This window comes from Microbacterium sp. NPDC087592 (assembly GCF_044743585.1).
Taxonomy (GTDB): Bacteria; Actinomycetota; Actinomycetes; order Actinomycetales; family Microbacteriaceae; genus Microbacterium.
The window spans coordinates 1-114,723 of record NZ_JBIUWT010000003.1 but is presented as its reverse complement, the minus strand read 5'-3'; the positions used below and the strand labels follow the sequence as shown (position 1 = coordinate 114,723).

Annotated in this window: 103 protein-coding genes; 48 read left to right on the top strand and 55 right to left on the bottom strand. The window is 69.0% G+C overall.

Annotated features, from left to right (window positions below; genetic code table 11):
• The first annotated feature begins 16 nt into the window (after positions 1-16).
• From ACIOTO_RS16870 to ACIOTO_RS16845, 6 genes are all read left to right on the top strand, one after another.
• Positions 17-940, top strand: coding sequence for a mechanosensitive ion channel family protein (locus ACIOTO_RS16870; protein WP_400858675.1), 924 nt, complete (start codon positions 17-19; stop codon positions 938-940).
• Positions 941-1,011: 71 nt separating this feature from the next.
• A complete protein-coding gene (locus tag ACIOTO_RS16865) occupies positions 1,012-2,157 on the top strand; it encodes an AI-2E family transporter (protein WP_372467096.1) in 1,146 nt (381 codons plus the stop codon).
• A gap of 126 nt (positions 2,158-2,283) precedes the next feature.
• On the top strand, positions 2,284-3,963 hold the full coding sequence (locus tag ACIOTO_RS16860) for a SulP family inorganic anion transporter (protein WP_400858674.1): 1,680 nt from the start codon (positions 2,284-2,286) through the stop codon (positions 3,961-3,963).
• Complete coding sequence (locus ACIOTO_RS16855; RefSeq protein WP_400858673.1) at positions 3,963-4,634, top strand: GAP family protein; 672 nt, start codon at positions 3,963-3,965, stop codon at positions 4,632-4,634. Before ACIOTO_RS16860 ends, ACIOTO_RS16855 begins: the two co-directional genes overlap by 1 nt.
• A 48-nt stretch (positions 4,635-4,682) precedes the next feature.
• The gene (locus tag ACIOTO_RS16850) at positions 4,683-5,399 is read left to right on the top strand and encodes a GAP family protein (protein ID WP_400858672.1); all 717 of its coding nucleotides are present in this window, start codon (positions 4,683-4,685) and stop codon (positions 5,397-5,399) included.
• Between the two features lie 148 nt (positions 5,400-5,547).
• A complete protein-coding gene (locus ACIOTO_RS16845) occupies positions 5,548-7,890 on the top strand; it encodes an arylsulfatase (protein ID WP_400858671.1) in 2,343 nt (780 codons plus the stop codon).
• Positions 7,891-7,922: 32 nt separating this feature from the next.
• Here ACIOTO_RS16845 and ACIOTO_RS16840 read toward each other — a convergent pair whose 3' ends face one another.
• The 3 genes from ACIOTO_RS16840 to ACIOTO_RS16830 form a co-directional block, all read right to left on the bottom strand.
• Positions 7,923-10,514 carry a LuxR C-terminal-related transcriptional regulator gene (locus ACIOTO_RS16840; protein ID WP_400858670.1) on the bottom strand — a complete coding sequence of 864 codons (2,592 nt, stop codon included), beginning with the start codon at positions 10,512-10,514 and terminating at the stop codon, positions 7,923-7,925.
• Positions 10,515-10,612: 98 nt separating this feature from the next.
• Positions 10,613-11,593 carry an FUSC family protein gene (locus ACIOTO_RS16835; protein ID WP_400858669.1) on the bottom strand — a complete coding sequence of 327 codons (981 nt, stop codon included), beginning with the start codon at positions 11,591-11,593 and terminating at the stop codon, positions 10,613-10,615.
• A 119-nt stretch (positions 11,594-11,712) separates the two neighbouring features.
• Entirely contained in the window at positions 11,713-13,386 is a 1,674-nt protein-coding gene (locus ACIOTO_RS16830; protein WP_400858668.1) for a SulP family inorganic anion transporter, read from the bottom strand.
• Between the two features lie 153 nt (positions 13,387-13,539).
• On the opposite strand from ACIOTO_RS16830, the gene ACIOTO_RS16825 reads away from it, so the two are divergent.
• The 3 genes from ACIOTO_RS16825 to ACIOTO_RS16815 are packed head-to-tail and all read left to right on the top strand — an operon-like array spanning position 13,540 to position 15,467.
• Positions 13,540-14,007: a MarR family winged helix-turn-helix transcriptional regulator gene (locus ACIOTO_RS16825; protein WP_400858667.1), complete on the top strand. Its 468-nt coding sequence runs from the start codon at positions 13,540-13,542 to the stop codon at positions 14,005-14,007.
• A gap of 25 nt (positions 14,008-14,032) precedes the next feature.
• Positions 14,033-15,010: a zinc-binding dehydrogenase gene (locus ACIOTO_RS16820; protein ID WP_400858666.1), complete on the top strand. Its 978-nt coding sequence runs from the start codon at positions 14,033-14,035 to the stop codon at positions 15,008-15,010.
• A 55-nt stretch (positions 15,011-15,065) separates the two neighbouring features.
• Positions 15,066-15,467, top strand: coding sequence for a RidA family protein (locus ACIOTO_RS16815; RefSeq protein ID WP_105709707.1), 402 nt, complete (start codon positions 15,066-15,068; stop codon positions 15,465-15,467).
• Between the two features lie 39 nt (positions 15,468-15,506).
• On the opposite strand, the gene ACIOTO_RS16810 is transcribed toward ACIOTO_RS16815, so the two are convergent.
• The 5 genes from ACIOTO_RS16810 to ACIOTO_RS16790 all read right to left on the bottom strand — a co-directional run bounded on the left by ACIOTO_RS16810 (position 15,507) and on the right by ACIOTO_RS16790 (position 19,559).
• The gene (locus tag ACIOTO_RS16810) at positions 15,507-16,583 is read right to left on the bottom strand and encodes a DNA polymerase IV (protein ID WP_400858665.1); all 1,077 of its coding nucleotides are present in this window, start codon (positions 16,581-16,583) and stop codon (positions 15,507-15,509) included.
• 64 nt (positions 16,584-16,647) lie between these two features.
• Positions 16,648-17,040 (bottom strand): DUF1304 domain-containing protein, encoded by a 393-nt coding sequence (locus ACIOTO_RS16805; protein ID WP_105709705.1) that lies wholly within the window; start codon positions 17,038-17,040, stop codon positions 16,648-16,650.
• Between the two features lie 12 nt (positions 17,041-17,052).
• On the bottom strand, positions 17,053-17,943 hold the full coding sequence (locus tag ACIOTO_RS16800; RefSeq protein WP_029261907.1) for a CPBP family intramembrane glutamic endopeptidase: 891 nt from the start codon (positions 17,941-17,943) through the stop codon (positions 17,053-17,055).
• On the bottom strand, positions 17,940-18,665 hold the full coding sequence (gene trmB, locus ACIOTO_RS16795) for a tRNA (guanosine(46)-N7)-methyltransferase TrmB (RefSeq protein WP_105709704.1): 726 nt from the start codon (positions 18,663-18,665) through the stop codon (positions 17,940-17,942). The genes ACIOTO_RS16800 and trmB overlap by 4 nt, the downstream gene beginning before the upstream one ends.
• A 54-nt stretch (positions 18,666-18,719) precedes the next feature.
• On the bottom strand, positions 18,720-19,559 hold the full coding sequence (locus ACIOTO_RS16790; protein WP_400858664.1) for a DUF3097 domain-containing protein: 840 nt from the start codon (positions 19,557-19,559) through the stop codon (positions 18,720-18,722).
• Between the two features lie 122 nt (positions 19,560-19,681).
• Between ACIOTO_RS16790 and ACIOTO_RS16785 the strand changes: the two genes are divergently transcribed.
• From ACIOTO_RS16785 to ACIOTO_RS16770, 4 genes are all read left to right on the top strand, one after another.
• Positions 19,682-21,724 carry a TPM domain-containing protein gene (locus ACIOTO_RS16785; RefSeq protein ID WP_400858663.1) on the top strand — a complete coding sequence of 681 codons (2,043 nt, stop codon included), beginning with the start codon at positions 19,682-19,684 and terminating at the stop codon, positions 21,722-21,724.
• 58 nt (positions 21,725-21,782) lie between these two features.
• On the top strand, positions 21,783-22,526 hold the full coding sequence (locus tag ACIOTO_RS16780; RefSeq protein ID WP_029261911.1) for a PspA/IM30 family protein: 744 nt from the start codon (positions 21,783-21,785) through the stop codon (positions 22,524-22,526).
• A 65-nt stretch (positions 22,527-22,591) separates the two neighbouring features.
• Positions 22,592-23,395, top strand: coding sequence for an arginase family protein (locus tag ACIOTO_RS16775; RefSeq protein ID WP_400858662.1), 804 nt, complete (start codon positions 22,592-22,594; stop codon positions 23,393-23,395).
• Complete coding sequence (locus ACIOTO_RS16770; RefSeq protein WP_400858661.1) at positions 23,392-23,835, top strand: Fe-S oxidoreductase; 444 nt, start codon at positions 23,392-23,394, stop codon at positions 23,833-23,835. Before ACIOTO_RS16775 ends, ACIOTO_RS16770 begins: the two co-directional genes overlap by 4 nt.
• Before the next feature lie 16 nt (positions 23,836-23,851).
• Here the strand turns inward: ACIOTO_RS16770 and ACIOTO_RS16765 are convergent, their stop codons facing one another.
• From ACIOTO_RS16765 to ACIOTO_RS16755, 3 genes are all read right to left on the bottom strand, one after another.
• Positions 23,852-24,322, bottom strand: a complete 471-nt coding sequence (locus tag ACIOTO_RS16765; protein WP_400858660.1) for an SIP domain-containing protein — start codon at positions 24,320-24,322, stop codon at positions 23,852-23,854.
• Between the two features lie 74 nt (positions 24,323-24,396).
• Complete coding sequence (locus tag ACIOTO_RS16760; RefSeq protein ID WP_400858853.1) at positions 24,397-25,107, bottom strand: tyrosine-protein phosphatase; 711 nt, start codon at positions 25,105-25,107, stop codon at positions 24,397-24,399.
• The gene (locus ACIOTO_RS16755) at positions 25,107-25,583 is read right to left on the bottom strand and encodes a carboxymuconolactone decarboxylase family protein (protein WP_029261916.1); all 477 of its coding nucleotides are present in this window, start codon (positions 25,581-25,583) and stop codon (positions 25,107-25,109) included. Before ACIOTO_RS16755 ends, ACIOTO_RS16760 begins: the two co-directional genes overlap by 1 nt.
• A gap of 171 nt (positions 25,584-25,754) precedes the next feature.
• On the opposite strand from ACIOTO_RS16755, the gene ACIOTO_RS16750 reads away from it, so the two are divergent.
• From ACIOTO_RS16750 to ACIOTO_RS16725, 6 genes are all read left to right on the top strand, one after another.
• Positions 25,755-26,681 carry an alpha/beta fold hydrolase gene (locus ACIOTO_RS16750; protein WP_400858851.1) on the top strand — a complete coding sequence of 309 codons (927 nt, stop codon included), beginning with the start codon at positions 25,755-25,757 and terminating at the stop codon, positions 26,679-26,681.
• 92 nt (positions 26,682-26,773) lie between these two features.
• Entirely contained in the window at positions 26,774-28,294 is a 1,521-nt protein-coding gene (locus ACIOTO_RS16745; protein ID WP_400858658.1) for an ABC transporter substrate-binding protein, read from the top strand.
• A gap of 17 nt (positions 28,295-28,311) precedes the next feature.
• Positions 28,312-29,262 (top strand): ABC transporter permease, encoded by a 951-nt coding sequence (locus ACIOTO_RS16740; RefSeq protein WP_029261919.1) that lies wholly within the window; start codon positions 28,312-28,314, stop codon positions 29,260-29,262.
• Positions 29,259-30,128, top strand: a complete 870-nt coding sequence (locus ACIOTO_RS16735) for an ABC transporter permease (protein ID WP_400858657.1) — start codon at positions 29,259-29,261, stop codon at positions 30,126-30,128. The genes ACIOTO_RS16740 and ACIOTO_RS16735 overlap by 4 nt, the downstream gene beginning before the upstream one ends.
• Positions 30,125-30,916 (top strand): ABC transporter ATP-binding protein, encoded by a 792-nt coding sequence (locus ACIOTO_RS16730; protein WP_400858656.1) that lies wholly within the window; start codon positions 30,125-30,127, stop codon positions 30,914-30,916. Before ACIOTO_RS16735 ends, ACIOTO_RS16730 begins: the two co-directional genes overlap by 4 nt.
• Positions 30,913-31,722, top strand: a complete 810-nt coding sequence (locus ACIOTO_RS16725) for an ABC transporter ATP-binding protein (protein WP_400858655.1) — start codon at positions 30,913-30,915, stop codon at positions 31,720-31,722. Before ACIOTO_RS16730 ends, ACIOTO_RS16725 begins: the two co-directional genes overlap by 4 nt.
• 25 nt (positions 31,723-31,747) lie before the next feature.
• Here the strand turns inward: ACIOTO_RS16725 and ACIOTO_RS16720 are convergent, their stop codons facing one another.
• Genes ACIOTO_RS16720 through ACIOTO_RS16710 form a run of 3 tightly spaced genes read right to left on the bottom strand, consistent with a single transcriptional unit; the run spans position 31,748 to position 33,921 of the window.
• Positions 31,748-32,359 (bottom strand): GNAT family N-acetyltransferase, encoded by a 612-nt coding sequence (locus ACIOTO_RS16720; protein ID WP_400858654.1) that lies wholly within the window; start codon positions 32,357-32,359, stop codon positions 31,748-31,750.
• 57 nt (positions 32,360-32,416) lie between these two features.
• On the bottom strand, positions 32,417-33,136 hold the full coding sequence (locus tag ACIOTO_RS16715; protein WP_400858653.1) for a uracil-DNA glycosylase: 720 nt from the start codon (positions 33,134-33,136) through the stop codon (positions 32,417-32,419).
• Positions 33,137-33,138: 2 nt separating this feature from the next.
• On the bottom strand, positions 33,139-33,921 hold the full coding sequence (locus ACIOTO_RS16710; protein WP_400858652.1) for an SDR family oxidoreductase: 783 nt from the start codon (positions 33,919-33,921) through the stop codon (positions 33,139-33,141).
• Between the two features lie 196 nt (positions 33,922-34,117).
• Here ACIOTO_RS16710 and ACIOTO_RS16705 point away from each other — a divergent pair, with 196 nt between their 5' ends.
• The 3 genes from ACIOTO_RS16705 (at position 34,118) to ACIOTO_RS16695 (ending at position 37,811) form a co-directional block, all read left to right on the top strand.
• Positions 34,118-35,440 (top strand): bifunctional o-acetylhomoserine/o-acetylserine sulfhydrylase, encoded by a 1,323-nt coding sequence (locus ACIOTO_RS16705; RefSeq protein WP_400858651.1) that lies wholly within the window; start codon positions 34,118-34,120, stop codon positions 35,438-35,440.
• 134 nt (positions 35,441-35,574) lie between these two features.
• Positions 35,575-36,507 carry an endonuclease/exonuclease/phosphatase family protein gene (locus ACIOTO_RS16700; protein WP_400858650.1) on the top strand — a complete coding sequence of 311 codons (933 nt, stop codon included), beginning with the start codon at positions 35,575-35,577 and terminating at the stop codon, positions 36,505-36,507.
• Between the two features lie 98 nt (positions 36,508-36,605).
• Positions 36,606-37,811 (top strand): homoserine O-acetyltransferase, encoded by a 1,206-nt coding sequence (locus ACIOTO_RS16695; RefSeq protein WP_400858649.1) that lies wholly within the window; start codon positions 36,606-36,608, stop codon positions 37,809-37,811.
• 10 nt (positions 37,812-37,821) lie between these two features.
• Here ACIOTO_RS16695 and ACIOTO_RS16690 read toward each other — a convergent pair whose 3' ends face one another.
• The 6 genes from ACIOTO_RS16690 to ACIOTO_RS16665 are packed head-to-tail and all read right to left on the bottom strand — an operon-like array spanning position 37,822 to position 42,559.
• Positions 37,822-38,433, bottom strand: coding sequence for an NUDIX domain-containing protein (locus ACIOTO_RS16690; protein ID WP_400858648.1), 612 nt, complete (start codon positions 38,431-38,433; stop codon positions 37,822-37,824).
• Between the two features lie 9 nt (positions 38,434-38,442).
• Positions 38,443-39,672: an MFS transporter gene (locus ACIOTO_RS16685; RefSeq protein ID WP_400858647.1), complete on the bottom strand. Its 1,230-nt coding sequence runs from the start codon at positions 39,670-39,672 to the stop codon at positions 38,443-38,445.
• 9 nt (positions 39,673-39,681) lie between these two features.
• Positions 39,682-40,158 carry a GNAT family N-acetyltransferase gene (locus ACIOTO_RS16680; protein WP_400858646.1) on the bottom strand — a complete coding sequence of 159 codons (477 nt, stop codon included), beginning with the start codon at positions 40,156-40,158 and terminating at the stop codon, positions 39,682-39,684.
• A complete protein-coding gene (locus tag ACIOTO_RS16675; RefSeq protein ID WP_091033868.1) occupies positions 40,151-40,480 on the bottom strand; it encodes a thiamine-binding protein in 330 nt (109 codons plus the stop codon). The genes ACIOTO_RS16680 and ACIOTO_RS16675 overlap by 8 nt, the downstream gene beginning before the upstream one ends.
• A 4-nt stretch (positions 40,481-40,484) precedes the next feature.
• Positions 40,485-41,720 carry a hypothetical protein gene (locus ACIOTO_RS16670; RefSeq protein ID WP_400858645.1) on the bottom strand — a complete coding sequence of 412 codons (1,236 nt, stop codon included), beginning with the start codon at positions 41,718-41,720 and terminating at the stop codon, positions 40,485-40,487.
• The gene (locus ACIOTO_RS16665; protein WP_400858644.1) at positions 41,717-42,559 is read right to left on the bottom strand and encodes an NAD(P)H-hydrate dehydratase; all 843 of its coding nucleotides are present in this window, start codon (positions 42,557-42,559) and stop codon (positions 41,717-41,719) included. Before ACIOTO_RS16665 ends, ACIOTO_RS16670 begins: the two co-directional genes overlap by 4 nt.
• 56 nt (positions 42,560-42,615) lie before the next feature.
• Between ACIOTO_RS16665 and ACIOTO_RS16660 the strand changes: the two genes are divergently transcribed.
• Positions 42,616-43,683: an NADH:flavin oxidoreductase/NADH oxidase gene (locus ACIOTO_RS16660; protein ID WP_400858643.1), complete on the top strand. Its 1,068-nt coding sequence runs from the start codon at positions 42,616-42,618 to the stop codon at positions 43,681-43,683.
• A 66-nt stretch (positions 43,684-43,749) separates the two neighbouring features.
• On the opposite strand, the gene ACIOTO_RS16655 is transcribed toward ACIOTO_RS16660, so the two are convergent.
• The 3 genes from ACIOTO_RS16655 to ACIOTO_RS16645 all read right to left on the bottom strand — a co-directional run bounded on the left by ACIOTO_RS16655 (position 43,750) and on the right by ACIOTO_RS16645 (position 47,691).
• Positions 43,750-44,811 (bottom strand): hemolysin family protein, encoded by a 1,062-nt coding sequence (locus tag ACIOTO_RS16655; RefSeq protein WP_400858642.1) that lies wholly within the window; start codon positions 44,809-44,811, stop codon positions 43,750-43,752.
• A complete protein-coding gene (locus tag ACIOTO_RS16650; protein ID WP_029261940.1) occupies positions 44,808-46,124 on the bottom strand; it encodes a hemolysin family protein in 1,317 nt (438 codons plus the stop codon). The genes ACIOTO_RS16655 and ACIOTO_RS16650 overlap by 4 nt, the downstream gene beginning before the upstream one ends.
• Positions 46,125-46,236: 112 nt before the next feature.
• The gene (locus ACIOTO_RS16645; protein WP_400858641.1) at positions 46,237-47,691 is read right to left on the bottom strand and encodes a GuaB1 family IMP dehydrogenase-related protein; all 1,455 of its coding nucleotides are present in this window, start codon (positions 47,689-47,691) and stop codon (positions 46,237-46,239) included.
• Between the two features lie 161 nt (positions 47,692-47,852).
• Between ACIOTO_RS16645 and ACIOTO_RS16640 the strand changes: the two genes are divergently transcribed.
• Positions 47,853-51,527, top strand: a complete 3,675-nt coding sequence (locus tag ACIOTO_RS16640; RefSeq protein ID WP_400858640.1) for a multifunctional oxoglutarate decarboxylase/oxoglutarate dehydrogenase thiamine pyrophosphate-binding subunit/dihydrolipoyllysine-residue succinyltransferase subunit — start codon at positions 47,853-47,855, stop codon at positions 51,525-51,527.
• Positions 51,528-51,585: 58 nt separating this feature from the next.
• Here ACIOTO_RS16640 and ACIOTO_RS16635 read toward each other — a convergent pair whose 3' ends face one another.
• The 3 genes from ACIOTO_RS16635 to ACIOTO_RS16625 are packed head-to-tail and all read right to left on the bottom strand — an operon-like array spanning position 51,586 to position 53,828.
• A complete protein-coding gene (locus tag ACIOTO_RS16635; protein ID WP_400858639.1) occupies positions 51,586-52,890 on the bottom strand; it encodes a GNAT family N-acetyltransferase in 1,305 nt (434 codons plus the stop codon).
• Positions 52,891-52,923: 33 nt separating this feature from the next.
• Complete coding sequence (locus ACIOTO_RS16630) at positions 52,924-53,169, bottom strand: zf-HC2 domain-containing protein (RefSeq protein WP_029261944.1); 246 nt, start codon at positions 53,167-53,169, stop codon at positions 52,924-52,926.
• Positions 53,166-53,828: a sigma-70 family RNA polymerase sigma factor gene (locus ACIOTO_RS16625; RefSeq protein WP_029261945.1), complete on the bottom strand. Its 663-nt coding sequence runs from the start codon at positions 53,826-53,828 to the stop codon at positions 53,166-53,168. Before ACIOTO_RS16625 ends, ACIOTO_RS16630 begins: the two co-directional genes overlap by 4 nt.
• A gap of 70 nt (positions 53,829-53,898) precedes the next feature.
• On the opposite strand from ACIOTO_RS16625, the gene aroA reads away from it, so the two are divergent.
• From aroA to bcp, 3 genes are read left to right on the top strand one after another with little or no spacing between them, the layout of a single operon-like run.
• Positions 53,899-55,215 carry a 3-phosphoshikimate 1-carboxyvinyltransferase gene (gene aroA, locus ACIOTO_RS16620; protein ID WP_400858638.1) on the top strand — a complete coding sequence of 439 codons (1,317 nt, stop codon included), beginning with the start codon at positions 53,899-53,901 and terminating at the stop codon, positions 55,213-55,215.
• A gap of 2 nt (positions 55,216-55,217) precedes the next feature.
• Positions 55,218-56,288, top strand: a complete 1,071-nt coding sequence (gene rsgA, locus ACIOTO_RS16615) for a ribosome small subunit-dependent GTPase A (RefSeq protein ID WP_400858637.1) — start codon at positions 55,218-55,220, stop codon at positions 56,286-56,288.
• A 9-nt stretch (positions 56,289-56,297) separates the two neighbouring features.
• The gene (gene bcp / locus ACIOTO_RS16610; protein ID WP_105709680.1) at positions 56,298-56,771 is read left to right on the top strand and encodes a thioredoxin-dependent thiol peroxidase; all 474 of its coding nucleotides are present in this window, start codon (positions 56,298-56,300) and stop codon (positions 56,769-56,771) included.
• A 38-nt stretch (positions 56,772-56,809) separates the two neighbouring features.
• Here bcp and ACIOTO_RS16605 read toward each other — a convergent pair whose 3' ends face one another.
• Positions 56,810-57,196, bottom strand: a complete 387-nt coding sequence (locus ACIOTO_RS16605) for a hypothetical protein (protein WP_036303399.1) — start codon at positions 57,194-57,196, stop codon at positions 56,810-56,812.
• 230 nt (positions 57,197-57,426) lie between these two features.
• On the opposite strand from ACIOTO_RS16605, the gene ACIOTO_RS16600 reads away from it, so the two are divergent.
• Positions 57,427-57,675, top strand: a complete 249-nt coding sequence (locus ACIOTO_RS16600; RefSeq protein WP_017203224.1) for a WhiB family transcriptional regulator — start codon at positions 57,427-57,429, stop codon at positions 57,673-57,675.
• Positions 57,676-57,739: 64 nt separating this feature from the next.
• Here ACIOTO_RS16600 and ACIOTO_RS16595 read toward each other — a convergent pair whose 3' ends face one another.
• Both ACIOTO_RS16595 and ACIOTO_RS16590 read right to left on the bottom strand, forming a co-directional pair.
• Positions 57,740-59,224, bottom strand: a complete 1,485-nt coding sequence (locus tag ACIOTO_RS16595) for a sensor histidine kinase (protein ID WP_029261950.1) — start codon at positions 59,222-59,224, stop codon at positions 57,740-57,742.
• 24 nt (positions 59,225-59,248) lie between these two features.
• Positions 59,249-59,635 (bottom strand): Rv3235 family protein, encoded by a 387-nt coding sequence (locus ACIOTO_RS16590; RefSeq protein WP_029261951.1) that lies wholly within the window; start codon positions 59,633-59,635, stop codon positions 59,249-59,251.
• Between the two features lie 130 nt (positions 59,636-59,765).
• On the opposite strand from ACIOTO_RS16590, the gene ACIOTO_RS16585 reads away from it, so the two are divergent.
• Entirely contained in the window at positions 59,766-60,389 is a 624-nt protein-coding gene (locus ACIOTO_RS16585; RefSeq protein ID WP_400858636.1) for a hypothetical protein, read from the top strand.
• Here the strand turns inward: ACIOTO_RS16585 and ACIOTO_RS16580 are convergent.
• Positions 60,377-60,655 carry a helix-turn-helix domain-containing protein gene (locus tag ACIOTO_RS16580; RefSeq protein ID WP_029261953.1) on the bottom strand — a complete coding sequence of 93 codons (279 nt, stop codon included), beginning with the start codon at positions 60,653-60,655 and terminating at the stop codon, positions 60,377-60,379. The two genes, ACIOTO_RS16585 and ACIOTO_RS16580, sit on opposite strands and share 13 nt — an antisense overlap.
• A 97-nt stretch (positions 60,656-60,752) precedes the next feature.
• Between ACIOTO_RS16580 and ACIOTO_RS16575 the strand changes: the two genes are divergently transcribed.
• Both ACIOTO_RS16575 and ACIOTO_RS16570 read left to right on the top strand, forming a co-directional pair.
• Positions 60,753-61,373 carry an SAF domain-containing protein gene (locus tag ACIOTO_RS16575; protein ID WP_400858635.1) on the top strand — a complete coding sequence of 207 codons (621 nt, stop codon included), beginning with the start codon at positions 60,753-60,755 and terminating at the stop codon, positions 61,371-61,373.
• Positions 61,370-62,617, top strand: coding sequence for a CpaE family protein (locus tag ACIOTO_RS16570; RefSeq protein WP_400858634.1), 1,248 nt, complete (start codon positions 61,370-61,372; stop codon positions 62,615-62,617). Before ACIOTO_RS16575 ends, ACIOTO_RS16570 begins: the two co-directional genes overlap by 4 nt.
• Here ACIOTO_RS16570 and ACIOTO_RS16565 read toward each other — a convergent pair.
• Together ACIOTO_RS16565 and secA are read right to left on the bottom strand one after the other, a co-directional pair.
• A complete protein-coding gene (locus ACIOTO_RS16565) occupies positions 62,541-63,767 on the bottom strand; it encodes a pyridoxal phosphate-dependent aminotransferase (protein WP_105709675.1) in 1,227 nt (408 codons plus the stop codon). The genes ACIOTO_RS16570 and ACIOTO_RS16565 overlap by 77 nt on opposite strands.
• 70 nt (positions 63,768-63,837) lie before the next feature.
• Positions 63,838-66,639: a preprotein translocase subunit SecA gene (secA, locus tag ACIOTO_RS16560; protein WP_105710317.1), complete on the bottom strand. Its 2,802-nt coding sequence runs from the start codon at positions 66,637-66,639 to the stop codon at positions 63,838-63,840.
• Between the two features lie 188 nt (positions 66,640-66,827).
• Here secA and ACIOTO_RS16555 point away from each other — a divergent pair, with 188 nt between their 5' ends.
• From ACIOTO_RS16555 to ACIOTO_RS16540, 4 genes are all read left to right on the top strand, one after another.
• Positions 66,828-67,448, top strand: coding sequence for a PadR family transcriptional regulator (locus tag ACIOTO_RS16555; RefSeq protein WP_029261958.1), 621 nt, complete (start codon positions 66,828-66,830; stop codon positions 67,446-67,448).
• Entirely contained in the window at positions 67,445-68,170 is a 726-nt protein-coding gene (locus ACIOTO_RS16550; protein WP_029261959.1) for an ABC transporter ATP-binding protein, read from the top strand. Before ACIOTO_RS16555 ends, ACIOTO_RS16550 begins: the two co-directional genes overlap by 4 nt.
• Positions 68,167-71,007 carry an FtsX-like permease family protein gene (locus tag ACIOTO_RS16545; RefSeq protein ID WP_400858633.1) on the top strand — a complete coding sequence of 947 codons (2,841 nt, stop codon included), beginning with the start codon at positions 68,167-68,169 and terminating at the stop codon, positions 71,005-71,007. Before ACIOTO_RS16550 ends, ACIOTO_RS16545 begins: the two co-directional genes overlap by 4 nt.
• Before the next feature lie 76 nt (positions 71,008-71,083).
• Positions 71,084-72,409 carry a hypothetical protein gene (locus ACIOTO_RS16540; protein WP_400858632.1) on the top strand — a complete coding sequence of 442 codons (1,326 nt, stop codon included), beginning with the start codon at positions 71,084-71,086 and terminating at the stop codon, positions 72,407-72,409.
• Positions 72,410-72,480: 71 nt separating this feature from the next.
• Here the strand turns inward: ACIOTO_RS16540 and hpf are convergent, their stop codons facing one another.
• From hpf to mtrA, 5 genes are all read right to left on the bottom strand, one after another.
• Complete coding sequence (gene hpf / locus ACIOTO_RS16535; RefSeq protein ID WP_029261962.1) at positions 72,481-73,137, bottom strand: ribosome hibernation-promoting factor, HPF/YfiA family; 657 nt, start codon at positions 73,135-73,137, stop codon at positions 72,481-72,483.
• A 135-nt stretch (positions 73,138-73,272) separates the two neighbouring features.
• A complete protein-coding gene (locus tag ACIOTO_RS16530) occupies positions 73,273-73,917 on the bottom strand; it encodes a ComF family protein (RefSeq protein WP_400858631.1) in 645 nt (214 codons plus the stop codon).
• A gap of 91 nt (positions 73,918-74,008) precedes the next feature.
• Positions 74,009-75,727 (bottom strand): GerMN domain-containing protein, encoded by a 1,719-nt coding sequence (locus tag ACIOTO_RS16525; RefSeq protein ID WP_400858630.1) that lies wholly within the window; start codon positions 75,725-75,727, stop codon positions 74,009-74,011.
• The gene (gene mtrB / locus ACIOTO_RS16520; RefSeq protein ID WP_400858629.1) at positions 75,724-77,406 is read right to left on the bottom strand and encodes an MtrAB system histidine kinase MtrB; all 1,683 of its coding nucleotides are present in this window, start codon (positions 77,404-77,406) and stop codon (positions 75,724-75,726) included. Before mtrB ends, ACIOTO_RS16525 begins: the two co-directional genes overlap by 4 nt.
• A gap of 7 nt (positions 77,407-77,413) precedes the next feature.
• The gene (gene mtrA / locus ACIOTO_RS16515) at positions 77,414-78,094 is read right to left on the bottom strand and encodes an MtrAB system response regulator MtrA (protein WP_029261966.1); all 681 of its coding nucleotides are present in this window, start codon (positions 78,092-78,094) and stop codon (positions 77,414-77,416) included.
• A gap of 94 nt (positions 78,095-78,188) precedes the next feature.
• Between mtrA and ACIOTO_RS16510 the strand changes: the two genes are divergently transcribed.
• From ACIOTO_RS16510 to ACIOTO_RS16490, 5 genes are read left to right on the top strand one after another with little or no spacing between them, the layout of a single operon-like run.
• A complete protein-coding gene (locus tag ACIOTO_RS16510) occupies positions 78,189-79,577 on the top strand; it encodes a hypothetical protein (RefSeq protein ID WP_400858628.1) in 1,389 nt (462 codons plus the stop codon).
• On the top strand, positions 79,574-80,215 hold the full coding sequence (locus tag ACIOTO_RS16505; protein WP_400858627.1) for a DUF4129 domain-containing protein: 642 nt from the start codon (positions 79,574-79,576) through the stop codon (positions 80,213-80,215). Before ACIOTO_RS16510 ends, ACIOTO_RS16505 begins: the two co-directional genes overlap by 4 nt.
• A complete protein-coding gene (locus tag ACIOTO_RS16500; RefSeq protein WP_400858626.1) occupies positions 80,212-81,417 on the top strand; it encodes a DUF4350 domain-containing protein in 1,206 nt (401 codons plus the stop codon). The genes ACIOTO_RS16505 and ACIOTO_RS16500 overlap by 4 nt, the downstream gene beginning before the upstream one ends.
• Positions 81,418-81,461: 44 nt before the next feature.
• Entirely contained in the window at positions 81,462-82,385 is a 924-nt protein-coding gene (locus tag ACIOTO_RS16495) for a MoxR family ATPase (RefSeq protein ID WP_231481667.1), read from the top strand.
• Positions 82,386-83,693 carry a DUF58 domain-containing protein gene (locus tag ACIOTO_RS16490; RefSeq protein ID WP_400858625.1) on the top strand — a complete coding sequence of 436 codons (1,308 nt, stop codon included), beginning with the start codon at positions 82,386-82,388 and terminating at the stop codon, positions 83,691-83,693.
• 27 nt (positions 83,694-83,720) lie between these two features.
• Here ACIOTO_RS16490 and ACIOTO_RS16485 read toward each other — a convergent pair whose 3' ends face one another.
• Positions 83,721-84,713 (bottom strand): stage II sporulation protein M, encoded by a 993-nt coding sequence (locus ACIOTO_RS16485; protein ID WP_167635328.1) that lies wholly within the window; start codon positions 84,711-84,713, stop codon positions 83,721-83,723.
• A gap of 16 nt (positions 84,714-84,729) precedes the next feature.
• Here ACIOTO_RS16485 and ACIOTO_RS16480 point away from each other — a divergent pair, with 16 nt between their 5' ends.
• The gene (locus ACIOTO_RS16480; protein ID WP_400858624.1) at positions 84,730-85,539 is read left to right on the top strand and encodes an RDD family protein; all 810 of its coding nucleotides are present in this window, start codon (positions 84,730-84,732) and stop codon (positions 85,537-85,539) included.
• A 33-nt stretch (positions 85,540-85,572) separates the two neighbouring features.
• Here the strand turns inward: ACIOTO_RS16480 and ahcY are convergent, their stop codons facing one another.
• The 5 genes from ahcY to ACIOTO_RS16455 all read right to left on the bottom strand — a co-directional run bounded on the left by ahcY (position 85,573) and on the right by ACIOTO_RS16455 (position 90,306).
• A complete protein-coding gene (ahcY, locus tag ACIOTO_RS16475; RefSeq protein ID WP_400858623.1) occupies positions 85,573-87,018 on the bottom strand; it encodes an adenosylhomocysteinase in 1,446 nt (481 codons plus the stop codon).
• Positions 87,019-87,060: 42 nt separating this feature from the next.
• Positions 87,061-88,275 carry an ABC transporter permease gene (locus tag ACIOTO_RS16470; protein ID WP_400858622.1) on the bottom strand — a complete coding sequence of 405 codons (1,215 nt, stop codon included), beginning with the start codon at positions 88,273-88,275 and terminating at the stop codon, positions 87,061-87,063.
• Entirely contained in the window at positions 88,272-89,075 is an 804-nt protein-coding gene (locus ACIOTO_RS16465) for an ABC transporter ATP-binding protein (RefSeq protein ID WP_105710315.1), read from the bottom strand. Before ACIOTO_RS16465 ends, ACIOTO_RS16470 begins: the two co-directional genes overlap by 4 nt.
• Positions 89,072-89,998, bottom strand: a complete 927-nt coding sequence (locus ACIOTO_RS16460; RefSeq protein ID WP_029261977.1) for an efflux RND transporter periplasmic adaptor subunit — start codon at positions 89,996-89,998, stop codon at positions 89,072-89,074. Before ACIOTO_RS16460 ends, ACIOTO_RS16465 begins: the two co-directional genes overlap by 4 nt.
• A 101-nt stretch (positions 89,999-90,099) precedes the next feature.
• Positions 90,100-90,306: a DUF3499 family protein gene (locus ACIOTO_RS16455; RefSeq protein WP_400858621.1), complete on the bottom strand. Its 207-nt coding sequence runs from the start codon at positions 90,304-90,306 to the stop codon at positions 90,100-90,102.
• A gap of 77 nt (positions 90,307-90,383) precedes the next feature.
• On the opposite strand from ACIOTO_RS16455, the gene ACIOTO_RS16450 reads away from it, so the two are divergent.
• On the top strand, positions 90,384-90,812 hold the full coding sequence (locus tag ACIOTO_RS16450) for a hypothetical protein (protein ID WP_231481666.1): 429 nt from the start codon (positions 90,384-90,386) through the stop codon (positions 90,810-90,812).
• Positions 90,813-90,842: 30 nt separating this feature from the next.
• Here ACIOTO_RS16450 and ACIOTO_RS16445 read toward each other — a convergent pair whose 3' ends face one another.
• The 4 genes from ACIOTO_RS16445 to manA form a co-directional block, all read right to left on the bottom strand.
• Positions 90,843-92,225, bottom strand: a complete 1,383-nt coding sequence (locus ACIOTO_RS16445) for a DUF5719 family protein (protein WP_400858620.1) — start codon at positions 92,223-92,225, stop codon at positions 90,843-90,845.
• Positions 92,222-95,251: a glycosyltransferase gene (locus tag ACIOTO_RS16440; protein WP_400858619.1), complete on the bottom strand. Its 3,030-nt coding sequence runs from the start codon at positions 95,249-95,251 to the stop codon at positions 92,222-92,224. The genes ACIOTO_RS16445 and ACIOTO_RS16440 overlap by 4 nt, the downstream gene beginning before the upstream one ends.
• 101 nt (positions 95,252-95,352) lie before the next feature.
• Positions 95,353-95,673, bottom strand: a complete 321-nt coding sequence (locus tag ACIOTO_RS16435) for a WhiB family transcriptional regulator (RefSeq protein ID WP_400858618.1) — start codon at positions 95,671-95,673, stop codon at positions 95,353-95,355.
• A gap of 162 nt (positions 95,674-95,835) precedes the next feature.
• Positions 95,836-96,966, bottom strand: a complete 1,131-nt coding sequence (manA, locus tag ACIOTO_RS16430) for a mannose-6-phosphate isomerase, class I (protein ID WP_400858617.1) — start codon at positions 96,964-96,966, stop codon at positions 95,836-95,838.
• Positions 96,967-97,034: 68 nt separating this feature from the next.
• Between manA and ACIOTO_RS16425 the strand changes: the two genes are divergently transcribed.
• Together ACIOTO_RS16425 and ACIOTO_RS16420 are read left to right on the top strand one after the other, a co-directional pair.
• Complete coding sequence (locus ACIOTO_RS16425; RefSeq protein WP_400858616.1) at positions 97,035-98,450, top strand: O-antigen ligase family protein; 1,416 nt, start codon at positions 97,035-97,037, stop codon at positions 98,448-98,450.
• Positions 98,447-99,745 carry an O-antigen ligase gene (locus tag ACIOTO_RS16420; protein ID WP_029261985.1) on the top strand — a complete coding sequence of 433 codons (1,299 nt, stop codon included), beginning with the start codon at positions 98,447-98,449 and terminating at the stop codon, positions 99,743-99,745. Before ACIOTO_RS16425 ends, ACIOTO_RS16420 begins: the two co-directional genes overlap by 4 nt.
• Positions 99,746-99,784: 39 nt before the next feature.
• Here the strand turns inward: ACIOTO_RS16420 and galE are convergent, their stop codons facing one another.
• Entirely contained in the window at positions 99,785-100,774 is a 990-nt protein-coding gene (gene galE / locus ACIOTO_RS16415; protein ID WP_400858615.1) for a UDP-glucose 4-epimerase GalE, read from the bottom strand.
• 148 nt (positions 100,775-100,922) lie between these two features.
• Between galE and ACIOTO_RS16410 the strand changes: the two genes are divergently transcribed.
• The 3 genes from ACIOTO_RS16410 to ACIOTO_RS16400 are packed head-to-tail and all read left to right on the top strand — an operon-like array spanning position 100,923 to position 104,400.
• Positions 100,923-102,833: a glycosyltransferase gene (locus ACIOTO_RS16410; RefSeq protein ID WP_400858614.1), complete on the top strand. Its 1,911-nt coding sequence runs from the start codon at positions 100,923-100,925 to the stop codon at positions 102,831-102,833.
• Positions 102,830-103,792: a glycosyltransferase gene (locus tag ACIOTO_RS16405; protein ID WP_400858613.1), complete on the top strand. Its 963-nt coding sequence runs from the start codon at positions 102,830-102,832 to the stop codon at positions 103,790-103,792. The genes ACIOTO_RS16410 and ACIOTO_RS16405 overlap by 4 nt, the downstream gene beginning before the upstream one ends.
• 2 nt (positions 103,793-103,794) lie before the next feature.
• Positions 103,795-104,400, top strand: coding sequence for a hypothetical protein (locus ACIOTO_RS16400; RefSeq protein WP_400858612.1), 606 nt, complete (start codon positions 103,795-103,797; stop codon positions 104,398-104,400).
• Positions 104,401-104,431: 31 nt separating this feature from the next.
• Here ACIOTO_RS16400 and ACIOTO_RS16395 read toward each other — a convergent pair whose 3' ends face one another.
• From ACIOTO_RS16395 to ACIOTO_RS16365, 7 genes are all read right to left on the bottom strand, one after another.
• Positions 104,432-105,166, bottom strand: a complete 735-nt coding sequence (locus ACIOTO_RS16395) for an ABC transporter ATP-binding protein (RefSeq protein ID WP_376104702.1) — start codon at positions 105,164-105,166, stop codon at positions 104,432-104,434.
• Positions 105,166-105,984, bottom strand: a complete 819-nt coding sequence (locus ACIOTO_RS16390; protein ID WP_400858611.1) for an ABC transporter permease — start codon at positions 105,982-105,984, stop codon at positions 105,166-105,168. The genes ACIOTO_RS16395 and ACIOTO_RS16390 overlap by 1 nt, the downstream gene beginning before the upstream one ends.
• A 10-nt stretch (positions 105,985-105,994) precedes the next feature.
• Positions 105,995-107,131 (bottom strand): UDP-galactopyranose mutase, encoded by a 1,137-nt coding sequence (gene glf, locus ACIOTO_RS16385; RefSeq protein ID WP_400858610.1) that lies wholly within the window; start codon positions 107,129-107,131, stop codon positions 105,995-105,997.
• 33 nt (positions 107,132-107,164) lie between these two features.
• Positions 107,165-109,192, bottom strand: coding sequence for an acyltransferase family protein (locus ACIOTO_RS16380; protein ID WP_400858609.1), 2,028 nt, complete (start codon positions 109,190-109,192; stop codon positions 107,165-107,167).
• A gap of 64 nt (positions 109,193-109,256) precedes the next feature.
• Complete coding sequence (locus ACIOTO_RS16375; protein ID WP_400858608.1) at positions 109,257-110,561, bottom strand: nucleotide sugar dehydrogenase; 1,305 nt, start codon at positions 110,559-110,561, stop codon at positions 109,257-109,259.
• Between the two features lie 37 nt (positions 110,562-110,598).
• Positions 110,599-111,684 carry an acyltransferase gene (locus tag ACIOTO_RS16370; RefSeq protein ID WP_400858607.1) on the bottom strand — a complete coding sequence of 362 codons (1,086 nt, stop codon included), beginning with the start codon at positions 111,682-111,684 and terminating at the stop codon, positions 110,599-110,601.
• Positions 111,681-112,907 (bottom strand): glycosyltransferase, encoded by a 1,227-nt coding sequence (locus ACIOTO_RS16365; RefSeq protein ID WP_400858606.1) that lies wholly within the window; start codon positions 112,905-112,907, stop codon positions 111,681-111,683. Before ACIOTO_RS16365 ends, ACIOTO_RS16370 begins: the two co-directional genes overlap by 4 nt.
• Positions 112,908-113,035: 128 nt before the next feature.
• On the opposite strand from ACIOTO_RS16365, the gene ACIOTO_RS16360 reads away from it, so the two are divergent.
• Positions 113,036-114,544 (top strand): cell wall-binding repeat-containing protein, encoded by a 1,509-nt coding sequence (locus tag ACIOTO_RS16360; protein WP_400858605.1) that lies wholly within the window; start codon positions 113,036-113,038, stop codon positions 114,542-114,544.
• Positions 114,545-114,723: the final 179 nt, after the last annotated feature.

Here is a 114,723-nt window from a genome sequence, read left to right as displayed (position 1 = left end):
TGCTCACCCGTTGAGGATGAGTGTCGTGGTCTCCGGGGAGACGCGTCGCGCATGCTTGTCGGATGAGGTCGAGGAGCGTGGGGCAGACGTCGAGCGGACGGCGATCGTGACGCTGGGCGACCTGTTCCCGGAGGGCCTGTCGGGGTGGCAGATCGTGCTCGCGCTGCTGTCGGTGCTGATCGGCTGGCTGCTCTCGCGGCTCGCTCGCAAGGGCGTGCTGAAGTTGGCGGCGCGGACCCCGGGAATCTCCGACTCCGTCTCGCAGCTGGCTGCGCGCTTCACGCAGTACGCGCTGCTCCTGGTCGGGATCGGGGTCGGGCTGGCGTTCCTCGGCGCGAACGTGCAGCCTCTGCTCGCGATGACGGTCATCGCCGCGATCGTCCTGGTCCTGGTGCTGCGCGGTGTCGCGGACAACTTCGCTGCCGGGGTCCTGATCCAGTCCCGTCAGTCGGTGAAGATCGGCGAGGAGATCGGCATCGACGGCCCCGACGGGGTGATCCGGGGCACCGTGCAGGAGCTCAACGGTCGCTCGGTCATCCTCACGACGGTCGACGGCCGCACGGTGCACGTGCCGAACGCCGCGCTGCTCACCGGGGTCCTGGTGAACGACTCGCGTCACGGCGCGCGCCGAAGCGACGTCGACATCCGCATCGCGCGGTCAACGGGGCTCGACCTGGACGACGCGGTCACGACCATCACGGATGCGGCGAGCGGTGTCGACGGCGTGCACACCCGCGAACACCCGACCGTGCGCGTCGCCGCGATCTCGCCCACTCGCTGGACGCTCACCCTCCAGATCTGGCACCACCCACTGCACGGCAGTGCCGTGATCTCCGACACCGTGCGCGGCGTCGCGGAGGCTCTCGAGGCGTCGGGGCTGCAAGCCGTGGTCACGCCGCAGCAGGGGCCCCCGCCCCTCGTGCCCCCGGAGCCGTTCTGATCTCCCGGGCCGCCGGTCCGCCGTCCGCGAGGCGACCGGGCTCCCGTCAGACCGCGGGCTACGCTGGCCGCGTGAACCCCTCGCCTGCGCCCGAGCGCGCCACCGATCGCATGCTCTCCCCCAGTCTGCGCGTGCTTCTTCTGCTCGCGGCGAGCGCGGTGACGCTGGCCGGCGTGTACTTCGCGCGTGATCTGTTCGGGCCGATCGCACTCGCCATCGTGATCGTCGTCATCTGCGAGCCGCTTCGCCGCCCGCTCGATCGGCGCGGTTGGCCGCAGTGGGCGAGCACGACCGCGGTCATCGTCGTCGCCTATCTGATACTGCTGTCGATGGGCGCTCTGCTCTGGCTCGCCGGCACCCAGTTCGCCCGACTCATCGGCGACCTGGTGTCGCAGGGCGGTCTCGAGAACACCGCCGCAGAGGTGGTGGGGTGGTTGCAGTCACTCGGCCTCGACGAGGAGGCCTCGGACGCGGCAGCCTCGGTCCTCGATCCCGAGACGCTGCTCGGCGTCGCACGAAGCATCGGCGGCACCGTCCTCAGCGTCGCGACGGCGCTGTTCTTCGTCTGCGCCTACATCATCTTCATGGCGATCGATGCGGCCCGTTACGGTCGAGCGCCCGCCCTGTTCGGCGCGACGAAGGGTGCCGCCCTCGCCCGGATCTCCCGCCTGAACTCCGGCGTCCGGCGCTATTACATCGTCAATGCCACCTTCGGCGCGATCGTGGCTGTCATCGACGGGCTGGCCCTGTGGTGGATGGGCATCCCGGCGCCAGTGGTGTGGGCGATCCTCGCGTTCGTCACGAACTTCATCCCCAACGTCGGCTTCGTGGTCGGGCTCATCCCCCCGGCGATCCTCGCCTTCGTGGTCGGGGGCTGGCCGCTGCTCCTCGGCGTCGTCGCGGTCTACAGCATCGTCAACGTGGTCCTCCAAGTGCTCGTGCAGCCGAAGTTCGTCAGCGACGCGGTCGACCTCAGCCTCACGCTGAGCTTCTTCTCCGTGATCTTCTGGACCTTCATCATCGGACCGCTCGGCGCGATCCTCTCCATCCCCCTCACCCTGCTCGTGCGCACGCTGGTCCTCGAGGGCGATCCTGAGTCGACGTGGGTGCGCTGGCTCTCCGGCGACCACACGGCCCTGCCGCCGGAGCCCGAACCGGAACAGCGTCCCGTCGCGCGCGGTCGGAATCGGCGTCGCCGGGCGCGTGGCAACGGATGAAAGGGCACCCATGGTCTCGGTAAATCACCCGGAGGAGGTTGCGACCCCGGCATGGTCGCCGCGACCCCCACGATGGGATCGTGAACGCGAACGCGCTCGTCCGGAGCGCTCCCGAAGGGAGTCGACGTGCAACGTCCACTCGCGGGGCTGACGAGGCGCAACTTCCTCACGGAGCTGACCGCCGGCGTCACGCTGCTCGCCATCGCCATCCCCTTGAACATCGGATATGCGCAGATCGCCGGGCTTCCCCCGACCGCGGGACTGTACGCGTTGATCGTGCCGACGATCGTGTACGCCCTCGTCGTCTCCTCCCGTCAGCTGGTCGCCTCCCCTGATGCGGCGGCTGCCGCACTCGTCGCCTCGTCGATCGGTGGCCTCGCCGCGGCGGGCAGCGCCGATTACGCGACCCTCGCCCTCGCGCAGGCGATCATCTGCGGCGGCATGTTCGTACTCCTCGCCGTGTTCAAGCTCGGATTCCTGGCGAACTTCCTCTCGAAGCCGATCCTGGTCGGATTCGTCGGCGGCCTTGCACTGGACATCATGGTCAGTCAGGTCGCGAAGATGCTCGGCGTCAAGATCGACTCCGGCAAGGAGTTCACGGGTAAGGTCGCCGACCTCATCGGAGGTCTCGCCACCATCAATCTCTGGGCCGTCCTGATCTCGGTCTGCTCGGTGGCGGTCCTGCTGCTGGGACGCCGGTACCTGCGCGCCATCCCCTGGGCGCTGATCGTCCTCGTGGCGACGACGCTCGTGGTCGTCCTCACGGGTCTCGATCAACGCGGTGTCGCCGTTCTGGGTGAAGTCCCCGCGGGTCCGCCCGAGCTGACCTGGCCGATGATCGACTGGTCGCTCTGGCTCGCGCTGATTCCGTCCGCGATCGCGCTGACACTGGTCACCACCGCTGAGGGGCTCCTCGTCTCGCGCTCCTACTCCGAGAAGCACGGCTACCCGTTCCATGCGAACCGGGACCTGTTCGCGTTCGGCATCGCCAACGTCGCTGCGGGAGCTCAGGGCAGCTTCGCCGTCGGATCGTCGACTTCGCGCACGGCCGCCATGGACCAGGCGGGATCGCGCACACAGTTCCCCGCACTGATCCTCGCCGTCGGAACGCTCCTGCTCCTCCTCTTCGGCACCGCACTGTTGGCGGACATCCCCTCACCCGCCATCGGTGCCATCGTCGGGGTCGCGATCATCCCGCTCCTCGGGATCCGCGACTTCATCGATCTGTGGCGCAAGGACCGGTTCGAGTTCCTGATCGGCGCGACCTGCTTCCTCGTCACCCTGTTCATCGGCTCGATCCCGGGCATCCTCGTCGCGTTCGTGCTCGCGCTCATCAACATCGCGCGACGCGCTTCGAATCCCGCGATCGACGTCCTGGAATCCAGCGGCGATCCGGGCGAGTCTCTGCTCGAGGACGCCCCCGCCGGAACCGTGACCGCTCCGGGGGTGATCGTCATCCGCCTGGCCGCCCCGCTCTTCTTCGCGAACGGAGCAGTCTTCTCCACCGCGGTGAAGGACGCCATCCGTTCGGCGGGCGAAGGGGCCGTCCAGCACCTCGTCGTCGACATGGAGGCCGTGACCGACGTCGACGTCACGGGCGCCGAATCGTTCGCATCGCTCAAGGAGTGGCTCGCGGCTCGGTCGGTGTCGCTCTCGTTCAGCAGGGTCCGCCCGAACACGCTGCACCGACTGACCAGCCTCGGGTTGCTCACGTCGGAGGACGTCTATTCGACCAACCGCTCAGCCATCACGCGTCTGGTGCCGCCATCGGCCGAACGCGAATCCCTACCGAAAGAAGGCCAGTGATGGGTACCGTCATCGGAGACATGCTTCCGCTCGCACTCGGCGTCGCGATCAGTCCCATACCGATCATCGCCGCGATCCTGATGCTGCTCTCTCCGAAGGCGCGAGTGACCAGCGTCGGGTTCCTGCTCGGCTGGCTCGTCGGCATCGTGGCCGCGGTCACGGTGTTCACCCTGCTGTCCTCGATACTCCCCGCGGACGACCCCGACGTCTCCCATCCGATCCGCGGTGTGGTGCAGCTCGTGCTCGGTCTGCTCCTGTTCGTCCTGGCCTTCGGGCAGTGGCGCAAGCGGCCGAAGGCCGGTGAAGAGGCCGCCCTCCCGAAGTGGATGAAGGCCATCGACACGATCACCTTCCCGGTCGCGCTGGGGCTCGGCTTCCTGCTGTCGGCGGTGAACCCGAAGAACCTGATCATGGCGGCGGGCGCCGGCACCGACATCGGCGCGGCGGCGCTTCCGGGCGGATCCATCGTGCTGGTGGTCGTCATCTACACCCTCATCGCCGCATCGACCGTCCTGGTCCCGGTGGTCGGCTATCTCATCGCCGCCGATCGCCTCCGCGGCCCGCTCGACGCCCTGCGCGGCTGGCTCGCCACCGAGAACGCCGTCATCATGGCCGTCCTGCTGCTCGTGATCGGGGTGTCCATGATCGGCAAGGGCATCGGAAGCTTCTAGACCCGTCACCGACCGGCGAGGGCGAACTCGGAGAAGAGGAGCACGGAGATGGGCGAGCTGATCCTGGATCTCATCCCGGTCGCTCTGGGCGTGGTGTTGAGCCCGCTCGCGATCATGGCTCTCGTCGCGGTGCTGCTGTCGCGGAACGCAAGGGCCAATGGGATCGCCTATCTTCTCGGATGGTTCCTCGGCCTCGCCGGACTCATGGCACTCTTCCTGTGGCTGTTCCCGGTGCTGCAGGTGCATCAACGCGGCGAACCGCCCCTCTGGGTGCCGCTCGTGCGTCTGCTCGTCGGTCTCTTCCTCGTCGTCTCCGCCGTCTGGGTGTATCGGAAGGGCCGGGTGCACATCCAGCGGATGGCGGCGGCTTCGACGCCACACGATGTCGTGGCCGCCTCGCCCCAACTCCCCGGCTGGCTGCACTCGGTGGAGTCCTTCCGCCCCGGGCGCACGCTCCTCCTCGGCATCGGGCTCTTCGTCCTGAACCCGGTCGACGCGTCCTGCGCCATCATCGCCGCGCTCGACATCACCCTGTCCGACGTGGATCCGGCCGCGGGAGTCTGGGTCGCAGCCGCCTTCGTCGTGGTGGGCACCCTCCCGATCGCTCTCCCCGTCGTGTACGTCGTCGTGCGGGGACGGGACGCGCAGCCACTGCTCGACCGCGTCCGCACGTGGATCGCCGGCAACACACACGTGCTCAACGCGGCTCTGCTCCTCGTGATCGGCGCCCTCCAGCTGCAGAAGGCGCTCGCGGCGTTGCTCTGAGTGACCGGGAGCGTCTCCCGACGGGTCCCTCGCTCCGAGGTGACGGGGATCACCCGGATGAGCGTCGCGTTCCACCGGTGACAACAACCATCACGCCGCAGTACTGTGCGGATACGGCATCGTTCCGACAGGCGAAGGGAACCAGCAGATGGCTCGCGACTTCCAGGGCAAGATCGAACTCGACGTGCGCGACTCGGTCGCGGATTGGGATGCCTATCGGGCTTCGACACCACCGCAAGGTGCACCGAACGTCCTGGTCGTGCTCTACGACGACACCGGCATGGCAGCGTGGTCGCCGTACGGTGGGCGGATCAACATGCCCACGATGGATCGACTCGCGCAGAACGGTCTCACCTACTCGCAGTGGCACACGACCGCGCTCTGTTCACCGACGCGATCGACGTTCCTGACCGGACGCAACCACCACCTCAACGGCTTCGCCACGATCTCCGAGTCGTCGACGGGTTTCCCGGGCTACAACTCCCACATCCCGGAGTCGAACGTCACCATGGCTCACGTGCTCCGCGATGCCGGATGGTCGACGTTCTGGGTCGGCAAGAACCACAACGTGCCGATCGACGAGTGGACCGCCGGCGCCTCGAAGAAGCACTGGCCGCTGGCACAGGGCTACGACCGGTTCTACGGCTTCATCGGCGGCGAGACCAACAACTGGTATCCGTCACTGGCCGAGGACAACCACTACATCGATCAGCCGTACCTCCCCGAGCAGGGTTACCACCTGTCGAAGGACCTCGCCGATCAGGCGCTCACGATGATCCGCGACGTCAAGCAGACGGAGCCGGACAAGCCTTGGTACCTCTGGTTCTGCCCCGGGGCCAACCACGCTCCCCATCACGCGCCGCAGGAGTACATCGACAAGTACAAGGGTCAGTTCGACGACGGCTACGAGGCCTACCGCGACTGGGTTCTCGCCAGGATGGTCGAGAAGGACATCGTTCCGGCCGACACCGACCTGACCGCACTGAACCCGATGGTCGACGGCACTTTCAACCCGACCGATGAGGTGCGCCCCTGGGACTCGCTGAATGCCGAGGAGAAGGCGATGTTCTCTCGGATGGCGGAGGTCTACGCGGGCTTCAGCGAGTACACGGATTCGCAGGTCGGCCGCATCGTCGACTACCTCGAAGAATCGGGTCAGCTCGACAACACGCTCATCCTGTACTGCGCCGACAACGGCGCGTCCGGCGAGGGAAGCCCGAACGGCTCGGTCAACGAGGGCAAGATCTTCGGTGGCTACCCCGACGACGAGGCGGAGAACCTCCGCCTCGTCGACAAGCTGGGCTCGCCGGACACCTACAACCACTATCCGACCGGGTGGGCAGCCGCGTTCTCCACGCCCTACAAGATGTTCAAGCGCTACACGTATCAGGGCGGGGTCTGCGATCCGCTCGTCATCCATTGGCCAGCGGGTATCAAGGCACGCGGCGAGGTGCGTCACCAGTACCACCACTCGACCGACATCGTCCCGACGATCCTCGAGGCTTGTGGGGTGGAGTTCCCCGACGTCTACAACGGTGTCGAGCAGACACCCCTGTCCGGCGTGTCGATGGCGTACTCGTTCGACGCAGAGCCGGAGGGTCCGACGCAGAAGAAGACGCAGTACTACGAGATGCTCGGCCAGCGCGGCATCTGGCACGAGGGCTGGAAGGCCGTCGCGGTCCACGGTCCGATGAGCGGCATCAGCAACTTCGACAAGGACGAGTGGGAGCTCTATCACACGGACGTCGATCGGGCCGAAGCGAAGAACCTCGCCGAGGAACATCCCGACAAGCTCGAAGAGCTCAAGGCGCTCTGGATGGACGAGGCGAAGACCAACAACGTTCTGCCTCTGAACGACCTGCAGATCATCGGCAATCCGAAGGACTTCGAGACGTTCATCGGCATGGAGTTCCACCAGCCGGCTCCCCCCTCGGGTCGATTCGTCTACTACCCGAACACGAGCGAGGTGCCGGAGCGCTCCGCGGCGAACACGCACGGCGTCTCGTACAAGATCGCCGCCGAGGTCGAGCTCACGCCCGACTCGGAGGGCGTCATCTTCGCTCATGGCTCGCGGTTCGGCGGGCACGCGCTCGTCGTGAAGGACGGCCAGGTGCATTACGTGTACAACTTCCTCGGCATTCCTCCGGAGGACCGGGTCTCCGCGCCCGTGCCGACGTCGGGGAAGCACATCATCGGCGTCGAGTTCACGAAGGAAGGCATGGGCGAGCATCGAGAAGGTGTGGGCCCGGTGAAGCTGTACATCGACGATCAGGTCGTCGGCGAGAAGCAGATCCGCACGGTCCTCGGACACTTCTCCCTGTGCGGCGAAGGGCTCACCATCGGCCGCGACAGCGCGGACCCGGTGTCGTCGCTCTACGGCTACGGGTTCGACTTCACGGGCGGTGAGATCACGAAGGTCGTGTTCGACATCGCCGACGACGCCTACCTCGACCTCGAGGCGCACCTGGCTGCGGCCATGGCACGCGACTGACGCGGTCCTCGCCCTGACGGCGGCCGTGTGCGCTACTCGATCCCGAGGGCGTGCGCGGCCGCCGTCACACTGTCCCGGTCCGAGACGCCGAGCTTGCGGTAGATGTTGCGCACGTGCGTCTTGACGGTGTTCGGGGAGATGAACTCCTCCTGCGCGATCTGACGCAGCGTCGCGTTGCGGCTCAACGCCAGCAGCACGATGCGTTCGCGATGCGTGAGTTCCGTGTCCACGAGCAACCCCGCGGCGATGAGACGCTCACGGACGGTGTCGGCGAAGCGGGTCCGGGTTCCGGCGGTCGCCCGCGCGCCCAGCAGACGGATCACGGCAGGATCGGCCGCGGCGATACGGCGGACGTGCTCCTCCGACTCCGCCAGCGAGAGCGCCAGGGAGAGCGAGGCCTGTGCCCGCTCGGAGTCACCGGCATGCACATCGAGCGCGGCGGCGACCAGCCAGGCGTCCACCATCGAGGCCGGCAGCGCACACGTCATCGAGCCGTCGAGAACGGGGGCGAGCGTCTCGCGCGCCACCGCGTGCCGATGATCGTTCAGGGCCGCGATCGCGCGGAGGACCGCGACCTCACCACTCGTGCCGAGTGCGCGCTCGGTATCAGCGATGAACTGGTCCCGCAGATTCGGCTCGCCCAGGCGGTCGAAGGCGTGCACGGCGAAGGTGCCCAGCATCGCGTACCAGTGCGGAGGAAGCGGCATGTCGTCGCGAGGGACCAGCGTCTCGAGCAGCGTGGTCGCCGCCGCACGCGGGTCGGGAGCGCCTTCGGCGTTCAGCAGCGCCATCAGCCCCTGCAGACCCCTCGATATCGCCGGCTCCGAACCCGAGTCGATGATCGCGGCCGCTTCACGGAAGGTCTGTTCCGCGTCGACCGCCTGCAGGCGCTCGTACGGAACCCAGTACCGCCACACTCGGGTCACCTCGTAGAAGGGATCGTCCGGCATTCCGAGTTCGCGCCATCGGGCGTCGAGTCGCGCCCCCGAGGCGAGGACGTCGCGCATCCTGCCCCGGAAGAGGGCGCTGGTGTTCAGGACTGCGGATGCCTGGAGCTCCGCCGTGATCGCGCCGGCCGCTCGCGCCTGATCGGCAGCGGAGCGCGCATAGTGCTCGGCGCGGTCCAGGTGACCGACATACAACTCGCCCATCGCCGCCTGCAGGAATGCGTAGGTGTCGAGCTGGGTCTCTCCCGTGACGGTGTCGAACGCACGACCGAGCCGCGCGAGGGCTTCCGTGATCCCTCCGCGGCGCACGGCCGTGTGCAGATCGAGTCCCGTCAGCCACTGACGGGTCGCCAGCGACGCGTCCTGATCGCCGACCGTCGCGAGGACGGCGGCCGCTGCAGAGGCATCGCCGCGGGCGAGTTCCGCGGCGGCGACCAGCATCTGCACCGCGGCGTCCGACCGCAACGGAGCGGGCATCGTCCCGATCGCCTCGATCACGGCGCAGGCGTGCCCCGTCAGGATCAGTTGCATCCCGCACCGACGCAGAACCACGGAGATGCACGCCGGATCCGAGCTCTGCGTGGCATGTCGCAGCGCAGGAAGATGCTCCAGCTGCTCGGCGAACCACTCGGCCGTGTCCTTCTCGAGGCGCTCGACGACCGCCCGCCCCCGGTCCCGCAGGCGGGCAGCGAGGAACTCCCGCAGCAGCGGGTGATAGTGGTACCAGACGGGATCGGTGCCGTGCCTGCCCATCAGCACGCTGAGCTGGATGAGCCTGTCCACCAGGGCGGCAGCGGGTGCGCCGGGCGAGAGCCGGTACGCGAGATCGAGCGAGAACGCCTCCGGGACGGACGTGACGAGGAGGAACTCGCGAAGCTCCTCATCCAGGTCGGCGAAGACCTCCTCGAGGAAGTAGTCGACCAGCGCCGGCGCATCCCCGCGGAGCGCGTTGTCGGCGATGTCGGCGTGCGCCGCTCCAGCGAGCGCCATGAGGCGGAGTCCCGCGGCCCAGCCCTCGGTCCGCTGGAGAATCGTCGTGATCTCCCCCTGCGAGACCGTGATCCCGTTGGCCCGGAAGAAGGACCGCACCTCGGCGGGGGTGAACGCCAGATCGGCGTTGTCGAGCTCGAGCGCGATTCCGGCGATGCGACGCCGCGCCACGCGGATCAGCCGCGTGCCGCGCCCGGAGAGGACGACGTGCGCGTTGCCGGGGACAGCCTGGACGAACGCCGACAGCATGTCGGCCAGTTCCGGTGTCCCGATCAGGTGGACGTCGTCGAAGACGACCACGATGCGGCGGGGGGTCGCCCGCAGCACGCGCGCGAGCGAGCGCGCCGAGGTGTCCGACGCCACTCGCGGAACCGTGGCCAGGCTCTCGCGAAGCCTCCCATCCGCGATCCGTTCGAGCGCCGCGCGAAGGAGAGAGAGATCACGGTCGCCGCGCTGGAAGGAGACCCACACCACCGCGGTGTCCGGTTCCGCGTCGATCATCCGGGCCCAGCGGGCGAGGAGCCTGGTCTTGCCGGCTCCGGCCGGGGCGGTGACGAGCGTCAAGGTCCAGGGCTCGTCCATCGCGCCCGTGAGCCGGTCGAGCAGTCGTGGACGCGCGACGTCATCCTCGCCCGCCTCGGGGACGAACGTCCTCGGTGCATCGTCGTCGCCGATGCTCTCCGTCATGGGAACCCCCCGGTCCATCGTTCGACGCCAGGCCAGTAGATATCCGCAGTATGACACCGCGCAGATAAGGGCTCAAGCGCTTCCGAGAGGACGAAGGTCTAGACCGAGGGCGACCTCCGTCGAAGAGCGAGCACCGAGAGGAGAGACGGCACGGCTGCCCCGAAGAAGAGCGCCAGCCCGACGCCGAGAAGTGTCTCCAGTGCCCGCTCGAGGAAGCGTGCTCCGGGCTGCTCCGTGGAGTTCACCAGGATGAAGGTCAGGGCGATGAACGTCGTGAAGCCCGGGGCCACATACCAGCGGCTCCCCTGGGTCGCACACAGGGCACCGACGACGACGCCGGCGACGAGGCCGATGACGAGATCTCCCGGCGCGAGGACTGCGAAAGCGGCGGCGGCGAAGGCACCGACGAGCACCGAGATCGCCCGGCCGATGCTGCGCGAGATGAGCTGCCCGCGCACGGGACGCATCACCAGCAGCACCGCCGCCGTCGCCCAGCCGACGTGCTGCAGATCGAGGAGGAAGCCCACAGCGGCGGCGATCGCAGCCGCGGCACCGAGCAGGAGACCGTAGACCAGCATCGCCCGACCTCGCGGCACAGGGGCTGCGGGCGGCGGCGGGCCATCTCGCTCCGGCCAGAGCAGGGAGACGAGCCACGCGTACAGCGATCCCGCCAGCATGCTGCCCGCGAGCCCGACGGCTGCCGATGACCAGGGGAAGCTCAGACCGATGCCGATCATCGGCAGGACGAGGATCAGCACGAGCTGCGCCAGGCGCCCATGCACCGCATTGATGCACGCGAGCACGGCCGCGCCGAAAACCGCGACGACGGCGACGGCGGGCACGGTGGCGAGCAGCGAACCCACGAGCAGCCCGACCGCACTGAGACCGCCGACGAGGAGGATGACCGCGCGACCGCGTCGCCGAGGCGGAAGCCGGAACGCCGCCGCGGGAAGAACGCCGACGGCGAGGGCGAGACCGAGCGTCGGACTGAATGGAGCGGCGACCATCGCGGGCAGGGCGAAAGCGATACCGAGACCGAACCCCGCCCACTGCCAGGTCAGGCCGGCCTGGTCATCCACCCCGACCGCCTCGCCGACGCGATCCGAATGCCTCTTCGCATGCCCGTCCCCCTTTTTCGCCGACGGCGGTCTCCGCCATTCGCCCTCACGGCTCAGCGTAGGCACCGGTCGATCAGCCGTCAGCGTGCATCATCGACTTCACCAGGGTGAACGCCGCCTCCCGCCGCCTCTGGGCGATGGGCGGTGGCGGCCGCCTCCATCCCCTCCCGCACGGTGTCGTGCACGCGACCGGCCGCGCGCAGCGCCGTGAACCACGGCGTGCGTCCGGCGACAGCGGCGGCCTGTTCAGGGAGCGCGGCCAGGTGAAGCTCCGTATCGCGCTGCGCGAGCTCCCGGTCGAGGTTCTCGAGCGCCTCGAGCACGGTGATGGTCATGACCTCCTGCTGCCTCATCCCGAGCACGAGAGCCGCGACGTCCTCTTCCTCGCCGTCGACGATCTCGAGAAGCCTGCGCTCGTTGACCAGCGCATTCGCGGTGTACAGCCCGCGCTCCAGGTGGATGCCGAGCACGCCGGCGACCCTTCCCACCACGCGGATCTTCGGGACGTTCACTTCGCGCAGCACGAGGATCAGCGTCACCACGACGCCGACGGCGACGGCCGACAACAATCCCGCGGTGAGCCCGATGATCGCGACCGACAGCGCGATCCAGAAGTCGACGCGGCTGATCCGAGCCCACCGCACAAGCTCCGGGACGTTGATGAGCCCCGCGACCGCGACGAAGACCATGGCGGCCAGGGTGGCCTCGGGCATGAGGCTGAGGACAGGGCCGAGGAACAGGGCGACCAGGACGGCGAGCACGACCGTGACGACCGTCGCCAGCTGGGATCGCGCCCCGGCACTCTGGTTCACCGCGCTCTGCGAGAAACCACCCGCCGCGGGCATGGTGCCGAAGAACGAGCCGACGGTGTTCGCCGCACCGGTGGCGAAGAGTTCCTGGTTGCTGTCGATCTGTGGTTCGTCCGCGGTGCGCAGGCTTCGGGCGACGGCTGCGGACTCGAGAAAAGCCATGACGGCGATCGCGAGGGCACCGGGAACGAGCGCGGTGACCTGCGCCAGGTCGGGCAATCCGGGAACGGGCAGTCCGCTCGGCACGGCGGCGATGAGACTCACTCCGAGTCGGTCGATCCCGCCGAGCCAGACCAGGAGGATCCCGCCGACCACGACGACGAGTGTCCCCGGGACCTTCGGCACCCAGCGCTTCAGCACCACCAGCAGCACCACGGAGCCTGCCGACAGCGCGACCGTCGGCCAGTTGACGCTGCCGAACGCCTCTCCGACGGCGGCCAACGATCGGAAGAACCCGTGCCCCGAGAAGTTGTAGGTCTCCCCCAGCAGCTTCGGCAGCTGACCGACGGCCACCGTGGCGCCGACGCCGATCTTGAGTCCGAGCACCGTGGCCCCGCTGATGTTCTCGACGAGGGAGCCGAGTCGGCCGACCCGGGCGAGAAGCAGGATGATTCCGACCAGCAGCGTGAGCATCATCAGGGAGCCGATCGCGTCCTCCGCGCCGGCTGCGACCCCGGCGGAGACGAGGGTCGTCGCCGTGAGCGTCGCGATCGTCGAGGTCGTCGAGACGCTCATCGCCCGGCTGCCTCCGAGGGCGGCGTAGACCACCATCGGCACGATGCACGTGTACAGCCCCACCTGGACGGGAAGGTTCGCGATCGTCGCGTACGCCATCGCCTGCGGGATCACCACGGCACCGGCCGAGAGTCCGGCGACCACGTCTCGGACGACCCATCTGGTCTGGTAACCCGCCAGCGTGCTGAACAGCCAGGACGGTCTGGTCACTGCATCCTCCTGCCTCCGTGTGGTCGTCCGGCCGAGCGTACTGCGGTCGGGACTCACCATGAACCGCATCTCACCCTGCAGGGGTGGCCCTTCGCCAAGGCGGGCCACCCGCTTTAAGTTGTGCACAACTTACTTGCGTGCAATACTCATCGCATGGCCATGACCGACGAGATGGTGTGCTTCTCGCTGTACTCCGCATCACGCGCGACCACGCAGGCGTACCGCACACTCCTCGCCCCCTGGGGGCTGACCTATCCGCAGTATCTCGTGCTGGCCGCACTGTGGCTCGAAGGAGAGCAGACCATCAGCTCGCTCGGGGCGGTGATGCGACTCGACTCCGGCACGCTCTCGCCCCTCGTGCGTCGTCTGGAACAGGCGGGACTCGTCACCCGAGTCCGAGGCGAGGCCGACGAACGGGTCGTGACCGTACAGCTCACCGAACGTGGCCAGGCACTTCGCACCGAGGTCGCCCCGATCCACGGTACGGTCGCCGAAGCTGCCGGGCTGAGCGACGACGACCGTCGGCGCGAGCTCATCGCCGAACTGCACGACATCACCGAGCGGCTCCAGCTCGTCACCGCGAGTCGCTCCGCGCCCGCCCCGGCGGACGCCACCCACTGAACCCTCCACCCGAAAAGGAAATCCCATGCGCGCACTCATCCACCCGACGTTCGGCGATCCCGAGCAGGTCCTCCGGATCGAAGACCGCCCCCTGCCCGAGCCCGGCGCCGGCCAGGTTCGTCTTCGCACGCTCCTCTCCCCCATCCACAACCACGATCTGTGGACCGTCCGCGGTACGTACGGCTTCAAGCCCGAACTCCCCGCGGCTTCGGGCACCGAGGCGGTCGGCATCGTCGACGCTCTCGGTGCGGGCGTCGATCACCTCGCCGTCGACCAGCGCGTCGCGACGGGCGGCACGTTCGGCGCATGGTCGGAGTACTTCCTCGCGAACGCCGCAGGTCTGATCCCCGTGCCCGACGCTCTCTCGGACGAGGACGCAGCGCAGCTGGTCTCCATGCCGTTCAGCACGATCACCCTGCTGCGTTTCCTCGACGTGCAGCCGGGCGAGTGGATCGTGCAGAATGCGGCCAACGGCGCGGTGGGCCGCATGCTCGCCCAGCTCGGCGCCGCCCGCGGCGTCAACGTCCTCGGACTCGTCCGTCGCACCGCCGGCATCGAGGAGCTCCGGACCCAGGGCATCGAAGGTGTCATCGCCACGGACCAGGACGACTGGCGGGATCAGGTCGCGCACATCACCGGCGGCGCACCGATCGTCGCGGGCGTCGACTCCGTCGGCGGGTCTTCGGCGGGCGACGTGCTGTCGCTCCTTGCCGAGGGCGGCACGCTCGTGGCTTTCGGAGCCATGGACTCCCCCACGATGGAGATCGCCTCGTCCGACGTCATCTTCAAGCAGGCGACGGTGAAGGGCTTCTGGGGCAGCAAGGTCATGCCCAGCCTCGACCCCGGCACACGCGGCGAGCTGTTCGGCGAACTGGTCCAGCGCGTCACCGACGGCACCCTGACCCTTCCGGTCGCCGGCATCTTCGACGCCGCCGACATCGGCGCGGCCGTGCAGGCGAGCAACACCGCCGGACGCATCGGAAAGGTGCTGCTGCGCTTCTGATCCACGCCTCGACATCGGGGTTCCGCACGTCGGAGCCCCGGTGCAGAGTATGGGCATGGAGATCACACTCGCCAGCCCCGAAGGGCTCGTCGTCAGTCCCGCATTCAGTCACGTCGCCGTCGTGCCGCCGGGCGCGACCACGATCTACGTCGGCGGCCAGAACGGCATCGATGCCACCGGAGCGATCGTCTCGTCCGATGCCGCCGACCAATCGCTGCGCGCCGTCGAGAACGCCCGCATCGCGCTGGAGTCCGCCGGCGCCGGACTCGACGACGTGATCAGCTGGACAGTCCTGATCCATCAAGACGCCGACCTGCGCGCGGCGTACGGCGCGGTCGCCTCCAGGCTCGCGCGAGAAGGCGCACCGCCTCTGGTCACGGCGGCTCTCGTCGCCGGCCTGGGGGTTCCCGGTGCGCTCATCGAAGTGAGCGCAGTCGCTGCCGTCATCCGAGCCTGATCCCCCCGCGGCCGGGGGCGCCACGTCCCGACTGCGGGCTCAGATCCTCCCTCGGACCGGCGTCCGCTCCGCGGTGTCGCCCTCGTCGGGCATCGTCATCTCCGCGCGCACGCCCAGGAGACGCACCTCCCGCTCAGTGTCGAGGGCCCCGGCGAGCGCGAGGGCGGCCGCCACGAATTCCTCCGGATCGGTCGTCGGTGCAGAGAGCTTGCGCCCGAGCGTCTTCGTCTCGAACGGCGCGTACCGCACTTTGAGATGCGCGCGGACGACGGGTCTTCCTTCAGCGGCGCAGTCGTCGAAGGCCTGAACGGCGAGTTCCCGGACGGCGGCGGTGACCTGCGCGGTCGTCGTGAGGTTCTGCTGGTAGGTCGTCTCACGACTGTGGCTGCGTGCCACCCACGGCGTGTCGTCGACGACGCTCGGCCCGAGCCCCGAGCCGAGCCCGTGATACCAGACGCCCATCCGCGGGCCGAACTCCGCGACCAGCATCTCCTCATCGGCGTCGGCGAGTTCACGGACGGTCGTGATCCCGTGGGCCGCCAGTCGCTTCTGCACCTTGGAGCCGACGCCCCACAGGTCGCGGGTCGGCTTGTCGCCCATCACCTCGAACCAGTTCTCCGCCGTCAGCCGGAAGATCCCCCGCGGCTTTCCGAACTCGGTCGCGATCTTGGCACGCACCTTGTTGTCCCCGATGCCGACGGAGCAGTGCAGCTCAGTCGCGGCCAGCACAGCCGCCTGTGCAGCGGTGGCGATCCGCTCCGGGTCCTCCGTCGTCACACCGAGGAAGCACTCATCCCACCCGATGACCTCGAGCACCACGTCGGGCAACGACCGGAGCGCGGCCATCACCTCGCCGGAGGCGACCGCGTACGTTTCCTGGTCCACGGGCAGGAAGACGGCGTTCTCCGGGGCTTTGCGTGCCGCGATCTTGAGCGGCATCCCCGAACCGATGCCGTACGCGCGCGCTTCGTAGGATGCGGTCGACACGACGGCGCGCTCCGTGGGGTCACCACGTCCGCCCACGATCACCGGGAGCCCGGCGAGCTCCGGTCTGCGCAGCACCTCGACCGCGGCGATGAACTGATCCATGTCCACGTGCAGCACCCAGTCGGCCATGCAACGAGTGTGGCGGCTGGAAGCGCGCGTGTCACCCCGCTCCGGGCTCCCGGTCGGTCGGCGATCAGCCGATCGCGACGCCGATCGCGGTGACGACCACGGCGAGCAGGGGAAGCGTCCCCTGCATCAGTGCGGCACGCGCCTTCGCGCGGTCCGAGAGGATGAGCACCAATGCGGCGGCGAGCATCATCGCAGTGCCGGCGAACACCAGGGTCAGTCCGACGGTGGCCGAACCGACGATCACGAGGCCGATACCGAGCAGGGTCGTGAGTGCGAGGAAGAGGTTGTAGAAGCCCTGGTTGAAGGCCAGCTGCTTCATCGTGACGGCATCCGCCTCGCTGGCGACGCCGAAGATCTTCCTCGTCTCCGGCTCGGTCCACCGCAGCGACTCGAGCGCGAAGATGAAGACGTGGAACGCAGCGGCGGCTGCGGCGAGGACGAGACCGACGATGAGCATGTGCTGATTCTGTCAGACCAGGAAGATCGGCAGCAGCCCGGGGTTGTGCGCATGCACGAGCACCGCGAACACCACGGCGTCGAACAGCAGGTGCACGGTGACGACGTAGGCGAGCGAATGGGTGCGCAGGAAGATGTAGCCCTGCAGCAGCGCGAACGGGATCGTCAGCAGCGGACCCCACTCGCGGTACCCCAGCTCCCAGAGGAACGAGACGAACACGATCGCCTGCAGCAGATTCGCGACCAGGTTCGGGAAGTGACGCCGCAGCAGCGCGAACACCGTGCAGATGAAGAACAGCTCGTCCCAGATGCCCACGGCGCCGACTCCGACGAAGAGCCGGGCGATGAGCTCGGGCGTGTCGACGACCGGCCAGTTCTGGTAGACGCCGCTGGTGATGAAGTAGAAGGGCAGGATCAACCACCCCAGGATCAGCACCGCCACCAGCCATCCCCACTGCAGACGACCCCATCGACGGTGCGTGCGCCACGGGAAGCTGATGGCGCGGTCGCGGTAGACGAACCGGGAGATGACGTAGGGCACCGCGACCGCACCGCCCAGCGCGAGCGTGAAACGCAGCATCGCCAGGTTGTCGAGTTCGGCGGCGAGCGGGATGACGCTGACGATCAGCAGGCCGACGGCGATCAGGGAGAGGTCCCTGGTGAGCGAGGGCGGCCGATGCACGCCGATCACCTTCGCGGTCTCCCGCCGTGCACCCATGCTCACGACCTGGTCCTCAGCCGGCCGGCCGCGTTCGAGCAGCCAGGCGACCAGGATCCCCAGGGCGAGCAGCGCCCAGCCCAGCCACGGGATCTCCAGCACGAAGAACGCCGGAGCAGCGGCACAGACGAGTAACGCCGGCACGAAGGCGAGGCGCAGCGTCGTCTCCCGCCGGACCTCGGTCACGGGCGCGCCCGGCGCCGGTAGACCAGATCGCGGATGTCGCGCCCCTTCGCGATGCCCTTGCGCTCGAACGCGGTCATCACCCGGCCGTCGAAGCGCTCGGCCCACTCCCCGTCGAACGCGCGCTCGAACAGCGGTTCGGCGTCGAGCACCTCGCGCATCTGCAGGGCGTAGTCCTCCCAGTCGGTCGCGAGACGCAGCAGGCCGCCGTCTTTCAGCGCCCTCGCCGCGGTGTCGCCGAATCCCGGCCGCACCAGACGCCGCTTGGTGTGCTTCTTCTTGTGCCACGGGTCGGGGAAGAAGATCCACACCTCGCGTGCCGCAGCCTCGGGAAGGTACGACGAGAGAACCTCGGGTGCGTTCGCCTCGACGACGCGGACGTTTCGGGCACCCTCCCTGTCGGCATCGAGCATGGTCCGGGCGAGGCCGGCACGGAAGACCTCGACGGCGAGGAAGTCGTCATCGGGACGGGAGGAGGCCGCCGCGACGATCGCGTGCCCCTGACCGGATCCGATCTCCACGTAGAGGTCGGCGGTACGGCCGTACTCGGTCGCCGGATCGAGGCGGGCCTCCGGATGCACCGAGGTCCAGGCGACGTCGCGCGGGACGTCGAGCAGGTAGTGCGGGCCGAGCTCGGTGAAGGCGCGCTCCTGCGCCTCGGACATCCGGCCGCTGCGGCGCACGAACGACACCGGCTCGTCTCGGAAGGTACGGGGTTCGGGCATGATTCCAGGGTAGTCGTCGGCGCCCCGCGCTCCCTGCGTCCACGGTGGCGGCGTTCAACCCGCCGGGGCCGTGACGAAGTCGATGAGCTCCTCCACACGGCCGAGCAGCGCGGGTTCCAGGTCCCGGTAGGTGGTCACCTTCGAGAGGATGTGCTGCCACGCGCGGGCGATGTCGGCCTGGGTCTCATGGGGCCACCCGAAGGCCCGGCAGATCCCGACCTTCCACTCGATCCCGCGCGGGATCTCCGGCCACTTCGCGATGCCCAGGGCTCGCGGGGTGACACACTGCCAGACGTCGATGAAGGGGTGCCCGACGATGCGGAGGTGTCGGCCGTGCGGGCCGCGCGCAATGGCCTGCGCGATCCTGGTCTCCTTGGAACCGGGCACGAGATGGTCGACGAGCACGCCGTATCGGCGGCTGGCGCTGGGCGGCTCGGCGGTCAGCAGATCGTCGAGCAGATCGACGCCCTGCAGGAACTCGACGACCACGCCCTCGACGCGGAGATCGGCGCCCCAGACCTTCTCCACCAGCTCGGCATCGTGTCTGCCCTCGACGAGGATGCGACTGGGCAGCGCGACGCGTGCGCGCTGATCCGCGACGACGAACGATCCGGATGCGGTGCGCCGCGGACCCTGTTCCTTCGCCGCCGGCACGACGAGCCGCACCGGTGCGCCGTCGATGAGGAACCCGCCACCGAGGGGGAACAGGCGTCGACGGCCGACGCGATCCTCCAGCTCGACGTTGCCGGCCTGCACGCGGGTGACCGCGCCGCAGAAGCCGTCATCGGCGACCTCCACGACCAGATCCGCCTCCGCCGCGACCTGCGGCACCTTCTTCGCGCCGCGGTCGCGCCAGCCTGTCGCCAGCACATCCGAACCGTACATGTCGTCCATGCCTTCCAGGGTATGTGCCTCCGCTGAGGGCGAACGGCGAACCCGCCGCTGGTGCTGTCGCGTGTCGGGCTCTGTGCATAGACTCATGGCATGGGGCTCGGCTGCCGGTCGGAGGGAACACGATGACGAAACGGTGGCTCACGCTGGCCGCACTCGCGCTGGCCGCCGTGGCAGGAACGTTTACCGCGTCCGCGGCATCCGCCACCGATCCGCTCACCCTCGATTCCGGCTACGTCACCGACCAGGCCGACGTGCTCAGCGCCGATGAAGAAGCCACTGTCGAGGCCCGGCTCGAGGAGCTGACCGCCAACTCGAACGCCGATCTGTTCGTCGTGCTGGTGGACGACTTCACCAACCCGAGCGACAACGTGCAGTGGGCCGACACCGTCGCCGACAGCAACAACCTCGGCAGCGAGCAGTATCTCCTCGCGATCGCGGTGGACGGCCGCAGCTACTACATCTCGGCGGCGCCCGACGGGCCGGTGAGCTTCGACCAGCTCGACACCATCGAAGACAAGATGGTCCCGCTCGCCGCCGACGGCGACTGGGTCGGGGCGATCACTCTCGCCGCCGATGAGATCCAGGGCGACGGGGGTGCCGGAGCGCTCCGTGTCACGCTGATCGTGGTGGCCGTCATCGCGGCCGCTCTGCTCATCTGGCTCATCGTCGCGCTCGTCCGACGCGCGCGGCGCAAGGCCGAGATCCGCCGACGCGGCGCGATGCCGGAGACACCCGACCCCGCTGATCCGTTCTCCACCCTCACCGACGAGCAGGTCGAGACGCAGGCCGGGCTCGCACTCGTCCAGGCCGATGACGCCATCACCTCGAGCAAGGAAGAGCTCGGCTTCGCGGTCGCGCAGTTCGGCGAGGGCGCCACCGAGGAGTTCACCCGCGTCGTCGACGCGGCGAAGGCCAAGATCGCTGAGGCCTTCGACCTCAAGCAGAAGCTCGACGACGAGATCGAGGACACGATCCACGACCGTCGGGCCTGGCACATCCGCATCATCCGGATCGCCGAAGAGATCGACGATGTGCTCGACGACAACACCGAGGCCTTCGATGCCCTTCGCAAACTCGAGCAGAATGCGCCGCAGGAACTCGAGAGGGTCCGCGGCGAACGCGCGGCTCTGACCCCGATCCTCGCCGCCGCCGCACCGGCTCTGTCCGCACTGTCGGCGACGTATGACCCGGCAGCCCTGAGCACGGTCGCGGACAACCCCGCGCAGGCACAGGAGCGCGCCGACCTGGCCGACCGCTCGATCGAGGCGGCCGCCCAGGCGATCGCGGCCGGCCGATCCGGCGAAGCCGCCTTCGCGATCCGCACCGCCGAGCAGTCGGTCGCACAGGCCGCCCAGCTCGCCCAAGCGGTCTCGACCTTGGGCGCCGAGCTGGCCGCCATCGAGACACAGTCGCAGGCGCTGGTCACGGAACTACAGGCCGACCTCGCCGCGGCACAGCAGCTGCCCGATACGACCGGTGCGGTCGCGGCGGCCTCCTCCGCGACCGCGCAGCAGCTCCAACTGGCGCAGGCCGACCTCGCCAGCACGAAGCGCAATCCGCAGCGGGTACTCGAGGCGCTGAGCACCGCGAACGCCCAGATCGATGCGGCAATCGCCCAGGGCAGAGAAGGCGTCGAGCGCTCGCGCCGCGTGCAGCAGATGCTCGAGCAGACCCTCGCGCAGGCGAATTCCGAGATCCGTGCGGCGCGCGAGTTCATCGAGACCCGCCGCGGCACGGTCGGCTCGACGGCACGAACCCGGCTCGCCAACGCCGAGGCCAGTCTCACCCAGGCGTTGAACCTGCGCGCCACCGACCCCGAGGCGTCTCTGGCCGAGGCCAACCGCGCACTCGCCCTCGCCGGCCAGGCCACTTCCGCCGCGCAATCCGACGTCCAGGCGTACAACCCGCCCGGGTACGACAGCGGCTGGGGCAGCCCGTTCGGCGGATCCAATTCCTCGTCCGGCGGTTCCGGAATCGGCGGGGACATCCTCGGCGGCATCATCGGCGGACTCCTCGCCGGCGGTGGCGGCGGGTCGTCCCGTCGAAGCAGCAGCAGCGGCTGGCGCTCTTCCGGGGGCGGCGGCTTCCGCAGCTCCGGTTTCGGCGGCGGGGGATCCCGCGGCGGTGGAGGCCGCAGCGGTCGATCCGGAGGTAGACGCTTCTGATCCGCCACACAGACATTTACGCCAAGCTCTCGAAGACGCCCTCTGAAAGGAACCACGCATGACCAAGCAGTCCATCTTCGGACGTATCTCGACCCTCGTCCGCGCGAACATCAACTCCCTCCTGGACTCCGCGGAAGACCCGCAGAAGATGATCGACCAGCTCGTTCGCGACTACACGAACAGCATCGCCGACGCCGAGTCCGCGATCGCCGAGACCATCGGCAACCTGCGACTCCTCGAGCGTGACCACGAGGAAGACGTGCAGGCCGCGACCGAGTGGGGCAACAAGGCCCTCGCCGCCAGCCGCAAGGCCGACGAGATGCGCAAGAGCGGCGACGCCACCGATGCCGACAAGTTCGACAACCTCGCCAAGATCGCGCTGCAGCGCCAGATCAGCGCCGAGCGCGAGGCGACCGGCGCCGAGCCGCAGATCGCGGCACAGACCGAGATCGTCGACAAGCTCAAGAGCGGCCTCAACGGCATGAAGGACAAGCTCGTCGAGCTCAAGAACAAGCGCAGCGAGCTTCTCGCGCGTGCCAAGGTCGCCGAGGCGCAGACCAAGGTGCAGGACGCAGTGGGCTCGATCAACGTGCTCGACCCCACCAGCGAGCTGGGCCGGTTCGAGGACAAGGTCCGTCGCCAGGAGGCCATCGCTCAGGGCAAGATCGAGCTCGCGGCGTCCAGCCTCGACGCGCAGTTCGAGAGCCTGGAAGACCTCGGCGAGCTGACCGAGGTCGAGGCGCGTCTCGCCGAGCTCAAGGCCGGCGGCAGCGCTCCCCGTCAGGCCATCGAAGGCAACTGACACCACCAGCGGGTGTCCCGGGCCGTGCGCCCGGGACATCCGCGCTCTTCTTCTCGGAGGCACCCATGGTGCGATTCCTCGTCATCCCGCAGTGGCAGGGTTCCCCCGCACCGCGCGCGATGCTCCTCGTCGACGGTGCCGCAGCCATCGCCGGAGACCTTCCTCGGGCCGCCACGACCGTGCTGGAGGTGCCGGTCGAGGCGGGTGAATCCCTCGGCACCGGGGTGCGCCGCCTGAGCGCGCTGCTGCGCACACGCGAGCTCACCCACGGGCACATCGACTCGGATACGGTCGTGATCGGCGGCGACTGCAGCATCACCGTCGCCGCGATCGATGCGCTCCCGGGCGGCACCGACGATCTCGCCGTCGTGTGGTGCGACGCCCACGCCGACCTCCACACGCCCGATACCTCTCCCTCCGGAGCCTTCTCCGGAATGGCGTTGCGCGCCCTGCTCGGCGAGGGCGAGGAGCAGCTCGTCCTCTCCCCCGCGATCCGCGCCGACCGGGTGGTAACCGTGGGCGTGCGCAATCTCGACGACGCCGAGGTCGCCCCCCTCGAGGGTCTGACGAACCTCTCGGTCGACGACCTCGAACGACCCGATGCGCTGCTCGACGCGGTCAGAGCGACCGGGGCATCACGGGTCTGGGTCCACATCGACGTGGATGTGCTCGACCCCTCCGACTTCGCCGGCGTCTCCTCCTCCGTGCCGTTCGGGCTCTCCCCCACGGCTCTGAGCGCCGCCATCCGCGCGCTGCGCACCGAGATCCCGCTGGCCGGCGCGACGATCGCCGGCTTCGCCCCGCGAACGCCGGCCGATGCGGTCGACGACCTCGGAGCACTGCTCCGATTGGTCGGAGCCGTGGCATGAGCACGGCGGCGGACTGGCGTCCTGCCGCCGACGAGGCGCTGACCCGCGGGCGTCGCCTCGACCGCCGGATCCCCGCGTTCCTGCTGCGTTCGCCGATCAGTCGCCTCGGCTATGCCTGGGGCACGGCTGTCGGGTGGCTCTGGGGGTCGCTCTGGAGCACCGGACCTGTCGAGCGGCGAGCCGGGCTGTGGATCTTCCGGGGCATGCCCACCTGGACCTTCAACCGTGGCGGCGTGTGCGTCGGCGGGTGCTTCCTCACCGGCGACGCCCGTCCGAGCGATGCCGTCCTGCGTCACGAGGCCGTGCACAAGGCGCAGTGGCTCCGCTACGGCTTCCTGATGCCGGTGCTCTATCTGTTCGCCGGCCGGGATCCGCTGCGCAACCGCTTCGAGATCGAGGCGGGGCTGGAAGACGGCAACTACGTGCGCCGGTCGCGCTGACGCCGCGCTCGCGTGGTCAGCGGTCGGAGGGCAGCAGGCCGAAGCGCTCGGGGGTGCGGATGAGTGCGGGCGAGACCTGCAGCGCGCTCGTCAGGTGCTCGACGATGTCCGCGGTGCCGAGGTAGCCGCCGAGCAGCGTGACGCGCGTCTCGATCTCGTCGTCGCACATCATCTCGTCGGCCCACGCGCAGGTCGCGCGCGCCAGGGCCTGACCCGGAGCGCAGGCACGGCCGGTGCCGGGAGCACCGGAGCGCTGCTCGCGCGCGAGCCACGTGACGGTCATCCGTCCCGGAGCCTCGATCACGCCGATATCGGCGACCGTGGGCACCTCGATGAAGATGCGGCCGGAGGCGCACAGCGGCAGCGTCGTCAGGAATATCTCGAGCTCGGTGAGGGACTGTTCGTCCGCCGTCACCAGGTGGTGCGCGCGCTGACGTGCCGCGCGGCGTGCTGCGCGCGTGCTGCGAGTCTCGAGCGAGGTGTTCATGATGCTCTCATGGTACACCAAGTGAAGGCTTGCCTTACCTTGCTTCCTCGGGCCGGGCGCGGTCCCGATGCGCGCTACTCGGTCGGCTCGACGAGGGCGGCGGTCAGCGCGGCGAGCTCCGCCTCGGTCATCCCGTGGGCCCGCAGGTAACCCGCGGCGGAACCCCAGCGCTCATCGACCTGCTCCAGCAGGCTCCGCATCACCGAAGCGGGCGACTGCGTCGCCAGGGCCACCGCATGCACCGCCTCGGGGTGCTCGGCGCGCAGATACGCGGCGATGCGCCGCGAACGCTCAGCCGGCAGCTGCGACTCCGTGAGTGCGTAGTCGGCGATCACGGCCTCACGATCGGCGCCGACGGCGGAGAGGGCGAGGGCCACCGTGACCCCCGTGCGGTCCTTGCCGACCGTACAGTGCACCAGGGTGGGCGCCCCTGCTGCGATGATGCGGATGGCCTCGACCAGGCGCTCCCCACTCTCCTCCAGCAGATGCAGGTAGAGATCGTCGAGGCTCGTGTCGGCTTCGAAGAACGACCGGACCGAGCCCAGGAACAGCGGGAGGTGCGTGGTGTCCGGTCCCTCGATCTCGGTGGGCTCCGCCGCCACCTCCTCGCCGTCGCGGAGGTCGACGATGTGCTGCACCGTCGCACGGAGCACGGCCGCTCCGTTCGTCGTGGCGCCCGAAAGCTGACCCGACCGCAGCAGCACGCCCGCCCGGATGCGGCCGCCGGACGTCGGGATGCCGCCGACATCGCGGACGTTGGTGACCCCGTCGACGTCGAGGATCATCACGCCTGCGCCTGCGGAGTCCGGGCGGGAACCGGATAGCGTCCGGCGATCACGACGCGGTTGAACGCGTTGATGGAGACGCACGCCCAGCTGAGCGCCGCGTACTCCTTCTCTGTGAAGACGCTGCCGACCAGGTCGTACACCTCGTCGGACACGCCGTCTTCGGAGATGAAGGTGAACGCCTCGGCGAGCTCGAGGGCCGCGCGCTCGCGCTCGCTGAACACGCCACTCTCGCGCCAGGTCGGGATCTGGGTGAGCGTGTCGGTGTCGATGCCGGCGGCGACGGCGCGGTCGACGTGGATGCGGGCGCAGTATGCGCACCCGTTGAGCTGCGAGCAGTGGATCATGACGATCTCCTTGAGGCGATCGTCGATGCCGTTCGCCGCGCAGATCTGCCCGACGGTCTTCGAGAACGCATCGAGCGCCTGATACGCGGTCGGCTCGGTCTTGGACAGGTGCACACGCGTCTCACTCATGACTCCATGATATTCGGCGCTCGCCCTCGCGGTCATGGCTCGCGTCGACGACGAAGAATGCACAACGCCACGCCAAAGGGCGCTATGCGCGACATAAAACCAAGCGACTCCGGGTTCTCGCTTGTCGCATTGCTCCAGCATTTCTCCTGCATCATCGCGGAGGAGCAGAATATCCACGTGGCGATCGACATCAGCGAGTTCAGCTATCTTCCCGCACAGGCCGAAGCGCTCGGCGTTCCGCTCCCGGAAGTGGAGCGCCTCACCCTCCCCCTCGCCGATGGACGCTCGGTGAGCGCTCTGCGGTTCGGTGGGGCGGAGCCGCAGGTCACACTGTTGCACGGCGCGGGCCTGAACGCGCACACGTGGGACACGACCTCCCTCGCGCTTCAGCGGCCGCTGCTCGCCATCGACCTGGCCGGCCACGGCGACTCCTCCTGGCGGGACGACGTCGACTACACGCCGCGCACCCTCGCAGGCGATGTCGCAGAGGCCCTCGACGCCTGGACCTCACAGCCGCAGATCGTCGTCGGACAGTCGCTCGGCGGACTCACCGGCGCCGCCCTCGCCGCTTCCCGACCCGATCTGGTCTCCGAGCTCGTGATCGTCGACATCACCCCCGGCATCGACGTCACCGCCGGACCGGCCGCGCTGCGCGAGTTCTACGCCGGCCCCACGGACTTCGCCTCCAGGGACGAACTCGTCGACAAGGCGATATCGCTCGGCTTCGGTGGCAGCCGTCCCGAGACCGAGCGAGGCGTCTTCCTCAACACCCGCGTGCGACCCGACGGACGAGTGGAGTGGAAGCACCACTTCGCACACCTCGCCGCACACGCGCTCGCCGCACACGATCCGGGTTCGGCCACCGCACCGTCGGTCCTGCACGAGACCGGGTGGGACGACCTGTCCGGGGTGAGCGCCCCGATCACCCTGGTGCGCGCCGCCCGCGGGTTCGTCAGCGAGGCCGATGCCGCAGACTTCCAGCGTCGTGTGCCCGCAGCCCGCGTGGTGACCCTGGACGCGACGCACAACGTGCAGGAAACTGCACCGGTCGAGCTGGCCGCCCTCATCGCCGCCGCATCCACCGTTCGCGGAATATGACCTTCCGTTCCACACCCGACCCGCACCCCGCCACGCAACTCTAGGCTCGACACAACGGCACACAGCAACTGCCGCACCGAGAGGAAACGCCCATGTTCCGACGCACCCGACGTCTCGCGCTGATCTCCGCGCTCGCGGCCACCGCCGTCATACTCAGCGCCTGCGCCGGCTCCCCTGCGCCCAGCCCTTCCGAGAGCGCCGGCGAGCCCGACCCCGACGCGACCCTGCACGTCGGACTGGTCCTCGAACCGACCAACCTCGACATCCGGCACACCAGCGGCGCAGCTCTCGAGCAGATCCTCATCGACAACATCTACGAGGGCCTCGTCACCCGCACGCAGGACAACGAGATCGAAGGGCGACTCGCCACGGACTACGAGGTCTCCGACGACGGGCTGACCTACACCTTCACCCTCGGCGAGGGCATCCTCTTCCACGACGGCACCCCGCTCACCTCCGCCGACGTCGTCTCCTCGTACGAGACCGTCCGCACGGACGCCACCGTGCAGGGGAACGCCGACTTCGCAGCGGTCTCGTCGATCACGGCGCCGGATGCCACCACGGTGCAGATCGTGCTCACCGAACCGAACCAGAACTTCCTGTTCGCCCTGACGGGTCCGGCGGGGCTGGTCTTCAAGACCGGCGACACCACCGACCTGAAGTCGGCCGAGAACGGCACCGGGCCGTTCACGCTGACCCGCTGGAACAAGGGCAGCACCATCACCTTCGCCCGCAACGACGAGTACTGGGGAGACCCGGCCGGTGTCGCGCAGGTCGAGTTCCAGTACATCCCGGACTTCACGGCGGGCGTGAACGCCGCACTCGCCGGCGACGTCGAGGTGCTCACCGCCGTCGATCCCAACCTCGCGCCGCAGCTCGAGGACTCCGGAGAGTTCGCGCTGACGAAGGGCCGCACCACCGACAAGGCCACGCTGGCGTTCAACAACAAGAAGGCGCCGCTCGACGACGTCCGCGTGCGCGAGGCACTCCGCCTGGCCATCGACCACGATGCCCTCATCGAGGCGGTCGGCGCGGGCACCACGCTGTTCGGCCCGATCCCCGAGCTCGACCCCGGCTACGAAGACCTGTCGGACGTGATCTCGTACGACCCGGAGAAGGCCAAGGACCTGCTCGCCGAAGCCGGCCAGGAAGACCTGGAGCTCACCCTCACGATCCCCGCGTTCTACGGGACGACGGTGCCCAAGGTGCTGATCTCCGACTTCAAGAAGGTCGGCGTCGCCCTCGACGTCAACTCGGTCGAGTTCCCGACCTGGCTCGAAGACGTGTACACGAACAAGGACTACGACCTCAGCTTCGTGCTGCACGTCGAGCCGCGCGACTTCGGCAACTTCGCCAACCCCGACTACTACTTCGGCTACGACAACGCGGAGGTACAGGACCTGTACTCGAAGGCCCTCGCCGAGGTGGACCCCGACAAGTCCGCCGAGCTGCTGGCGCAGGCCGCGCGCATCGTGTCGGAGGACCACGCTGCCGACTGGCTGTACAACGGCGAGACCATCACGGCCGTGGCACCGATCGTCGCCGGATTCCCCGAGGACTCGATCAACTCCCGGATCAACCTCGCCGGCGTGACCGTCTCCGCAGTGAAGTAGCAAGCGGTCACCCCTCCGTGATCCGCTACGCGCTCGTCCGAGGAGCCCTGCTCATCGCAGGGCTCCTCGTGTCGAGCGTGCTCATCTTCCTCACCCTCCGGGTCTTCCCGGGAGATGTCGCTCAGCTGATCGCCGGCACGCAGGCCTCCCCCGCCGAGGTCGACGCGCTCCGGGAGTCGCTCGGGCTGAACCAGCCGCTGCTCGCGCAGTACACCGACTGGATCGGAGGCATCTTCCGGGGCGACCTCGGCACCTCGCTGCTCTCTGGCGCCTCGGTGGGCGAGGAACTGCTGCTCAAGGCCCAGGTCACCGTGCCCCTCGGCATCATGTCGCTGCTCATCGCCGTGCTCATCGCGGTGCCGTTCGGGATCCTCGCCGCCCTCCTGCGCGGCCGCCGCACCGGCACCGCCCTCAGCGTCGGCGCCCAGACGCTGGCCGCCGTGCCCGTCGTGTGGGCCGGCATGATGCTCATCGTCGTGTTCTCGGTCTGGCTCGGCTGGCTCCCGCCGCAGGGGTTCCCCCGCACCGGCTGGTCGACGCCCGGGCGTGCGATCGAGTCGCTGCTCCTCCCCGCGCTGACGATCGGCGTGGTGGAGGGGGCCATGCTCATGCGCTTCGTGCGCAGCGCGACCCTGCAGGCCGCGGGACAGGACTTCGTCCGCACGGCCGCGGCGAAGGGACTCACCCGCACCCGCGCGCTCATCCAGCACGGCATCCCTGCGGTGGGACTGTCGATCATCACGGTGCTCGGACTCCAGGTCGCCGGGATCATCGTCGGATCCGTCATCATCGAGCAGCTGTTCACCCTCCCCGGAATCGGACGGATGCTGGTCGCCGACGTCGGCACCCGCGACCTCATCAAGGTGCAGAGCGAGCTGCTCGTCCTCACCGGCTTCGTGCTGGTCGTGGGCTTCGTCGTCGACCTCCTGCACCGCGCCATCGATCCTCGACAGCGGGAGGCCGCATGACGCCGCGCTGGCTCGGCCGACTCTGGGGCACCCCGACGGGGCGCTTCGGGATCATCGTCGTCGTCGTGATCGCCCTGACCGCGATCGTGGCGCTGTTCTGGACCCCGTTCGACCCGCAGGCGTCGGACATCGGCGACCGCTGGTTGCCGCCGAGCTGGCCGCACCTGCTCGGCACCGACGACACCGGCCGCGACATCCTGAGCCTGCTGATGGCGGGCGCGCGCACGACCGTCTTCGTCAGCATCGGCGCGGGAATCGTGGCCACGCTCGTCGGCATTGCCCTGGCAGCCCTCGGCGCCCTCACCGCGCGGTGGATGCGTGAGGCCGTCGCGGTTCTCGTCGACATCCTGATCGCCTTCCCCGTGCTGCTGATCGCCATGATGATCTCGTCGGTCTGGGGCGGGTCGCTCTGGGTCGTGGTCTGGGCCGTGGGGATCGGCTTCGGCGTGAACATCGCCCGTGTCACCCGGCCCGAGCTGCGCCGCGTGCAGCAGAGCGACTTCGTGCTCGCCGCCCGTGCCGCAGGTCTCACGCCCACACAGAGCCTCGTGCGGCACCTGCTGCCGAACGTCGCCCCGGTCTTCATCGTGCAGCTCTCCTGGTCCATGGCCGTCGCCGTGCTCGCCGAGGCCGGCCTGTCGTACCTCGGATTCGGCGCGTCGGTGGTCGAGCCGAGCTGGGGGCTCCTGCTCGCCGACCTCCAGCGCTACATCGGCGTGCATCCGCTGTCGGTGATCTGGCCGGGGCTCGCGATCACGATCACCGTGCTCGCACTCAACCTCCTCGGCGACGGACTACGCGAGGCGACGGATCCGACCCTGCGGCATCGCGCCGCCGAGGTCCACACGCCGGGAGTGGTCGCATGAGCCTGTCTGTGCGCAATCTGGTGATCGAGATCGACGGGCGTCGCGTCGTCGACGGGATCTCGTTCGAGGTACCCGACGGTGCGCGACTCGGACTGATCGGCGAGTCGGGATCGGGCAAGTCTCTCACCGCGCTCGCGGTCCTCGGGCTGCTCCCCGACGGCGCGACGGCCAGCGGCAGCATCCGCTGGAACGGCATCGAGCTGATCGGGATGCCGGATCGCGAACTGGCGAAGCTCCGCGGGGACGACATCGGCATCGTGTTCCAGGAGCCCCGGACGGCGCTCAACCCCATCCGGACGGTGGGTCGGCAGATCGCGGAGTCCATCCGCATCCACGAGGGGCTCGGCCGTCAGGAAGCCACAGAGCGCGCAATCGCGGAAGCGGCACGCGTACGGCTCCCCGATCCCGAGTCGATCGTGGACCGGTACCCGCACCAGCTCTCGGGCGGTCAGCGCCAGCGCGTCGCGATCGCCATGGCACTCGCCTGTCGTCCGCGGCTGCTCATCGCCGACGAGCCGACCACCGCCCTCGACGTCACGATCCAGGCCGAGATCCTCTCCCTGCTGCTCGCGCTCGTCGCCGACGAGGGGATGTCGCTCGTGTTCATCACGCACGACCTCGCCGTGCTCGCGCAGGTCGCGACCGAGGGCGTGGTGCTCGAGCACGGACGCGTCGTCGAGGCCGCCGCCGTCTCGACGCTGCTGTCGACTCCGGCCTCGCCGATCACCCAGGGTCTGCTGCGGGACGCCACCGCGACTCTCTGGCGGCCGAACGACGGTGCGGCATGAGCCTGATCGAGGCACGGGGACTCCGCCGGGACTTCATCGTCCCGAAGCGGACCGCATTCGAGCGCACGCGCACGCAGACGGCGCTGGCGGCGACCGACCTCGATGTCGTCGAGGGTTCATCCGTGGGGATCATCGGCGAGTCGGGATCGGGAAAGTCCACGCTGGTCCGACTGGTCCTCGGTCTCGACCGCCCCACGTCCGGGACCGTGTCGATCGACGGACGCCCCGTCGACGCCACGGCATCCGCGAAGTCGCTGCACTGGCTGCGGCGGGACACCGGGCTGGTCTTCCAGGATCCGTACGCGTCGCTCGACCCGCGGATGACCGCCGGTCAGATCGTGCGGGAGCCGCTGTGGGCGCTCGGCATCGAGGGAGACCACCGGGCGCGAGTACGTGAAGTGCTGGCGCAGGTCGGGCTCGAGCCCGAGATGGGCGACCGCTATCCGCACGAGTTCTCGGGCGGCCAGCGACAGCGGATCGCGCTCGCCCGGGCGATCGTGCATCGCCCCCGAATCCTCGTCGGCGACGAGCCGCTCTCCGCCCTCGACGTGACGGTGCGCGCGCAGATCCTCGAGCTGCTGATCGATCTCCGCCGCACGACCGATCTCACGCTCCTGCTGGTGTCGCACGACATCGGCGTGGTGCAGAACCTGTGCGACGCGGTCGTCGTGATGAAGGACGGCCACATCGTCGAGCGGGGTTCGACGCAGGATGTGCTGCTGCACCCCACGGAGGACTACACGAAGACGCTGCTCGCGGCGATCCCGGTGATCCCGGCTGCTCCCCCTCGCCCCTCCAGCGACTGAGCCGCCGCGAAATTCGGGTGCGTCGTCAGCGCGCGCCGAAGAGCCTTCGACGGCGTCCGGTAGGCTTGAGCACCCGCCGCATGTAGACGGTGCCGAGGTCGCGGCCGAACTTGTAGCCGACCCGCCCCATGCGACCGGCTTCGACGAACCCCAGCTTCTCGTGCAGCCGGATCGATGCCTCCGCACCACTGTCGCTGATCACCGCGACCATCTCGCGCAGGCCGATCTGCTCGCAGGCATCGATCAGCGCCTGGAGCAGGGCCGCGCCGAGTCCCTTCCCGCCCGCGCCCGGTCCGAGGTAGATCGAGTCCTCGACCGTGTACTTGTAGGCGTTCTTACCGGCCCAGGGCTGCGCGAGCGCGTATCCCATGACCACACCGGCCGGCGAGACCGCCACGAGGAACGGCAGCTCCAGGCGGGTGAGCAGCGCGTACTTGTCGCGCCAGTACGGGATGCTGCTCCGCCGCTCGTCGAGCGTCACCGCCGAGTTGCTCACGAAATGGTTGTAGATCTCGCGGACGTGAGGCAGGTCCGCCGGACGCACCGCACGGATCGTGTACGAGAAGACCTCGGGGGCGATCTCGGGGCGGAGGTGGCGCGGGAGGACGCGGCGACGGTCCCCCGGTTCGAACTGCATGCGCTCAGCTTAGAGACGGAGTGGCTTCGCCCTCCACTCTCCAGTGGATCGCAGCGCCTAGATCAGGCGCTCGGCCTCCGCAGGCTCGCCGCCCACCCGCCAGTCGATCGCGTCCGCACCCTGCTCCGCGAGGAGGTCGTTCACGCGGGAGAACGGGCGAGAACCGAAGAAGCCGCGGCTGGCAGACAGCGGAGACGGATGGGCCGAGGCGATGATCGGCGTCGAACCCAGCATCGGCTGCAGGTTCGCGGCGTCCTTCCCCCACAGCACGGCGACGAGCGGCTGATCACGGGCGACCAGCGTCCGGATCGCGTGCTCGGTGACCTTCTCCCAGCCCCAGCCGCGGTGCGAGGCGGCGGCACCGGGCCGCACGGTGAGCACGCGGTTGAGCAGGAGCACGCCCTGATCGCTCCACGCGGTGAGATCGCCGTGGGGAGCCGGCGGAATCCCGATGTCGCTCTCCCGCTCCTTGTAGATGTTGGTGAGGCTGCGCGGCAGCGGGCGCACATCACGATCGACCGCGAAAGACAGACCGATCGGGTGGCCGGGCGTCGGATACGGGTCCTGTCCGGTGATCAGCACCCGCACGTCGGCCAGCGGTCGCTGGAAGGCCCGGAGCACGTTCTCACCGGACGGCAGGTACCCGTGCCCCGCCTCCTGCTCGGCGCGGAGTCGCTCGCCGAGCTCGGTGATCGTGTCCTGAACAGGAGCGAGCGCCTCCGCCCACCCCGCGTCGATCTGCCCGTCCGCGGCGAGCTCGGCGAGAGACCGCGCCATCGTCAGTCGATGGAGCGCACGCGCAGGGGTCCGCGCGCGAGCAGGTGCTGCGCCGACTGCGCGACCGGGCGCATCGTGATCAGGTCGAGGTTGACGTGTCCCGGCGACTCCAGCGCATAGGCGATCACGTCGGCGACGTCTTCGGCGAGAAGAGGCGCTTCGACCCCCGAGTAGACGGCCTCGGCGGCGACGGCGTCTCCCCCCAGACGGTTCAGCGTGAACTCCTCCGTGTGGACCATGCCGGGCGCGACCTCGACGACGCGGATCGGCTCGCCGTTGAGCTCCTGACGCAGGACCTTCACCAGCATGCCCTCGGCGGCCTTCGCGGCGTTGTATCCGGCGCCGCCCGCATACGCCGACTGCGCGGCGGTCGAGGTCACGAAGATCGTGTCGGCGTGACCGTCTGCCGCAGCGGCCCGACGCAGCAGCGGGAGCAGTCCGGCCACGAGGCGCTGCGACGCGAGCACGTTGGCGTCGAACATCCACTGCCAGTCCGCGACCGAGGCATCCTCGATGCGGTCGGTCCCGCGGGCACCGCCGGCCACCTGCACGAGCGCGTGCACCGGCCCCGACGCTTCGAGCTCCGAAACCAGCGCGTCGACGGCTGCCGAGTCGGTCAGGTCGCACGCGACGGCCGAGGCCCCGGTCTCCGCGGCGAGCGCGGACAGACGATCCTCGCGTCGGGCGACGCCGACGACATCCCATCCTCGTGCCCGGAGTGCGCGCACCGTCGCCGCGCCGATTCCCGAACTCGCACCTGTCACCACTGCACGTCTGTTCACCATGCCTCCACCGTACGATGTTCCGCCGAGATTGCGGAGTCCCGCTCGGGGCTGTCGCAGAACCCTCTCTCCCGCGTGATTCCGGGCCTCCGCCGTGTTACGTCACATTTCCCGGTTGTTGTTGACACGGGCCGATGTTCCGTACTCTCGCTGCAACGGCATCCGCCATCCGACCTTCCGACCACTCCTGGGGGAAATCATGTCCGCACCCGAGTCCTGGCGCTTCGAGACCAAGCAGATCCACTCCGGCGCCGCCCCCGACCCGGTCACGAAGGCCCGCGCCACGCCGATCTACCAGACCACGTCGTACGTGTTCGACAGCGCGGACCATGCGGCCAACCTCTTCGCCCTCGCGGAGTTCGGCAACATCTACACCCGCATCCAGAACCCGACGCAGGACGTGCTCGAGCAGCGTCTCGCCGCGCTCGAAGGCGGCACCGGAGCACTCGTGCTCGCCAGCGGCCAGGCCGCCTCGACCTTCGCGATCCTCAACATAGCTCAGGCCGGCGACCACTTCGTCGCCTCGAGCTCGATCTACGGCGGCACCTACAACCTCTTCAAGTACACCCTCGCCAAGCTCGGCATCGAGGTCACCTTCGTCGAGAACCAGGATGACGCCGAGGAGTGGCGCCGCGCTGTGCGCCCGAACACGAAGCTGTTCTTCGCGGAGACCATCGGCAACCCGCAGATCAACATCCTCGACATCCGCACCGTCGCCGACATCGCACACGAGTCCGGCGTCCCGCTGATCGTCGACAACACGATCGCGACCCCGTACCTGATCCGTCCGTTCGAGTTCGGCGCCGACATCGTCGTGCACTCGGTCACGAAGTTCCTCGGCGGACACGGCACCACCATCGGCGGCGCCATCGTCGACGGCGGAACGTTCGAGTGGTCGAAGAACGTCGACAAGTTCCCCGGCCTCACGGTTCCGGACCCCTCGTACCACGGCGCCAGCTACACCGCTGCGGTCGGCGACCCGCTCGCCTACATCATCAAGGCCCGCGTGCAGCTGCTGCGCGACCTCGGCTCGGCCATCGCGCCGCAGAGCGCGTGGAACCTCATCCAGGGCATCGAGACCCTGTCGCTGCGCATCGAGCGTCACGTGCAGAACGCGCAGGAGATCGCCGAGTGGCTCGACAGCCGTGACGACGTCGCGACCGTCAACTACTCGGGTCTTCCCTCCTCGCCGTGGTACGCCAAGGCGAACGAGTACGCCCCCAAGGGCGTCGGCGCGGTGCTGTCGTTCGAGCTCAAGGGCGGTGTCGAGGCCGGCCGCGAGTTCGTGAACAGCCTGTCGCTGTTCAGCCACCTCGCCAACATCGGCGACGTGCGCTCGCTCGTCATCCACCCCGCGTCGACCACGCACGCGCAGCTCACCCCCGAGCAGCAGCTCACTGCGGGTGTCACCCCGGGCCTCGTCCGCCTCTCCGTGGGCATCGAGAACATCGACGACCTGAAGGCCGACCTCGACCAGGCTCTCGCTGCGGCACGCGCCGTGTCGGAGGCTGCTCGCGCCTGACGTTCCACACGCACCACCACGAGGATGCCTCGGACCACGCGGTCCGGGGCATCCTCGCGTTCGCGGGCGCGGGCACCACCCGGCCGACCCACAGGCGGCTCCGTTGAGAATGGGATCCCCGCTGTGAGGAGAGCATGATCGACGTCGAACACCGACCACCGCTCGCCCGACGCACCACGACGCGCCATGCCCGCCGTCTCGCGATCGCCGGCATCACCGTGCTGATCCTGCTCATGTGCGGCGGGATTCCCGGTGTGGTCGGCACCGCCGTCGCCGCCGCACTTCCCTGGCTCGGACTCGTCCTCCTCGCACTCGTCGTCATCGCGCTCTTCCTCGCGCGGCGCGTGATCGTCCTCCTCCTGGTGCCCACGCTCCTCTGGTTCCTCGCGATGGCCCCGGCGTTCCCCGGCCTCCCGGCATCAGCCAGTGCGGAGAGCGAGCTCACGATCGCCAGCCAGAACGTGCGCGCGCACTCCGGCAGCGCTGCCGCCTCCGCCGCAGAACTCGCGCAGAGCGAAGCGGATGTGATCGCCCTCACGGAACTCGACGGCGACAGCCTCTCCGCCGCGAGCGAGGTGCTCGCCGACGCCTACCCGCACTCCTACACGGTCGGCACGGTGGCGCTGTGGAGTCGATACCCCCTGGCGAGTGCCGAACCGCTCACTCTCGGGCTCAGCTGGAAGCGCGCGCTCCGCGTCGAGGTGCAGAGCCCGGCGGGCCCGGTCGCCGTCTACGTGCTGCACGCCGCATCCGTGCGCCCCGGGCAGCAGCAGGACCGCGACACGATGCTGAACGGCATCGCCGAACAGGTCGCCTCTGACGCGGCCACGGCACTCGTCGTCGTCGGGGACTTCAACGCACCGTCGACGGACCCGAGCCTGGCCGCGCTGCGAGCGGAAGCCGAGTGGGCACGGCCGACCGACGGAACCCTCGGGTTCACGTGGCCCGCCGCATTCCCGCTCGTCCGGATCGACCAGGTGTTCGTCCGCGGACTCGATGTCGTCGCCTCGAGCACCCGACGTGCCGGGAACAGCGACCACCTCGCCACGATGACGCGCGTGCGCTGAGTCGCACGCCCCTTCGTCCGAGCCGTCGCGCGCACGGCGACACGACACCGGGTCGTAACCTGCCACCGGTGGGTCCTGGACCACGCGACAATGGAAGCATGGACTGGCAGACGACCTCCGAGGACACGGTGCCGTCGGCACCCGTGACGGAGGCCGACGTCCGGCTGCTCCGTGCCCGCCCACCGGCGACGGGCGCGTGGCGCGACGGCGACCCGGTCGGCGGTCGGCGTTTCGCGGCGTTCGGCGCCTTCTCGACCGAGAGCGGTCGCGAGCTGCCGGGCATCCGCATCGCGTACGAGTCGTGGGGCGAATTGAATGCCGCTCGCGACAACGCGATCCTCGTGCTGCATGCGCTCACGGGCGACAGCCATGTGCGGGGCCCCGCCGGCTCCGGCCATCCGACCGTGGGGTGGTGGGAGGACATCACCGGCCCCGGTGCGCCGCTCGACACCGACCGCTGGTTCGTGATCGCACCGAACATGCTGGGCGGCTGCCAGGGGTCCACCGGGCCGGCAAGCGTCGCCCCCGACGGCTATGAGTGGGCGTCGCGCTTCCCCTACCTGACGATCCGCGACCAGGTGGCGGCGCAGGTGCGGCTCGCCGATGCGCTGGGCATCGACAGCTGGGCCGCGGTCATCGGCGGATCCATGGGCGGCATGCACGCCCTGGAGTGGGCGGTGGCGCACCCGGAGCGCGTGCAGCGGCTGGCCGTGCTCTCCTCTCCCCCGGTGACGACGGCCGACCAGATCGCGCTGAACACCGTGCAGCTCGAGACCATCCGGATGGACCCGCGGTTCCAGGGCGGCGAGTACTACGACCTCGGAGACGGCGACGGCCCGCACCGCGGACTCGCGCTGGCACGCCGGATGGCTCTGCTGAACTACCGCAGCCCGATCGAGTTGAACCAGCGCTTCCAGCGGTCGTGGCAGTCGGATGTCTCACCTCTCGGTCACGGCGGGCGCTTCGCCGTGGAGTCGTACCTCGATTTCCACGGCAACAAGTTCACCCGTCGCTTCGACGCGAACAGCTACATCACGCTCGTCGAGGCCATGAACTCGCACGACGTCGGCCGCGGGCGCGGCGGTGTCGAAGAGGCGCTGCACGCGGTCACCGCCACCACACTCGTCCTCGGTATCGACAGCGACCGCCTGTTCCCCGTCGACGGACAGCAGCGCATCGCCCGCAGCATCCGGAACGTGATCGACGGCGAGGCCGTGGTGGTCTCCAGCGACTTCGGGCACGACGGCTTCCTCATCGAGACTGAGATCGTCGGCGCGAACCTGCGGCGGCTGCTCGAGAGCTGATCCGCGTCGCTCACCTGGGGAGGAACCGCCACGGCAGCTCGCCCGCCTCGAGACGCCCCTGCTCCCACGCGAACGCCTGCGCGGCGCCCGAACCGAGAACACGGGTCTGGAACAGCTGCACGGCACCGCCGGAAGACAACGCGGATGCCGCGTCGGTGAACGCCGACAGCTGATGCAGCGTGATCCAGGTCGGCGGGTACAGCATCCACTCCCCGGCACCGTGCCGCGCGAGAGCCTCGGCAGGACGGACCCAGGCGATCGCGGCCACCTCGTCTTCGGCGGGTGACGGATCGGCGGCCGGCGCCGCGGCGAGGAAGAACCAGGTGCGGATGCGCGTGGGTGCCTCGACCGGCGGATGCCATTCGGAGAACGCCACCAGCTCCTCGACGACGACCCCGACCTCTTCGAAGGTCTCCCGGATCGCGGCACGACGTGCGTCCTCGACCTCCTCGTCACCGTCTCGGAGGTCGGCCGGCTCGACCTTGCCACCGGGAAAGACCCACGCACCTGCGAATGATCCACGATCGGGACGCCGCATCAGCAGCACTTCGAAGCCGGGGTCGGCTGCGCGCAGCAGCACGACCGTGCCGGCGACGGGGAGAGAGGAATCGGGCGCGATCACCCCGTCACTCTACGACGCGACGCGTTCCCTGGCCGCGCGACGACGCGCTTCCACGCGGTAGGACAGCAGGGCGATCAGCAATCCCGCCACGGCGAGCGCGGCGCCGGTCCATGCGGGAGCCGTGAAGCCCCAACCTGCCGCGATCACGAGCCCACCGAGGAAAGCGCCCAGGCTGTTCCCGATGTTGAGGGCCGAGTGGTTCATCGCCGCCGCGATCGACTGGTTGTCTTCGGCCACATCCATCAGTCGCGTCTGGATCGTCGGGCTCAGCACCGACGACACGAAGCCGACCACGAAGACCAGCAGCCCGAGCGTCACGATCCAGAAGGCCAGGACCGCGAGCAGGCCGAGGACGACGACGAGGGCCGCGAGCCCGAACAGCAGCGTGCGGCGCAGGTCGATGTCTGCGAGGTGGCCGCCGACGAGGTTTCCCGCGGTCATGCCGAGCCCCATCAGCACCAGGACGATCGGCACCGCCCAGTCCGGCGACCCGGCGACCTCGGTCACGAGAGGCGCGATGTAGCTGTAGACGGCGAAGAAACCACCGAAACCGATCGCACCGATGCCGAGCGTGAACCACACCTGCGGGATGCGGAAGACCCGCAGCTCCTGACGCATCGTGCGTCCGGGATCACCGGGGTGCTGCGGCACGAACACCGCGATGAAGACCGTCGCCAACGCGAACACGAGCGCGACGACGGCGAACGCCGCGCGCCATCCCCACACCTGTCCGAGGAACGTGCCGAGCGGCACGCCGACCACGTTGGCGACCGTCAGTCCCGTGAGGATGAATGCCACGCCCTTGGCACGGTTCCCCGGACCCATGACGTCGGCCGCGACCAGGGCGCCGATGCCGAAGTACGCGCCATGCGGGAGCCCTGCCAGGAACCGGGAGGCGGCGACCAGTTCGAACGTGGGCAGGATGACTGTGAGCGCGTTGAAGACCGTCAGGGCGAGGGCCAGCACGATCATGACCCGGTGCCTCGGGAAGCGCGCGACGAAGCCGGCGATGGTCGGCGCACCGACCACGACGCCCAGCGCGTACAGCGAGATCAGCCAACCGGCCTGGCTCAGCGCGTCTTCCTGGCTGGTGGCCCAGAGCGAGGGCAGCAGGTCGGCGGCGATGTTGGGCAGCAGACCCATGACCACGAACTCGGTCATGCCGATGCCGAAGCTGCCGATGGCGAGAGAGAGGAGCGCCCACTTCGCCGCACCCCTCGATTCAGTCGAGGGATTCACCGGTACAGCCTAGCGGCCGTCCGACGCCACGCCGTCCGTGCTCGTCCGCTCACGCAACATGAAGACGTCGACCTCGTCCTGCCTCTCGAGGACGAAGCCGTGGCGTTCATACAGCGCCCGGGCAGGACTGCCCTGGAGCACGTTGAGACGATGGGGCACGTCATCGTCTAGGAGCATCGTCAGGATGCGACCTCCGACGCCGGCCCCCTGGTGCGAAGGAGCGATGTAGAAGTGCTCCAGCCAGCGCGACCCGCCTTCGTCACGGAGCGCGACGGAGCCGACCTCCTCTCCGTCCACGATGATGACGCGGGTCTCCTCCGGCGCGAACGCGTCCCGGAATCGCTGCCGCACGCGCACGTCGTCGTAGCGACCGAGCCGCGTCAGATCGGACCGGAGCACGATCGCCCGCAGTTCCGCGATCCAGTCGACGTCATCGTCGACAGCCGGACGTGTCCGGACCTCGGCAGGAGCGCGCCGATCAGTCATCCGACTCCTCGATCGCCGCCTCGAGGCGCTCGATCTTCGCGTCGAGCTCGCCCGAGTACCCGGGGCGGATGTCGGCCTTGAGGACGAGTGACACCCGCGAGCCGAACGGCATGACGGCCTCGGTGGCGCGCTTCACGACGTCCATCACCGTGTCCCAATCGGGACCCTCGATCTCGGTGAACATGCTCGTCGTGCGGTGCGGCAGCCCCGACTCGCGCACCACGCGCACAGCCGCGGCCACCGCGTCGTGCACGGAGGCATCGGTTCGCTCGGTTCCTTCGGCGGGTGTGCCGCTCGGGGCGACGGAGAAGGCGATCAGCATGGGTTCACTCCTGGAGTTTCGGATGACGGACGGGCACGCGCAGGAGAGCGCGGAGGCCGAGGACGAGCAGGACGAGGAGAAGGACGTTTCGCACCGTCAGCACGGCGACGGGAAGCGCTTCAGCGCGCAGCAGAGCGTCGTAGCCGAGCGGATACACGAGACAGGTGAGCAGACAGAGCGCGAGCACGATGACCGCGGGCGTGCGTGCTCTGGCGCGATCGAGCACGATCCACAGGATCACCGGCGCGATGAGCCAGGTCTGGAACTGGGGAGAGCCGACCTTGTTGGTGACGATGAGCAGCGTCACGAGTGTGAGGGCGAGCGGCGGGAACAGCCGGGGAAAGGCGGCACCGCGGATCGCCTTCACCGCGCCGATCGCCGCGACCACCAGCACGCAGATCATCATCAGCGGGGTGAGGGTCGCGGCTACGGCATCCACTCCCGGCGCCGTCACCTGGAAGGTGAGGATCTCGAAGCTGTACTCGATGCGTGCAGCCCCCGCGACAGCGAGCCAGAGGAACGGCGTCGCCGCCACCGCCTCGATCTGCAGCCCGCGCCCGGTCTGCTCGGTCAGGAACCCGAGGATCTCGGTGTCCGCGCCGAACAGGAGCAGCAGCACCACGACACCACCCGTGACGATGATCGCCGCGAGCAGCACACGCCACCGCGCGCGGACCGCGACGACGGCGGCCACGACGAGCGCACCGGGCCAGATCTTGATCCAGGCGCCGGCCGTCAGCAGGGCGGCGGCGATCATCGGTCGCGCGACGAGCCAGAGTCCCCCGATCACGGCGAGGGGCACGGTGATCGCGTCGATCCGGTACAGCGCGATCGGTCCGAGCAGCAGGACGGCGCCGCACCAGAACCAGGCCGCGAACCGCCGCGCATGCGAGGGTGAGCGCCCGATGAGCACGCCGAAGGCGACCGCATCGAGGACGATGACCAGCACGGCCCAGCCGACGAGGTAAGCACTCGAGACGCCGAGCACGGGCACCAGAGGCGCAGCGAGTCCGGCGGCGAGCAGCAGGGGCACCAGCGCGAGCTGGGGGTAGACCCAGGTCTCGGTGATGCCGACGATCGGTCCGCCCCCGAGAGCCGCCGACGCCCACGGCTCGTACACGAGCACGACATCGCCCATGGGCTGGCTCGGATACACCCACCCGAGGAGAGCGGTGAGCAGGTGGACGAGGAGGAATGCGCCCCACAGGACGAGCACCCTCATCGTCGAGTCGCGGCTCACGCCAGGACGTCCTGGATCGCGTGCGGGAGCGCCTCGGCCACGTCCATCGCGACGATCGGGTGACCCGGGCCGCCGGCGAGCGTGCCGGCCGCGATCCGCGCGGCATGACCATGCAGCCAGGCCCCGGCGGCGGCGACCTCGGCGAGCGCCGCTCCGGGGTTCGCGGCCATGACCGCCCCGAGCACGCCGGCGAGCACGTCTCCGGTACCGGCCGTCGCCAGCCACCCCGTTCCCGCTTCGACGGCGATGACGGCTCCGTCGGGGTCGGCGACCAGCGTCCGTGCCCCCTTGAGCAGCACGGTGCCGCCGATCTTCGCGGCCACCTGCCGCGCCGCATCCGCCCGATCGTCGTCTTCGTCGTCGTGGGGCTGCACGCGGAGGCGCTCCTGCAACCGGCTGAACTCCCGTGCGTGCGGGGTGACGAGGAACGGCGCCCGCGCTCCCGGCGCGAGGTCCAGAGCACCCGCATCGATGACCACGGGGACCGCACCGGCGAGTATCTCGCGGAGCGCGATGCTCTCCGCGTCCGTGCGGTGCATCGGATCCGTCCCGGAGCCGATCACCCAGGCTCCGACGCGCGAACTGCCGATGTCCGCTCCCACGACGGTCTCGGGTCGCCGGGCCAGCACGGCGTCCGCCACCCGTTCCGCGCCCACGTACCGCACGAACCCCGCTCCGGACCGCCAGGCCGCCTCGACTCCGAGCACCGCGGCGCCGGGGTAGGCGGGAGATCCGGTACGCAGCGCCACGACCCCGCGCGCGTACTTGTCGTCCTCCGCCGCGGGCGCACGGAACAGGCGTGCCGTATCGCTGCGTGACCACTCCCGCACCTCGATCATGACTCCACGTTAGTGCGGCGGCCCGAGGCGCACGCCCGCGGGGGTAGCGTCGAACGGTGAGTCTTCTCTTCTCCCCTCTGAGCATCCGATCCGTCATCTTCCGCAATCGCCTCTGGGTCTCGCCCATGTGCATGTACAGCGCCGTCGACGGCGTCGTTCAGGAGTGGCACCACGCCCACCTCGCCCAGTTCGCCTCGGGCGGCGCCGGGCTGATCGTCGCCGAGGCCACCTCGGTCGTCCCCGAGGGCCGGATCTCCCCTCGCGACGTCGGCCTCTGGAACGACGACCAGCGCGACGCGCTCGTGCCGATCGTCCAGGCCATCCACGACCGCGGAGCGCACGCCGGCATCCAGCTCGCGCACGCGGGACGGAAGGCCTCGACCTGGTGGCCCTGGGCTCCCCAGCGCGGCTCCGTCCCGCAGGAGGACGGCGGCTGGACGACCACCGCGCCCTCGGCCGTGGCGTTCGACGGCTTCGCGGAACCGGTGGCCCTCGACCTGGCGGGCATCGACCGCGTGGTCGAGGGGTTCGCGTCCGCCACGCGCCGCGCGCTCGACGCCGGCTTCGACGTCATCGAGATCCACGGGGCGCACGGCTACCTCCTGCACCAGTTCCTGTCGCCGCTGTCGAACCTGCGCGACGACGAGTACGGCGGATCGCTCGAGAACCGTGCCCGACTGCTGCTCCGCGTGGTGGACGCCGTTCGTGCCACCGCCGGCGCCGAGGTGCCGCTGCTCGTGCGCATCTCGGCCACCGATCACGCGGACGGCGGCTTCACCCCGGAGGAGGCGACGATCGTCGGCGACTGGGCGGCACAGCACGGGGCCGACCTGATCGACGTCTCCAGCGGCGGCCTCGTGGCGCATCAGCGGATCGACGTGTTCCCCGGCTACCAGGTGCCGCTCGCCGAGACGGTGCGCCAGGGCGGCCGCATCCCGGTGTCCGCCGTCGGGCTCATCACCGCGTCGGCCCAGGCGGAGCAGGTGCTCGCCGACGGCGCGGCGGACGTGATCTTCGCGGGTCGGGAGTGGTTGCGTGACCCGCACTTCGCCCTCCGCGCCGCGCACGAGCTCGGTGCGGAGATCGCCTGGCCCCCGCAGTACGAGCGCGCGCACTGGCGCTGAGCGGGCGCGCACGCGACGAAGGCCGCCGATCCTCCCGGGTCGGCGGCCTTCGCGTATCTGTCCGGATCAGCGTCCGCGGAAGCGACGCGTCGCGTCCTGCACCTCGCCGACCAGCTCCTCCAGGATGTCCTCCAGGAACAGCACGGCGGTGGTGTTGCCCTCGCCGTCGCGCACCTTCGCGAGGTGGCGGCCCGCGCGGCGCATGACGGCGAGGGCATCCTCCAGATCCGTATCCTCCTGCACCGGCACCATGTGGTGGATGCGCTTGGCCGGGACCGGCTGGATCATCTTCGTCTCGGCATCCGGCCCTTCGGATGCGCGGAGGATGTCCTTCAGGTGGACATACCCGATCGGTACCGCTTCGTCGTCGACGATCACGTAGCGGGAGAACCCGTAGCGGGACACGGCCTTCTCGATGTCGTCCGGCGTGGTCGACTGCGGCAGCGTCACGAGATCGCCGAGCGGCACGGCGACATCCCGCGCCTTCTTGTCGGTGAATTCGACGGCGGCGGCGACCGTTCCCGCGGTGTCCATCAGCAGACCCTCGCGTCGCGACTGGCTCACGATGGTCGCGACCTCGTCGAGCGTGAACGTGGAGGCCGCTTCGTTCTTCGGCTCCACCCGGAAGAGGCGCAGCACACCGTTGGCGGCCGCGTTGAGCACCCAGATCACCGGCATGAACACCTTCGACACCCATACGAGCGGCGGCGCCAGGATCAGCACGGCACGATCCGGCACCGAGAACGCGAGGTTCTTCGGCACCATCTCGCCGAACACGACGTGCAGGAACGAGACGATCAGAAGTGCGATCGCGAAGGAGACCGCGTCGACGGCTCCGTCCGGCCAGCCGAGCGCATGCAGCGGGACGGCGAGCAGGTGGTGGATCGCAGGTTCCGAGACGTTCAGGATCAGGAGCGAGCAGATGGTGATGCCGAGCTGCGAGGTCGCGAGCATCAGAGTCGCGTGCTCCATCGCGTAGAGCGCCGTCTTCGCTGCACGAGAGCCCTGGTCTGCGCGCGGTTCGATCTGCGACCGCCGAGCCGAGATCACCGCGAACTCTCCACCGACGAAGAACGCGTTCGCGATCAGAAGCACGACGAGCCAGGCGAGTCCTCCCCAATCGTTCATCGGGTGGCCTCCTCTCCCCCGTCGAGCGGACTCGGAACGTAGCGGACGCGGTCGACGCGCCGGCCGTCCATGCGGACGACCTGGAGGATGCCGCTGTCAAGCGGCACCTCGTCGCCGACCGAGGGCACGCGCTCGAGCACGCTCATGACGTAGCCGCCCACTGTGTCGTAGACGTCGCCCTCCGGCACCTCGACGCCCGCGCGACGGCGCAGCTCATCGGGCCGCAGCTCGCCGGGGAAGGTCACACCCTCCCTGTTGCGGATGACTCCTGCTCTGGTGCGGTCGTGCTCGTCGGCGACCTCGCCGACCAGCTCCTCGACGAGGTCTTCGAGGGTGACGAGACCCGCAGTCCCGCCGTATTCGTCGACGACGACGGCGAGCTGGTAACCGCGAGCACGGAGCTCGGAGATCAGTGCGTCGACGTGCACCGTCTCGGGTACGCGCAGGGGCTCGGTCGCCAGAGCACCGACGGGGACGTCGATCCGGCGATCACGCGGCACCGAGATGGCCGCCTTGAGGTGCACGACGCCCGTGATGTCGTCGAGATCGTCGTCGTACACGGGGAAGCGGCTGTGGCCGGTCCGTCGCGCGAGTTGGATGACGTCGTCCACCGAGTCGCCCGCGGCGATCGCGTGCATGCTCGGCCGCGCGGTCATCACATCGGCGGCGGTCAGCCGGGAGAACATCAGGGTGCGGTCGAGCAGCGTCGCGGTGTCGGCCTCGAGCAGCCCCGCATTGGCGGAGCGTCGGACGAGCGAGGAGAGCTCCTCCGCGCTGCGGGCGCCGGAGAGCTCCTCCTTGGGCTCGATGCCCATGCTCCGCAGCACGCCGTTGGCACTGCCGTTGAGCACGACCACGGCCGGTTTGAAGACTGTCGTGAAGGCGACCTGGAAGGGGATGACGAGCTTCGCCGTCGCCAGCGGCAGGGCGAGCGCGAAGTTCTTCGGCACGAGTTCGCCGAGGATCATCGAGAGCACGGTGGCGACGAGCATCGCCACGATCGTCGCGATGGGCGCGACCGCCGCCTCCGGGATGCTCCAAGCGAGGAGCGTCGGACGAAGCAGGTTCGACAGCGCCGGCTCCATCGTGTAACCGGTGAGCAGCGTCGTCAGGGTGATGCCGAGCTGCGCTGCGGAGAGATGCGTGGACGTGTGCCTGAGGGCGCCGATCGTGAGCGAGAGCCGGGATTCACCTCTGGCCTGTCGCGCCTCGAGCTCGGCGCGGTCGAGGTTGACCAGCGCGAACTCGCTGGCGACGAAGAGGCCGGTGCCGACCGTGAGAAGGAGCCCCACGCCCAACATGATGTAGTCCATCAGCGGTTCCTCTCCTGCGAGAGAGGCGGACAGTGGGGCGATGTTCTGCAACTGGGAGGGTCGTCCATTATGCGGACGATTGTACAGAAGACGACTGTGCTCGCGCTCGCGATCACCAGCTGACGGGCAGCGCCTTGCCCTCTTCGTACCCCGCCGCCGACTGGAGTCCGACCAGCGCGCGATCGTGGAACTCCGGCACGGACGACGCACCCGCATACGTGAACGACGAACGCACGCCCGAGGTGATCATGTCCAGCAGGTCCTCCACGCCGGGACGCAGGGGGTCGAGATAGATCTTGGACGAGGAGATGCCCTCGGCGAAGAGCTCTTTGCGGGCCCGCTCGTAGGCGTCGAGTCGGCCGAAGCGCGCCTGCACCGCCTTGGTCGACGCCATGCCCCAGGATTCCTTGAACAGGCGTCCGTCGCCGTCGCGCTGGAGCTCCCCCGGCGCCTCGATCGTGCCGGCGAACCATGAGCCGACCATGACGGATGCCGCGCCGGCCGCGAGCGCGAGCGCGACGTCGCGGGGGTACCGCACGCCACCGTCGGCCCAGACATGCGCGCCGAGCTCCTTGGCAGCCTGGGCGGTCTCGAGCACCGCGGAGAACTGGGGGCGGCCGACCGCGGTCATCATGCGCGTCGTGCACATCGCCCCCGGGCCCACGCCCACCTTGAGGATCGTCGCGCCCGCATCGACCAGGTCGGCGACGCCGTCGGCGGTGACGATGTTGCCGGCGACGATGGGCAGACCGAGGTCGAGCTCGGCGATCGCACGCAGAGCGCGCAGCATGCTCTCCTGGTGGCCGTGCGCGGTGTCGACGACCAGCACGTCGACACCGGCTCCGGCGAGCGCCTTGGCCTTCGCTGCGACGTCGCCGTTGATTCCGACGGCCGCGGCGACGGCCAGACGCCCGTCGGTATCGACGGCCGGGCGGTACAGGGTCGAGCGCAGCGCACTGCGCGCGCTCAGGGTGCCCACGAGATGCCCGTGATGGACCACGGTCACCATCTCGACGTCGGCGTCCGTGATGACGTCGAAGGCGTGCCGCTCCGAACCGATGTCGTCCGCGTCGATGGACGGCGTCCCGCGGTGCACGAGATCTCCGAGCTGAGCATCCGGCAGCGCGGTGGCGAGCCTGGTGGCCGGGAGCACCCCGAGGATCCGCCCGACCTCGATCGGCGCGGCGCCCTGCGCGACCACGATCTCGTGACCGGCGGCGGCCGGGAGCAGACGAAGCGCGTCTGAGACGGAGGCCTCGGGCGGGAGCACGATCGGGGTGTCCCAGAGGACCGGCTGCGCCTTCACGTCGCGGATCGCGGAATCGAGATCCTGCAGCGGCAGGTCCTGGGGAAGGACGCCGAGCGCACCTCGGCGGGCGAGCACCGCCGCGATGCGCGGTCCGGTCACGGAGTTCATGTTCGCGGCGACGATCGGAAGGGTGGCCGGGGTGCCGTCCAGTGGTGCCAGATCGACCTGAAGACGGCTGGTGACCCCGGATCGCCGCGGCACCAGGAAGACGTCCGAGTAGGTCAGGTCGACGGTCGGCTGCGCTCCAGAGAACTCCATGTCTCCACGGTACCCAGATCGCAGCCGCGTGGGCGCGTCGCTTCCGACGATTCCCCGAGCGAAACACGTTAGGCTTGTTGGTCGAGAGTGTGCGGATCCGAACGCATCCTGCGTCGACGTCCGCACCAGAGAGCTTCAGCGATGAAAGAGGGCGATCGAGAGTGTCGAACCAGGTGACCGGCGTCAACGGCGACGGGGGGTTCGGAGCCAATTCCTGGCTCGTCGAAGAGCTCTACGAGCAGTTCAAGGTGAACCGCGACTCCGTCGACAAGGAGTGGTGGCCGATCCTCGAGAAGTACCACTCGGACACGTCCTCATCGGCACCCGCCGCCGCGGACACGTCGGCACATCCGGTGACCGCCCCGATCCCGGTGATCGGCTCGCAGCCGGTCGCCCGCACGACCGCGAAGCCCGCGGCCGCCGCGCCGATCCCGGCCCAGGCGCCCAAGCCCGCGCCCAAGCCCGAGTCGAAGGAAGCCGCCGAGACCGTCGAGGAGGACAAGGTCACGCCGCTGCGCGGCCTGCCGAAGACCCTCGCGGCGAACATGGACGAATCGCTGACCGTCCCCACCGCGACCAGCGTGCGCACCGTGCCCGCGAAGCTGATGATCGACAACCGCATCGTCATCAACAACCACATGGCGCGCACCCGCGGCGGCAAGATCAGCTTCACCCACCTCATCGGCTGGGCGCTCATCCGCACGCTCGACGAGTTCCGCAGCCAGAACGTGTTCTACGCCGAGATCGACGGCAAGCCCTCGGTCGTCGCCCCGGCGCACGTCAACCTCGGCATCGCGATCGACCTGCCCAAGCCCGACGGAACTCGCGCACTCATGGTGCCCAGCATCAAGCGCGCCGACACCCTGTCCTTCACGGAGTACCTCAGCGCCTACGAAGACCTGGTCACCCGCGCGCGCGGCAACAAGCTCACCGCCGCCGACTTCCAAGGCACCACCGTCTCGCTGACCAACCCGGGCGGCATCGGCACCGTGCACTCCGTGCCGCGACTCATGAAGGGCCAGGGGTGCATCATCGGCGCCGGCGCCCTCGAGTACCCCGCCGAGTTCCAGGGCGCGAGCGACAAGACGCTCAACGAACTGGCGATCGGCAAGACGATCACGCTCACCAGCACCTACGACCACCGCGTCATCCAGGGTGCCGGGTCGGGCGAGTTCCTCAAGAAGGTGCATGAGCTGCTCATCGGCCAGCGCGGCTTCTACGACGACATCTTCGCGGCGCTCCGCATCCCGTATGCCCCCATCCGGTGGAACCCCGACATCGCGGTCGACCTCGCCGAGCGCGTCGACAAGCAGTCCCGCGTGCAGGAGCTCATCAATTCCTTCCGCGTGCGCGGCCACCTGATGGCCGACATCGACCCGCTCGAGTACCAGCAGCGCTCGCACCCCGACCTCGAGATCGAGAGCCACGGGCTCACCTTCTGGGACCTCGACCGCGAATTCGTCACCGGCGGATTCGGTGGTCGGCGCATCGCCAAGCTCCGCGACATCCTCGGAGTGCTCCGCGACTCGTACTGCCGCACGCTCGGCATCGAGTACATGCACATCCAGGACCCGGAGCAGCGTCGCTGGTTCCAGGAGAAGGTCGAGGTCAAGTACCAGAAGCCCGGCCACGACGAGCAGCTGCGGGTTCTCCGCAAGCTGAACGAGGCCGAGGCGTTCGAGACCTTCCTGCAGACGAAGTTCGTCGGCCAGAAGCGCTTCTCGCTCGAGGGCGGCGAGTCGCTGATCCCGCTGCTCGACGAGATCCTCCAGGGCGCCGCGACCGCAGGTCTCGAGGGTGCCGCGATCGGTATGGCCCACCGCGGCCGCCTCAACGTGCTCACGAACATCGCCGGCAAGACGTACGGCCAGGTGTTCCGGGAGTTCGAGGGCACCCAGACCCCCGGCAACCAGCGCGGCTCCGGCGATGTGAAGTACCACCTCGGCACCGAGGGCACCTTCGTCGCCGACGACAAGTCCGAGCTGCCGGTCTACCTCGCGGCGAACCCGTCGCACCTCGAGACGGTCGACGGCGTGCTGGAAGGCATCGTCCGCGCCAAGCAGGACCGCAAGCCGATCGGCACGTTCGCCTGGCTGCCGATCCTCGTCCACGGCGACGCCGCCTTCGCCGGACAGGGCGTCGTGGTCGAGACGCTGCAGATGTCGCAGCTGCGCGGCTACCGCACCGGCGGCACGATCCACGTCGTGGTGAACAACCAGGTCGGCTTCACGACGACCCCGAACGACGGACGCACCTCGGTGTACTCCACCGACGTGGCGAAGACCATCCAGGCACCGGTGTTCCACGTGAACGGCGACGACCCCGAGGCTGTCATCCACGTGGCGCAGCTCGCGTTCGAGTACCGCGAGCGCTTCCACCGCGACGTCGTCATCGACCTCGTGTGCTACCGCCGACGCGGTCACAACGAGGGCGACGACCCCTCGATGACGCAGCCGCTGATGACCGACCTGATCCAGGCGAAGCGGTCGGTGCGCCGGCTGTACACCGAGTCGCTCGTCGGCCGTGGCGACATCACGGAGCAGGAGTACGACGAGGCCAAGGCGGACTTCCAGAACCGTCTCGAGATCGCCTTCGCCGAGACCCACGCGGCGGAGACCGGGGCGACACCGATCGCACCCGACCTGCCTCCGGTGGAAGATCAGGTCGGCGCGCCCGAGGTCACCGGCGTGCCGGGTGAGGTCATCCAGCTCATCGGCGACGCGTTCGTGAACAAGCCCGAGGGCTTCACGGTGCACCCGAAGATCCAGCAGCTGCTGGAGAAGCGTCTCGACATGAGCCGCAACGGCGGTATCGACTGGGGCTTCGGCGAGCTGCTCGCATTCGGCTCTCTTCTGGTCGAGGGCACCCCGGTGCGTCTCGCCGGGCAGGATGCGCGCCGCGGCACGTTCGTGCAGCGTCACGCGACCCTTCACGACCGCGCGAACGGCCAGGAGTGGCTGCCGCTGTCGAACCTGTCCGACGCGCAGGGCCGCTTCTTCGTCTACGACTCGCTCCTCAGCGAGTACGCCGCCCTCGGATTCGAATACGGCTATTCGGTCGAGGCCCCCGAAGCACTCGTGCTCTGGGAGGCGCAGTTCGGCGACTTCGTCAACGGCGCCCAGTCCGTCATCGACGAGTACATCTCCGCCGCCGAGCAGAAGTGGGGCCAGCAGTCCAGCGTGACGCTGCTCCTCCCCCACGGCTACGAGGGCCAGGGACCCGACCACTCGTCGGCGCGCATCGAGCGATTCCTGCAGCTGTGCGCACAGGAGAACATGATCGTCTCCCGTCCGTCGACCCCGGCGTCGTACTTCCACCTGCTGCGCCGCCAGGCCTATGCCCGTCCTCGCAAGCCGCTCATCGTGTTCACTCCGAAGGCGATGCTGCGTCTGCGCGGCGCGACGAGCCCGGTCGAGGCGTTCACCCAGGGCCGGTTCGAGCCGGTGATCGACGACGACCGCGGTCTCGACCGCTCGGCCGTGAAGCGCGTCCTGGTGCACTCGGGCAAGGTGCACTGGGATCTGCGCGCCGAACTCGATAAGAACCCGAACCCCGAGGTCGCCCTCGTCCGGCTCGAGCAGCTCTACCCGACGCCGATCGACGACCTCAAGGCCATCACCGACTCCTACCCGAACGCCGAACTGGTGTGGGTGCAGGAGGAGCCGGAGAACCAGGGCGCCTGGCCGTTCCTCGCGCTCGCCTTCGCCGACGTCCCCGGCGACCGTTCCTTCCGTCCCGTCGCCCGCACGGCATCGGCATCGCCGGCGACGGGATCGTCCAAGGTGCACGCGGCCGAGCAGGCCGCACTGATCCGCTCGGCCGTCACGCTCGGCTGATCCATCGACGAGAAAGGGGCGCCCCGACCACGGTCGGGGCGCCCTTTCTCGTTCCGGTTCAGTACCAGATGTCGAGGGACGGCACGGGGAAGGCGACCAGCGCCCGGTCGAGCGCCTCGACGGCCGCAGCGTCGCCCGAGATCCGACCGGCGGCGTGCAGAGACGCCGCGCGAATTCCCCCGGCGTACAGCGAAGACAGCGCCGACACGTCGAGCACGATGTCGGCGGGATCTCCATCCTCGGCGACCTCGACCGTCGCGTCACCGGACTCGTCGATGCGCACGCGCCAGTCGCCGTTCGCGAACCCGAGCGAGTCCTCGACGCGCAGCACCGTGTCGAGCGGAGCGGAGTAGCGTCGTGCGGTCAGCGCGGCCGGGAGATCGAGGATGCGCAGCCAGCCGTGGTCATGCACCTCCTGCTTCACGCCGCGGGAGTCGGCGACGAGCCAGGGCAGCGGATCGTCGAGGGGACGGAGGTCGGCGACGACCTCATCGACGAGGTCGTGCTGCAGCGCGAAGCGCCACAGGGCAGCGCGCGCTTCGGTGGTCTCCGCCACGAGCAGCCGCACGTCCAGGCGGAAGCGCAAAGTGCCGTTCGCCTCACTCACGGTGTATGCCATGACGCCTCGAAGCGCACCGTCCTCGTCGAGATAGCGCACGCCACGGGCCTGATCCCGATCTGCGGTCGGCGCGACGCCCGCATACCCCTCCCAGCGGCCGCGCCAGCCGGGGATCTGTCCGGCCGTTCGTCGACGCGCGCGCTCGTGGACAGCCCCGAGGTCGGCGGCGAGCGTCTCACGGTCGACGTATTCGAGGCGTCCCGGCGAGGTCTCGCCGCCCCACCCCGCCCGTCGTGTGTCCACGGTCAGGCGCGCGACCGGAACGGCGGAGCCGAAACCGTAGCGCCCGTAGATCGTCGCCTCCGTCACGGTGAGACCCGCGACGGCGACACCGGCTGATGCTGCGGCCCGCAGCTCCCCCTCCAGAAGAGCTCTGGCGATGCCTCGGCGCCGATGGGTCGCCGCGACGGTGACGACGCTGATCGCCCACATGTCGATCTCGCCGCCGCCCGGAAGCGTGAGCGGAGTCGCCCACGCGTTGGTGGTCGCGACCGGCAGCGCCGCTTCCGCTGCCGACTTCTCGAACACGCCGATGTTGCGTCGTGCGGCGAAGGTCTTCGTGACCTGGGCGAGCATCTCACTGCTCGGTTCTGCGCCGAGGAACCCGCGGTCGACCGCACGCTGGAACGCCACGGCGCTCGCGTGATCGGTCAGATCGACGACGCGGTACTCGAGTCCGGCGGCCGCCAGTCGTTCAGTCGAGGTGGTGTCTGCGGGCACGTCCCGCGCATCGATGGAGCTCATCCATCCACACTAGCGACGGGCTCGGACGCGCGGTCAGTGCTGGGCAGCCTGGGCTTCGCGGAGCCGAGCGAACACCTGGTCACGCAGCTGCTCGGGAGCGGTCTCCTTGCATGCACGGGCGATGACCTCGGTGAGGGTCGTCGCCACGAGCGCCTCATCACGGCAGGACGGGCAGTGCTCGAGGTGCTCACGGATCTCGGTGTGCTCGGTCTTGCACACCTCGTTGCGGAGGTACTCCTCCAGATCCTGACGCGCTTTGTCGCAGCCGCAGTCGCTCATTTCTTGCTCCTCGTCTCAGCCGCGGCGATGCCCCGCTCGGCGGCGTAATCTGCCAGCAGCTCCCGCAGCATCCGCCTGCCACGATGCAGGCGGCTCATGACGGTGCCGATGGGGGTCTTCATGATGTCGGCGATCTCCTGGTACGCGAAGCCCTCGACGTCCGCGAGGTACACCGCGAGGCGGAAGTCCTCCGGCACGGCCTGCAACGCGTCCTTGACCACGGATGCCGGCATCCGGTCGATGGCCTCGGCCTCGGCGGAGCGGCTGTGCGAAGCCGTCGTGGATTCCGCACCGCCCAGCTGCCAGTCCTCGAGCTCGTCGATCGTGCCCTGGAACGGCTCGCGCTGGCGCTTACGGTAGATGTTGATGTACGTGTTCGTGAGGATGCGGTAAAGCCACGCCTTGAGGTTGGTCCCCTGCGAGAACGTCGACCAGGAGCCGTACGCCTTCACGAACGTCTCCTGCACGAGGTCGGCAGCGTCGGCGGGGTTGCGCGTCATGCGCATCGCGGCGGCGTAGAGCTGATCCATGAAAGGGATCGCCTGCTCCTCGAACTCGCGTCGGGGGTCGCCGACGATGTCTGCGGTTGCGGTGTCATCCATCACCGGCCAGTCTAGGCCGCTGAGGTCGATCACCTCGCGCTCCAAGGTCGCCGGCATTCTCTCTCCTTCGCTTTCAGGAGCCTGTCTTTCGCGACGAAGCTTCCTGCGTTTACTAAGGTGAGAACCGATGAGCGCCAACAGGTATTCCCCCGCCCGGGTGCAGGGCACCTATCCTGCGCCCACCACCGACGTGCCGGTGCACGCCGAGCTCACTATTCCGGGCTCGAAATCGCTGACGAATCGCGAGCTGATGATCGCTGCGATCGCCGACGGCCCCGGCCGATTGATCGCTCCTCTCCATTCCGATGACTCGGCACGCATGGTCGATGCTCTGCGCGCCCTCGGCGTCGGCATCGAAGAGGTGGAAGCCGGACACGAGTTCGGCCCCGACCTCGTGGTCACCCCGGCGAAGCTCCGTGGTGGCACGACGATCGACTGCGGCCAGGCGGGCACCGTGATGCGCTTCATCGCCCCGCTGGCGGGCCTCGCCGAGCACGACGTGCACCTCACAGCGCATGAGACCGCACTGCATCGCCCTATGGGCGGGTTGATCAGCACCCTGCGGGATCTCGGCGTCGACATCGACGACGAGGGGACCTGGGCGCTCCCGTTCACCATCCGCGGTCACGGGCGCATCCGCGGCGGACGAGTCGAGATCGACGCGTCGGCGTCGAGTCAGTTCGTCTCCGGGCTGCTGCTCGCCGCTCCTCGATTCGATGTCGGACTCCATCTCGTCCACGTCGGCGAGCACCTCCCGAGCCTTCCGCACATCGACATGACCATCGAGGCTCTGAGCCGCCGCGGCATCCGCATCGAGCGTCCAGCGGTCGGCGAGTGGCTCGTCGAAGCCGGCGTGCCGCGTGCGAAGGAGATCGCGATCGAGCCGGATCTCTCCAACGCCGCACCGTTCCTCGCGGCAGCCCTCGTGTCCGGTGGCTCCGTCTCCGTCACCGGCTGGCCGGCGCACTCCACGCAGCCGGGGGCGCTGCTGCCGGACATCCTGCAGGCCACCGGAGCGCACGTGGGTCGACACGGCGGCACCCTCACGGTGCGCGCCGGCTCCGGCATACGCGGTCTCGACCTCGATCTCTCCGCGGCGAGCGAGCTGACTCCGACCCTCGTCGGCCTCGCCGCGTTCGCGGAGTCCCCGACGACCATCCGTGGCATCGGCCACATCCGCCTCCACGAGACCGACCGGATCGCGGCACTCATCGGCAACCTCCGCGCACTCGGCGGGGAGGCCGAGGAGCTCCCGGACGGGCTCCGCATCATCCCCCGCCCGCTGCACGGCGGCAGCTGGGCCGCACTCCACGATCACCGGATGGCCACGACCGGCGCACTGATCGGCCTGCGCGTTCCGGGCGTCGAGATCGACGACATCGGAACCACCGCCAAGACCCTCCCGGAGTTCACGATGCTCTGGGAGCGGATGCTGCGAGGTTGATGGTGAGCTGGCTCGACGACGGCGACGACCTCGATGACGACTTCGAGGACTTCGACGAGAGCAGCATCAGGACGCGCCCGAACCCCAAGGCGAACCGCCCGCGCACCAAGCGCCGACCCGCGCACGAGGACGCCCAGGTGGGCAGGGTCCTCGGCGTCGACCGCGGCCGGTATTCGGTGCTCCTCCGCGAGAACACTGCCGACGAGCGCATGATCACCACCACCAGGGCCCGGGAACTGCGTCGCATGCCGATCGTCACAGGCGATCAGGCGCGGGTGGTCGGCGACACCTCGGGCGACGAGGGCACGCTCGCCCGCATCGTCGGCATCGTCGAGCGCACCTCGCTTCTGCGTCGCAGCGCTGACGACACCGACCAGGTCGAGCGCGTCATCGTCGCGAACGCCGATCAGATGCTCGTCGTGGTCGCCGCGGCCGACCCCGAGCCGCGGGCCCGTCTCGTCGACCGCTACCTCGTCGCTGCGCTGGACGCGGGGATACGACCGCTCCTGGTCGTCACGAAGACCGACATCGCCGACCCGACGGAATTCCTCACCCACTTCGACGGTCTCGACCTGCGCGTGTTCACCAGTGCGCAGGAGGAGATGCCCGTAGAGGAGATCGGCGAAGCGCTCGTCGGGCACTCCACCGTCTTCGTCGGCCACTCGGGGGTCGGCAAGTCCACCCTCGTCAACGCGCTCGTGCCCACGGCTCTGCGAGCCACCGGACATGTGAACCAGGTCACCGGACGCGGCCGCCACACCTCCTCTTCGACCGTCTCGCTGCGCTATGAGGGGGCCGGGGGCAGCGGCTGGGTGATCGACACCCCCGGCGTCCGCTCGTTCGGTCTCGGCCACGTGGATCCCGCCAACATCCTGGCCGCGTTCACGGAGCTCGCCGCGATCGCTCAGGATTGCCCCAGAGGGTGCACGCACCTCGCGGACGCCCCCGACTGCGCGCTCATCGAAGCGGCGGAACGGGGTGAGCTCGGCGACACCGGCCGTGCGCGGCTCGATTCCCTGCAGCGTCTGCTCCAGACGTTCGCAGACAAAGCGGAGCAAGCTCCCGGCCGTTAGGCTGGAGACGTGACCCAGCGCCTGGAACCCGGAACCGCAGCCCCTGACTTCTCCCTCCTCGACCAGGACGGGAAGACCGTGCGCCTCGCCGATCTGCACGGCCAGAAGACGGTGCTGTACTTCTACCCCGCCGCGATGACACCCGGCTGCACCACGGAGGCCTGCGACTTCCGCGACAGCATCTCGTCGCTCCAGGGCGCCGGCTACCGAGTGATCGGCATCTCGCGCGATGAGCCCGCCACGCTCACGAAGTTCCGCGAACGCGACGGACTCACGTTCCCGCTGCTGAGCGACCCCGACCATGCGACCCACACCGCGTACGGTGCGTGGGGCGAGAAGATGAACTACGGCAAGCTCGTCGAGGGCGTCATCCGCTCCACCTTCGTCCTCGACGAGGACGGAACGATCGTCCTCGCGCAGTACAACGTGAAGGCCACCGGTCACGTGGCACGCCTGCGCAAGCAGCTCGGTATCGACGCCTGACACCCGGCGCGGAGTTCACGCTCGGCGCGCCGCGGAGGTCACTCTGCCGCGCGTTGCTCGCCCTCGCGGCGCGCGCTCGAGATCAGCAGCACGAAGCCCACAAGCCCGGGGAGTCCGACCCCGAAGGTGAAGGCCCACGACACCGGCTGCAGCGTGAGGGAGGCCAGCGCCAGGGCTACCGCGAGCACCTGGAACACCACTCCCCCGGACCGCGCCCAGGACTTGCCGCTGCGAACACCGATGGCGAAGGCCACCAACGCTGCGGCGCCGATGAGGGTGAGCGCGATCAGGGCCACAGCGGTCGGCAACGACGCCGCGTCACCGGCGCCGAGCCCCACCAGTTCGATCACCGCGAAGACGAGGAGTGCCGCTGCTTCCGCGGCGAGCACCGCCGCTGCAGCGAGAGCGATTCCAGGTGCGCGCACAGCATCTCCCAAGCATCGAAAGAGAACAAAACCCTTGATTTCGGGGTTTTCATGTAACAGAATAGAGAAAGTCATGTGCTCCCACAGCGGCGTGGGGCGAGCAATCACGCTCGCATCACAAATCGCGGGCATCCCGTCCGCACATCACCAGGGTAGCCGAACCCGAACTGCTGCCCGAATCCGAGAGGTCGCATCGCGACATCTCTTGAAATCCACACCGAGGAGCCCCCATGGACTGGCGCGATAAGGCCGCCTGCCTGACTGTCGACCCCGAGCTTTTCTTCCCCGTGGGGAACACCGGCCCGGCCGTCGATCAGATCGAGAAGGCGAAGACCGTCTGCGCCACCTGCACAGTCACGGAGATCTGCCTGCAGTACGCGCTGGAGACCAGTCAGGACTCCGGCGTGTGGGGCGGTCTCTCCGAAGACGAGCGCCGCGCTCTGAAGCGTCGCGCCGCACGCGCACGCCGCGCCTCCTGAACCTGCACGAAAGCGGCCTGAGACGAGGTCTCAGGCCGCTTTCGTCTGCCCTGCGTGCGGCCGGTCAGCGATCGAGCCAGCGCAGAGGGATGTCGATGACCACCTCTGTGCCCTCGCCATCGCTTCCGTGCCACTCGATGGTGCCGCCCAGCTCCCCCTGGATGAGGGTGCGGATGATCTGTGTGCCGAGGCCCTGACCGATCCGTCCCTCGGGGAGACCGAGACCGGTGTCGCGCACGGTGACGCGGAGGTTCTCCTCGGTCCGGGCGGCGTCGATGGTGACGATGCCCTCCTGGCCGGCGAGACCGTGCTCGACGGCGTTCGTGACGACTTCGGTGAGCGCGAGAGCGAGGGGGGTCGCGTACTCGCTCGGAAGCACCCCGAACCGCCCTGTCGACTGCGTGCGCGCGCGCGTGTTCGGCGCCGAGGCGACCTCGGCCACGAGCTTGAGCACCCGGTGGAAGACCTCGTCGAAATCGACCTTCTGCGTGAGGCCCTGAGCCAGGGTGTCGTGAACGACCGCGATCGCATCGACGCGACGCATCGCCTGCGTGAGGGCATCACGGGCCTCGTCGGAGTGGGTGCGGCGCGCCTGGATACGCAGGAGCGACGCCACGGTCTGGAGGTTGTTCTTCACACGATGGTGGATCTCGCGGATCGTCGCGTCCTTGGTGATGAGCTCCTGCTCCTGATGCCGCAGCTCCGACACATCGCGACAGAGCACGATCGCGCCGATGCGCGTCCCATGGTCCTTCAACGGGATAGCGCGCAACGACACCGTGACGCCTCGCGCCTCGATGTCGGTCCGCCAGGGAGCGCGGCCGGTCACCACGACCGGCAGGGATTCATCGACCTGCCGCGAGGGCGGGACGAGCCGAGTGGTGACCTCGGCCAGCGACTCCCCTTCGAGCTCGTCATCGAACCCCATGCGGTTGAACGCAGACAGTGCGTTCGGGCTGGCGAACGTGCTGATCCCGTCGACGTCGATCCGGATGAGGCCATCCGACGCGCGCGGAGCACCCCGACGCGGTGACGTCGGTGCAGTGAGGTCGGGGAAGCTGCCGTCCGCGATCATCCGGAACAGATCGTTCGCGCACTCGTCGAAAGTGATCTGCTGGCGAGAGGGAGTGCGCAACTCGCCCAGGTTGGTGTGCCTGGTCACCACGCCGATCACGGTGGGCCCGGCATCTGCGCCGCGTCGTTCGCTCACGATCGGCACGGCGCGCACCCTGGTCGGGGTCTCCTCGAACCAGTCCGGCGACGACGAGTCCACGATCTCGGCCGACTCGAAGGCGCCCTGGACCTGCGTGCGCCACTGCGGTCGCACCCGCTCACCGACGATGTCACGGTAGAACAGCGTCGCTGCCCCGCTCGGCCGTGCATGAGCGACCGCGATGAAGGTACCGTCCTCCGTCTGAATCCAGATGACGATGTCCGCCGACGCGAGATCGGCGAGGAGCTGCCCGTCACCGGCGAGTCGGTGCAGCCACTCGACGTCGCTGTCGGTCAGGAGACCCTGGGCATGGGCGAGATCACTGAGGGTTGACACCCCACCAGCCTACGGTCAGATCCGTCAGAGGATGGCCAGGGACGTCGCACGCCAGCGCCGATCGATGCCGTCCAGCCGGATGGCGACCGCGCGCGTGCGCCCCGGCCCCGCCACCACGACGACGGCTTCGATCACGCCGTCGGTAGGCTCGGCCACGCGCAGCGACCTGATCGCGAACGCCGGTCGCGCCGGAGCGACACCCCGTGCGCTTCGCGCTCTCGCCGAAAGGTTGGCTCTGGTGACCAGGCTTCGGTAGGCATCCTCACTGAGCCAGCGAGCGAGCTGATCGACCTCCCGGATCCCGGCGAGAGCCTCGAGGACGCCGGTGGTGAGACTCCGCAGGAGCGGTGCGGGATCGGGAAGTTCGCTGGTCGGCGTGGGCTGGGCGGCGAAGTACTCGTGAGGCATCATGTCGAACTCTCGGTCGGGGAGGTCTGGAAGTCCGTCAGTACAGCACCGTGTCGTCCCCCGGCGGGGGCGCATCGAGCAACTATGTGGATAACTCGTACGTGAGATCCGGCCGTCGCCTACGCTCTGTCGGGTGCACTGGGATCGTCTGTTCGAAGACCTCGAAGGCCAGCTGGCGTCGGGCTGGGAGGCGGAGCGGGCCGTGCTCGACGCCGAGTCCGAGCGACTACGGATCGCGAAGCTGGACCTGCGCGCCCGCCTCCGGACGTTGTGCAGCGCCGGCACCGACGCGACGATCGACCTCGTGAACGGACGACGGCTGCCTGTCACGCTCCAGGCGCTCGGAGCAGACTGGCTCGCCGTGGCCTCGCGCGATATCGGCGGCTCCCGCCACACGACGGGCACGGGAGCATCGGCACTGATCCTCCCCCTGCACGCCGTCGCCGGCATCACGACGGACCACGGCATGATCCTGGCGAGCCTCGATGACTCTGCGACGGAGGTGCACCCGCTACGCGAGCGGATGACACTCGGGTTCGTGCTGCGGGATCTCGCTCGACGACGGGTCCCGGTGCACATCAGCGTGCACGTCGGCGACGACGCCCACGGCACGATCGACCGTGCGGCAGCGGATCACCTCGATCTGGCGCTGCACGATCCAAGGCAGGCGCGTCTCGCCGGAGCTGTGCACGGCTTCCGCATCATCCCGTTCTCAACGCTCGTCGCCGTGCGCACCCCGGGAGATCAGCTGCGGTGAGCCGAGGAGGTGCCCCAGACCTCCGGAAAGCTCGCGACCTGCGACTGTCTCCACAACGCCATGCGGCGGGCGTTCTCCGATTCCTCCGCCAGATAGCCCTCGAGACTCGACTCCTCGACTCGCCAGCGCGGCGGCGATCCGAGCTGCGCTCCGCGGAGCCTTCCTTCATGGAGGAGGTCGATCACCTCGTCCACACCGATGCTCAGGAGTTCGGCCACCTGCGCGGGGGCGAGGAATCGCGACGCGGGCCGGGTTGGGGGTGCCATCCCCCCATTCTCCACGACGGGATCAGGAGGATCAGGCGCTCCGCGGTCCTGTGGATAACCGGCGGAGCACATCCGGGATTTCTGTGACGATATCGCCATGGCTTCCCTCTCTCGCCCTCGGCGTGCGTTCTGGGGCGACACCCGCTTCCTCGTCGGGATCGTTCTGGTCGTGCTCTCCATCACCGCAGTGTGGCTCATCGTCACCGGATCCGACCAGGCGCAGCCGGTGCTCCGAGCCGACCGCACCATCGTGCAGGGCGAGAAGCTGAGTGCGGGCGACTTCCAGGTGATCGAGGTCGGGCTGGGCCTGTCCGGCGACGACTACCTCGGCCCCGAAGATCTGCAGCCCGGTCAGGTCGCAGCGCGCACACTCACGAAGGGCGAGATCGTGCCGACGACTGCGCTGGCTGATGCCGACCGAGACCGCAGCACCACCATCGTGGTCGAGAGCAGCACCGGGATCCCCGGCGAGGTACAGGCCGGTTCGGTCGTCGACGTCTGGTTCGCCCCACCGCTCGACGACGGGCGCACGTACGACACTCCGCGAATCCTCGTCACGGACGTGGTCGTCCGCGACGTGATCGAGTCGAACGGCATGCTGGCAGATACCGCGGCCAGGCTCGAACTCGTGATCGACAGGAGCGATACAGCCGATGTGCTCGCCGCGATCACCGGAGGCGCAGCACTCTCCGTCCTCCCGGTCGGGGCCGGCTCGTGACGGCTGTCGTCGTGGCGATCCCGGAGCCGCGCGCCACCGAACTGGCTGCGGAGCTGGAGATGGAGGGAGTCTCTGTCCTCGCCATCCTGCCTCTGCCCGCCGCCGATCTCGAACTCCCTCGTGACGCCGAGGCGATCATCGTGACGGCCGCACGTGCAGTACTCACGGCCGAGTTGGTTTCCACCTGCGATCGGGCGGGAGTCCGCATCCTCCCGCTCGGGGGTGCCGACAGCCGCCTGCTCGGACGACTCGGCTTGTCTGCCGCGTTGCCGCCCGAGGCGGCCGGCTGGGAGGTCGCGGCGGCGTTGCGCGCCGATGCCGACCACGTGAGTGCACCTCGATCACTCCATCCGCACCGGGTCATCGCCGTGTGGGGGCCGCACGGCGCACCGGGCCGCTCCAGGATCGCCATCGAGCTCGCGGTGGAACTCGCACGGTCCGGCCGCGCCACCGCCCTGGTCGACGCCGATACGGTCGCTCCATCACTCGCGCTGCTGCTCGGGCTCAGCGACGACGCACCCGGGATCGCTGCGGCCTGCCGTCGTGCCGAGCGAGGCACCCTCGACGCGACGGAGCTGACTCGACTCGCCACGACGGTCGCCACCGGCGGCGGCGAGGCGGTCGAGGTGCTCGCCGGTATAAACCGCCCGAGCCGATGGCCGGAACTGGGGGCGGCCCGTCTCCGAATGGCTTTGGGCGCGTGTCGGGAGTGGCGGGAAGAGACGGTCGTCGATGTGGCGGGAGCCTTCGATGCAGACGACGAGGTGACCTACGATATCGCCGGCCCTCGACGCCACGCCGCGACGTCGGCGACGCTGAGCGAAGCCGACCTGATCGTCGCCGTGGCCGCAGCCGATCCGCTGGGGATCAGCCGATTCCTCCGGGATCACGCAGAAGTCCGCCGGCTCACCGCGCCGACGCCGGTGTCGGTCGTCGTCAATCAGGTCCGGCCGGGACCGCTGGGGATCGATGCCCGCGGGCAGGTTCGACGCACGCTCGAGCGGTTCGCGGGAATCACGGACGTCACATTCCTCCCGTTCGACCAGCGCGCTGCCGATGCCTCGTTGCTGCATGCCCGCCCGATGACGGATGTCACACCGCGCTCGACGCTCGTCGCCGGCATTCGAGGGCTCGCGGCGACGCTGTCTCCCGTCGACGCGGAGCCCGTTACTGCCGGTAGCTCGAGAGGAAGTTCCCGAGTCGCTCGACGGCTTCGCTCAATACTCGGGGCTCGGGGAGCGTGACGAGTCGGAGGTGGTCCGGGGTCGCCCAGTTGAAACCCGTCCCCTGCACCAGGAGGATGTGCTCCGAGACGAGCAGGTCGTAGACCAGGCGGGCGTCGTCTCGGATCTCATGCACGTTCGGATCGAGACGCGGGAACGCGTACAGTGCTCCCTGCGGCTTGACGCACGAGACCCCCGGGATCGACTCGAGGCCTTCCCACGCGATGTCACGCTGTTCGCGCAGGCGACCGGTCGGGGCGATCAGCGCGTCGATGGACTGTACGCCCGACAGCGCCGCCTGCACAGCGTGCTGGGCGGGAACGTTCGGACACAGTCGCGTCGACGCCAGCAGCGTGATGCCCTCGATGAATCCCTTGGCGTGGCCCTGCGGCCCGGTGATGACCATCCAGCCCGAGCGGTAGCCCGCGACACGATAGGTCTTGGACAGCCCGTTGAAGGTCAGGCAGAGCAGATCGGGAGCGAGGGTCGCGGTGGGGATGTGCACGGCGCCGTCGAACAGAATCCGGTCGTAGATCTCATCCGACAGCAGCAGGAGCTCATGTTCACGAGCGATCTGCACGAGCCCCTCGAGGATCTGGCGCGAGTACACGACGCCGGTGGGGTTGTTCGGGTTGATGATGACGAGAGCTTTGGTGCGCGGCGTGATCTTCGAGCGGATGTCCTCGAGATCGGGCTGCCACTCGTCATCCTCATCGCACAGATAATGCACGGGCGTGCCGCCGGCGAGGCTGGTCATCGCTGTCCAGAGGGGGTAATCCGGGGCCGGGATGAGCACCTCGTCGCCCTCGTCCAGCAGCGCCTGCATCGTCATGGTGATGAGCTCGGAGACGCCGTTGCCGAGATAGACGTCGTCGGGGTCGAAACGGGGAAAGCCCTCGATCTGCTCGTAGCGGCTCACGACCGCGCGGCGGGCCGAGATGATGCCCTTGCTGTCGCTGTAGCCATGCGCGGACGGAAGCGACGCAAGCATGTCGTGCACGATCTGATGAGGAGCATCGAAGCCGAAGATCGCCGGATTCCCGGTGTTCAGCTTGAGGATCTTGTGGCCTTCGGCCTCCAGACGCGCCGCCTCGACGAGCGCGTTTCCGCGGATCTCGTACAGGACGTTCTTGAGCTTCGACGACTGGTCGAAGTTGCGCGTTGGTGTCATCGACCAAGCCTACAGCGACGAAAGGAGGGCCAATCCACCCGGACTGGCCCTCCTCTCCTCTGCGCGGGAGCTACTTCTTCTTCTTGCCCTGGGCGCGACGCTGCTCGCGGTTGCCGGCGGCCGGAGCCTCCGCATCGGTGCGCTGCCCGAAGGCGCCTCGTGGCGCCTCTTCCGGTTCGGTCTGCGGGGCCTGAGCGCGAGCCGCCGCCTGACGGACACGATCGGTGGCCGCCTGCTGGACCTGACCGCGATCGTTGCGGACCTCGACTTCGCCTGCATCGTTCGCTGCGGAGTACTCGAGACGCTGCTCTCCCCCGTCGGAAGCGAGCCCCTTGGCCTCGACCTCGGCGGTCTGGGAATCTCCGGCCCGACGCACCTCGACCTCGAGGTTGTAGAGGTACCCGACGGATTCCTCCTTGATCTGCCCCATCATCGATTGGAACATCGCGTAGCCCTCGCGCTGGTACTCGATGAGCGGATCGCGCTGAGCCATCGCGCGCAGGCCGATGCCGTCCTTGAGGTAGTCCATCTCGTAGAGGTGGTCACGCCAGCGGCGGTCGAGCACCTGGAGCACCACGCGACGTTCCAGTTCGCGCGTCGCAGCCTCGCCGAGCGCCTCCTCGCGAGCCTCGTATGCGATCTTCGCGTCGGAGAGCAGCTCGCGGGTGAGTCCGTCCGCCGTGATCCCTCCCTTGCGCCCCGCAGCCTCCGAGACGACCTCGTCGATCGTCACGCCGACCGGGTAGAGCGTCTTGAGCTCGGTCCAGAGCGCGTCGAAGTCCCAGCTCTCGTTGTGCCCCTCACCGGTGTGGTCGCGGACCACGCCGCTGATCGCATCCTCGATGAAGTGCTGCACGCGGTCGGCGATGTCATCGCCCTGCAGGATGTGTCGACGGTCGGCGTAGATCGCCTCGCGCTGACGATTCAGGACGTCGTCGTACTTGAGGACGTTCTTGCGCATCTCGGCGTTGCGCGACTCGACCTGGGACTGGGCGCTGCGGATCGCTCGGGAGACGAGGCCCGATTCGATCGGCACATCGTCCGGGAAGTTCGTGCGGGCGAGGATCGCCTCCGCGGCACCCGACTGGAACAGACGCATCAGGTCGTCGGTCAGGCTCAGGTAGAAGCGGCTCTCACCGGGGTCGCCCTGACGCCCGGAACGGCCACGGAGCTGGTTGTCGATGCGACGCGACTCGTGTCGTTCGGTGCCCAGCACGTAGAGCCCGCCGGCCTCGATGACCTTCTCGGCCTCCTCGGCGACGATGCTCTTCATCGACTCGTAGGTCTCATCCCACGCGACCTCGTACTCCTCGGGCGTCTCGACGGGGTCGAGCCCCTTGCCCTTGAGCTCCTGGACCGCAAGGAACTCGGCGTTTCCGCCGAGCATGATGTCGGTGCCTCGGCCGGCCATGTTCGTGGCGACGGTGACGGCGCCCAGACGTCCGGCGCGGGCGACGATCTCGGCCTCGCGTGCGTGGTTCTTCGCGTTGAGGACCTCGTGCTTGACGCCCTTCTTCGCGAGCAGGCGCGACAGGTACTCGCTCTTCTCGACGCTCACCGTTCCGACCAGCACCGGCTGGCCGGCGGCATGACGCTCGGCGATGTCCTCGACGACCTGCGCGAACTTGGCGGTCTCGTTCTTGTAGACGAGGTCGGACTGGTCCTTGCGGATCATCGGCCGGTTGGTCGGGATCGGGATGACGCCGAGCTTGTAGGTCGACATGAACTCCGCGGCCTCGGTCTCGGCCGTACCCGTCATGCCGGCGAGCTTGTCGTAGAGGCGGAAGTAGTTCTGCAGAGTGACGGTGGCAAGGGTCTGGTTCTCGGCCTTGACCGGCACGCCCTCCTTGGCCTCGATCGCCTGGTGGATGCCCTCGTTGTAGCGGCGGCCGACCAGGATGCGGCCGGTGTGCTCGTCGACGATCATGACCTCGTCGTTCATCACGACGTAGTCGGTGTCCTTCTTGAACAGCGCGAGTGCCTTGATCGAGTTGTTGAGGAACGAGATCAGCGGGGTGTTGGCCGACTCGTAGAGGTTGTCGATGCCGAGGTAGTCCTCGACCTTCTCGATACCGGGCTCGAGCACGCCGACGGTGCGCTTCTTCTCGTCGACCTCGTAGTCCTCGCCGACCTCGAGCGTGCGGGCGATCTTCGCGAACTCGGCGAACCAGCGGTTCGCCTCGCCCGAGGACGGGCCCGAGATGATGAGCGGCGTACGGGCCTCGTCGATGAGGATCGAGTCGACCTCGTCGACGATCGCGAAGAAGTGCTCACGCTGGACGAGGTCTTCCTTGCGCCACGCCATGTTGTCGCGCAGGTAGTCGAAGCCGAACTCGTTGTTCGTGCCGTACGTGATGTCGGCCGCGTACTGCTCCCGGCGGACCGCGGGCGTCTGGCCGGAGACGATGATGCCGGTGGTCATGCCGAGGGCACGGAACACACGCCCCATCAGCTCGGCCTGGTAGCTCGCGAGGAAGTCGTTGACCGTGATGACGTGCACGCCCTTGCCGGCGATCGCATTCAGATACGCGGGCAGGGTCGCGACGAGGGTCTTGCCCTCACCGGTCTTCATCTCGGCGATGTTGCCGAGGTGGAGCGCGGCACCACCCATGATCTGCACGTCGTAGGCGCGCATGCCGAGCGTGCGCTTGGCCGCCTCTCGTACCGCGGCGAAGGCCTCGGGCATGAGCTGGTCGAGGGTCTCGCCCTTCTCGAAGCGCGCGCGCAGCTCGACGGTCTCATTGCGCAGTTCGTCGTCGGTGAGCTTGGAGATGTCCTCTTCCAGCGCTCCCACTGCCTTGACGACCTGATTCAGGCGGCGGATGACCCGCCCCTCGCCCGCACGCAGCAGCTTCTCAAGAGGATTGGCCACGGATGTCATCTCCCTGTCAGTGGGTAAATCGCCGGCCGCCGGTGAACCCGACGCCAGGCATGCTTTGCCATGTTACCGGCCTGTGACCTGCACGTCGCCTGCACGAGCCTTCCACGAGAAGATCCGAATAGTTGCCGAGTATGCATATACTCGGTATTGCATTCATCTCGACAACCAGGGAGCCCACCATGTCGGTACGTCAGAGCCTGCTCGCGATCCTCGATCAGGGCCCCTGCTACGGCTATCAGCTGCGGCACGAATTCGACCGTCGCACCGGTTCCACCTGGCCGCTGAACGTCGGACAGATCTACAACACGCTCGAGCGTCTCGAGCGTGACGGCCTCGTCGAGCGCGGGGATGCCGACGAGCAGGGTCATGTGTACTGGCAGATCACGGATGCCGGCTCCGCCGAGGTCGCGCAGTGGCTCTCCTCCCCCGTGGTGCGGACGCAGGCGACGCGGGACGAGCTCGCGATCAAGCTCGCCGTGGCCGCGACGCTGCCCGGAGTCGACGTCGCAGCGGTCATCCAGTCGCAGCGCACGGCGTCGCTGCGACAACTGCAGTCCCTGCAGCGGGCGAAGTACGCCGGCGGTGACGCGGACGGCCCGGAGGAGCTCTCCTGGGCGCTGGTCGTCGATTCGATGATCTTCGCCGCGGAGGCCGAGGTGCGCTGGCTCGACCACACGGAACAGCGTCTCGCGCTGCACCCGCGACAGGCGATGGCGCTCGAACTCGCGACCGAGCGCCCCAAGCGCGGGCGGCCCGCGAAAGCTGGTGCTCCCTTCGCGGATGCGGCTCCCTCACTGTGAGCGCCGAGACGGTCCTGCGACTGGTCGGCGTGACGCAGCAGTACGGGAACGGCGCGACGGCGGTGTCGGCACTCTCGGGTGTCGATCTGGAGGTTCGCCGCGGGGAGCTCGTCGCCGTCATGGGTGCCTCCGGCTCCGGCAAGTCGACTCTGCTCGCCATAGCCGGCGGTCTCGCTCGACCCACCACCGGTGAAGTCGTCATCGAGGGCGCGTTCCTCAGCGAACAGAGCGCCGCGGAGGTCGCCCGCCTGCGTCGACGTTCCCTCGGTTTCGTCTTCCAGGACTTCAATCTGATCCCCACGCTCACCGCCATCGAGAACGTGACACTCCCGCTGGAACTCGACGGCTTCCGCACCCGGGTCGCCCGCCGCGCGGGGAAGGACGCCCTGCAGTCCGTCGGCCTGGCGGACAAGCTCGACTCCTATCCGGACGATCTCTCCGGAGGTCAGCAGCAGCGCGTCGCGATCGCTCGCGCCGTGGTCGGCGGACGACGACTCATCCTCGCCGACGAGCCGACGGGCGCATTGGATTCCGTCACCGGCGAACTGGTGCTCCGGATGCTCCGCGGACGAGTGGATGCGGGTGCGGCGGGCATCCTCGTCACGCACGAGGCGCGCCATGCGGCATTCGCCGACCGGATCGTGTTTCTCCGGGACGGGAGGATCGTCGACGAGACCCGGCGCGACGACGCCGAGGTGCTGCTGAGCGGGACGGGCCGATGACCGCGACCGTCGACCGACCGGAGACGAGGACGTCCGACCGTCCCTCCTCGTCCGTCCGACGGCCGGGAAGACGCGCCCGCTGGCGCGTCGCCGCCCGGCTTGCGCACCGGCAGCTGCGACGCACCCTGCTGTCGAGCGCCCTCATCGGCACGCTCGTCCTGCTCCCGATCGCAGCCATGACCGCCTACGCGGTCATAGGGGCGAGCATGATCGGCACCCCGCAGGAACGCGTGACCGCGGAACTGGGACAGATGGAGGCATGGGTCTCGGTGGGCGGTATACCGGACAGCGGATTCTGGCAGTCCCCCATCGACCCCACGTGGACGGGATATCCCGACAACTCCGGCAATACCCCCGAGGGGACGCCGATCGCCGATCCGACCGCTGCGCTGCCGTCCGGCACCGAGGCGATCCGGGTCGTCGAGTCCACCGTGCGTGTGCAGACTCCCGACGGCGTCACCGGGATGCCCGCGTGGGGAGGCGAGGTCTGGGATGAGCGCTTCGAGGGACGGTACGAGATTCTCGACGGGGCGACCCCGCGGTCCGGCCGCGAGATCATGGCGACCCCGGCCGCACTCGAGCGGCTCGGGATCGCGATCGGTGACGAGGTCGTCGTCACCGACGGCGACCGCAGCTACACCGTCGTCGGAACCCTGGACTCGGCGGTCCTCTCCGATGCGACCTCCGCGCTCTTCCTGCCGGCGAGCGCCGGACTCTCGGGCGACGCCCGCTGGTATCTCCCCGACCTGTCGCTCAACTGGCCGGAGGTCGAGAAGCTGAACGAAGACGGTGTGGTCGCCTACTCGCGGTCGGTGATCCAGGAGCCGCCGGTCCTCTCGGACAAGACGAGGGGCGGGTGGTCCGGAGCAGACGACGGCGCCCTGTGGACGGTGCTCATCGTACTCATCGCCGGCGGGCTCTTCGCCGCGTACGTCGTCGTGATGCTGGCGGGCGCCGCCTTCGCGGTCGCCGCACGCCGCCAGCAGCGGTCTCTCGCCGTCGCCGCGAGCGTGGGAGCCGCGCCGGCCGACCTCCGCCGGGTCATCCTGCTCCAGGGCACGGCCCTGGGCCTCATCTCCGGCATTCTCGGTCTCGCCCTCGGCGTCGGGGCGGCCGCGGTGACGATGGCACTCCTCGCCGACGGATCGGCCACCCAGTTCTGGGGCTTCCACGTGCCGTGGCTGATCCTGGCGGGGATCCTGACCTTCTCGGTGCTGGTGGGAACCGCATCCGCAGTGCTTCCCGCACGCACGGTCGCCCGCACCGACACCCTCAGTGCGCTGCGCGGCGCGCGTCGTCCGCAGAGACCCCGTGCGTCGCGACCGATCTGGGGATCGATCCTGCTGATCCTCGGCGTCGCGCTCACGATCGGCAGCGCGTTCGCGATCCTCGCCATCGAGGTCACGGATCTGCCGTGGGACTCGCCGCTGCGGGCTATTCCTCCGTTCGGCATCGTCATCGGGCCGATCCTCGTGCAGATCGGCATCCTGCTCTCCGGTCGCTGGCTGCTGTGGATCACCGCCAAAGCGCTCTCGCCCGTCAGCGTCGCCGCTCGCATCGCCGCCCGCGACGCCGCGGCGAACTCCTCACGCACGGTTCCCGCTTTCGCTGCGATCGCCGCGACCGTCTTCGTCGCGGTCTTCGCCATGAGCCAGACCTCCATGCAGAACGCGTGGACCGCGCGGGATTGGGCCTACCAGGCTCCGGTCGGCACCCTCGCCATCGCGATCCAGCCGACCGGAGAGGAGTCGACCGTCGACTCCTCCGTCGCTTCCGAGGCGACCGACGCGGGAATCGCGCTCGCGGACAGCGTGGGGGCGTCTGGCACGGCCGTGATCGCCCGCCAGCCCGAGGTGTGGGGCTACGCGAACTCCCTCGACATCCCCGCGGACGAGACGAGGGTCATCGCCGTGATGCCGGACCGTCATCTTTTCGACCCGGAGGTCGAGAACTCGTTCACGGCGAACGGACAGAACCGACCGAACCCGATCGCGGTGCTCTCGGTGGACGAGCTCGATGAGGCCCTCGGCGTCACGGTGAGTTCCGCACAGCGCGCCGCCTACCGAGACGGCGCCGCGATCGTCACCGACCCGCAGTACGTCACCGACGGCACGATCGACGTCGGCGCCTGGAGCGCCCGGGATGTCTACGACGGGAAGGCACCCGACAACATCTGGACCGCTTGGGGAGACGCACCGCCACGCAGCGAGCCGCTCTGGGCGCGGAAGGTCGACGCCATCGCACTCGAACTCCCCCACCAGGCCGTCGCCGTGGCCATCTCCCCCGAGACAGCGGCGGAGTTCGACATGGCGACGCGTCCCACCCTGGTGATCGCCGCATTCGACGCCCCCGTGCCGGTGGAGGTGCGCGACCGCGTGCAGGAGAACGCCGATGCGCTGGGCACAGCCGACTGGATCCTCTCCCCGTACTTCGAGAACGGCCCGCCCGACGACTCGCTGTGGATCGTGCCGATCCTGAGCGCCGTGGGTGTCCTCGTCCTCGGCGCGAGCGGGGTGGCTCTGAGCCTGGCGCGGTTCGAGCGCCGCCCCGACGACGCCACGCTCTCCGCGATCGGCGGCACGAACGGGCTCCGTCGCCGGGTCGGCCTCTGGCAGGGACTCATCATCGCCGGGTTCGGCACTCTCGCGGGTGCGGTGGCCGGGGTGCTCCCCCCGATCGGGTTCGCGATCCAGTCGCGAGGCGTTCTTCTGATCCCCGACATCCCCTGGGGTGTGCTCGCCCTGCTTGCGGTCGCCCTGCCTCTCGCAATCGCCGCGGTCAGCTGGCTCATCCCCCCACGGCGCGCAGAGCTCACGCGACGTACGGCGATCGCCTGACGTGCCCTGAGCGAACAGCGCCTGCCCGGAGCGGATGCTCAGCCACCGCCGGTACGCGAGAAACTAGGATCGACCTATGGCTGGAATTTGGGGCAGACGCAAACGCGAACAGGAAGAACTCGCCGCGCAGGACGCCGATCTCGCACGTCGCGCCGAGCAGGCGCTGGTCGGCGCAGACGAGCGGATTCGCACGACGTCGGACGAGCTCTCCTTCGCCGAGGCCGAGCTGGGTGAATCGCTGACCGCCGACCTGCGCACGGCTCTCACCGCGGTGCGCACCCATCTGCGCGAGGCATTCCAGCTCCACCAGCTGAACCATGACGAGATCCCCGACACGGCCGAGGAGCTGCGCACGCGGAATGCGCGCATCCTGCAGCTCTGCGACTGGGCTCAGGACCTTCTCGACGAGAAGACCTCCGTCCTCGCCGAATCCGTCGCCAAGGTTCGCCGAGCACCCGAGATCATCGCGCAGGTGCGGGCGGATGCCGCCGCGCTCAGCACCCGCATACCCCAGACCAACGAGGCCGTCGCACGCCTCTCGGCTCGCTACGCCGATTCCGCGATGCACCAGATCACCGCCAGCGCCGCCGAGGCCGAGCAGCTCATCCGCTTCGCCACCCACAGCGCCGACATCTCCGAACGCCGTCGCGCAGCCAAACAGAACGAAGAGGCGAATGTCGCCCTCGAGACAGCGACCGAGGCCACCCGGCGCGCATCCGCGCTTCTGGATGCGGTCGAGGACTTCGAGATCGAGGCACTCCGAGCAGAATCCACCCTCGCCGAAGTCGTCGCCGACTCGCGCGGCGACCTCATCGCGGCACGCAACGCCCCGTCGGTGCCGGCCGTCACCGAAGCGGTGGCTGCGCTCCAAGCCGCCCTCGCCGCTCTCACACCGGCCGGTCAGCCCAATGACCCGTTCGCCGAGCTGTCCCAGTTGCGCGACGCCAACTCCGCGCTGGACGAGGCGATCGCCAAGGCCCGGCACCGCGCCGAGAATCCACTCCCCAGCCTCGCCCAGGTGCAGCATGCGATCGACGACGCCGACCGTCAGCTCGGCGTCGCGCGCGGCCTCATCGCCGGCCACCGCGGCTGGATCGGTGCCGACGCCCGCACGCGCCTGGCCGAGGCCGAGCGACTCCGCGTCGATGTCTCCGATCTCCTGCCAGCGGAGGACACGCGCGAAGCCGCCCTGGTGCAGGCCCGTCGGGTCGCGCACCTCGCTTCCGAGGCTCTCCAACTCGCCCAGCGCGACATCGATTCCTCGCGTCCGCGCGATCAGGACTGGGGCGGCGGTGGCGGCTGGGGCGGCGGCCCGCGGCGCGGTGGTGGCGGCGGCGACCTCGCTTCCGGCATCCTCGGCGGACTCGTGATCGGCAGCCTCCTGGACGGCATCTTCGACTGACGACCCGCACCTGCGTCCTCAGACGCAGAACGGCCCGGTCCCGCGAGGGACCGGGCCGTTCTGCGACTCCGTCAGGAAGCGAGCGCCTCAGACGGCGGCGCCTGCGTGCTCAGTGCGATCACGCCGTAGTCCCAGCCCTTGCGTCGGTACACGACGCTCGGGTGGTCGGTGCGGACATCGACGAAGAGGAAGAAGTCGTGTCCGACCAGTTCCATCCGATCGACCGCCTCTTCCACAGTCATCCACTCGGCGTCGAAACTCTTCGTGCGGATGACGACGGGCGAGTAGGTCTCGTCTTCCGGCTGCTGCACCGGCACGTTGCCCGTCGCGACGGCATGAAGAACATCCGCGGATGCCGGCTGGACGTCGATGCCTTCCAGCGATCCGCTGCCCTTCTCGAAGTGGGCGCCGCGCGGGTGCTGTCGGCCATCGACACGCTTCTCCTTCGCACGACGAAGCTGCTCGGACATCTTGTCGATGGCGAGGTCGAGAGCCACGAACTTGTCGCCGTCCGTCGCCTCCGCGCGGACGACCGGTCCCTTGCCCACCAGCGTCAGCTCGACGGTCTCGTCCGGGATGCGGCCGTTGCGATACACGCGGTGGGTGACTTTGACGTCCAACCGTTGCGCCCGTGACGCAAACATCTGGACCTTGGCGATCTTCTCTTCGACAACGGTTCGGAAGCGATCGGTGATACCCACTCCGACGCCAACGATGCTTGTTTCCATTGCTGCCTCCTTGTCCCGGTCCTCCCGGCCAAGGGCGGACCGTGGTCGCCTTGTGTCACCCCACCGTAGTCCGACCGTCGACGGATGTCACGGGGTTGCGACCCTGTGTCGCCGGTGCGTTCTCGATGAGGTTCCTCAGAATCCCGATCGATGCGGCGTGGCGGCGAGCGCGACCGCCACCACGGTGCGATAGTCGGCTGCTCGGAGCGCCCTGGCTGCCTCGTCAAGCGTGGCACCGGTGGTGACGACGTCGTCGACGAGCACGACCTCGGCGCCCCCTCCCCGTCCCCGCGCACGCATCGTGCCGCGAACGTTCTCCTCGCGCTCACGCGCACCCAGGCCACGCTGGTCGGCGGCTGCCGCCACGACCGCGAGCAGCGGCTGCGGCTGTGCGTGTGCACGACGGATCAGCAGCTCGGGCACGCGATAGCCACGGCGGCGGAACGCTCTTCGCGCGGTGGGGACCGGCACGATCCAGGTCATCGGCGTCACGAATGGGGAGAGCACCGTCGCGAGCGCCGTGGCCAGCGGCCGCGCGAGATACGTCTCACCCTCACCCTTGAGCCGGCGGATGCAGCGTGCCGCGACCCCTTCGAACTCGAGCGCGGCGTGCACAGGCAGACCTCCCGGCGTCAGCGAGGATCGCGGGCGCGGTGTCAGGTCGCACCGGCACCGCGGACACAGCAGCGTTCCCGGCTGGTCACAGCCTGCGCACGTCGCCGCCAGCAGGAACGCCGCCAACTCCGTTCCGACACCGAGGAGACGAGAAGATGTCCGCATCCGACGATTCTGGGGCCGCGCCCTCGACCACGCAGACGAAGAAGCCGCTGCCGCCGAGAACCGCGACCAGTCCCCTGGCGTGCAGGAAGAGTCACTCTCCGACGCGCGTGGCGAGCACCGAGACGTCGGACGCCACCTCGCGCCACGCCGACCCCGCATGAGCGAACAGCTGCCCGCCGGCGCCGAGGATGCGAACGCCGGCAGTGGTCCGCGCACCTGCGGCCGAGACGGCGTCGCCCGGAGCGGCCTCCGACGTGCCGGGTCCGCCCACCGTCTGGGTGATGAGCCGGGGGCTGACCGGATCCACCAGCACACCCAGCCGATCCGGCCCCAGCCACACCAGACCGGTCGCCGGCTCGTCGATCTGCACCAGCTGCTTGGCATCTCCGAGTTCCACCGGGAGTCCCGCCGAGTCGCGGACGACGGCGGCCACGACGACCCAGCGCTGCTTGCCGACGGTGACCACCGCTGCCACGCGGCTGCCGTCTCCGGCGACGCGCAGGTCCGAGATCGCTGACGCCGTCGGCCACGCATTCCCGATCGCGTGCGCGGCGATATCGCTCCCCCAGGCCTGCAGGGCCGCCGGGTCTCCTTCAGGAACGGTCCAGGTGTAACCGTATGGATCCAGGGACGGTTCGATGAGCCCCGGTGGCGCATCGAACTCGTTGCGGCTTCCATCGCCCACCCGGTACACCCGCCCGTCACCGAGCTGGACGGCCGCGATGGAGTCGTCGAGTGCCACATCGATCGATGCGATGGGCTGCGGCATCGCAGCGATCTCGGTACTGATCCCGGCGATCGGGGAGATCTCGTCCCCCACGATGCGACCGAACGCGCCGTTCTGCAGCACGAGCGTGCCGATCTCCGCCGACGGCTCCACGACGTCGACGACCCCGGCGTCGACGCTACGGCCGTCCACGGTGAACTGCACGCGGGTGACGGCGACCCCCGCGGCCCGGAGAGTGGCCTGCAACTGCGTGCGCATGCGAGAGAGCGTGGTCTCGTCGAGCGCGGTCGCCGGACGGGTGAGGGCGACGTCGGCCACCTGCCCGGTGATGAGGACGGCATCCTGGGCAAGCTGCACGTCGGCAGGGAAGGCGTTCTGCACGGCCGGGTCGAGCCAATCGCTGGGAGCACCGCCGATCAGGGCTTGCGTCACCGTCGTCGCCGGACTCTGCCGCCGCGGGAACCACCGCATGTCGGGTACCAGTCGCGACCAGCTGAGGTCGAAGTACTGGAGCGGATACCCCTCGAAGACGTTCTCGAACCGCGGCTCATCGATCACGATCCCGTCGAGCGCTTCCGTGATGCGCCATTCGCCGTCCTCCATGCGCTGCAGCGTGAACGGCATGGTGGAGGCTCCGAGCGCTTCCGAATAGGTGTTGGCATCGTCGACGCTGGCGACCAGATCGAGCAGGACCTGGACGTCGGCCGAGTCTGCATTCTCGACGTCCGCGGGAGGAACGGTCGAGGTGATGGTCCGCGTGTCCGTTCCGGTGTCGATCGACACCCCCGCCGCCGGCCGCCACGTGCGCTGCAGGTCGGGAGCGAGGAACTCCCGCGCCGTCGCCCAGTTGTCGGACGTCGTGATCCCCGCTTCGAGGAATCCCTCGACGATCTCCTCGGGACCGGCGCCCTTGATCGGCCCGGAGGCCACGGGGAGGAAGTCGACATCCTGCGTGGACTCGCCGAGCTCGAGCCCCACCGAGACCCCACCGCTGGTCGGAAGCCCGGCACAGGCCGAGAGCAGGAGCGCCACGAGGGCCACCGCGCCGCCGCGCAGCGTCCTCGTCCACCTCGTCCGATTCATGATCTGTCACTCTCGTCGAAGAGCTCGGGAGGAGGCTCGGCCAGGGAGATCGGCTGGGTCGCATCCCCGAGTTCGGCGAGGGGCTCCTGCGGTTCGATCGGGACGGGGCTCGGGCCGTCCAGCACACCGTCGTGACGAGGGATGGTGAGGACGAAGTTCGTGCCGACGCCCAGCTCCGACCAGACGGCGAGCGTACCGCCGTGCAGCGTGGCGTCGCCGAGCGCGATGGACAGTCCCAGCCCGGTCCCTCCGATCGTCCGCTGACGAGAGGGATCAGCGCGCCAGAATCGGTCGAACACCCGTTCCGCGTCGTCCGGCTCCATTCCCATCCCGAAGTCCCGCACGCCCGCTGCCACCGCATGCTGGTTGCTGTCGATCGTGATGACGACCGGGCGCCCCTCACCGTGCTCGATGGCGTTGCCGATCAGGTTGCGCAGCACTCGCCGCACGCGCCGCGGGTCCATGTCGACCGGCGAATACCCGCCGGGGGCGACCAGCCTCAGCTCCGTGCCGTGTCCCTCCGCGAGCGGTCGCATCTGATCGATGATGTCCTCCGCCAGATGCGCGAGGCTCGTCGCCTCCAACTCGAGCTGCACCGACCCCGCATCGTACCGACTGATCTCCAGCAGGTCGGAGAGCAGTGTCTCGAACCGCTGCACCTGCGTGTGCAGCAGTTCAGCGGTGCGTGCGGTGGTGGGATCGAACTCCTCGCGCTGGTCGTTGAGCATGTCGGCGGCGAGCCGGATCGTGGTGAGCGGAGTGCGGAGCTCGTGCGAGACATCGGAGACGAAGCGCTGCTGCACCATCGACAGCTCGCCGAGCTCCTTGATCTGCGCCTCGATGCTGTCGGCCATCGCGTTGAAGGACCGACCGAGCACGGCGAGTTCGTCCTCGCCGTGCACGTCGATGCGCACTCCGAGCTCGCCCGCAGCGAGACGTGCGCTCGTCTCCGCGGCCTGCACGATCGGGGAGGCCACCGCCCGCAGCACGATCCACGAGATCGCGGCGACGATGGCCACCAGCCCGATCCCGGCGATCCACAGTGTGCGCTGCACGAACACGAGGGTCTGATCGGCATCGCCGAGGTCGTAGGCGAAGTAGATCTCGAAGGGTCCGGCCTCGGGCACCTGCAGCTGCTGCCCCACGACGATGCCGGGGACCGCCGCGCCGTCCTCCACCGGGAGCGCCACCGACTGCCACGCCTGGCGATCGTCGAGCTTGACCACCCGGGCGCGGAGGTTCGGGCTCAACAGGCTCTCGTTCAACCCCGCCTCGAAGCCGTTCAGCCGCGCGGTGTCCGCGCCGGTGTCGATCTTGTAGCCCGCGAGCTGATCGGTACTCGACGTACGGGCCAGCGTGTCCTGGATACCGGCCCAGAGGCTCGAGAGCGCAGCGGGATCATCTCCCACCTCCGCCACGTCGAGGATGCGCTGGGCCTGGTCGACCGCGCGGCGTGCGTCTTCGAGCGCGACCGTCTTGCGCGAGATGAAGAGGTCGTTCTGGATCACGAGAGCCATCGTCACGCAGGTGATGAAGATCGCCAGCGAGGTCGCGAGCAGTGTGATGGATAGAGTGCGGAACCGCAGCGAGCGTCGCCACAGGGTGCCGAGCATCGTCGGCCAGCCGCGCCAGTCGCGCAGGACAGCGACCGTCGTGGTGGTCGCTGTCGTCGCGGCCATCGTGCTCCTAGCCGACGCTCCCGGCACGGTAGCCGACGCCACGCACCGTCATCACGATCTTCGGGTTGTCCGGGTCGAGCTCGACCTTCGCGCGGAGGCGCTGCACGTGCACGTTCACCAGCCGGGTGTCGGCCTTGTAGTGGTACCCCCACACCTGCTCGAGGAGCATCTCGCGGGAGAACACCTGCTGCGGCTTGGAGGCGAGTGCGACCAGCAGCTGGAACTCCAGCGGTGTGAGCGCGATCGGCGCCGTGCCGCGACGCACCTCATGGGCGTCGACATCGACAGTGAGGTCCCCCACCCGCAGTTGCTCGCTGGTGGTCTGCGGCGTCGGACGCAGTCGGGTGCGAATCCGGGCGACGAGCTCCTTCGGGTTGAAGGGCTTGACCATGTAGTCGTCGGCGCCCACCTCGAGTCCGCGGACGACGTCCGCGGTGTCGCTGCGCGCCGTGAGCATGATGATCGGCACGCCTGATTCCGCGCGTATGCGGGTGCAGATCTCGATCCCGTCCATCCCGGGCAGCATGAGGTCGAGCAGCACGAGATCGGGCCGCTGCGAGCGCCACTCGTCGACGGCTCGCGCGCCGTCTGCGCAGAACACCGGCTCGAATCCCTCGGTGCGCAGCACGATGCCGATCATCTCGGCGAGCGCTGTGTCATCGTCGACCACGAGAATGCGTGAGGTCATAACTGTTACCTTATGGCACCGAGTCCCGCCGACCCCAGGTCTGCGCACCACGTGTGCGGTGTGACACGATGGAGCCACCATGGAGGGAGTGCCTTTGAGTGGCCAGATGTGGACGCCCGCGCCGAAGAAGGGGATCATCCCCCTTCATCCGCTGACGTTCGGGATGCTGCTGGGCAGGGCCTTCGCGGCGCTGCGACACAACCCGAAGGTGCTGTTCGGCTTCGCCGTCGTGATCCAGCTCGTCGCGACCGTCGTCACGGCGTCCGTGATGGGGGTCGTCCTGTTCACGACCTTCTCCCGCCTGGAGACCGTCTCCCCCTCCTCGCCCGACTTCGAGGCCGTGCTGGCCGGGACCATCGGCATCAACCTCATCGCCGGCCTCGGCGTCGGACTGGCCTCGATCGCCTTCACTGCCATGATGCAGGGCGTGGTCGCCGCCGAGATCGGCTACGCCGCCGTCGGGGTCAAAGCGACGCTGCGGATGCTCTGGCGCCGGATGGCGCCGGCTTTCTGGCGTCTCGCCGGTTTCGCGTCGCTTTCGGTGATCGCACTGTTCGGTGTCCTCGCGATCGTCGTGACCATCATCGCCGCGTTCGTGGCCGGTGGTGCGGGGGGAAGCGTCGAGCTCATCGGGGTCGTCGTCCTCGTCGTGGTCCTCATCGGACTCGCCGCGATTCCGCTGTCCGTCTGGCTGACGACGAAGCTGCTACTGGTGCCGTCGATCCTCGTCCTCGAGCGCGCACGGTTCCGCGACGCCTTCGTGCGCTCCTGGCGACTCACCCGGGGCCGTTTCTGGGTCGCCTTCGGGGTCACCTTCCTCATCAGCGCCATCATGGGCGTCGCGGCGCAGGTGGTGAGCATCCCGGCCACGCTGCTGAGCAGCCTTCTCGGGTCGGTCATCGCGCCGACGGGCGCCGAAGATCCGAGCGCCATCGTCGGTTTCGTCCTCGCCTTCCTCGCACCCCAGATCCTGCTCCTCGTCATCCAGGCGATCACCCTCGTCGTGCAGAGCACCGGTTCGGCGCTCGTCTACCTCGACTGCCGGATGCGGTACGAGGGGCTGGACCAGACGCTCATCGCTTATGTCGAGCACCGTGATCTCGGGAGGGCGGACGAGGAGCTGGGCGACCCGTTCATCGTCGATCCCGCGCGAGCCGTCAGCTCGGCGCCTCCGCCCCGGCAGGTGCCGGACCACGTGCTGATGGCACAGGGCGCCTACCCGCAGCCATACCCGGGACAGTCGTATCCGCAGCAACCGCAGGCATACGCACCGCAGCCGCAGCCGTACCCCGGACAGTCTTACGGGCAGCAGCAGCACGCGCCGCAGCAGAACGGCGTGACGACGACCGCACCCGCGCCGGTCGCGGATGCACCCGGGGCATTCCCTCCGCCGCCGCCCCCTGCGACGCACGTCACGCCTCGCCCGGCGCCCGGCCCCGCTGACGGAGGCTGGGCTGCTCCCGGCAGCGACGACACGGCATGATCTCCCGGTTCGACGACCTGTTCATCCCCGACGGGGATGAGGCACGCCGATGGGCGGAAGACGAGCTCGCCAACCCGCGGTATGCGGATGCGAAGCCCACGTGGTTCGATCTGGTCGCGCGGGACATCGGCCGCTTCCTCGCCGATCTGTTCAGCTCGGACAACGGGGCGAACATCGGCCCGTCCGCCCTCATCATCGTGACGGTCGTCATCGTGGCGGCTCTCATCGCGGCCCTCGTCATCTGGGGTCGGCCGCGCAGCTCCCGTGCCGTGCGACGTGCACGGGGCGACCTCCTCGGCGAGTCCGATGACCGCACCGCAGCGCAGCTCCGGTCCGATTCCGAGCGCAGTGCCCGTGCCGGCGACTGGAACACGGCGACGATCCTCCGCTACCGCGCGATCGCGCGCAGCCTGCTGGAACGCGATCTGATCGACCCCGCTCCCGGTGCCACCGCGCAGTCGATAGCCCGCGACGCCGGCGCCGTCTTCGCCGACGAGGCCCCGGCCCTGCGCCGCGCCGCCGTGGCGTTCGACGAAGTCCGCTACCTCGGCCGCCCGGCGACGGAAGAGATCTATCAGGACCTCGCGGCAACCGACGAGCGTCTCCGCACCCGTCGGCTCGAGGCGGTGCCCGCATGACCGCAACCGAGCAGAGCGGTGTCCCGGCGACGGCCGAGCGCCGACCGCGCAGGACGAAGTCCATCGTCGGCTGGCTGATCCTCGTCGTCCTCGTCGTGCTCGTCGTCTTTGTCGCCATCCGCGTCAGTGCTGCACCGCCGGGCGAACACGGAGCTCTCGATCCCGAAGGGCGTGATGACTCCGGCGCCCTCGCCCTCGCGGAGATCCTGCGTGACCAGGGGGTCGAGGTCGACATCCACCGATCACGGGCGGAGGCACGTGCCGCCGTCGACGAGGGAACCACGCTGGTGATGGCGAACCCGTACACGCTGACCGATGGTGCCCTGGAGACGCTGATGGAACCGGCGGATCGCGTCGTCTTCCTCTCGACGAGCTCGCACCTGCTGAGCGCACTGCGCATCGGCGAGAACGCCCCGGGCACACGCGCGGCCGTGACGGCAGGATGCGATGTCCCGGAGTTCGCCGAGGTCGGCACGATCCGGGCCGATCGACTCTTCGCTCCCGCCGCGGAGGTCGAGGGGTGCTTCGGCGATGCCGACGGCGCCGCCGTGCTCATCGACGACCGCGGCGGTGACCGCGTCGCCGTCGTCGAGGGCACCAGGCTCTTCAGCAACGCGTACCTGGCGGAGAACGGCAACGCCGCCCTGGCGCTCGCGCTGCTCGGGCAGACCGAGCGGGTCGTCTGGTATGCCCCGAGCTTCAGTGACTCTGACATCGAGGGCAAGTCGGTCGACACGCTGGGGAGCCTCACACCGCCCTGGGTCACTCCGGCGATCCTCCTGCTGCTGCTCGCCGGGGTCGCCGCGTCGATCTGGCGCGGTCAGCGTTTCGGGCCCCTGGTCGCCGAGACCTTGCCGGTGACGGTGCGCGCGTCCGAGACGATGCACGGTCGTGCACGTCTCACGGCCAGAGCCGCCGACGCCGCACACGCGGCCGAGGCCCTTCGCGACGGCGCGCAGCGGCGCCTCGCCCGCCGACTGGGCCTGGCCGTGCATGCCGGCGCAGACGAGGTCGCCGACGCCGCGTCCGACCGGCTCCGGATCCCTCGGGGAACACTGCAGACGCTGCTGGCGGGACCTCTTCCCACCGACGACGCCGCCCTGGTCGACCTCGCTCGGCGTCTCGATGAGCTCGAGGCGGCCGTGGAGACCAGCACCCGCCGACCGACCATCCATCCCACAGAAGCCGAGGGAACCACGTGACCGTTGAGAACCACTCCACCGACGACGCCGCGCTTCGTCAGGCCATGCACCGGGTGCGCACCGAGGTCGATAAGGCGGTCATCGGCCAGGCCGGCACCGTCACCGGCCTCCTCGTCTCGCTGCTCGCACGCGGCCATGTGCTCCTGGAAGGAGTGCCCGGCGTCGCCAAGACTCTGGTGGTCCGGTCGTTCGCCCGCGCACTCGGGCTCGACACGAAACGCGTGCAGTTCACGCCGGACCTGATGCCGGGCGACGTCACGGGTTCCCTCGTGTACGACGCACGAACGGGCGAGTTCGACTTCCGTGCCGGCCCGGTCTTCACGAACATCCTGCTCGCAGACGAGATCAACCGGACGCCGCCGAAGACGCAGGCCGCGCTCCTCGAGGCGATGGAAGAGCGCCAGGTATCGGCCGACGGCGTCAGCCGCTCGCTGCCCGACCCCTTCCTCGTCGCCGCGACGCAGAACCCGATCGAACACGAGGGCACGTACTCACTGCCGGAAGCGCAGTTGGATCGCTTCCTGATGAAGCTCGTCGTCGGCATGCCGGAACGCGATGCCGAGGTGTCGGTGCTCCGCCGGCACGCCGAGGGCTTCTCCCCGCGTGAGCTGACCGGCGTCGAGGCCGTGGTCTCTGCAGACGAGATCCGCGCGGCGCAGCAGGCAGCCGCCTCGGTGGACGTCACCGACGACGTGCTCGGCTACGTCGTCGATCTGGCGCGAGCGACGAGGCAGTCCCCCTCCGTGGAACTCGGTGCCAGCCCGCGTGCGTCGACCGGCCTCCTCGCCGCGGCCAAGGCCTGGGCGTGGTTGAACGCCTCCACCGCGGTGACCCCCGATCATGTGCAGACGATGCTGGTGCCCGTATGGCGGCACCGGCTCCAGCTGCGGCCCGACGCGCAGATGGAGGGCGTCTCCGCGGACGCGGTGCTCACCTCGGTGGTGCAGCAGACCAGGGTTCCGATCTAGGTGTTCATCACCGGTCGTCTCGCCGTCGCTCTCGCCGTCGGCGTCGTCCCGCTGGTCCTCGCCGGGCTCGCGGGCTACCCGGCGTACGCGGTGCTGGGCGCCTGGATCGGCCTGTGCATCCTGCTGGCCGTCGTCGACATCGCCCTCGCCGCCAGCGCCCGATCGGTGACGGTGAGCCGCCGGGTTCCGAAGCGCGCCCGACTCGGCGAACAGGTCCCGGTGAGTGTCGCCGTGCACAACCACGGCACCAGGGCGCTGCACGCGGTGCTCCGTGACGCCTGGCAGCCCACGGCCGGTGCGCCCGCGGAGAGACAGCAGCTGCAGGTCTCCCCGGGCGAGCGAGGCCGCGTAGCCATCCCCCTCACCCCCCGCCGACGCGGCGAACTGGTGAGCGAGTTCGTGATGATCCGCTCCCGCGGGCCCCTCGGCCTCGCCGGTCGGCAGGCACGGCATCCGGTCCGCGGCGCGATCCGGGTGCTTCCCGCCTTCACCTCGCGAAAGCACCTGCCCTCGCGCCTGGCGCGACTGCGCGAGCTGGACGGCAACACGAGCATCCAGGTCCGCGGCCAAGGCACCGAGTTCGACTCGTTGCGGGAGTATGTCCGCGGCGACGACGTGCGTTCGATCGACTGGCGCGCGACCGCCCGCGCCGGCACCACGATGCTGCGCACCTGGCGCCCCGAGCGCGACCGGCATGTCGTCATCATCATCGACACCGGTCGCACAGCGGCCGCGCGCGTGGGCGACGGCACCCGCGTCGATGCCGCTCTCGAAGCGGCGCTGCTGCTGGCTGCGCTCGCTTCTCGCGCGGGTGACCACGTGCATCTGCTGATGTACGACCGCGTGGTGCGCGGCCGGGTCACCGGCGTGGACGGCGCGGCACTCCTGCCGGCGATGAGCGACGCCATGGCGCCCGTGGACGCGCGCCTGGTGGACACGGACTGGCACGGTGCCTTCGCCGCCGTGCGCACACTCACCACCCGGCCTTCCCTGATCGTCGTGCTGACCGCGCAGGACGCCGCCGAATCCGCTCGCGGGTTCCTGGGCGCCTTCCCGAACGCGTCTCGTGCGACCACCGTGCTCGTCGGATCGGTCACCGATGACGGCATCGCTGCGCTCGCGCGCGAACGCGGTTCTCGCGAAGAGGTCTATCTCGCTGCCGCGGCGGAGCGCACGCTTCGTGACGCCGAGAACGTCGCGGATGCGATCCGCAGAGCCGGTGGGGAGGCGATCGCCGCCGACCCGGAGGAGCTTCCGCCCCGCATCGCCGACCGCTACCTGGAACTGAAGGCGGCCGGCCGGCTCTGACCGCTGCCGTCTGCGGGCCTTCCGCAGTCAGCCGGCGATGAGGCGCGGCGTCCCGGCTTCGTACTCGACGAGGTCGCCCGTCTCGCCCCGTCGATGCGCGCGGCCGCCGATGACGAGCATGTAGATGAGGAACACGCCCAGCGCGGCGGCGCCGATGCCGATCTTGATCGGCCACGGCAAGCCCCAGCCGGTGACGAAACCCTCGACGAGACCGGCGAGGAAAAGTGCGAACACGAGCCCGAGAGCGACCGTCGCAAGTGAGCGCCCCTCTTCGGCCAGCGCTTCCCCACGGGTACGGTGCCCCGGAGCCACCCAGGCCCAGAACACGTGCAGACCGGCAGCCGCTGCGACGAAGATGCAGGTCATCTCGAGCATGCCGTGCGGAAGGATGTAGAGCACCATCAGGTCGGCCTTGTCGTGCGCGGCCATCACCGCGCCGGACGTTCCGAGGCCTATGGCGTTCTGCATGAGCATGTACACCGGCCAGATCCCCGTGACGCCGAAGAGCACGCACTGCATGGCGATCCAGGCATTGTTCGTCCAGACCATGCCCATGAACTCGGCAGCGGGGTTCTCGGTGTAGTAACCGGTGAAACTCTCGTCGGCATACTGTTCGAGCAGGTCGGGCGGCCCGAGCGTCGCGATGAGGGCAGGATCGCTCGCGATCCACGCCGCTGTGCCGACCGCGACGGCGATGAAGGCGACCGCGATGATCAGCGTCGTCCACCGCAAGCGGTACAGGGCGGCCGGAAGCTGCAGTCGGAAGAACCGGGCGGTCTGGGTCAGGATGCTGTCGGATGCTCCGGTGAGGCGCAGCCGGGCGCGGACCAGGATCGTGGAGAGGTAGGCGCCCTGCGGGGAGTCGCCGACCGACGTCTTCAGCTCGGCGAGATCTGCAGAGGCCGCGCGGTATCGCACGATCAGTTCGTCCACCCCGGCACCGTCGAGCCGGGCTCGGCTGAGTTCCTCGAGCCGTTCCCATTCCGCACGGCGAGCATCGGTCAGCGCATCGGCATCCACCTGATTTACTGTACTCATGTCCGTCCCGATCGACGTCTCCGACGAGGTGCTCTCCGGCGAGGCCGTCGCGATCGACGTGCAGCCGGTCGGCTTCCTGCTCCGCGCGCTGGGTGCCGCGATCGACATGCTCCTCGGATATGCGGTGTTCATCCTCTGGCTCTTCCTGCGCATCTGGCTGCTCGATGCCGGGGTGCTCAGCGATGCCACCGACCGCATCGCCACGGTCGCGGCGATCGTCGTGAGCTTCGTGGTGCTGCCCATCACGATGGAGGTCGCCCTGAAGGGCCGCAGCCTCGGCAAGCTCGCCGTGGGAGGGCGGATCGTCCGCGTGGACGGCGGCGCAGCCGGGTTCCGGCACGCGTTCATCCGGGCGCTCCTCGGCGTCCTGGAGATCTACATGACCTTCGGCGGCATCGCGGTGCTCACCGGCGCCTTCACTGCACGCTCCCAGCGCCTCGGTGACCTGGTCGCCGGCACGTACAGCCAGCGCGTCCGCACACCCGCACTCCCCACTCACGTGCCGGTGCTGCCCCCTGCCCTCGACAGCTGGGCGCAGATCGCCGATGTGGCGCGCATGCCCGACCGGCTCGCGCGCCGGATCTCGCAGTTCCTCGTGAGCGCGCCGCGAATGGTCCCCGCCGCTCGAGCGCGGGTGGCGCACGACCTGCTCGCCGAGGCCACACCCTTCGTCTCCCCGATGCCTTCCGCGCCGCCGGAACAGGTACTGGTGGGCATCACGGTGCTCCGCCGGGAGCGGGAGCGACGCGCGCTGGAGAACGCCGACCATCGAGCCGAGCGACTCACCGGCCGGCGCGTCGGCGTCTGATCCGGCTGGCGGGATGCTCAGTCTCGGGAGCGCTCAGTAGCGGTAGTGCTCGAGCTTGTACGGTCCGTCCACCGGAACGCCGATGTACGCCGCCTGCTCGTCGCTGAGAGTCGTGAGCTGCACTCCCAGTGCGTCGAGGTGGAGGCGTGCGACCTTCTCGTCGAGCGCCTTCGGCAGGACGTACACGCCCGTGGGGTAGGCGGCGATGTTCGTGTAGAGCTCCAGCTGGGCGAGCACCTGGTTGGTGAATGAGGCGCTCATGACGAACGACGGATGCCCCGTGGCGTTGCCGAGGTTCATCAGTCGCCCCTCGCTGAGCACCAGGACGCTGCGTCCGCTCGGCAGACGCCACTCGTGCACCTGCGGCTTGATCTCGATCTTCTCGACGCCCTCGATGGCTTCGAGGCCCGCCATGTCGATCTCGTTGTCGAAGTGGCCGACGTTCGCGACGATCGCGAGGTGCTTCAGCGCCTGGAGGTGCTCGGTCGTGACGACATCGCGGTTGCCGGTGCCGGTCACCACGATGTCGACCTCGCCGGCGACATCGATCAGGCGTGCCACCTGGAAACCGTCCATCGCCGCCTGCAGCGCGCAGATCGGGTCGACCTCGCTGACGATCACCCGGGCGCCCTGTCCGCGGAGCGCCTCGGCTGCGCCCTTGCCCACATCGCCGTACCCGCACACGAAGGCGACCTTGCCACCCATGAGCACGTCGGTGGCGCGGTTCAGCCCATCCGGGAGCGAGTGACGGATACCGTACTTGTTGTCGAACTTGCTCTTGGTCACTGAGTCGTTGACGTTGATGGCAGGGAAGAGCAGTTCCCCGGAGGCGGCGAGCTCATAGAGACGATGCACGCCGGTGGTGGTCTCCTCCGTCACCCCGATGAGTCCGGCCGCGAGCTTCGTCCAGCGGTCGGTCGACGACGCGAGCGACCCGCGCAGCAGATCGAGGATGACCGAGTACTCGTGCGAGTCGGAGTCCGTCGTCGCCGGGACCGCGCCCGCCTTCTCGAACTCGACGCCCTTGTGCACGAGCAGCGTGGCGTCGCCGCCGTCGTCGAGGATGAGGTTCGGACCGTCGAATCCCGTCGATGACCAGTCGAAGATGCGCTCGGTGCACGCCCAGTACTCCTCGAGCGTCTCCCCCTTCCATGCGAAGACCGGCACCCCCGCCGGGGCGTCGACCGAGCCACTCGGGCCGACCACGACGGCGGCAGCCGCCTCATCCTGCGTGGAGAAGATGTTGCAGCTCGCCCACCGCACCTCCGCCCCGAACGCTACGAGCGTCTCGATGAGCACCGCCGTCTGCACGGTCATGTGCAGCGAGCCGGCGATCCTGGCGCCCTTCAGCGGCTGCGCCGCACCGAACTCCTCCCGGAGGGACATCAATCCCGGCATCTCGTTCTCGGCGAGGCGCAGCTGGTGACGGCCGGCTTCGGCGAGGGACAGGTCGGCGACGCGGTACTCGAGCTCAGGCATCCTCACATTCTTCCACCCGACGCCGCCCGCCCGGTGTGTGCGTCAGAAGCGGATCGCGTCGATCACCTTCACCCGCAGTGCGACGAGTGCGGGGATGAAACCCGACACCGCGCCGACGATCACCGAGGCGACGAGTCCGATGAGTGCAGCCCGCATCGGGAACGGCGGCACGTCCTGGATGCCGTAGAACATCGAGGTGACGATCCAGTCCGAGCGCAGCACCGCGACGACGATCGCGATCCCGATCACTCCGGCGACCGTCGTGGCGACGAGACTCTCCAGGAACACGGCGAAGAACACCCGCCCTGAACTGGCGCCGAAAGCACGTCGGACCCCGATCTCACGCACGCGCTGGCGCATCGCGACCAGCTGGATGTTGATCAGGCTCAGGGCCCCGAGCGCGAGGATCAGGGCGGCGATTCCGCCCGTGATCATCTCGAACGTGGCCTGCGCATCCATGGCGCCCGATTGAGCCGCCCAGTCGGTGCGGCTCACCGAGACCGTCTGCCCCTCCGGCAGCCCTGCGCGCAGATCCATCGCGAGCACCGGTCCGATCTTGTCAGCCTGCTGAGCGCCCACCCAGATCTCGTACTGGGTCGTCGCATCCGGCGGCAGGGCGTCCACGCGAGAGCGATACGCATCGTAGAGCAGGTCGACCCGCAGCTCCTCGTCACCGAAGCCCTGCCGCGGGACGATGCCGATCACCTGATAGGTGCCCCCGGCCGGACCATCGAACACGACGGTCGGATGCTGCGTCAGGGGCACGCGTCCCAGACGCTCCCACAGCGCCTCGGTGATGACCACCGGCGGGGCCATGGCCTCCAGATCGGAGTCGAGGAACCAGCGCCCCTCGAGAAGCTGCTCGCGGTGGATCTGCGAGTAGGCGGGATCCATGATGCGCGCGGGGACCGGGGTGACCCCCTCCGGCAGCTGCGCGTCCAGCATGACCCCCTGCGCGATGCGCGCCGTATGGCTGAAACCGAATCGCTCGGAGACTCGGCTGAAGCGGGCGTCGAAGTCATCGGCGTCCACGGGGGTGCCGTCGGCAGTGCTCGCGGCCACGACGATCGTGGCCGCGCGCCCTCCCCAGCGGTCGGACTGCTCCGCCTGGAACTGTCGCTGATACTCCGAGATCGCCACGACCGCGGTGAGCGCTCCGACGGATACAGCGATGCCGATCAGACTGAGCAGCACACGGAGCTTGTGCACCCGGATCTCGGCCCACGCATCGGAGAGCGCGCCGAGGAAGCCGGTCACGACACGACCTCGGATGCGGGCGCCACGGTCACGGGCGGTGCCGGCGCCACGGTCACGGGCGGTGCCGGAGCCGAGGGCACGGAAGCCGCGAGGGTCGAGGCTTCGAACGCGCGACTGAGGTCCGCGGTCTCCAGGCGTCCGGCATCCAGGCGGTAGTGCCGGCGCGCGCGGGCCGCGACGTGGAGGTCGTGCGTGATGGTGACCAGCGCGGCGTCCGTCTCGGTGGCGACCTCGTCGAGGAGCGACATGACGGATGCGCCGGTGTCGATGTCGAGCGCGCCCGTCGGCTCGTCCGCGAGGATCAGCACGGGCCTGCGCACCAGTGCCCTGGCGATCGCGACCCGCTGCTGCTCACCGCCGGAGAGCTTGTCGGCGATCTGCCCGACCCTGTGCCCGAGTCCCACCCGCTCGAGCATGTCCGCGGCGATCTGCCGACGGTTCCAGAACACCTTCCCCTTCGCGTGGCCGAGGGGCATCATCACGTTGTCGAGTGCGGTGCGCCCCGGCAGCAGGTTGAACTGCTGGAAGACGAAGCCGACGTTGTCGCCGCGCAGCCGGTCCAGACGCCCCGACCGCATGCGACGAACCTCCCGTCCCTCGAACGACACCGAGCCCGACGTCGGCGAGTCCAGCATCCCGAGGATGTTGAGCAGCGTCGACTTGCCGGAGCCGGAGCGGCCGACGATCGACACATGGTCACCGGCGCCGACCTCGAGCGTGATGCCGCGGAGGATCTCGAGCCGCGAATCGTCTGCCAGGAGGACGCTCTTGGTGACGTCCTCCAGAGCGACCAGACTCACCAGCTCATCCCGCTGTCGCACTGCTCCACGCCCGGCGAGACCTCGTAGCAGAACTCCTCGACGGGGGCGACGAAGCCCGGCACGAACTGACGGATGCTCTCGCCCTCCTCCAGCCCCTCGGTGACCTCGACGATCGTCCCGTCGTTCACGCCGAGCTTCACCGCGCGCTCCTCGGGTTCTGCCCCGTCGGCCGCATCGACCCACACGTTCCCGGAGCCCGCGCCGCCCTGGACGGCGGTGACCGGGATCACGAGCGCGTCCTCGACCTGGCCGAGGGCCAGGTCCATCGTCGCGGGGAGTCCGGCGAACACGGTCTGACCGGCGGGGATGGCGCAGCGCACGCTCGCGGTGCCCTCTGCCGTCACCTGCACACGGACGCCGGTGCAGGCGAACGGTGCCGGACCACCCGTGATGGTGACCGTGCCCTCGGTCGGCGCGTTGACGAGGCGGTACAGCTGCACAGGGTCGACGGTCGCGAGGAGGTGGTAGCGCGCGGGGGTGAGACTGAAGATCTCGGTGCCCACCGAGGTCGGCTGCCCCTTCACGAGCGCGATCTCGGACACGTCACCGGCCTCGGGCGCGAGCACATCGATGTCCTTGCGGGGATCTTCCTGACGGATGGTGAACAGCTTCTGACCGGCCGACACCGCGGCGCCCTCACTCACGTGGACGGCGGTGACCGTGCCGTCGATCTCGCTGCGAACCGCAAAGATCTCATCGCGCGCGACGTTGCCGGTCAGGCTCAGCGCATTCACGACGGATCCGCGCTCCACCGCCACGATCGGGTCGGTGATCGTCGCTTCCGGGCTGACCATGCTCTCGGCTCGGTCAGGGAAGAAAGCGATCTTGACGAGTGCTGCGGCGCACGCGCCGATGACCACGACGAGAAGCAGGGGGAAGATCCAGCGACGCCAGACGATCACGAGTGCCTTTCCGGCAGCGCCGCCCTGGCACGCCTGGAGTCAGCGTACCCAAAAAATGATTTCCGGGTATAGCAAAGGCGACCGCGTGTCGGGGGCCTTCCTCAGACCCGAAGCGCCTCGTGCCGCACGACGAGCCAGCCCGCGGGCACCGAGAGCCGATCGGCGTGCGGGGAGCACAGATCATGCGCCTGCGGGTCGTTCGCGGCGCCGAGCGGACCGAGCGCCGCCATCTTGTCCCCATAGTCGTAGGTGAGGGTGGCCACGGCTTCTCGCGCGCAGCCGACCTTCGAGCACAGTCGTCCGTCCATCTCCGCCAGCGTACGGTCGCGCGCATCCGAGCCGGGGATGCCGCGCCGCACACGTCGGCACGGCCTAGACTTTCGACATGCCCCGTCGCCGCACCGCTCACGCCCCCGCCGCACCACGGCGCGGCGCGCGGCACGGCCGCCACGGGCGTCTGGGTCGCAGCGAAGTCGTGCGCCCGCCGCTTGCGCCGCTCGACGGCCGTCTCGATCGCTTCGACCTGACCGTGGGCACTGCCGTCGAGTTCCTACGCGGGACGTGGCCAGAGCTGCAGGACGTCAGGTTCGAGATCGGGGCGATTCCCGCATTCGACGCTGCCGATGCGGTACCGCGCTGGTACCTCGATCGGGAGAATCGGCGCATCGTGCTGTTCCGGCTGCCCATCGAGCGGCTCCTGCCCCCGGGGCACGACGACGCTCCGCACCGCCGGATGGCGATCGAGAGCGCCGTGTTCCGGGCCGCCGCGGAGTACGTCGGCCGTGAGCCGTGGGACCTCGGCCACGAGCACTGAGCTCGCGGGGCCTTCACCCCCGGGAACTGATCAGGGGTAGACCGCGATCGCCTTCTCGACACCGGCACTCGGCTGCACCGGCAGCACGGCGAGCGCGCCCGGAGCGGTGAGCGCGACCGCGGCGTGCACCGGGCCCGTCGACTGCATCCGATAGGTCGCACCGGGCTCGACATCGATCCCGGCCGTCGCGCCTGCGGCGATCAGGACTTCCTGGGATGCTCCGCCGTCGAGCGACTCGATCGCCACCGTGGCGTCCTCATCCGACGAGTTCGCCAGCTGGAGTCGTCCCGGCGGACCCGACGGCACCGCGAACACCACCTCGCCATCGACCTCCGGTGCCGGGGTGACCCACGCGAAGTCGGCATCACGGCCGAAGCCGTCCTGCTGGCGCAGCGCGGCCACGACCGGTTCCTCCGAGTCGACCTCGACGGTGTAGCGGCCGGGTTCGAGACCGCTCAGCGAGACCTGAGCGGGGAGGTCGGGTTCGAGCGGAACCGTGAACTCGTCCGCTGCAGAACCGGCGCCCTCCGCGACGACCCGGACCTGAACACGTGCGTCCGCGCCGGGCGAGAGCAGGCGCAGAACCGCCATCTCGTCGTCGTCCCCGTCAGAGGCGAACACCTCCACTCCGGTGAGCACCAGCTTCTGCTGCGCGCCGGGCACCGCGTCCTGCAGGTCCATGCCGGCGGGGTCGAGCACCTGGGTGAGCGACGACTGCAGCACCGCACGGACCGGAGCCCCGGTCGCATCGACGCGGACGACGGGCGCGGTGTCGCCGGCGGCGATCGACGTGAGCGGCAGCGCGGTCTGCGTGCGCGCGGGCACGATGACCGTGCGTGCGCTTCTGGTCTCGCCGTAGACCGACAGCGTCACGGTCGAGGGGACCTCCGCGGCATTGGTCAGGGTGACGATGTCCTCGGTGCCGGTGGCGGTGCTCCCGCCGACGAGCCAGGAATTCAGTCGGGGGACTCCACAGGCGGCGGCCGCGAATCCGGAGAGGTCGTCCGTGGCGAGAGTGATCGACTCCGCGGCGGCGATCAACGGTGCCGAGCGTCCTTCGACAGCGCCCGTGAGAACGCGCACCTCGCCCGCGTCGGGAAGATCCTGCACCGTCAGACCCGCCGAGGACGGATCGCCCGACGTTCCGCCTGCCGTGAGGGTCGGCGACCCCGCAGCGCTCAGCGCCAGCGGATCCATGGCGTCCCGTCCGAGCGCGCGCAGGTCGCCGTTGCACACCAGGACGCTGTCTCCGGGGAGCGGCGTGACGTCGACGCGGGCGGCATCGTGCCGGATGACCGGCCACGGTGCGTGGACCGCGGCGACGATCCCGACGACGCAGGCGGCGATGACGGCGACTCCGGTGGCGAGGCGAGCACCCGTCGCGGCGACCTTGAATGCGCGCGAACCACTCATCGGTCCCCCTCCCCTGTCGTCTCGGCTCTCTCGTCGTCGCCCCCGTCGGATTCCGCGTCGACGGATTCCGAAGGCTCCTGGGCGATGGGATCGGGCTCGGCGATCGGAACCAGCGCCTCGTCGTTCAGCGCGGCCTCGTCCTGCGGCTCCTCGATCGCTCCGACCGGCGTCTGCTCCTCGAGCGAGACCTGGTCCTCCGCGTGCCGAGGCAGGATCATCGGCTCATCCGGCGCGCGGCCGACGATGCGGGATTGCGCTCGCGCCGCGCGACGCGAGGCCCTGGTCGGGATCGACAGCAGCAGCGCCACGAAGACGGCCAGCAGCTGGATCGTCAACACGAGGCGAGCGGTTCCCTCCTGAGCGGAAGTCAGTGTCGGTGGCGCAGCGATCTCGGCCTCCAGACGCCAGAGCACTCCGCGATCGCTCTCGCCTGCATGAACCAGGCCGGCGCGCTGATCGATCGAGGCGACGGCCGCGGTGCGCAGAGCGCGAGCCTTGTCTCCTTCGCTCCCGGACAGCTCCGAGAGCAGCACGTAGCTGATGCCCTTCGCAGCCAGCTCGCCCGGAGCATCGAAGTCGCGGGCGGAGAGGAGATCGACGGCGAGCGTCGCGATGTCGTCCCCCTGCGGCTCGACGGCGGTCGAAACCATCGTGGTCTGGGATCCGAGCGTCTCGCTCGCCCCCCAGACCACCTCGACCGCGAGTCCTCCGTCGTTCTGCGGAGTCATCACGAGCGTCGCGAGCGGACGGTCCCCTGCGGCTTGGGCGGCGACGTAGGCGGGAAGCGTCGATTCGGGGCCGTTCGTGAGGACGGACCGACCGACGTGGAGGGCGGTGAGTGCCGGTACGGCGCAGATTCCGAGCGCCACCGCTGCGACGACGGCGGAGAGGACCCGCAACCTCGGAAGCGTGATGGCGGTGTCCAGCGTGACGAGCGCGGCCCCCACGACCCCGACCCAGGCCAGGCTGAGCCCTGCGCCGGGCCAGATCGCCACTCCGGTCCCCTGCGCGAAGCTCACCGTGATGCCGACGGCGAGGAACGCCGTCGCGAGGCCTGCCAGAGCGACGACGAGCAGAGTGATGCCCGCGCGCCACCGGGGGGCGACGGCCGCGCCGAGGGCGAGCAGGGCCATCGGCGCACACAGCACCGGAGCCCACGCCGCGATCGGCGCGGGAACGAACCACGACCACCCCGCGAGGTCCATGGTGGGGAATCCGGTGGCGAGCGCCAGCCGACCCGCGGCGTCGGCGGCCGCCTGTGGTCCCGCCCACACCAGTCCGGGATCGCCCAGGATCGCCAACGGCGTCCCGTGTGCGAGCTGCCAGAAGACGAGTGGAGCGAACAGTGCGGCCGTCGGCACGAGCAGCCACAGCAGACGTCCGGCCCCACGGAACTGCGCGGTGCCGAGCACGATACCCACCGCCACGACCCACAGCAGCGCGAGTGCGGGCGCCAACGACGGAGCACAGGCGACCACGGCAGCGAGCAGGAGGGAGGCGCTTCCGGCCGCGCCCCAGGAGCGGTGCGCCACCACGGCGGAATGGAAGAGCCATGGCAGCAGGAGGTGCACCAGCACGGCGCTCGGTCGGCCGTCGACGAGCGCAGTGAGGAAGGTGGGCGCCAGCGCCCACGCGACACCGGCGAAGATGCGAAGCCCCGACCGGTCGGTCACTCGCGTCGCAGCGAACCAGCCTCCGAGGACGGCGAGCGGAAGCGCGAGAATCCACAGCAGCACCATCACGAACGACGGTCCGGCCGGCCACAGAGAGCCGAGCACAGCCACGACCGCGGCGAACGGGTCTGCCGGGCCGACGAGGCCGATCCCCGTGCCGCGAGCGCCCCACGCCGCATCGCTCCAGAGCGCCGAGACGGTCTGACGCAGCGGCAGCAGCGCGCCGCCGCCGAGGGCCGGCCACGCGAGCAGGGTCGTGAAGGAGGCGACGCTCACGACGAGCGCCGCGAGCACGGCCCATGCACCGCCGCCGGAGAAGAAACGCAGTTCGCTGACGGCACCGCCTTCACTGCCATGCCCGTCATCGAGACGCCGGCGCAGATCGGACGACGTCACCCGTAACGGCGCGATGCTCGCCCACGTGGAAGAGCGGAAGGCGCGGATGCGCGAGCGGGACCGCGCGACCGCGCCGACGCGCAGCATGGCGGTGAGGGCTGCCCCCCACTCGGGGAGCACCGCTTCCGGCCGCTTGCCGACGAGATGCGTGATGGAGCGCCACAGCGCGAGCGGGAGCAGGCTGAGCCAGTGCAGCGGCACGGCGCCCGCCGGGGCGTACGCGAGTCGCCGGTGCAACTGCGCCAGCCGGGTGACGTAGGCGCGACGGGATCGGCCGGAGGGCAGCGCGGCGGGACCGCCCGGCGCCGCGGAGACCCGCGCACTCGGTGAGAGCACGAGCCGACCGCCGCCCAGGCGCGCACGGACGCCCAGATCGAGGCCTTCGTCGGCGCCGGCGAGCGCGGGATCGGGTCGCAGCGCGTCGCGGACCTCTCCGCGGATGAGGACGCCGCGCACGTCGGAACCGAGCGCGTCGTCCATGCGGTCGTGCTGTCCCTGGTCGAGTTCCCCTGCCGCGAGTTCGACCGAGCGACCGAACGTCGTCATGCTGACACCGAGTGAGACGATCTCCCGATCGTTGTCGGTCGCGACGAGCTTGGGAGCGACGATCGCCGCGGAGGGCGAACGCTCGAGCGTTCCCCGGAGCCGCTCCAGCGCCCGCGGATGCGGAGCCGTGTCCTGCGCGAGCAGCCAGATAGCGGAGCCTGCGTTCACACGGGGACGCGCGAGCTCCACCGCCTCAGCGAACGAGGTCGTCGTGCGAGCTTCGATGATCCCCTCGACGACGGCCGCGACGGCTTCGCTCTCGCGCAGGGAAGATGCATCGCCGCACATGACGAGCGTCACCGCCTCGGCGGGCGAGGTCTGGGAGCGAACGGCTTCGAGAGTGCGGAGGAGTTGCGCGCGGGACGAGGATCCGGGGCGCGCGACGATGATTGCGTGAACTCGGGCTGGCATGACGTCGTCAGCCTATGCGTGTCAAGACCTGCCCTGGAGCAGTGGATGCGGCGCGCCTGCGAAGCGATGCGGCCGCAGCCCGCGGCGACCGGCTCAGCCGATCAGCTGGCGCGACGCTTGAGCTTGCGGCGCTCGCGCTCGGAGAGTCCGCCCCAGATGCCGAAGCGCTCATCGTTGTTGAGCGCGTATTCGAGGCATTCGCCACGCACGTCGCAAGTGGTGCAGATCCGCTTGGCGTCTCTGGTCGATCCGCCCTTCTCCGGGAAGAAGGCCTCAGGATCCGTCTGCGAGCAGAGGGCGTCGGCCTGCCAGGCGAGGGCGTTGTCGTCGTCGGCGACGTCCGTGCGTCGCACCCCGGGAACACCGAGGTTGATCGGATCGACGAACCAATTCTCCGGTACGTCGGAACGGTATCCCGTCATCTCGATCTCCAACCCTGTCTCCGCCCCCCGGCGGGCCGTGCGCATGACTAATTACACCCGTGTCATTCGCTCCGGTCAAGTCGCGGATCGTAAACCCTCAATACGGTCTTGAAGGTTCATGACGATCCATCGGCGTGTCGCGGCGCGGCGAGCGCGCGGCGTTCAGCGCCCCGGTCCGGCCACGAAGGCCTCGCCCTCGCCGGACACGGTGAGCATGCTCTCGTCGCCGCCCGCGAAAGCCACGCTTCCCACGGGGACCTGCACTTCCTCGCCGGACGAAGAGGTGACCGTGATGGCCCCTGCGGTCGCGAGCACCATCGTCGGTCCCGAGACCTCGACCGTGATCGGAGCACCCTCCACCGTGACCCTGCTGAGCGCGAAGTCGGGCACGGGAACCGGATAGACCGTGACCGCGTCGCCCTCCGCAGGCCGCAGCACCGGGACCTCACCGGGCGTCGGGTCGAGGATCGCCAGCAGCTCGGGGACGTCGATGCGCTTGGGAGTCAGCCCGCCGCGAAGCACGTTGTCGCTCGCCGCCATGATCTCGACGCCGAGACCTGACAGGTAGGCATGCAGAAGGCCGGCGCGCAGGAACACGCCCTCTCCTCGTCGCAGCACGACATGGTTCATCAGCAGCGCCACGACCACCCCAGGATCGCCCGGGTAGTTCGCCGCCACGCCCGCGATGGCACTCAGCGTCGTGCCCCACTCCCCCGTGTCGGTTCGCTCCGCTGCCCGCACCACCGCGGCGATGATCTCGTCGACCTCTCGCTGCACGTCGCCTCCGAGCAACCACCCGATGGCATCCCGCAGCTCATCGGCTCCGCCCCCGAGACGGGCGCGGAGCTGTGCAACGCCGTCGCTGTCGTCCAGCAGGTCCAGCAGAGCGAGCGTGTCCTTCACCGGGCGCAGGCCGCTCAGCGATTCGAACCGCTCGCTGAGAGCCACGATGAGTTCGGGTTTGTGGTTGTCGTCGCGATAGTTGCGCTGCGGATCGTCTGCGGTGAGCCCGCTCTCCCTCGCCCAGCCGTCGCGCGCCTGCGCGATCGTCGGATGCACCTGGATCGAGAGCGGCCCGCCCGCGGCGAGCAGCTTCAACAGGTACGGGAGCGTGCCGCCGGTGATCTGATCGAGGGTACCGCCGCCCGCGACGTCCGCGGGGTCGCCGGGATGATCCCCGAACCACACCTCCGCCTCGGGGGCACCGGTCGGCGTGCGCCCTTCGAGTCCGGCGAGGAGGGAGTCGGATCCCCAGGCGTAGTCGCGGGGTGCGTTCGTGAGGCTCAGCAGCATGCCACCAGCGTAGAGCCGCACTGCGGCGTTCAGGCACGCGCCGAGCGCGGCGCGGTAGCCTGAACGCGATGGCCCAGTACACCAAGCACCCGGTGACAGCCCCGCCCTCGGCGCCGGAGCGCGAGTCGACGGGGCACCTTCTGCTGCGCGGTTATGTGATCCTCGTGCTCATCGTGACCTTCGCGCACACCGCGGTGTACAACCTCATCGGCATGGAGGGCGCCGCCGTCACCCTCGTCGTCTTCACTCTCGCGACGCTCGGCATCGGTATCCCGATGCTCGCCCGGAACCGCCCGCAGCCGTTCCGCTGGCGTCGCCTGCCGTGGACGGCGATGGGATACGCGACACTCGCCCTGGTCTCGGTCGCGTGGTCCCAATGGCGAGGACCGACACTGATCACCTGGGTGCTGCTCGCGGCCGTCACCGTGAACGGGCTGTTCATCGCCCACGTGCTCACCTGGCACGAGATCATCCGGGCCCTCTCGTCCGCCTTCAAGTGGATCCTCGGGCTCTCGCTGGCGATCGAGCTGTGGGTCTCACTCGTCCTGCACGGGCCGCTGCTGCCGAACTCCGCGACCGTGCCGGAGGGGGAGATCGACCCGCAGTGGTACTGGGTCAGGGACAACCTCTTCGACGGCGGACGGATCCAGGGGATCGTCGGCAACGCGAACCTGTTGGCGATCATCTCGCTGTTCGCGATCATCACCTTCGGCGTGCTGTTCGCCGCTCGCGCCCGCTGGCGCACGACGCTCGCCCTGTGGATGCTGCTCGCGGCGTACTTCCTCTTGCGTACGTCGTCGGTCACCGCCCTCGCGTGCGCGGCCGCCGCCGCGCTGGTCCTCCTCGTGGCGCTGCTGATGCGCCGCGCCCGCACCCCGGGCGCCCGCACGCGCATCTATGTGACGGCCATCGGCGGCACAGCACTGGCCGCCGCCGCCGTCTGGCTGCTGCGCGAACCGCTGCTCGGACTGGTCGGGCGCAGCTCCGACCTCACCGGCCGCTCCGACCTGATCTGGTCGAAGGTGCTCGAGCGGGTGCGGGAGCACCCCCTGTTCGGCAACGGGTTCTCCAGTCCGTGGATCCCGACGGACCCCGCCTTCGACCACTGGATCGTGGATCACGGCATCACGGTGTTCCACGCCCACAACATGTGGCTCGACGTGCTGTTCCAGCTCGGCGTGCTGGGCGTGATCCTGATGGGGATCGCGTACCTGAGCCTGCTGTGGCGCTCCTGGTTCTTCGCGGTCGACCGGCCCCGCTGGGATCTCCACGCCCGACGTCCCTTCTCTCCGCTGACCCTGCTTCCGAGCCTGTTCACCGTGGTGCTGCTGGTCCAGGGCTTCTCGGAGTCGACGCCGATCATGCTCTGGGGGTGGATGCTCCTGGTGCTCCTGTCCTTCAAGCTGAAGTCGGTGCCGCTGGTGGGCGTCGGGGAACGCGATCTGGTCTTCGAACGCGGCACGCGGCAACGGCGGGTTCCGTGACACCGGTCCGGCCGTTGGTCCGCCTGCTCGGCTCCGTGGAGCTCGCGCGAGCCTTCACGCTCACGGCGCTCACCGCCATCTTCGGCTCGTACGCGATCGGACGGATGACCTCGACGGTCACCCTGGCCACGATCATCGCGGTGCTGTGCGTGCTCGGCGCCGCGATCCTCTGGGTGCGCCGCGACGAGCTCTCCCCGCTGCGCATCGCTCCCTCGTCGCTTTTCGCCTTCCTGGGCTGGGCCCTGGTGAGCATGGTGTGGACGACGGACCGCTCGGACACGTTCTTCGGATGGATGTCGCTGTTCGGGTACGCATTCCTCGCGATCACCATCGGCCATATCCGCGACACACTGCAGACCGTGCGCGCCATCGGCGACACCCTGCGTGCACTGTTGGCCCTCTCCCTCGGGGTGGAGATCCTCTCCGGCATCCTGCTCGACGTGCCCTTCACCTTCCTCGCGATCCAGGGCGACCTCGCCGCCGGCGGCCCGGTGCAGGGCCTGTTCGGCAGCCGCAACATGCTCGGATTCGTCGCGGTGATCGCCCTGATCACCTTCGTGATCGAGTGGCGGACGCAGTCGGTGAACGCTCCTCTCGCGGTGGTCTCGGTCGGCCTCGCCGGGTCTCTGGCGTTCCTCTCGGCCTCTCCCACCGTGCTCGTGCTCGCGGTCGCGGTCGGCATCGTGACGCTCGCCCTCACGATCGTGCGGCACACGTCGCCGGCGCGGCGAAACCTCGTGCAGTGGATGCTCGGCGTCCTGGTGGCGCTCGCACTCACGATCGCGTTCGCTTTGCGCCATCAGATCATCGCCCTGCTCGATGCCGGATCGGACTTCTCGATGCGCGCGTCGCTCTGGAACACGATCCTCGACTTCGTCGCCCTCAAGCCGATCCAGGGCTGGGGGTGGTTCGGCGACTGGGCGCGCGGCGAGTACCCGTTCACCTACATCAACTTCCAACTCGACGACCATCACCAGAGCGCGCTGAACGCGTTCTTCGACGTGCTGCTCCAGCTCGGGGCCGCAGGGCTGGTGCTCTTCCTGCTCCTCGGCGGGGTCGCACTGATCCGATCCTGGCTGGTCGCGAGCGTCCGGCGGTCCGTGGTCTACGCGTGGACTCCGATCATCCTCGTCACTCTCGCCGTCGACTCGATGTTCGAGAGCTTCACGCTGGTCGGAGCCGGGTGGTTCATGCTCGTGCTGTGTGCGCTGCGCGCCGGACAGTCGCGCTCCTGGCGCGAGAACATCGATGCCGCCCACACAGGCGCGATCTCGACGCTGCGTTCGCTGGAATAGCCGACGAATCCTCTCACGGGACGAATCACCTCTTGCACCTCAGAGCGTGGCGCGCAGTTTCTCCGCCCAGGCGATCGCGTCGCGGACCCCGTCGTCGACCGACCGTTCGGCGTGCCACTGGAGCACCGCCGCAGCGCGGTCCACGATCGCGAATGCACCGGCCTGATCGCCGGGGCGGCGGTCGGTCTCCGTCACCGGAAGCGGCTCGCCCGTCACCCGCTCGAACGCCGCGACGAGTTCGCGCACCGTCACGCCGTCTCCCGTGCCGAGGTTGATCACCTGGTAGGGGTCGTCCGGCGTGGCGACCTCATCGAACTTCTGCACGGCCGCGACATGCGCGAGAGCGAGGTCCCAGACGTGGATGTAGTCGCGAAGACCGGAGCCGTCGCGGGTCGGCCAATCCGTGCCCGTGATGGTGAAGGCCTCCCCCGCCACGCGCGCCTGCATGATCTTTCCCAGCGCGTGCGACGGCGTCGGGTTCTGCAAACCCGTCCGCAGCCGGGGGTCGGCACCGATCGGGTTGAAGTAGCGCAGCGCGATCGCGCGGAAGTCCCCCGCCGTCGCGGCGTCATCGAGGATCTGCTCGACCATCGCCTTGGTCTTGGCGTACGGGCTCGACGGCGCGAGCGCGCCGCCCTCGTCCACGCCGTCGCCCGTCTCACCGGCGTAGACGGATGCCGAGGAGCTGAACACGATGCGCGGGATACCCGCGTCGCGCAGACGCCGCAGCAGCACGATCGTCTTGCCCACGTTGGCGTCGTAGTACCCGAGCGGGTCGGCGACCGACTCCGGCACCACGATTCGGGCCGCGCAGTGGATCACGGCGTCGATGTCGGGATGATCCGCCAACAGCGCCTCCACCACCGGGCCATCGGCGATGTCACCGACGTAGAGGTTCCGGCCTTCGCCGAAGGATCGAAGCCCGGTGGAGAGGTCGTCGAGGATGACGACGTCGATTCCGGCCTCGATGCACGCCGTCGCAACGGTTGAGCCAATGTAGCCGGCGCCGCCGGTGATCAGTACCTTCATCGCGGTCAGTCTACCCAGGGCATCCGAGGGGGCACGGGGCGACTCTCCGCAGATGCGAAGGTCATCGACGGTAGGCTACTCACTGCTCGTCGAGTCCCGCACTGTCCTCTGACAGTGGCCTGCGGCACCAACATCGGAGAACCTGCCAGTGGCCCACGTCCTTCAGAACGTCGTCTTCCCACTTGATCGCGACCCCGACCTTCTTCCGCTCTACGCCGACCCGGAGACCTGGTCCGTGATCGAGGACGAACCCGTCCGCGTCTCGAACCGCGCTCACCTCGGGAACATCCTCGGTCGGCATCGCGCCCGTATCGTGGCCGGGCGGCGCGTGTCGATGGGCACGTATTTCAACGCCTTCCCCGCGTCCTACTGGCAGCACTGGACGAGCGTCCGACAGGTACAGCTGACGGTGCGCACCACCGGGCCGGCGACGATCCTGGTGTACCGCTCCAACGGTTCCGGAGTCCGCCAGCGCGTGGCCACCCGCGAGGTGACGGGCGAGTCATCGACGTCGTTCGACCTCGAGCTCACGCAGTACAGCGACGGCGGCTGGATCTGGTTCGACATCGTGGCCGATGAGAAGCCCGCCGTGCTCGAGGGCGCGGAGTGGACGACCGACCAGGAGCCGAAGCGCACCGGCAAGGCCTCGCTCGGCATCACGACGTACAACAAGCCCGACTACTGCGTCGAGACCCTGCGGGCACTCGCCGCGTCGCCGGACGCTCTGGAGTTCGTGGATCGCATCTTCCTGATCGATCAGGGGACCCAGCTCGTCGCGGACCAGGAGGGCTACGACGACGTCGCGGCGAGCCTCGGCGAGACGCTCCAGGTCATCCGTCAGGACAACCTCGGCGGCTCCGGCGGATTCGCCCGGGCCATGCACGAGACGCTCCAGCGTCCGGAGAGCGACTTCGTGCAGCTTCTCGACGACGATGTGCGGCTCGAGCCGGAGTCGCTGCGCCGCTCCATCGTGTTCGGTCAGTACGCGACGACTCCGGTCCTGGTCGGCGGTCACATGTTCGACCTGCTCGACCGCCCGAAGCTGCACGGCTGGGCCGAGGTCGTCGACGAGCATCCGTTCATGTGGCGCAACCTGTACCAGGAGAAGATGCCGCACGACTTCGGCGTCTCGAACCTGCGGCAGTCCACGCTCCTGCACATGCGCATGGACGCCGACTACAACGGCTGGTGGATGTGCCTCATCCCGCTCGACGCGATCCGCAAGGTCGGCCTCTCGCTCCCCGCGTTCATCAAGTGGGACGATGCCGAGTTCTGCCTCCGTGCCGGCGAGGCGGGCTTCCCGACCGTGTCGATGCCGGGAGTGGCGCTCTGGCACATCTCGTGGGTGAACAAGGACGACTCGATCGACTGGCAGGCATATTTCCATGCCCGCAATCGCATCGTGGCAGGTCTCCTGCACTCCAACGCGCCGAGGGGCGGCCGGCTGCTCGTCCACAGCCGGCGCGTGGATCTGAAGCACCTCATGATGATGCAGTACTACCCCGTGGCACTGCGCGCGCAGGCGTTGCGCGACATCCTCTCCGGACCCGAACACATGCGGCGCAACCTGGCCACGGCCATGCCCGCCGCACGTGCCCTCGCCGCCGACTATCCGGAGACGATCGTTCACCGCGACCCGTCCGCCGTGCTGCACGCACGCCGTGGGCGCCAGGTGTACAAGCAGCTCCCGAAGAACGACCTGGACAGCCCGAAGGGGATGCGCCTGCGGTTGTTCACCCTCGCCACGCTGACATCGCACTTCCTCCACCGCCCGAACCCGGCGAACATCGCGCAGCCCGAGGTGGAGTTCGGCAAGGAGGATGCGCACTGGTGGCGCGTCCCGGCGTTCGACAGCGCACTGGTGAGCGCCGCCGACGGCTCCGGCAAGAACATCTACACGCGTGATCGCGGGAAGTACCGACGGATGCTGCGGGACACTGTGCGGCTGCATGCCGAACTGCGCCGGCGCTGGCCGGAACTGCAGAAGCAGTACCGCGAGGCGCTGCCCGATCTCGTGTCACCCCAGTCCTGGCAGCAGATCTTCGAGGAGAAGGCATGACCGCGGCGCCCGCTGCATTCGACCCCACGGCCGCGACGATCGTCATCGTCACCTTCAACCGCTCTCACCTGCTCTCGGGTCTGCTCACGAGCATCACCGCGATGGCCCCCAAGCCCGGCCACGTCGTCATCATCGACAACGCCTCGGCAGACGACACCACCGACGTCGTCGAGTCGTTCCGAGAGGACATCGGCACCGAGATCGTGTATCGGCGACTCGAGAAGAACACCGGCGGCTCCGGCGGCTTCAGCGAAGGCATGCGCACCGCGTACGAGCTCGGCTCCGAGTGGATCTGGATGATGGACGACGATGTCGAGGTCCTCACCGAGGGACTCGCGAAGATGGGCGCCTGGAGCAGCAGATTCAAGAGCATCCAGGGACGCCGCTTCGACTACGACGGCAGCGAGTTCTATTGGCAGTACCGCATCGCCGAGCGCATGGGCATCCCCATTCCGTTCGCTCCGTCCGGCTTCGACGAGACGGGCTACAAGGAGATGAACAGCGGATGCTTCGAGGGCATGTTCATCCATCGCTCGATCGTGCAGCAGATCGGCCTGCCCGACCCGCGGTTCTTCATCTACTGGGACGACCAGATGTACGGCTGGTTGGCCTCGCGGCTGACGACCGCGGTGATCGTCGACGAGTTCGTGCTGCGCCGCACTCGTGAGATCAAGCAGTGGGACATGGGCATCCGCCATATGAACGCGTCCAGCAATGCGTACCGCTACTACATCATGCGCAACCGCGGATTCATCAAGCAGTACTACCGCGTCCACGGCGTCTACAACCCGGTGCTCTTCGGCCTCGGTACCGCGGCGACGTTCTTCAAGGAACTCATCCGGCTCGTGTTCGTCGAGAGGACCGTGCGCGGCACGAGCAACCTCTTCCGCGGCATCCGTGACGGTGGCAAGGCCGGCCGGGACCGCAGCTGGCAGCCGATGCCGCCGCTGGAGGGGTGACGATGGACGAACCGCAGCCGGAGCTGCGCTGGGCGCCTCTGCCGCCGCAGCCGAAGAGGACCGGACGGATATGGCTCATCGTCGGTCTTTCCGTCGCCGCCCTCGCGATCGTGGGCCTGCTGCTGTTCTTCCTCCTGCCGCGGGGCGACGCCCCCGCGCCGTCTGAGTCCGCATCGCCGACGCCGACGGCATCTGTGACCCCCACGTCGACGCCCACACCGACGCCAACACCGACGGCCACAACCGCTCCCGAGCCGGAGCCGACGCCGGCCCTCACTCCTCCTCCCGCGACCGACCCCACCATCGAGGTTTTCCGCGGACAGGTGAGCGGGTGGCTGAACTCCGCTCCCCGCGGACTCGACATCATCGCGGGCGCCAGCGGGCAGGACGCTCTCCCCGTCGTCGACACCCTGCAGCAGGATGCGCAGCGACTGTCGGATGCGCAGGCGCCCTCATCCATCGCCTCGAAGTGGTACGACGGAGTGACGGACTACGCTCAGCGTCTCACGCAGCTCCAGGCAGCGATCACGAACGATTCCGGGGTTGCCGCGGCCGTCGATGCGGCACGGACGTCCGTCAACGCGCTACGGAGCCTGGCCGGGGTCTGAGCGGATAGTCGGTCAGCTCGTCGAGCTGCCGCTAGACCGCATAGTCGGCGTTGTAGCGGTCGAGCACCTCGGCGATCGGCGCATCGAGCGCCAGCGCTCCCTTGTCGAGGTAGAGCCCGCGGGTGCAGAACCGTCGGAGGTCGCGCTCGTTGTGACTGACGAAGAACAGCGTTCGTCCCTCGGCGAGCAGTTCGTCGATGCGCTTGTAGCACTTGTCACGGAAGGCCTTGTCGCCGACGGCGAGCACCTCGTCGACCAGCAGGATCGGCTCGTCGAGCTGCGACACGACGGCGAATGCCAGCCGGACCTTCATCCCGTTCGAGAGGTGCTTGTAGGGCGTGTCCTCGAACCCGGCGAGCTCGGCGAACTCGATGATGCCGTCGTAACGGCGCGAGACCTCCTCGCGCGACATCCCGTGCAGGCCCGAGGTCAAGCGCACGTTCTCCCGCACCGTGAGGTCTCCCACGAAGCCACCGGTGATCTCGATCAGGGGGGCGACTCCCCCGTTCACCGTGACCGTGCCCTCGTCGGGGAGGAGGACCTTGGCGACCAGGCGGAGAAGCGTGGATTTGCCCTGCCCGTTGCGCCCGACCACCCCGATCGACTCCCCCGGCTGCACCGAGAACGACACGTTGCGCAGCGCCCAGAACTCGCCGGGACGAGAGCGTCGCGAGGCTCCAGCGAAGAGATCCTTGAAGCTGCGGCTGCCGCGCCGGTTCCGACGGAAGTGGACGCCGAGATTCTGTACTTCGATCGCCGAGGACATCACAACTCCTTCAGCACGGGTCGCTCCAGGCTGCGGAAGGTCCAGATGCCGAGCGCGAGGATCAAGAGACTCATCAGGACGCTGATCGTCAGCGTGAACAGGTTCCACTGGTCGGGGAAGAAAGGCATCCGGTAGAGCATGAAGATGCCCGCAAGCGGATTGAATGCGCCGAGAGTCTGGAAGATGCCGGGAAGATCGGTCACGTTGTAAATGATCGGCGTCGCGTAGAACATCGCACGCAGGATCAGCGCGGTCGTGCGCTCGAGGTCGACGAAGAGCACGCAGAGGGGCGCCACCAGGAGCCCCAGGCCGATCAGCAGGATCGTCTGCAGCAGCACCGCCACCGGCAACCAGAGGATTCCCCAGCCGATGTGCACCGTCTGATTCGGATCGAGCTCAACGACCAGGTTCACGACGATGAACAGCACGAGAACCGGCAACGAGAACAAATACTCGATGCCCTTGCTGAGCACGATCCGATTCACCCAGATCGAACGCGGGATCGAGGTCGACCTGACGAGTCGGGCATCCTTCTTGAAAGCGCGGGTGAAGTCTGACACGGAGGCGTTGAACCACACCCACGGAAGCAGCGCACTGATCAGGAAGATGATGTAGGGCTCTTCGCCGACGTCGCGCTGGAAGATCTGTGTGAACACGAACCAGTAGATCGCGCTCATGACCAGCGGATCGAGTACGGACCAGAGGTAGCCGAGGAAGCTCGTCGAATAGCGGACCTTCAGGTCGCGGGCCGACAGCAGCCACAGGGAATGCAGATAGCGCCGGGGCGTCCCGGGCGCCCCGACAGCAGCGTGACTCACGATGTCGAGTCTAGGAGAGAGTGTTGTTCCAGAGCGACAGCGCCGAGCCGATGGCCATGTGCATGTCGAGGTACTGGTACGTACCCAGCCGGCCGCCGAAGTGGACGTCCTTCTCCCCCTTGGCGAGCTCGCGGTACGTCAGCAGACCCTCGCGGTCGGTCGGGGTGTTCACCGGGTAGTAGGGCTCGTCCTCGCGCTCGGCGAAACGCGAGAACTCGCGCATGATCACCGTCTTGTCCTGCTCGTAGACGTCCTTGCGCTCCGGGTGGAAGTGCTTGAACTCGTGGATGCGGGTGTAGGGCACGTCCATGTCCGGGTAGTTCATGACGCTCGTACCCTGGAAGTCGCCCACGTTCAGCACTTCCTGCTCGAAGTCGAGGGTGCGCCAGCTGAGGGCGCCCTCGGTGTAATCGAAGTAGCGATCCACCGGCCCGGTGTACACGACCGGGAGCTGACCGACAGTCGCCTTCTTGCTGAACGGCTGTGCGTCGTCGAAGTAGTCGACGCCGAGCTTGACCTCGATGTTCGGGTGGTCCGCCATTCGCTCCAGCCACGCGGTGTAGCCGTCGGTGGGAAGGCCCTCCCAGGTGTCGTTGAAGTAGCGGTTGTCGTACGTGTAGCGCACGGGAAGGCGGCTGATGATGTCGCCGGAGAGCTTCTGCGGGTCTGTCTGCCACTGCTTCGCGGTGTAGTCGCGGAAGAAGGCCTCGAAGAGGGGGCGTCCGACGAGGGCGATGCCCTTCTCCTCGAAGTTCGCGGCCGTCTTGGCATCGAACTCGCCCGCCTGCTCCTTGACCAGTGCACGTGCCTGGTCGGGCGTGTAGGCCGACTGGAAGAACTGGTTGATCGTGCCGAGGTTCACCGGCATCGGGAAGACGGTGCCCTTGTGCGTCGTGTAGACGCGGTGGACGTAGTTCGTGAAGCTGGTGAAGCGGTTGACGTACTCCCACACCGTCGCGTTCGAGGTGTGGAAGAGGTGCGCACCGTAACGGTGGACCTCGATGCCGGTCTCGGGCTCCGCCTCGCTGTAGGCGTTGCCGCCGATGTGAGGGCGGCGGTCGATGACGGTTACCTTGCGGCCGGCTTCGGCGGCGCGCTCAGCGATGGTGAGGCCGAAGAAACCCGACCCGACGACGAGAAGATCCATGTGCTCCATCGTATCGGCGTCTGGCTGAGAGCTTCAGCCAGCACGGATCCCCATGGCCTGCGCAAGCGGAGGCGCGAGCCGTCGGACGTAGTCGAGGTTGAGGTGATCGGCGTCGTAGTACACGACCACGCCCCCGATGACCGCGTAACAGCTGTCGGCATCGCAGAAGTAGGGATCGGCATCGAACGCGCGGATTCCCGGGATGTTCGCTTGCGCCGCCGCGACGAGGTAGGGATCGCGAGGCTGAGCCTCACCACGGGGCGCCGCGCACGCGAGTGGGTCAGCGGCATGCACGAGGACGCAGTCCGGCGAACGCACCTCACCGTTGAAGGGAACCCCGCCCAGCGCCACGACTGTGGTGCCCGCCTCCGCCCACTCCGTCCAGGTCCGCACGAGGCCGTCGACGAACTGCGCCTCCTGCGTGCGCCCCGTCCCGTCATCGACAAGCTGGACCCGGCCTGCGGATGAGGTGAGCACGTACTCCGGGCTCCGCCGCACGACGGCTTCACGGACCGCCGTCGACCAGGCTCTGCATCGCTCCTGATCCGCTGCCGGTGCCGGCTCCCGGAAGCCGATAAACGGCGCGTCGATGACCGGACACCCACCGCCGAAGGACATCACGACGGACCAGTTCTTCTGCCGTGCGAGGTCGAGTACGGCGCCCTTCCACTGCTCGGCGTGCGAGTCGCCGACGAGCCACACGGTGGTGGGTGGCTCCTTCCCTGTGCTGAAATCGCACTCCACCGTCGCGGTCCGGTCGCCGAAGGGCAGGATGTCCGGGCGGGCGAGACACTCCGCAGGCACATGGAAGTAGGAGTTCCGTGGGCCCATCACCACCTCTGCCGCCGGTCCGAACCGGTTCCCGCATGCCTCCGCCGGCGACATCGCCTGCGGACCCACGCACGCCTGAATGGTCACCGACACCGGTGGCACATCGGGACCAGCGCGGAGGTTACCCCCGAGCACCAGCGCTCCCCCGGCGAGCAGCACGATGCCCATACCGGCCAGCATGGCGAGGAAGGTCCGACGATTGGATGCCGCGATCAGACGCCACCGCTGTCCCGGTCGCTCGACGAACCGATACGTCAGCCAGGCGAGCACCAGTGCGACACAGAGGATGCTGATCTTCATCACCGTCGACGGTGAGGTGGCGAAGGCGAACGGCGCCAGGACGATGAGAGGCCAGTGCCAGAGGTAGAGCGAGTAGGAGACGTCTCCCAGCCATTGCACGGGCCGCAGCGACGTCAGCCGAGAGTGCCAGAGTTGCTGCGAAACGGTCCCTGCGGCGATGACTGCCGCCGTGCCGAGCACCGGGAGGAGCGCCCAGGCCCCGGGGAATGGTGTCGTGCTGTCGAAGACAGACGCCGACATCGCGATCGCCGCAAAGCCGGCGAGCGCGAACAACTGTGCCGCGAACTTCGGCAAGCGTCGGAGCGGAATCAACGCGAGGAGGCCACCGACACCGAACTCCCACGCCCGGGTGTAGGTGACGAAATACGCCTGGCTCGGGATCCAGGCGGTCGCGAGCACGCTCACGATGATTCCTGTCACGACGACGACGCCGAGGGCGATCGCAGCGACGACGCGCGGCGGCCAGGTCTTCCTCGCCGCCCACCACCAGGCGGTCAGGAGGAGCAGCGGCCAGACGAGGTAGAACTGCTCCTCGACCGACAACGACCAGTAGTGCTGTGCGACGGTCGCCTGATCGTTGATCGCCGAGTAGTTCACCGAGGCGGCCGAGAGGTACCAGTTCTCGACGTAGCCGGCACTCGCCATGATCTCTGCCCCGGCCCGCGTCCAGCGCGGGAACGGAAGAAAGACGAAGGTTCCGACGGCGCTGACCGTGAGTACCAGGAGCGCCGCGGGAAGCAGTCTCCGCACACGCCGGGCGTAGAAAGATGCCAGTGCTAGGCGTCCGCTCGCGGTCGCCTCACGGACCAGATGGCTCGTGATGAGGAAGCCGGAGATGACGAAGAAGACATCGACTCCGACATAGCCACCCGTCAGCCTGGTCGGCCACAGGTGGTTCAGAACGACGGCGAGGATCGCGACCGCGCGCAACGCCTGGATGTCAGGTCGGAACCCGGTCCGCGACGTCGTCGGCGCGGACCGCAGCTGTGTCAGCTCAGACCCCGGTGTTCGCCGCGCCGACGACGATGCGCGGCGTTCCGGCCCAGCGCGCGGGGTCCGTCGCCGCACGACCGTCCACGATGAGCTTGATGCCCGGCAACTGCGCCGGCGAGAGTTCCTTGTAGTCGGCGTGGTCCGTCTGCAGGATCGCCAGGTCGACCTCGCCGCCGATGGCGTACGGCTCGAACCCGAGACCGCGCAGCTCCTCGTCGGAGTACAGCGGGTCGTGCACGACGACCTCCGCCCCGCGATCCTTGAGTGCCTTGACCGTCGGGAAGACGCCGGAGAACGCTGTCTCCTTCACGCCACCGCGGTATGCCGCACCGAGGACGACGGCGCGCAGACCGCTCAGGTCGCCGAGGATGCCCTCTGCCTGCGCGACCAGACGCTCCGGCATCGAGGCGTTGAGCTGGCGCGCGACGCGGACGATGTCGGCGTCGGGATCGGTCGACAGGTACAGACGCGGGTACACGGGGATGCAGTGCCCGCCGACGGCGATCCCGGGTCGGTGGATGTGACTGTAGGGCTGGGAGTTGCAGGCCTCGATCACCTTGTAGACGTCGATGCCGTGCGATGCGGCGAACAGGCCGAACTGGTTCGCGAGGCCGATGTTGACGTCACGGTAGGTGGTCTCCGCGAGCTTCGCCATCTCGGAGGCCTCGGTGGTCCCGAGGTCCCACACGCCGTTGGGGTGCGGAAGGTCCGGGCGCTCGTCGAACTGCAGGACGGCTTCGTAGAACTCGCGTGCGCGACGGTTGCCCTCGTCGGAGAGCGCACCGATGAGCTTCGGGTACTTGCGGAGGTCCGCGAATACGCGACCGGTGAGCACCCGCTCGGGTGAGTACGCGACGTGGAAGTCGGTGCCTTCGGTGAGACCGGAACCGGCCTCGAGCATGGGGGTGAAGCGCTCGCGCGTGGTGCCGACGGGGAGGGTCGTCTCGTACGAGACGAGCGTGCCGGGCGTGAGATGCTCGGCGAGCGACCGGGTCGCGGCGTCCATGTACTTGAAGTCGGGTTCCCACGTCTCATCATCGACGAAGACGGGGGCGACCAACACGACCGCGTCCGCACCGGGAATGGCGTCCGCGTAGTCGGTCGTCGCACGCAGCCGTCCCGAGGGGACGAGCTCGGCGAGCTTCTCCTGCAGGTGCGCCTCCCCGGGGAACGGCTCCTGCGCCGCGTTGATGGTGTCGACGGCCTTCTGATTGACGTCGACACCGATGACGTCGTGACCGGAGGAGGCGAACTGGACGGCGAGGGGAAGCCCGATCTTTCCGAGGGCGACGACAGCAATGCGCATGGGTTCTAGTCTATGGGCGCCGCACAGCGCGAGATCGCTACACGAGGCGATCGACCCAGGGAATGCGCCGCAACGCCGCGACGAGCGCGAACGAGATCACGCACACCAGCACCCAGACCAGGAAGGTGACAGGCAGCACCTCATCGGTCGGCGTGAGCGCCGGAACGGTCCTCACCAGGTGGATCACCGCGAAGTGAACCAGGAACACGCCGAACGAGGCGTCGGACAGCACGCGCACGAAGCCGGCTGCTCGACCGGGCCGCCAATCGTGCAGCACGCTGATCGCCACTACGAACCATGCGAGCGCCACGATCGCGACGACCGGCCCGTAGTAGCTGATCGGGAAGAGCACCCCGAGCAGCGGCAGGTCCTCCTGCCGGCCATACTGCACGATCACGGAAGCCGTCCCGACAAGCGCGATTGCGGCCACCCCCACGAGCTTCCAGCCCCGCAGGACCGTTTCCCGGAGCGCCCATCCCGCCAGGAAGAACCCGACGTACGGCAGCCATTGCGTGAGCGCGGTCTGCGACAGCGAACGATCGTAGCCCGCGGCGGTGAGGACGTTGGAGGAGACCAAAGTCGCGACGGTCACCGCCAGCACGACCCCGGCGAACACGGCGGCGCGGCGCCGACCACCGTCGCGGAGGAACGCCGCGAGCACCGGTGCCACGACGTAGAGCCCGACGATCAACCAGAGGAAGTACAGGTGCGTGTAACTGCGGCCGTCGACGACGCCGAGCAGGAAGCCCCGCCAGTCCGCGAGCCGTCCCGCCATCACGCTGCTGACGACGAACACGTAGAACAGCGGCCAGAACACGAAGGCCGGCCCGAGGCGCAGCAGGCGGCGGCGGTAGAAGTCCGCCGGCCCCTTCGCGTATTGGCGCGGCTCCAGGATCAGCGCACCACTGATCATCACGAAGACGGGGACCACCCACACGAAGCCGAGATCGACGATGACGGCACCCCACCAACGGATGCTGCCGTGCACGGCGTCGTTGCCGACCATGTTCCCGAACACGTGGATGGCCACGACTCCGATCACCGAGACGATGCGGAGCACGTCCAGTGCCCATCGACGCTGGGGAACGGGCGCGGACGGCCCGCCGATCGTCGGGTCGGTCACGAATCCGCACCTGTGACGAGCCGCGCCGCCCTGGCACCGGTGGAGCGGACGTCGAACTCCGCCTCCCAACGTGCCCGCGGCGCGAACGTGCCGGCGGGCGCATCGACCACGGCGGCGAGCGTGGTGGCGACGTCCTCCGCGGTGGCGTCGAGCTCCACGAGCCGACCGGTGCCGTGCTCCTCGCCCACGATCTCGGGAGTCCCGCCGACGCGCGTCGCGACGATCGGGATGTCTCTGGCGATCGCCTCCATGATGCTCACCGGCACCCCCTCTGTCGTACTCAGGTTCACGAAGGCGTCGATGCGATGGGTGTCGTAGTACCGCAGGACGTCCGTGTTGGCGGTATGCCCCGCGAGCGTGACGGCGAGGTTATCCGGGGCATCGGCGACGCGGGCCTCTAGAGCCGCGCGCTCGGGGCCGTCGCCGAAGTGGATCCATTCGACCGGGCGCCCTGCGGCACGCGCGAATGCTGCGACCGAATCCCCGATGAGCGGCACTCGCTTGAGTCCGCTCAGGGTCGAGCACGACACCAGCACGACGGCGTCCTCCCGCTCGCCGCGTTGCAGGTCGTCGGGTCCGTCGACCCCGAGTCGGCTGACCACGACCTTGTCGGTGCGGACGAGCGAGGGGAATCGCTCGCGGAGGTACTCCCGTCCGTGCTCCGAGATCGTCAGGATGCGGTCGGCCTTCGCGTAGTAGTACGGCCGCGCGGGCAGATAGCCCGACGCCGCGCGCTCCTCGTACAGGTCGTAGCCGTGCACACGAGCGACCCGGCGACGCACCCCCCGCAGCCATGGCAGCGCCTGTCCACCGCCCATCCCCCAGAACGCGTACGCCACGACGTCATCAGCGCCCTCGATCGCGGTGCGCACGGCGATCCGGTCGGCCTGCGTCAATCCGATCCGCGCACCGAGCACGAAAGCGAGAGCGTTGCGGAACAGCCGTCCGGCCGTGAGCTCCTTCCACCCGGCCGCGACCAGCATCCGCAGCGCGTGCGGACGAAGGATGGCGCGCGGGCTGTCTTCCGGGGCGGGGAGGAAGAGGTTGGCACCGATCGTGACGTTGTCGGGCATCTCGACCAGTCCGGCAGACGTGTCGCGGGCGTGGCAGAAGATCACGACGTCGTCGAAGGCGTCCGCGAGCTCACGGATCTCCTTCTCGACGAAGACGACATCCCCCGTACGGTACGGATACTCGTTCGTGAACAGCAGCAGTCGCGTCATCCTTGCCTCCCCTTGCCGACGGTGCGCCATGGCACCGCGTTCCATCGTATGCTGGCCGCAACCGACCTCCATCGGCCGGACACGGCACTCCGTGCGTCCTCCAACCCTTCATCACGCACTGGAGCGTCATGACATCTGCCCTCACATCCCTCGTCACCGCCCTGGTGCTGGGTGCCACCGCGCTCGCGCCCGCCGCGATCGCCTCACCCGCGAGCGCGTCGGCGTCCGCGACGGTCTCATCGGTGGCGGCTGCCGCCGGCCCCGTCATCGAGCCGTTCCCCGAGGGGCTGACGCGACTCAGCGGCGCCGACCGGTACGCGGTCTCCGTGCAGATCGCTCGGAAGTACGCGCCGGGCGTTCCCGTCGCGTACGTGGCAAAGGGCTCTGACTTCCCCGACGCGCTGTCCGCCGCGGCGGCAGCGGCGCTCGAGGGCGGTCCGCTCCTGCTCACTCCGACGAACCAGCTGCACCCGTCCGTCGCCGCCGCACTGCGCGACCTGCAGCCGGAGCGGATCGTCGTCGTCGGTGGCACCGGGTCGGTCTCCGCGTCCGTTTTCACGGAACTCCAGCGCATCGCGCCCACCCAGCGCATCGGCGGGGTCGATCGGTACGAGGCCAGCCGCAACATCACCGGCACCGCGTTCCTCGGTTCCGAGGGGGCCACGACCGAGGTGTTCCTCGCCACGGGTCGCACGTTCGCCGACGCCCTCGCCGCGTCCGGGGCAGCCGGAAAGGCTCAGGCCCCGGTCGTGCTCGTCGACGGCACGCGCAGCACCGTCCCACAGGCAACCCTCGACCTGCTGAAGGATCTCGAGGCGACCACCATCTCGATCGCGGGCGGCGCCGCCTCCGTCTCGTCCGGCATCGAAGGCCAGCTCCGCTCCGCGGGGTACACCGTGCAGCGCTACGGCGGTGCGGACCGCTACGCCGTCGCCGCGGGGATCAACGCCGCCTACTTCGAGGTAGGCACGACCACCGGTTTCTTCGCCACGGGCCTGACGTTCCCCGACGCGCTCTCGGGGGCGGCCCTCGCCGGTCGTCTGGGCGCGCCGCTGTACGTGACGAGTCCCGCGTGCCTGCCCGAGCCCGTGCGCAGCGGCGCCGCGGCGCTGGGGCTGACCACGCGGGTCGTGCTCGGCGGCACGTCGTCCGTGAGCGCGACAGCGGCCGCGGGCACCGGCTGCCTCACGTCCGCGGCACCGAGTATCTCGGGTACAGCGCGAGTCGGATACTCCCTCACCGCGAACGCGGGGTCGTGGACGCCCGGCACGACCCTCTCGTACCAGTGGCTCGCGAACGGCGCGGCGATCAGCGGAGCGACCGGTCCCACGCTCTCGGTCACCACCGCGTATGTGAACAAGACGCTCTCGGTGCGCGTGACCGGCACCCAGCCCGGCTACACGACCGTCGCCCGCGTCTCGTCCGCGACCGCGCGGATCGCCTACCCCGACCGCACGCCGCCGGCGTCGTTCTCCACCTGCCCGGCATGGGCGCCGATCAAGGGCAACCAGAACAGCAAGGGCGAGTGGATCTATCATCTGCCCACGGGCCGCGACTATGCGAAGACGGACCCGGAGGAGTGCTTCCGCACCGAGGCTGCGGCACGCGCCGCGGGATACCGCGCCTCGAAGGTATAAGTGCGGTGGGGGGGCGGCGAGGCCCCCCCCCCCCCCCCCCCCCCCCCCCCCCCCCCCGCGGGCCCCCCCCCCCCCCCCCCCCCCCCCCCCCCCCCCCCCCGCCCCCCCCCCCCCCCCCCCCCCCCCCCCCCCCCCCCCCCCCGCGCCCCGGGGGGGTTTTTCCCCGCGCCCCGGGCCGT

Coding starts and splice junctions, on each gene's coding strand:
- ACIOTO_RS16870 (WP_400858675.1), top strand. CDS start 17: ATGAGTGTCGTGGTCTCCGGGGAGACGCGTCGCGCATGCTTGTCGGAT.
- ACIOTO_RS16855 (WP_400858673.1), top strand. CDS start 3,963: ATGGGTACCGTCATCGGAGACATGCTTCCGCTCGCACTCGGCGTCGCG.
- ACIOTO_RS16850 (WP_400858672.1), top strand. CDS start 4,683: ATGGGCGAGCTGATCCTGGATCTCATCCCGGTCGCTCTGGGCGTGGTG.
- ACIOTO_RS16845 (WP_400858671.1), top strand. CDS start 5,548: ATGGCTCGCGACTTCCAGGGCAAGATCGAACTCGACGTGCGCGACTCG.
- ACIOTO_RS16840 (WP_400858670.1), bottom strand. CDS start 10,514: ATGACGGAGAGCATCGGCGACGACGATGCACCGAGGACGTTCGTCCCC.
- ACIOTO_RS16825 (WP_400858667.1), top strand. CDS start 13,540: ATGGCCATGACCGACGAGATGGTGTGCTTCTCGCTGTACTCCGCATCA.
- ACIOTO_RS16820 (WP_400858666.1), top strand. CDS start 14,033: ATGCGCGCACTCATCCACCCGACGTTCGGCGATCCCGAGCAGGTCCTC.
- ACIOTO_RS16815 (WP_105709707.1), top strand. CDS start 15,066: ATGGAGATCACACTCGCCAGCCCCGAAGGGCTCGTCGTCAGTCCCGCA.
- ACIOTO_RS16810 (WP_400858665.1), bottom strand. CDS start 16,583: ATGGCCGACTGGGTGCTGCACGTGGACATGGATCAGTTCATCGCCGCG.
- ACIOTO_RS16805 (WP_105709705.1), bottom strand. CDS start 17,040: ATGCTCATCGTCGGTCTCGTCCTCGCCGCAGCCGCCGCTGCGTTCCAC.
- trmB (WP_105709704.1), bottom strand. CDS start 18,665: ATGCCCGAACCCCGTACCTTCCGAGACGAGCCGGTGTCGTTCGTGCGC.
- ACIOTO_RS16790 (WP_400858664.1), bottom strand. CDS start 19,559: ATGGACGACATGTACGGTTCGGATGTGCTGGCGACAGGCTGGCGCGAC.
- ACIOTO_RS16785 (WP_400858663.1), top strand. CDS start 19,682: ATGACGAAACGGTGGCTCACGCTGGCCGCACTCGCGCTGGCCGCCGTG.
- ACIOTO_RS16780 (WP_029261911.1), top strand. CDS start 21,783: ATGACCAAGCAGTCCATCTTCGGACGTATCTCGACCCTCGTCCGCGCG.
- ACIOTO_RS16775 (WP_400858662.1), top strand. CDS start 22,592: ATGGTGCGATTCCTCGTCATCCCGCAGTGGCAGGGTTCCCCCGCACCG.
- ACIOTO_RS16770 (WP_400858661.1), top strand. CDS start 23,392: ATGAGCACGGCGGCGGACTGGCGTCCTGCCGCCGACGAGGCGCTGACC.
- ACIOTO_RS16765 (WP_400858660.1), bottom strand. CDS start 24,322: ATGAACACCTCGCTCGAGACTCGCAGCACGCGCGCAGCACGCCGCGCG.
- ACIOTO_RS16760 (WP_400858853.1), bottom strand. CDS start 25,107: ATGATCCTCGACGTCGACGGGGTCACCAACGTCCGCGATGTCGGCGGC.
- ACIOTO_RS16755 (WP_029261916.1), bottom strand. CDS start 25,583: ATGAGTGAGACGCGTGTGCACCTGTCCAAGACCGAGCCGACCGCGTAT.
- ACIOTO_RS16745 (WP_400858658.1), top strand. CDS start 26,774: ATGTTCCGACGCACCCGACGTCTCGCGCTGATCTCCGCGCTCGCGGCC.
- ACIOTO_RS16735 (WP_400858657.1), top strand. CDS start 29,259: ATGACGCCGCGCTGGCTCGGCCGACTCTGGGGCACCCCGACGGGGCGC.
- ACIOTO_RS16730 (WP_400858656.1), top strand. CDS start 30,125: ATGAGCCTGTCTGTGCGCAATCTGGTGATCGAGATCGACGGGCGTCGC.
- ACIOTO_RS16725 (WP_400858655.1), top strand. CDS start 30,913: ATGAGCCTGATCGAGGCACGGGGACTCCGCCGGGACTTCATCGTCCCG.
- ACIOTO_RS16720 (WP_400858654.1), bottom strand. CDS start 32,359: ATGCAGTTCGAACCGGGGGACCGTCGCCGCGTCCTCCCGCGCCACCTC.
- ACIOTO_RS16715 (WP_400858653.1), bottom strand. CDS start 33,136: ATGGCGCGGTCTCTCGCCGAGCTCGCCGCGGACGGGCAGATCGACGCG.
- ACIOTO_RS16710 (WP_400858652.1), bottom strand. CDS start 33,921: ATGGTGAACAGACGTGCAGTGGTGACAGGTGCGAGTTCGGGAATCGGC.
- ACIOTO_RS16705 (WP_400858651.1), top strand. CDS start 34,118: ATGTCCGCACCCGAGTCCTGGCGCTTCGAGACCAAGCAGATCCACTCC.
- ACIOTO_RS16700 (WP_400858650.1), top strand. CDS start 35,575: ATGATCGACGTCGAACACCGACCACCGCTCGCCCGACGCACCACGACG.
- ACIOTO_RS16695 (WP_400858649.1), top strand. CDS start 36,606: ATGGACTGGCAGACGACCTCCGAGGACACGGTGCCGTCGGCACCCGTG.
- ACIOTO_RS16680 (WP_400858646.1), bottom strand. CDS start 40,158: ATGACTGATCGGCGCGCTCCTGCCGAGGTCCGGACACGTCCGGCTGTC.
- ACIOTO_RS16675 (WP_091033868.1), bottom strand. CDS start 40,480: ATGCTGATCGCCTTCTCCGTCGCCCCGAGCGGCACACCCGCCGAAGGA.
- ACIOTO_RS16665 (WP_400858644.1), bottom strand. CDS start 42,559: ATGATCGAGGTGCGGGAGTGGTCACGCAGCGATACGGCACGCCTGTTC.
- ACIOTO_RS16655 (WP_400858642.1), bottom strand. CDS start 44,811: ATGAACGATTGGGGAGGACTCGCCTGGCTCGTCGTGCTTCTGATCGCG.
- ACIOTO_RS16650 (WP_029261940.1), bottom strand. CDS start 46,124: ATGGACTACATCATGTTGGGCGTGGGGCTCCTTCTCACGGTCGGCACC.
- ACIOTO_RS16645 (WP_400858641.1), bottom strand. CDS start 47,691: ATGGAGTTCTCTGGAGCGCAGCCGACCGTCGACCTGACCTACTCGGAC.
- ACIOTO_RS16635 (WP_400858639.1), bottom strand. CDS start 52,890: ATGAGCTCCATCGATGCGCGGGACGTGCCCGCAGACACCACCTCGACT.
- ACIOTO_RS16630 (WP_029261944.1), bottom strand. CDS start 53,169: ATGAGCGACTGCGGCTGCGACAAAGCGCGTCAGGATCTGGAGGAGTAC.
- ACIOTO_RS16625 (WP_029261945.1), bottom strand. CDS start 53,828: ATGCCGGCGACCTTGGAGCGCGAGGTGATCGACCTCAGCGGCCTAGAC.
- aroA (WP_400858638.1), top strand. CDS start 53,899: ATGAGCGCCAACAGGTATTCCCCCGCCCGGGTGCAGGGCACCTATCCT.
- ACIOTO_RS16600 (WP_017203224.1), top strand. CDS start 57,427: ATGGACTGGCGCGATAAGGCCGCCTGCCTGACTGTCGACCCCGAGCTT.
- ACIOTO_RS16590 (WP_029261951.1), bottom strand. CDS start 59,635: ATGATGCCTCACGAGTACTTCGCCGCCCAGCCCACGCCGACCAGCGAA.
- ACIOTO_RS16580 (WP_029261953.1), bottom strand. CDS start 60,655: ATGGCACCCCCAACCCGGCCCGCGTCGCGATTCCTCGCCCCCGCGCAG.
- ACIOTO_RS16575 (WP_400858635.1), top strand. CDS start 60,753: ATGGCTTCCCTCTCTCGCCCTCGGCGTGCGTTCTGGGGCGACACCCGC.
- ACIOTO_RS16565 (WP_105709675.1), bottom strand. CDS start 63,767: ATGACACCAACGCGCAACTTCGACCAGTCGTCGAAGCTCAAGAACGTC.
- ACIOTO_RS16555 (WP_029261958.1), top strand. CDS start 66,828: ATGTCGGTACGTCAGAGCCTGCTCGCGATCCTCGATCAGGGCCCCTGC.
- ACIOTO_RS16545 (WP_400858633.1), top strand. CDS start 68,167: ATGACCGCGACCGTCGACCGACCGGAGACGAGGACGTCCGACCGTCCC.
- ACIOTO_RS16540 (WP_400858632.1), top strand. CDS start 71,084: ATGGCTGGAATTTGGGGCAGACGCAAACGCGAACAGGAAGAACTCGCC.
- hpf (WP_029261962.1), bottom strand. CDS start 73,137: ATGGAAACAAGCATCGTTGGCGTCGGAGTGGGTATCACCGATCGCTTC.
- ACIOTO_RS16530 (WP_400858631.1), bottom strand. CDS start 73,917: ATGCGGACATCTTCTCGTCTCCTCGGTGTCGGAACGGAGTTGGCGGCG.
- ACIOTO_RS16525 (WP_400858630.1), bottom strand. CDS start 75,727: ATGAATCGGACGAGGTGGACGAGGACGCTGCGCGGCGGCGCGGTGGCC.
- mtrB (WP_400858629.1), bottom strand. CDS start 77,406: ATGGCCGCGACGACAGCGACCACCACGACGGTCGCTGTCCTGCGCGAC.
- mtrA (WP_029261966.1), bottom strand. CDS start 78,094: ATGACCTCACGCATTCTCGTGGTCGACGATGACACAGCGCTCGCCGAG.
- ACIOTO_RS16505 (WP_400858627.1), top strand. CDS start 79,574: ATGATCTCCCGGTTCGACGACCTGTTCATCCCCGACGGGGATGAGGCA.
- ACIOTO_RS16500 (WP_400858626.1), top strand. CDS start 80,212: ATGACCGCAACCGAGCAGAGCGGTGTCCCGGCGACGGCCGAGCGCCGA.
- ACIOTO_RS16495 (WP_231481667.1), top strand. CDS start 81,462: ATGCACCGGGTGCGCACCGAGGTCGATAAGGCGGTCATCGGCCAGGCC.
- ACIOTO_RS16480 (WP_400858624.1), top strand. CDS start 84,730: ATGTCCGTCCCGATCGACGTCTCCGACGAGGTGCTCTCCGGCGAGGCC.
- ahcY (WP_400858623.1), bottom strand. CDS start 87,018: ATGCCTGAGCTCGAGTACCGCGTCGCCGACCTGTCCCTCGCCGAAGCC.
- ACIOTO_RS16455 (WP_400858621.1), bottom strand. CDS start 90,306: ATGGACGGACGACTGTGCTCGAAGGTCGGCTGCGCGCGAGAAGCCGTG.
- ACIOTO_RS16450 (WP_231481666.1), top strand. CDS start 90,384: ATGCCCCGTCGCCGCACCGCTCACGCCCCCGCCGCACCACGGCGCGGC.
- ACIOTO_RS16445 (WP_400858620.1), bottom strand. CDS start 92,225: ATGAGTGGTTCGCGCGCATTCAAGGTCGCCGCGACGGGTGCTCGCCTC.
- ACIOTO_RS16440 (WP_400858619.1), bottom strand. CDS start 95,251: ATGCCAGCCCGAGTTCACGCAATCATCGTCGCGCGCCCCGGATCCTCG.
- ACIOTO_RS16435 (WP_400858618.1), bottom strand. CDS start 95,673: ATGACGGGATACCGTTCCGACGTACCGGAGAATTGGTTCGTCGATCCG.
- manA (WP_400858617.1), bottom strand. CDS start 96,966: ATGCTGCTGAGCCTCACGAACGCACCCCGCGACTACGCCTGGGGATCC.
- ACIOTO_RS16425 (WP_400858616.1), top strand. CDS start 97,035: ATGGCCCAGTACACCAAGCACCCGGTGACAGCCCCGCCCTCGGCGCCG.
- galE (WP_400858615.1), bottom strand. CDS start 100,774: ATGAAGGTACTGATCACCGGCGGCGCCGGCTACATTGGCTCAACCGTT.
- ACIOTO_RS16405 (WP_400858613.1), top strand. CDS start 102,830: ATGACCGCGGCGCCCGCTGCATTCGACCCCACGGCCGCGACGATCGTC.
- ACIOTO_RS16400 (WP_400858612.1), top strand. CDS start 103,795: ATGGACGAACCGCAGCCGGAGCTGCGCTGGGCGCCTCTGCCGCCGCAG.
- ACIOTO_RS16395 (WP_376104702.1), bottom strand. CDS start 105,166: ATGTCCTCGGCGATCGAAGTACAGAATCTCGGCGTCCACTTCCGTCGG.
- glf (WP_400858610.1), bottom strand. CDS start 107,131: ATGGATCTTCTCGTCGTCGGGTCGGGTTTCTTCGGCCTCACCATCGCT.
- ACIOTO_RS16375 (WP_400858608.1), bottom strand. CDS start 110,561: ATGCGCATTGCTGTCGTCGCCCTCGGAAAGATCGGGCTTCCCCTCGCC.
- ACIOTO_RS16365 (WP_400858606.1), bottom strand. CDS start 112,907: ATGACGCGACTGCTGCTGTTCACGAACGAGTATCCGTACCGTACGGGG.
- ACIOTO_RS16360 (WP_400858605.1), top strand. CDS start 113,036: ATGACATCTGCCCTCACATCCCTCGTCACCGCCCTGGTGCTGGGTGCC.